The sequence below is a fragment of the Micromonospora sp. bgisy143 genome, from assembly GCF_057708145.1.
The window spans coordinates 461371-544606 of the sequence record NZ_JBYIRN010000003.1 but is presented as its reverse complement, the minus strand read 5'-3'; the positions used below and the strand labels follow the sequence as shown (position 1 = coordinate 544606).

At 72.2% G+C, this 83236-nt stretch carries 79 protein-coding genes (1 of these 79 cut by a window edge); 18 read left to right on the top strand and 61 right to left on the bottom strand.

Annotated elements, in window-relative coordinates; all coding sequences use genetic code 11:
* A partial coding sequence (locus tag AC3EN4_RS07955; RefSeq protein ID WP_435205268.1) for an endo-1,4-beta-xylanase occupies positions 1 to 564 on the bottom strand: 564 nt, incomplete at its 3' end.
* A 594-nt stretch (positions 565 to 1158) separates the two neighbouring features.
* Here AC3EN4_RS07955 and AC3EN4_RS07950 point away from each other — a divergent pair.
* Together AC3EN4_RS07950 and AC3EN4_RS07945 are read left to right on the top strand one after the other, a co-directional pair.
* Positions 1159 to 1962, top strand: a complete 804-nt coding sequence (locus AC3EN4_RS07950) for a hypothetical protein (RefSeq protein WP_435205267.1) — start codon at positions 1159 to 1161, stop codon at positions 1960 to 1962.
* 12 nt (positions 1963 to 1974) lie between these two features.
* A complete protein-coding gene (locus AC3EN4_RS07945; RefSeq protein WP_422735401.1) occupies positions 1975 to 2256 on the top strand; it encodes a hypothetical protein in 282 nt (93 codons plus the stop codon).
* Between the two features lie 94 nt (positions 2257 to 2350).
* Here the strand turns inward: AC3EN4_RS07945 and AC3EN4_RS07940 are convergent, their stop codons facing one another.
* The 15 genes from AC3EN4_RS07940 to AC3EN4_RS07870 form a co-directional block, all read right to left on the bottom strand.
* A complete protein-coding gene (locus AC3EN4_RS07940) occupies positions 2351 to 2737 on the bottom strand; it encodes an AtzH-like domain-containing protein (protein WP_435205266.1) in 387 nt (128 codons plus the stop codon).
* A 38-nt stretch (positions 2738 to 2775) separates the two neighbouring features.
* Complete coding sequence (locus tag AC3EN4_RS07935) at positions 2776 to 4404, bottom strand: regulator (protein WP_435205265.1); 1629 nt, start codon at positions 4402 to 4404, stop codon at positions 2776 to 2778.
* Between the two features lie 12 nt (positions 4405 to 4416).
* A complete protein-coding gene (locus AC3EN4_RS07930) occupies positions 4417 to 5109 on the bottom strand; it encodes a cysteine hydrolase family protein (RefSeq protein ID WP_435205264.1) in 693 nt (230 codons plus the stop codon).
* 8 nt (positions 5110 to 5117) lie between these two features.
* Complete coding sequence (biuH, locus tag AC3EN4_RS07925) at positions 5118 to 5807, bottom strand: biuret amidohydrolase (RefSeq protein ID WP_435205263.1); 690 nt, start codon at positions 5805 to 5807, stop codon at positions 5118 to 5120.
* A gap of 38 nt (positions 5808 to 5845) precedes the next feature.
* Positions 5846 to 7651, bottom strand: a complete 1806-nt coding sequence (gene atzF, locus AC3EN4_RS07920) for an allophanate hydrolase (protein WP_435205262.1) — start codon at positions 7649 to 7651, stop codon at positions 5846 to 5848.
* Between the two features lie 77 nt (positions 7652 to 7728).
* Positions 7729 to 8385, bottom strand: coding sequence for a GntR family transcriptional regulator (locus AC3EN4_RS07915; RefSeq protein ID WP_435205279.1), 657 nt, complete (start codon positions 8383 to 8385; stop codon positions 7729 to 7731).
* A gap of 121 nt (positions 8386 to 8506) precedes the next feature.
* Positions 8507 to 9430 carry a SpoIID/LytB domain-containing protein gene (locus AC3EN4_RS07910; RefSeq protein WP_435205261.1) on the bottom strand — a complete coding sequence of 308 codons (924 nt, stop codon included), beginning with the start codon at positions 9428 to 9430 and terminating at the stop codon, positions 8507 to 8509.
* Positions 9431 to 9436: 6 nt separating this feature from the next.
* Positions 9437 to 10321 (bottom strand): peptidase inhibitor family I36 protein, encoded by an 885-nt coding sequence (locus AC3EN4_RS07905; RefSeq protein WP_435205260.1) that lies wholly within the window; start codon positions 10319 to 10321, stop codon positions 9437 to 9439.
* Between the two features lie 36 nt (positions 10322 to 10357).
* Entirely contained in the window at positions 10358 to 11212 is an 855-nt protein-coding gene (locus AC3EN4_RS07900; protein WP_435205259.1) for a peptidoglycan-binding domain-containing protein, read from the bottom strand.
* Positions 11213 to 11397: 185 nt separating this feature from the next.
* On the bottom strand, positions 11398 to 12360 hold the full coding sequence (locus AC3EN4_RS07895) for an NBR1-Ig-like domain-containing protein (RefSeq protein WP_435205258.1): 963 nt from the start codon (positions 12358 to 12360) through the stop codon (positions 11398 to 11400).
* Positions 12361 to 12405: 45 nt separating this feature from the next.
* Positions 12406 to 13083, bottom strand: a complete 678-nt coding sequence (locus AC3EN4_RS07890; protein WP_435205257.1) for a dihydrofolate reductase family protein — start codon at positions 13081 to 13083, stop codon at positions 12406 to 12408.
* Positions 13080 to 14279: an RNA polymerase sigma factor gene (locus AC3EN4_RS07885; protein ID WP_435205256.1), complete on the bottom strand. Its 1200-nt coding sequence runs from the start codon at positions 14277 to 14279 to the stop codon at positions 13080 to 13082. Before AC3EN4_RS07885 ends, AC3EN4_RS07890 begins: the two co-directional genes overlap by 4 nt.
* A 20-nt stretch (positions 14280 to 14299) precedes the next feature.
* Positions 14300 to 14653 carry a YciI family protein gene (locus AC3EN4_RS07880; protein WP_435205255.1) on the bottom strand — a complete coding sequence of 118 codons (354 nt, stop codon included), beginning with the start codon at positions 14651 to 14653 and terminating at the stop codon, positions 14300 to 14302.
* A gap of 40 nt (positions 14654 to 14693) precedes the next feature.
* Complete coding sequence (locus AC3EN4_RS07875) at positions 14694 to 15107, bottom strand: DUF6069 family protein (protein WP_435205254.1); 414 nt, start codon at positions 15105 to 15107, stop codon at positions 14694 to 14696.
* A 104-nt stretch (positions 15108 to 15211) separates the two neighbouring features.
* Complete coding sequence (locus tag AC3EN4_RS07870) at positions 15212 to 15853, bottom strand: TMEM175 family protein (protein ID WP_435205253.1); 642 nt, start codon at positions 15851 to 15853, stop codon at positions 15212 to 15214.
* Positions 15854 to 16041: 188 nt separating this feature from the next.
* On the opposite strand from AC3EN4_RS07870, the gene AC3EN4_RS07865 reads away from it, so the two are divergent.
* Positions 16042 to 17556, top strand: a complete 1515-nt coding sequence (locus AC3EN4_RS07865; protein WP_435205252.1) for a DUF1996 domain-containing protein — start codon at positions 16042 to 16044, stop codon at positions 17554 to 17556.
* Between the two features lie 160 nt (positions 17557 to 17716).
* Positions 17717 to 18802 (top strand): hypothetical protein, encoded by a 1086-nt coding sequence (locus AC3EN4_RS07860; RefSeq protein ID WP_435205251.1) that lies wholly within the window; start codon positions 17717 to 17719, stop codon positions 18800 to 18802.
* 73 nt (positions 18803 to 18875) lie between these two features.
* On the opposite strand, the gene AC3EN4_RS07855 is transcribed toward AC3EN4_RS07860, so the two are convergent.
* Positions 18876 to 20471: a hypothetical protein gene (locus AC3EN4_RS07855; protein WP_435205250.1), complete on the bottom strand. Its 1596-nt coding sequence runs from the start codon at positions 20469 to 20471 to the stop codon at positions 18876 to 18878.
* Positions 20472 to 20649: 178 nt separating this feature from the next.
* The gene (locus tag AC3EN4_RS07850) at positions 20650 to 21060 is read right to left on the bottom strand and encodes a glutaredoxin domain-containing protein (RefSeq protein WP_435205249.1); all 411 of its coding nucleotides are present in this window, start codon (positions 21058 to 21060) and stop codon (positions 20650 to 20652) included.
* 244 nt (positions 21061 to 21304) lie between these two features.
* Between AC3EN4_RS07850 and AC3EN4_RS07845 the strand changes: the two genes are divergently transcribed.
* From AC3EN4_RS07845 to AC3EN4_RS07835, 3 genes are all read left to right on the top strand, one after another.
* On the top strand, positions 21305 to 22450 hold the full coding sequence (locus AC3EN4_RS07845; RefSeq protein ID WP_435205248.1) for a hypothetical protein: 1146 nt from the start codon (positions 21305 to 21307) through the stop codon (positions 22448 to 22450).
* Positions 22451 to 22624: 174 nt separating this feature from the next.
* Positions 22625 to 23254, top strand: a complete 630-nt coding sequence (locus tag AC3EN4_RS07840; RefSeq protein WP_435205247.1) for a response regulator transcription factor — start codon at positions 22625 to 22627, stop codon at positions 23252 to 23254.
* 109 nt (positions 23255 to 23363) lie between these two features.
* Positions 23364 to 23948, top strand: coding sequence for a response regulator transcription factor (locus AC3EN4_RS07835; protein ID WP_435205246.1), 585 nt, complete (start codon positions 23364 to 23366; stop codon positions 23946 to 23948).
* A 10-nt stretch (positions 23949 to 23958) separates the two neighbouring features.
* Here AC3EN4_RS07835 and AC3EN4_RS07830 read toward each other — a convergent pair whose 3' ends face one another.
* From AC3EN4_RS07830 to AC3EN4_RS07805, 6 genes are all read right to left on the bottom strand, one after another.
* Positions 23959 to 25719: an ATP-binding cassette domain-containing protein gene (locus AC3EN4_RS07830; protein ID WP_435205245.1), complete on the bottom strand. Its 1761-nt coding sequence runs from the start codon at positions 25717 to 25719 to the stop codon at positions 23959 to 23961.
* A complete protein-coding gene (locus tag AC3EN4_RS07825; protein WP_435205244.1) occupies positions 25716 to 27443 on the bottom strand; it encodes an ATP-binding cassette domain-containing protein in 1728 nt (575 codons plus the stop codon). The genes AC3EN4_RS07830 and AC3EN4_RS07825 overlap by 4 nt, the downstream gene beginning before the upstream one ends.
* A 76-nt stretch (positions 27444 to 27519) precedes the next feature.
* Complete coding sequence (locus AC3EN4_RS07820; RefSeq protein WP_013734295.1) at positions 27520 to 27639, bottom strand: SapB/AmfS family lanthipeptide; 120 nt, start codon at positions 27637 to 27639, stop codon at positions 27520 to 27522.
* Positions 27640 to 27644: 5 nt separating this feature from the next.
* Positions 27645 to 30281, bottom strand: a complete 2637-nt coding sequence (gene lanKC / locus AC3EN4_RS07815; RefSeq protein ID WP_435205243.1) for a class III lanthionine synthetase LanKC — start codon at positions 30279 to 30281, stop codon at positions 27645 to 27647.
* 155 nt (positions 30282 to 30436) lie between these two features.
* Entirely contained in the window at positions 30437 to 31891 is a 1455-nt protein-coding gene (locus AC3EN4_RS07810; RefSeq protein ID WP_435205242.1) for an alkaline phosphatase PhoX, read from the bottom strand.
* A 113-nt stretch (positions 31892 to 32004) separates the two neighbouring features.
* Positions 32005 to 32721, bottom strand: a complete 717-nt coding sequence (locus AC3EN4_RS07805; protein WP_435205241.1) for a TetR/AcrR family transcriptional regulator — start codon at positions 32719 to 32721, stop codon at positions 32005 to 32007.
* A 102-nt stretch (positions 32722 to 32823) separates the two neighbouring features.
* Here AC3EN4_RS07805 and AC3EN4_RS07800 point away from each other — a divergent pair, with 102 nt between their 5' ends.
* On the top strand, positions 32824 to 33807 hold the full coding sequence (locus AC3EN4_RS07800) for an NAD(P)-dependent alcohol dehydrogenase (RefSeq protein WP_435205240.1): 984 nt from the start codon (positions 32824 to 32826) through the stop codon (positions 33805 to 33807).
* 19 nt (positions 33808 to 33826) lie between these two features.
* Here the strand turns inward: AC3EN4_RS07800 and AC3EN4_RS07795 are convergent, their stop codons facing one another.
* The 3 genes from AC3EN4_RS07795 to AC3EN4_RS07785 form a co-directional block, all read right to left on the bottom strand.
* Positions 33827 to 34930 (bottom strand): Gfo/Idh/MocA family protein, encoded by a 1104-nt coding sequence (locus AC3EN4_RS07795; protein WP_435205239.1) that lies wholly within the window; start codon positions 34928 to 34930, stop codon positions 33827 to 33829.
* Positions 34900 to 35610: a ThuA domain-containing protein gene (locus tag AC3EN4_RS07790; RefSeq protein ID WP_435205238.1), complete on the bottom strand. Its 711-nt coding sequence runs from the start codon at positions 35608 to 35610 to the stop codon at positions 34900 to 34902. Before AC3EN4_RS07790 ends, AC3EN4_RS07795 begins: the two co-directional genes overlap by 31 nt.
* A 287-nt stretch (positions 35611 to 35897) precedes the next feature.
* Complete coding sequence (locus tag AC3EN4_RS07785) at positions 35898 to 36083, bottom strand: DUF1737 domain-containing protein (RefSeq protein WP_435205237.1); 186 nt, start codon at positions 36081 to 36083, stop codon at positions 35898 to 35900.
* A gap of 97 nt (positions 36084 to 36180) precedes the next feature.
* Here AC3EN4_RS07785 and AC3EN4_RS07780 point away from each other — a divergent pair, with 97 nt between their 5' ends.
* The gene (locus AC3EN4_RS07780) at positions 36181 to 36801 is read left to right on the top strand and encodes a TetR/AcrR family transcriptional regulator (protein WP_422735442.1); all 621 of its coding nucleotides are present in this window, start codon (positions 36181 to 36183) and stop codon (positions 36799 to 36801) included.
* 122 nt (positions 36802 to 36923) lie between these two features.
* Positions 36924 to 38423 carry an FAD-dependent monooxygenase gene (locus AC3EN4_RS07775; RefSeq protein ID WP_435205236.1) on the top strand — a complete coding sequence of 500 codons (1500 nt, stop codon included), beginning with the start codon at positions 36924 to 36926 and terminating at the stop codon, positions 38421 to 38423.
* A 57-nt stretch (positions 38424 to 38480) separates the two neighbouring features.
* Here the strand turns inward: AC3EN4_RS07775 and AC3EN4_RS07770 are convergent, their stop codons facing one another.
* The 5 genes from AC3EN4_RS07770 to AC3EN4_RS07750 all read right to left on the bottom strand — a co-directional run bounded on the left by AC3EN4_RS07770 (position 38481) and on the right by AC3EN4_RS07750 (position 41776).
* Positions 38481 to 38627 carry a hypothetical protein gene (locus tag AC3EN4_RS07770; RefSeq protein WP_422735444.1) on the bottom strand — a complete coding sequence of 49 codons (147 nt, stop codon included), beginning with the start codon at positions 38625 to 38627 and terminating at the stop codon, positions 38481 to 38483.
* Between the two features lie 42 nt (positions 38628 to 38669).
* Complete coding sequence (locus AC3EN4_RS07765; protein ID WP_422735446.1) at positions 38670 to 39053, bottom strand: hypothetical protein; 384 nt, start codon at positions 39051 to 39053, stop codon at positions 38670 to 38672.
* Positions 39054 to 39168: 115 nt separating this feature from the next.
* The gene (locus tag AC3EN4_RS07760; protein ID WP_435205235.1) at positions 39169 to 39738 is read right to left on the bottom strand and encodes a GerMN domain-containing protein; all 570 of its coding nucleotides are present in this window, start codon (positions 39736 to 39738) and stop codon (positions 39169 to 39171) included.
* On the bottom strand, positions 39735 to 41090 hold the full coding sequence (locus AC3EN4_RS07755; protein ID WP_435205234.1) for a sensor histidine kinase: 1356 nt from the start codon (positions 41088 to 41090) through the stop codon (positions 39735 to 39737). The genes AC3EN4_RS07760 and AC3EN4_RS07755 overlap by 4 nt, the downstream gene beginning before the upstream one ends.
* Entirely contained in the window at positions 41087 to 41776 is a 690-nt protein-coding gene (locus AC3EN4_RS07750; RefSeq protein ID WP_435205233.1) for a response regulator transcription factor, read from the bottom strand. The genes AC3EN4_RS07755 and AC3EN4_RS07750 overlap by 4 nt, the downstream gene beginning before the upstream one ends.
* A 150-nt stretch (positions 41777 to 41926) precedes the next feature.
* On the opposite strand from AC3EN4_RS07750, the gene AC3EN4_RS07745 reads away from it, so the two are divergent.
* Positions 41927 to 42337, top strand: a complete 411-nt coding sequence (locus tag AC3EN4_RS07745; protein ID WP_435205232.1) for an STAS domain-containing protein — start codon at positions 41927 to 41929, stop codon at positions 42335 to 42337.
* 52 nt (positions 42338 to 42389) lie between these two features.
* Positions 42390 to 42995, top strand: coding sequence for an STAS domain-containing protein (locus AC3EN4_RS07740; protein ID WP_435205231.1), 606 nt, complete (start codon positions 42390 to 42392; stop codon positions 42993 to 42995).
* Positions 42996 to 43075: 80 nt separating this feature from the next.
* Here AC3EN4_RS07740 and AC3EN4_RS07735 read toward each other — a convergent pair whose 3' ends face one another.
* The 9 genes from AC3EN4_RS07735 to AC3EN4_RS07695 all read right to left on the bottom strand — a co-directional run bounded on the left by AC3EN4_RS07735 (position 43076) and on the right by AC3EN4_RS07695 (position 52936).
* Positions 43076 to 43336, bottom strand: a complete 261-nt coding sequence (locus AC3EN4_RS07735; RefSeq protein WP_421472023.1) for a superoxide dismutase — start codon at positions 43334 to 43336, stop codon at positions 43076 to 43078.
* Between the two features lie 7 nt (positions 43337 to 43343).
* Positions 43344 to 43958, bottom strand: coding sequence for a superoxide dismutase (locus AC3EN4_RS07730; RefSeq protein ID WP_435205230.1), 615 nt, complete (start codon positions 43956 to 43958; stop codon positions 43344 to 43346).
* Between the two features lie 104 nt (positions 43959 to 44062).
* Complete coding sequence (locus tag AC3EN4_RS07725) at positions 44063 to 45058, bottom strand: phosphatidylglycerol lysyltransferase domain-containing protein (RefSeq protein WP_435205229.1); 996 nt, start codon at positions 45056 to 45058, stop codon at positions 44063 to 44065.
* 18 nt (positions 45059 to 45076) lie between these two features.
* Positions 45077 to 47971 carry an FAD-dependent oxidoreductase gene (locus tag AC3EN4_RS07720; protein ID WP_435205228.1) on the bottom strand — a complete coding sequence of 965 codons (2895 nt, stop codon included), beginning with the start codon at positions 47969 to 47971 and terminating at the stop codon, positions 45077 to 45079.
* On the bottom strand, positions 47971 to 48486 hold the full coding sequence (locus AC3EN4_RS07715; RefSeq protein WP_435205227.1) for a hypothetical protein: 516 nt from the start codon (positions 48484 to 48486) through the stop codon (positions 47971 to 47973). The genes AC3EN4_RS07720 and AC3EN4_RS07715 overlap by 1 nt, the downstream gene beginning before the upstream one ends.
* A gap of 2 nt (positions 48487 to 48488) precedes the next feature.
* A complete protein-coding gene (locus AC3EN4_RS07710; RefSeq protein ID WP_422735455.1) occupies positions 48489 to 48977 on the bottom strand; it encodes an SRPBCC family protein in 489 nt (162 codons plus the stop codon).
* A 1-nt stretch (position 48978) separates the two neighbouring features.
* Positions 48979 to 50262 carry an aspartate aminotransferase family protein gene (locus AC3EN4_RS07705; protein ID WP_435205226.1) on the bottom strand — a complete coding sequence of 428 codons (1284 nt, stop codon included), beginning with the start codon at positions 50260 to 50262 and terminating at the stop codon, positions 48979 to 48981.
* Positions 50263 to 50270: 8 nt separating this feature from the next.
* Positions 50271 to 51401 (bottom strand): acyl-CoA dehydrogenase family protein, encoded by a 1131-nt coding sequence (locus AC3EN4_RS07700; protein ID WP_435205224.1) that lies wholly within the window; start codon positions 51399 to 51401, stop codon positions 50271 to 50273.
* Complete coding sequence (locus AC3EN4_RS07695; RefSeq protein ID WP_435205223.1) at positions 51398 to 52936, bottom strand: aldehyde dehydrogenase family protein; 1539 nt, start codon at positions 52934 to 52936, stop codon at positions 51398 to 51400. Before AC3EN4_RS07695 ends, AC3EN4_RS07700 begins: the two co-directional genes overlap by 4 nt.
* A 258-nt stretch (positions 52937 to 53194) precedes the next feature.
* Between AC3EN4_RS07695 and AC3EN4_RS07690 the strand changes: the two genes are divergently transcribed.
* Complete coding sequence (locus AC3EN4_RS07690; RefSeq protein WP_435205222.1) at positions 53195 to 53620, top strand: hypothetical protein; 426 nt, start codon at positions 53195 to 53197, stop codon at positions 53618 to 53620.
* 299 nt (positions 53621 to 53919) lie between these two features.
* On the opposite strand, the gene AC3EN4_RS07685 is transcribed toward AC3EN4_RS07690, so the two are convergent.
* From AC3EN4_RS07685 to larE, 5 genes are all read right to left on the bottom strand, one after another.
* A complete protein-coding gene (locus tag AC3EN4_RS07685) occupies positions 53920 to 54846 on the bottom strand; it encodes a lysophospholipid acyltransferase family protein (protein WP_435205221.1) in 927 nt (308 codons plus the stop codon).
* A gap of 13 nt (positions 54847 to 54859) precedes the next feature.
* Positions 54860 to 56437, bottom strand: coding sequence for an NPN-dependent hydroxyacid isomerase, LarAH14/15/16 family (gene larAH / locus AC3EN4_RS07680; protein WP_435205220.1), 1578 nt, complete (start codon positions 56435 to 56437; stop codon positions 54860 to 54862).
* A gap of 49 nt (positions 56438 to 56486) precedes the next feature.
* A complete protein-coding gene (locus tag AC3EN4_RS07675) occupies positions 56487 to 57740 on the bottom strand; it encodes a zinc-dependent alcohol dehydrogenase (protein WP_435205219.1) in 1254 nt (417 codons plus the stop codon).
* Positions 57737 to 60061, bottom strand: a complete 2325-nt coding sequence (locus AC3EN4_RS07670; protein ID WP_422735469.1) for an HAD-IB family hydrolase — start codon at positions 60059 to 60061, stop codon at positions 57737 to 57739. Before AC3EN4_RS07670 ends, AC3EN4_RS07675 begins: the two co-directional genes overlap by 4 nt.
* Positions 60062 to 60129: 68 nt before the next feature.
* Positions 60130 to 61023 (bottom strand): ATP-dependent sacrificial sulfur transferase LarE, encoded by an 894-nt coding sequence (larE, locus tag AC3EN4_RS07665; protein ID WP_435205218.1) that lies wholly within the window; start codon positions 61021 to 61023, stop codon positions 60130 to 60132.
* On the opposite strand from larE, the gene larB reads away from it, so the two are divergent.
* The 3 genes from larB to AC3EN4_RS07650 are packed head-to-tail and all read left to right on the top strand — an operon-like array spanning position 61004 to position 64279.
* The gene (larB, locus tag AC3EN4_RS07660) at positions 61004 to 61699 is read left to right on the top strand and encodes a nickel pincer cofactor biosynthesis protein LarB (protein WP_435205217.1); all 696 of its coding nucleotides are present in this window, start codon (positions 61004 to 61006) and stop codon (positions 61697 to 61699) included. The two genes, larE and larB, sit on opposite strands and share 20 nt — an antisense overlap.
* Entirely contained in the window at positions 61692 to 62984 is a 1293-nt protein-coding gene (gene larC / locus AC3EN4_RS07655) for a nickel pincer cofactor biosynthesis protein LarC (protein ID WP_435205216.1), read from the top strand. Before larB ends, larC begins: the two co-directional genes overlap by 8 nt.
* Before the next feature lie 8 nt (positions 62985 to 62992).
* Positions 62993 to 64279 carry a glycosyltransferase gene (locus tag AC3EN4_RS07650; RefSeq protein ID WP_435205215.1) on the top strand — a complete coding sequence of 429 codons (1287 nt, stop codon included), beginning with the start codon at positions 62993 to 62995 and terminating at the stop codon, positions 64277 to 64279.
* A gap of 21 nt (positions 64280 to 64300) precedes the next feature.
* On the opposite strand, the gene AC3EN4_RS07645 is transcribed toward AC3EN4_RS07650, so the two are convergent.
* The 7 genes from AC3EN4_RS07645 to AC3EN4_RS07615 form a co-directional block, all read right to left on the bottom strand.
* A complete protein-coding gene (locus AC3EN4_RS07645; RefSeq protein WP_435205214.1) occupies positions 64301 to 65653 on the bottom strand; it encodes a cation:proton antiporter in 1353 nt (450 codons plus the stop codon).
* Positions 65650 to 66972 (bottom strand): aminotransferase-like domain-containing protein, encoded by a 1323-nt coding sequence (locus AC3EN4_RS07640; RefSeq protein WP_435205212.1) that lies wholly within the window; start codon positions 66970 to 66972, stop codon positions 65650 to 65652. Before AC3EN4_RS07640 ends, AC3EN4_RS07645 begins: the two co-directional genes overlap by 4 nt.
* Positions 66969 to 68132 (bottom strand): alpha-hydroxy acid oxidase, encoded by a 1164-nt coding sequence (locus AC3EN4_RS07635; RefSeq protein ID WP_435205278.1) that lies wholly within the window; start codon positions 68130 to 68132, stop codon positions 66969 to 66971. Before AC3EN4_RS07635 ends, AC3EN4_RS07640 begins: the two co-directional genes overlap by 4 nt.
* Before the next feature lie 5 nt (positions 68133 to 68137).
* Positions 68138 to 69223 carry a 4-hydroxyphenylpyruvate dioxygenase gene (hppD, locus tag AC3EN4_RS07630; RefSeq protein ID WP_435205211.1) on the bottom strand — a complete coding sequence of 362 codons (1086 nt, stop codon included), beginning with the start codon at positions 69221 to 69223 and terminating at the stop codon, positions 68138 to 68140.
* Between the two features lie 39 nt (positions 69224 to 69262).
* Positions 69263 to 70618 carry an NAD(P)/FAD-dependent oxidoreductase gene (locus AC3EN4_RS07625; RefSeq protein ID WP_422735481.1) on the bottom strand — a complete coding sequence of 452 codons (1356 nt, stop codon included), beginning with the start codon at positions 70616 to 70618 and terminating at the stop codon, positions 69263 to 69265.
* A 21-nt stretch (positions 70619 to 70639) separates the two neighbouring features.
* Complete coding sequence (locus AC3EN4_RS07620) at positions 70640 to 70918, bottom strand: phosphopantetheine-binding protein (protein ID WP_355047938.1); 279 nt, start codon at positions 70916 to 70918, stop codon at positions 70640 to 70642.
* 207 nt (positions 70919 to 71125) lie between these two features.
* Positions 71126 to 71680 carry a TetR/AcrR family transcriptional regulator gene (locus AC3EN4_RS07615; RefSeq protein ID WP_422735482.1) on the bottom strand — a complete coding sequence of 185 codons (555 nt, stop codon included), beginning with the start codon at positions 71678 to 71680 and terminating at the stop codon, positions 71126 to 71128.
* A 233-nt stretch (positions 71681 to 71913) separates the two neighbouring features.
* Between AC3EN4_RS07615 and AC3EN4_RS07610 the strand changes: the two genes are divergently transcribed.
* Positions 71914 to 72432, top strand: coding sequence for a methyltransferase family protein (locus AC3EN4_RS07610; RefSeq protein WP_435205209.1), 519 nt, complete (start codon positions 71914 to 71916; stop codon positions 72430 to 72432).
* Between the two features lie 124 nt (positions 72433 to 72556).
* Here the strand turns inward: AC3EN4_RS07610 and AC3EN4_RS07605 are convergent, their stop codons facing one another.
* The 5 genes from AC3EN4_RS07605 to AC3EN4_RS07585 all read right to left on the bottom strand — a co-directional run bounded on the left by AC3EN4_RS07605 (position 72557) and on the right by AC3EN4_RS07585 (position 78200).
* Positions 72557 to 72970 (bottom strand): hypothetical protein, encoded by a 414-nt coding sequence (locus tag AC3EN4_RS07605; protein ID WP_422735484.1) that lies wholly within the window; start codon positions 72968 to 72970, stop codon positions 72557 to 72559.
* A gap of 514 nt (positions 72971 to 73484) precedes the next feature.
* Positions 73485 to 74918, bottom strand: coding sequence for a DHA2 family efflux MFS transporter permease subunit (locus AC3EN4_RS07600; protein WP_435205208.1), 1434 nt, complete (start codon positions 74916 to 74918; stop codon positions 73485 to 73487).
* A 9-nt stretch (positions 74919 to 74927) separates the two neighbouring features.
* Entirely contained in the window at positions 74928 to 75473 is a 546-nt protein-coding gene (locus AC3EN4_RS07595; protein ID WP_422735486.1) for a flavin reductase family protein, read from the bottom strand.
* A gap of 5 nt (positions 75474 to 75478) precedes the next feature.
* The gene (locus AC3EN4_RS07590) at positions 75479 to 77053 is read right to left on the bottom strand and encodes an amino acid adenylation domain-containing protein (RefSeq protein WP_435205207.1); all 1575 of its coding nucleotides are present in this window, start codon (positions 77051 to 77053) and stop codon (positions 75479 to 75481) included.
* 10 nt (positions 77054 to 77063) lie between these two features.
* Positions 77064 to 78200, bottom strand: a complete 1137-nt coding sequence (locus AC3EN4_RS07585) for an acyl-CoA dehydrogenase family protein (RefSeq protein WP_435205206.1) — start codon at positions 78198 to 78200, stop codon at positions 77064 to 77066.
* 151 nt (positions 78201 to 78351) lie between these two features.
* Here AC3EN4_RS07585 and AC3EN4_RS07580 point away from each other — a divergent pair, with 151 nt between their 5' ends.
* Positions 78352 to 78942, top strand: a complete 591-nt coding sequence (locus AC3EN4_RS07580) for a TetR/AcrR family transcriptional regulator (protein ID WP_422735489.1) — start codon at positions 78352 to 78354, stop codon at positions 78940 to 78942.
* On the opposite strand, the gene AC3EN4_RS07575 is transcribed toward AC3EN4_RS07580, so the two are convergent.
* The 3 genes in view from AC3EN4_RS07575 to AC3EN4_RS07565 are tightly spaced (at most 22 nt apart) and all read right to left on the bottom strand, a layout consistent with a single transcriptional unit that may run on beyond the window.
* Positions 78920 to 80662 carry an NAD(P)/FAD-dependent oxidoreductase gene (locus AC3EN4_RS07575; protein ID WP_435205205.1) on the bottom strand — a complete coding sequence of 581 codons (1743 nt, stop codon included), beginning with the start codon at positions 80660 to 80662 and terminating at the stop codon, positions 78920 to 78922. The two genes, AC3EN4_RS07580 and AC3EN4_RS07575, sit on opposite strands and share 23 nt — an antisense overlap.
* 8 nt (positions 80663 to 80670) lie before the next feature.
* Positions 80671 to 82338, bottom strand: a complete 1668-nt coding sequence (locus tag AC3EN4_RS07570) for an NAD(P)/FAD-dependent oxidoreductase (RefSeq protein ID WP_435205204.1) — start codon at positions 82336 to 82338, stop codon at positions 80671 to 80673.
* A 22-nt stretch (positions 82339 to 82360) separates the two neighbouring features.
* A protein-coding gene (locus AC3EN4_RS07565) for an NAD(P)/FAD-dependent oxidoreductase (protein WP_435205203.1) crosses the window boundary here: on the bottom strand, positions 82361 to 83236 show its final stretch. 885 nt of this gene lie beyond the right edge of the window; only the last 876 of its 1761 coding nucleotides appear in the window; the start codon falls outside the window, past its right edge — the gene reads right to left on this strand; it ends in the stop codon at positions 82361 to 82363.

Here is an 83236-nt window from a genome sequence, read left to right as displayed (position 1 = left end):
CGCGGCGCGGAACGCCGCTTCGATCCAGTCGTTGCCGGTGCGCTGCAGGTTCGAGTCGCGTCGGCCGCCGCTGCCGCCGTCGGCGAACGCCTCGTTCACCACGTCCCAGGCGTAGATCTTGCCGCGGAAGTGGGTGGCGACCTGGGTGACGTGGTTGATGGCGGCGTTGCGCAGCGCGGTGCCGGACATGCCCTGCGCCCAGCTCGGCTGCTGGGCGTGCCACAGCAGCGCGTGCCCGCGCACGCTCATGCCGTTGGCCTGCGCGTGACTGACGAGACGGTCACCACCCGTGTAGCTGAACCGACCCTGCTGGGGCTCGGTGGCGTCCCACTTCATCTCGTTCTCGGGGGTGACGCTGTTGAACTCGCCGTTCAGGATGCTGACGTACTGGCTGTCGGAGAGCTTGCCCGTCGCGACGGCGGCGCCGAAGTAACGGCCCTTCTCGGCGGCCGACGCCTTCAACGTCGTTCCGGCGCTGGCCGTGGGAGCCAGCGCGACCGTCATACCCGCGGTCAGCGCGACCGCGAGGGTCGCCGTCGCCAGCAGAGTTCTTCTTGGTCTCATGTCGATCCTTCTGGAGTGGGTGCATCGGCGGTGGTGATGTGCCACTTCGCTCAGGACGACCTGTTCCCGGCGGCGCGCGCCGACTGGGCCGAGGAATCCGGGACGGTCATCCTGGGCGCCGGCGCACGCGGGATCGGCCGGCGTTCGCCGGGAACCACACGAGTCCTGAGACGGCGTCCGTTGCCCGGAGGGACGCCGTACGGCGAGGCGCGACCACGGGGACCCGCCCGGTGAGTCACCGACGCCGCCGACCTCTGCATCGAGGGTGAGCGATAACATGCTGTTCGTCAAGACGTAACGAGCCGGACAAACGGCCCTCGCTCGGCATCGACCCGAGCCGATACCGCTGCGGGGTCAGCGCGGCCGGATCGTGCGGTGGTATCGAGGGGCGCGATCCTTGTTATCGCTCACAGAGTCGGCCTTCCCGGTCCCCGCTACCGCGAGGTACGTCGATCGCCCGCGACAGGTGTAGCCCGAGTTCTCAAGGGGCAACAGTCCGCGCATGGGTGGTACGCGGCGGGTCGACGAGCGACTGCTCGGCCAGGGACGTCGACGTGCCGATGCCGCTTTGACGCGACGCTCGGCGGCACCCGCGTGACGCCGCCGAGACACTGCCCGCCACCGGTGGCGCTCGGCGCGGTCGCACTCGGCGCCGCCGCGCTCGCGGCGGCCCTGGGCGCCGAGCCCGCCTCCGCCGAGACGACGCGAGTCCCGACGCCGGCGACCACCGGGCCGGCGGAGACCGCCACCGCTGGGGGAGTCGTCGGCTCGTCGGCGCGGGGCCTGCTCGACACTCCCCTGCGGATCGACCTGCCGCTGCCGACGGCACTGCCCCTGCCCCTGCCGAGCGCTGTCCCGCTGCCGACGGCAGTCCCTCTGCCGACCGCCGCCCCCCTGCCCCTGCCGAAGGTCACCGGGTCACGGGCGTCGACGGACGAACCCGCGACTCCCCCGCCCACCCGAACATCCGGGCCCCGACGCTCGTCCCCGCCACCCGACGCGCGGACGCCGGTCACCTCCACAACCGCGCGCCGTACCCCACCGTCGTCGCCACCGGTGACGGTGCGAGCATCCCGCGCCGACCCCGCCGACCGCCGCGTGCGGGCACGCAGGCCGGCGGAGATGACGGCCGAGAAGTCACCGACGCCGGTCCCCGCGCCTCCTCCCCTACCGGTGCCACCCGCGCTGGTACCCGCATTCGTGTCCGCGCCCACCAACACCGGCGCCGGGGGCCCCGACCTGACCGCGTCGGCGACCGACACGCCGCCGACCATCGGGCCGCTGCGTCGAGGGCGTGCCCTCGGCCCCCTGGACAGCCGGGCCACCGGTCGACCCGTACCGCGGGGTCCCCCGCCACCCCGGCAGCTCCTGATCACCCAGCCACGTCCACGACGTTGATCAGGAGAGATCATGGAGCTAGCGATCATCTGGGTACCGGCCGACATCGAGCCGTCGGAACAGGCCATCGCGACGTGCCTGCACCACCTGCGCCGACATGACTACCGACTGAACGGGATCATCCGCGCACCGTGGGAGGCCGTCGAGCAGAAGATGGTCGACGGCGAGGTGGACGTGGTCGTCATCGCCGACCCCGCCCATCTGCCGCCGGACCGGTCGCCCCGGATCGAGGTGGCCACGCCGCCGTCGCGTGCCGACGAGGACCGTCCGACGCCCGGCACGCCGTTCGGCTGACACCACGAAGCGCCCCGTCCACACCGGACGGGGCGCTTCGTCGTGTCAGTCGAGCGTTGGGTCGGGCTGGGCGGGTGCCGGCTCGGCGGCGGGGTCAGCCGAGGTCCGGCGCGGGCTCGGAGACGTGGGCGGTGACGATCCGCCAGCCGACGGGCAGCCGTACCCAGGTCTGGGTCTGTCGCCCGGTGGCGGCGCGGTCGGCGTACCCGAATCGGGTCGTCACGACCGCGAGGTCCGGGCCGAACGCGCTGATCCTCGTCTCGACCAGCCGGCGGCCGGCCGGCAGCGGTGGCTGCGCGGCCCGCCACTTGCGCTGTTCGTCCAGTCCGTACTGGTGGTCGGCGAGGCCGAACCGCACCGTCCGGTCGGAGTCCCAGAAGTACCCACAGATCGCCTCGGCGTCACCGTCGGTGAGCGCCCGCTCGTAGCCGGCGAAGGCCGCCGCCACCTCGGCGACCACGTCCGCGCGATCGATCTCCATCCGGTACGTCCTCTCCCTCTCCTCGGGCGGGTCGATGCTCAGCCACGTACCGCCGCGGCCTGCGGCGTCGCGGCCTCCTGACCGGCGTCGGGCGCGGCCACGGCGGGCGACTCGTCCAGGTCGGCCTCCCCCGGTTCGGGCTCGCGCGGCGTGGGCCGACCGAGCGCGAAGACCCCGCAGAGCACCGCGACGAAGAGGTAGCCGAGCGCCACCTGGCCGTTGGCGTTCCACTCGATCCGCTCGCCGTGGATCAGCCCGACGAACGAGAGCACCGCGCCGGAGCCGGCGAAGATCGCGGCGCGGACGAACCGCTTGTCGATGACGAAGACCACCACCGCGCCGAGCACCAGGCCGGCGAGGATGGCGCCCTGGCCCAGCACCAGCAGCCCGTCGTACACGACGCCGGCGCCGTTGAGCGCGCCGTCGCCGACCGCGGCGGCGCTGGTGCCGGCCGCCGCGAGGGCGTTGTCGATCTGCCCGGTCGCCCACGCCGCGATGTTCGGCACCAGCGCGGCGACCACGGCCGCGGCGTGTGCCCGCGGGGTCGCCTGGAACGCCTGCGCCCCGATCAGCAGGCCGATGTAGAGCAGGATCGGCACGATGGCCGCGGTCGGGAAGATCGCCGCGAGCAGTCCGAACATGCCGAGGAAGCAGAGCACGGCGATCACCACGCCGGTCGCCATCGAGTAGCCGCTGCGTCCACCGGCGGCCTTCCAGCCCGGATGACCGACGTAGACGGCGGGCGGGAACGGCGAGCCGAGCGCCGCGCCGATCACCGCGCCCGCGCCGTCGGCCAGCAGCACGCTGCGCAGGTTGTAGTTGTCGCCGGCCGTCGCCGCGCTCTCCACGTTCGTCATGCCCTCGGTGAAGTTGTAGACGCCGAGCGGGATGGCCGTCGCCAGCAACGGCGCCATGTCGGACAGCCCGGTGAACAGCAGGTCGAGCTTGAACGAGGGTACGGCGACCGCGATGTCCCGGGCGGCGGCCGTCACGTCCGGCACCGACATCGCCCCGCCGGCCCAGCCGATCGCGGTGCCCACCAGCAGGGCGGCCAGCCCGATCGGGAAGTTGAACGGCAACTTCACGTCGGTGAGCAGGCCGATCAGCAGCAACGCGAAGACCGGCAGGGCGATCCAGGCCATCCGCCACATCTGCCCGGCCGGGTTCATCGAGATGAAGGTGATCGAGATGCCCGCGAGCGTGCCGAGCAGCGCCGCCCGGGGCGCGTACCGGCGGATGTAGGGCCCGACGAACGCGCCGATCAGCACGATCACACCGATGATGAAGGCCCAGGCCAGCCCGGCCTCCCAGGCGCGTACCGGGTCCTGGGTGCGCAGGTAGATCGGGAGCATGATGACGAAGATGACGATGAACATGTGCGGCACGCTCGGTCCGTACGGCAGGGCCGTCACGTCGGCGCGGTTCTCGCGGCGGGCCAGGCGGCGGGCCAGGTAGGTGTAGTAGATGTTGCCGGCGACCAGGGCGATGCCGAGCGCCGGCAGGATGGTGCCGAACACCTCCCCCTCGGGCAGCTTCACCACCCCGATGCAGAGCCCGGTCAGGGTGAGCACGTTGACCAGGACGTTGACGCCGAAACCGAAGAACGCGTTGGTGTCGCCGCGCACCCAGAACGGGAGCGGGACGACGGTGGGCTTCGCGGAGACCATGGCTGCTCCCGGTCAGGAGGAGGGTTGCAACGCGGACGTGGTGGGCAGCACGGCGCGGACCTGCGTCGAGTCGGCGACCCACCCGAAGATGCCGCCCTGGGCGGCGATCATGTCGAGCCCGACCCGGTGGAACTCGGGGAAATAGGACCCGACGCAGTCGGCGAGTACGAGGCACTCGTACCCCCGGTCGTTGGCCTCGCGGACGGTGGTGTGCACGCACACCTCGGTGGTGACCCCGGCGACCAGGAGGCTGCGGATGCCCCGCTCGGCGAGCAGGACGTCCAGGTGCGTGGCGTGGAACGCGCCCTTGCCGGGCTTGTCGACGACCGGTTCGCCCGGCAGCGGCGCGAGTTCGTCGATGATGTCGTGGCCGTACTCGCCCCGGACCAGGATCCGGCCGGTGGGTCCGGGATCCCCGATCCGCTTGCTCGGCGCGCCCCGGTTGAGCTTGGCGGGTGGGCAGTCGGACAGGTCCGGCAGGTGCCCCTCGCGGGTGTGCACGACGGCCAGGCCGACGGCGCGGGCGTCGGCGAGCAGGGCGGCGAGCGGCGCGATCGTACGGCGGAGCTGGCTCACGTCGTTGCCGAGGCTCTCCCCGAACCCGCCCGGCTCCAGGAAGTCCCGCTGCATGTCGATGACGAGCAGCGCGGTGGTCGAGATGTCGAAGGAGTACGGGCCGGGTCGCGCGGCGGCGATGGTCGGCATGGCTCACCTCACTTCGCCGTGGCGGCGATGACGTCGTCGGATGTGGCGACGCAGCCGAAGACGCCGCCCTGCATGGTGACCATGTGCAGGGCGGCCTCGTGGTTGGCCTTGTCGGTGGCGCCGGTGCAGTCGGCCAGGATCAGGCACTCGTACCCCCGGTCGTTCGCCTCGCGCATCGTGGTGTGCACGCAGACGTCGGTGGTGATGCCGGTGAGGATCAGGTGGGTGATGCCCCGGGTCCGGAGCACGAGGTCCAGGTTGGTGGCGTAGAAGGCGCCCTTGCCGGGCTTGTCGATGATCACTTCGCCGGGCAGCGCGGCGACCTCGGGCACGATCTCCCACCCCGGCTCGCCGCGCACCAGGATCCGGCCGGCCGGGCCGGCCCCGCCGATCTCCGCGCCGATGCGGGCCGAGCGCCAGCGCTTGTTCGCCGGCAGGTCGGACAGCTCGGGATCGTGCCCCTCCCGGGTGTGCACGACCAGCATCCCGAGCGACCGGGCGTGCTCCAGCAGCCGGGCGGTGGCCGGCAGGCCGGCCCGGGTGAGGCCGATGTCGTAGCCCATCGCGTCGACGTAGCCGCCCGGACCGCAGAAGTCGGTCTGCCAGTCGATGCAGAGCAGCGCGGTGCGCGCGGTGTCGGCGACACCGTCGTACGGCCACGGGTAGGGGTTGGCCGGTACCGGCCCGATGCTTCCCATCCTCTCGCCTCCTGTCGTGATCGCTGATGCGGCCCGGTTCACCGCCGGGCGGCGGCGGAACGGCGGTAGGCCCGCCACCCACCGCTGGCGCTGATGTCCTCGGCCGGCGGGCCGGCGGCGTACGCCTCGCAGAGGAAGCCGAGCACGTCCCGTCCGTCGTGCAGCCGGACCCAGCCGAGCGAGAGGGGTGCCGGCACGCCGGCCAGCAGCCCACCGAGCGCGGCGCTGGGCAGCCGCCACAACTCGACCTCGATCGGGTGACCCGCCGAGGTGTCCGGGGCGACCCGGACCAACCCCGGCAGCCCTTCGCCGTCGGCCGTGTCCATCCGGTAGAGCCGGTAGAGCGGCGCGGTACGGGCGGCGCCCGCGAAAGTCGCGCCGTACGCGAGCAGTTCGCCGTTGCGGGACTCGCCGCTCAGGTGCCGGCCGACCACGGCGAGCAGCACCTCCGCCGAGGGTGCGGCGGGCGGCGCACCGACCGGTGGGCCGGGCACGGCGTCGCCGCCCGTGGTGAGGGCGGCGGCGAGCCGGGCCAGGGTGGTGTCGCTGAATGCCGGGCCGAGCAGGGTCAGGCTCGCCGGCCGGCCGGTGGCGGTGAAGCCGTTGGGGACCGTCACCGCGGCCAGGTCGAGCAGGTTGGCGAACTGGGTGTAGCGGCCCAGCACGGCGTTGCGCCCGATCGGATCCTCGGCGATCTCGTCGAGGGTGAACGTGGTGCCGACGGTGGGCACGACCAGCACGTCGACGTCCTGCCAGAGCCGGTCGACCTGGGCGCGCAGCTCCCGCAGACGATGCTTCCCCCGGAAGGCGTCGACCGCGTCGTAGCGCCGGCCGGTCTCCAGCACCGCCCGGGTGACCGCCAACACCGACTCGGGGCGCGACCGCAGGAAGTCACCCAGGCCGACGAGCCGTTCGGCCACCCAGGGCCCCTGGTAGAGCAGGTCACCCGCCGCGAAGAAGGCGTCGAGCGGCACCGACCGCAGGGATCCGACGAGGGTACGCAGCAGTTGCACGCCGGCGGCGAAGCGGGCTTCCTGCCCGGTGTCGCCGAAGAACTCGAGGTCTTCTGCCCAGGGCACCCCGAGGCGTAGCGTGCCCGGCATGCGGGCGACCACCCGCTCCGCCGGTAACGGGCGACTCCACGGGTCGGCCGGGGTGACGCCACGGGCGGCGTGCAGCACGTCCACCGCGTCCGGCACGTCGGCGGCGAAGACCGACACGCAGTCGAGCGAGCGGCAGGCGGGCACCACGCCGGCCGTGCTGAGCAGACCGCGGGTGGGTTTGAGGCCGACGATCCCGTTGAGCGCCGCCGGCACCCGGCCGGAGCCGGCGGTGTCCGTACCCAGGGCGAAGCTGACCTGGCCGGCGGCCACCGCGACGGCCGATCCGGAGCTGGAGCCGCCGGAGATGAGGCCGCCGCCGAAGACGCTCTCGCCACTGCCGTACGGCGAGCGGGCGCCGGTCAGGCCGGTGGCGAACTGGTCCAGATTGGTCTTGCCGACGAGCAGCGCGCCCGCGTCGAGCAGTCGGCGCACGACGGGTGCGTCCGTCGCGGCCAGGTACCCGAAGTCGGGGCAGCCGGCCGTGGTGACCATCCCGGCGACGTCGATGTTGTCCTTGACCGCGAACGGGACGCCGTACAGCGGGGACGCGGGATCACCGTGGCGGGTCAGCGTCTCGGCACGGGCCCGCAGGTCGTCGGCCGGCACGGTGCTGATCCAGACCGGCCCGCCGCCGCTGGACGCGAGCCCGTCGAGTACGCGTTCGGCCTGGTCCGCCGGGGTGAGGCGGCCCTCGCGGTACGCCGTCCGCAGCTCCGAGATGGATCCGACTGGCTCTGGCATACAGTCGATTGTCGACCGTTCTGTTACAGCGGACGGCGCGTTCTGTAACGGGGACATGACGGCCGGTCGGCCGCCGATCAGTCCAGGTAGGAGCGGGCGCCGTGCCCGGACAGCACGGCGAGAACCTCCTCCGGGTCGCCCCCGGCGACCGCCTCGAACAACCGCTCGTGCCGGTGGACCCCGTCCAACGGCTGCGCCACCTCCGCCTCACGCCGCAGATTGATCGCCATGTAGAGCTGCAACTTCACCAGGATCGAGCCGTACACGGCGGACAGTTGGCGGTTGCCGGCGAGCGCGACGAGCGCGACGTGGAACGCCCGGTGCGACTCGGCGACCCGCATCCGGTCGCCGACCCGGGTCGCCTCCCGCATCGCGTCCAGCGTCGCCCGCAACCCGGCCAGCTCGCTCTCCCGGGCGACCGGGATCCCCGCCCGCACCGCGAACCGTTCGAGGACGTCCCGCAGCTCGTACAGCTCCCGCACGTCCCGGTCGGAGAGGGTGGCCACCCGGACACCGCGCCGCGGCACATGTTCGACAAGCCCCTGCTGGGCCAGCAGCCGCAGCGCCTCCCGCAACGGCGCGCGGCTGATCCCGAGCCGACGGGTGAGCTGCTCCTCGACGAGGCGTTCCCCCGGATCGCTCTTGCCGCTGAGGATCTCCCGGGTCAACCGGGAGACGGCGAGGTCCACCAGACTGACGCTCTCCAGCTCACCGTCCATCGTCGGTGCGACCATGTCGTTCACTCCGCCGAGTCTGCCACCTGTCGCCGTACCGGCGGCGCGGGCGCGGCGGGCCGCCCACGAGCGTGCCGCCCGCCGCGGATGCGCGGCGGGCGGCACGGGTCGACGCGTGACGTCAGGAGATGACCACGTCGCGGTAGTAGTGGCGCAGGATCGCCTGGTAGCTGCTGCCCGCGTTGGCGAGATCACGCGAGCCGTACTGCGACATCCAGTCACCGTCCACCCAGCCACCGCACGCGGTGGTGGTCGCGCAGTAGTGCGCCCGCAGGATGTTGCCGCTCCGGGTCATCCGGGTCGACCAGGTCCGGTCCACCGCCGCCGACGTCGAACTCTGCGCCGACGACGGCCGGTAGACCTGGTCGCCCGTGTCGTCCCGGACGTCGTAGCACTGGCCGCCGGAGGTCTTCCGGGTCGAGTGCAGCGCCCAGTACCAGGCGTAGCTCTTCACGGCCATCGCACCGGCATCCAGTGAGGCAGCCGGCCAGCTCGTGATCCACTCGTTCGGGAGGACGTTCTTGACGTACGTCTTGAAGTCGACCCGGTCGACCCGGCCGAGACTCACCCGGTAGACGAGGATGGTGCTCGGCAGCTTGCTGTTGGTGCCGTCGGTGCTACAGCCCGTCGCCCCGCTCAGCAGTTCGTGCGAGGCGTTGTTGTTCTTCAACGTGGCGTTGAGGTTGCCAGTCGCGCCGGCCGCGAAGTCCTGGTAAGCGCCGGCGAAGTTGCTGTTGAAGTAGACCCGCACGGTCTTGCCGGTCCGGTTGCGCACCGACGCCGCGTTGTTCTTCACGCACAGGCCCTTGCCGGCGCCCGCACCCTTGAAGTCGTAGCAGGTCGGTTGGGTCGTGCCGTAGTCGTCGAGCGAGTCGGTGAAGTCGGAGACCGAGCCGGCCTGGTTGCTGTTGTAGTAGTAGCAGAACTCGCCGCTGTCGCAGGTCCCGTCCCGCTCTGCCGCAGCCGCCGGCGAGCCGACGCTCAGGATGGAGGTGGACATGGCGAGGACGGCGCCGATGACGGCGAGGCCCTTGCGGAGATTCACGGCGTCCTACCTCTCGTTGTAGCCCTGGGAGTTCCAGAACGCGGTCGGGTCGGCGTTGTCCAGGACGGGGTCGTTGACGCTGACGGACGCGTGGGTCTGCCGACCGGACCGGACCTCGACGTGCGTGTGCGCGCCCGAGCTGGAGGACACCCCGTGCCACGACTCGTCGGCGATGATCTCGCCCTTGCTGATGGCGTCGCCCACGCTCACCCCGGACCTGGGCGCGGTGTGCAGGTAGATCACCGTCTTGTTGAGCGAGGAGTTGTAGACCGAGATCGTGGACAGGCCGCCGCTGCCGGTCGCGCCCCGCGCCACGTAGGTGACCGTTCCGGAGACCAGGGCGTGCACGTCCGAGCCGACGCTACGGGCGATGTCGATGCCCTCGTGCCGGCCGGGCGTGGTGGTGTAACCGTCGAAGCCACACGTGACCGCGCCGCCGCTGGCCTGGTACAGGGCGTACGACAGGTTCGTGCGCGACGACGGCGAGAACTGGTGCGAGGCGTTGTTGTTCTTCAGCGTGGCGTTCAGGTTGCCCTTCGCACCGGCCGCGAAGTCCTGGTACGAACCGGCGTAGCCGCTGTTGTAGTAGACGCGTACCGTCTTGGTGCTGCGGTTCCAGACCGAGGCGGCCTCGTTCTTGATGCACAGGCCCTTGCCGGCGCCGGCGCCCTTGAAGTCGTAGCACGAGGGCTGCTCGGTGCCGTAGTCGTCGAGCGAACCGGTGAAGTCCGAGATGGACCCCGCGTTGTCGCTGTTGTAGTAGTAGCAGAACTCGCCGCTGTCGCAGACCCCGTCGCGGGCCGCCGCCGAGGCGGGCGACGCGACGCTGAGGATCGAGGTGGCCGCGGCCAACGCGACGCCGCAGGCGGCCAGGCTCTTCCGGATGTTCATGGTGTCCTTTCAGAAACGGTGGAAGGGTGCGGGTCGCTACCCGCGCTGGTACTGCTCCCAGGTCTGGATCGGGATCTGGGGGCCGTCGTCCGGGCCACGGTTGGCCAGGCCGTTCAAGCCGAGGTGGTAGTCGCCGGTCTGGTGCTGCGCCTGACTGGACAGGTCCGTGTCGCTGATCGCCGCGGCGTGGATGTGCCACGGCCAGTCGCCCTGACTCGGGTCACGGACCCAGGCGGCGAAGCCGACCCGCCGCAGCGCCCGGACGATGGCCGTGCGCCGGGTCGCGGTCATGCCGGTGACCGCGATGTCCACCACACCCCCGCCGTCGTGCGTACCGGCCGAGGTCGGGTCGCCCCCGGGGTTGTACGAGCCCTGCTCGAGCACCAGGGTCTGGCCCAGCAGACGCTGCGCCTCGGCCAGCATCGCCTGGGTCCGGGCGTTGACGACGTACCCGTCGCGCGCGACCTTCGCGCCCGGTCCGATCGGTTTGGTGACCGTGTAGCGGTTCTGCCCGAGCTTGGTCAGCGATGTCACCCCGGGCAGGCCGTTCGCGGCGAGCCCGGTGTAGCCGAGCGAGCGCTGGTAGGCGGCGTACGCGGAGACGGTCACGGTGCCGAAGTAGCCGTCGACCCACTGCGCGTTCAGCAGGCCCTGCGCCTGCAACGCCTGCTCGACGGCGAGCACGGAGCTCTTCGCGCCGGGCGTCAGGGTGTTGTCGGGGCGGCGGGGATCGATCTGCGCGGCCAGGACGGTGGCCTCCATGTCCACGACCGGCAGCGCGGCCGTGGTGGCGGTCCGCTGCGCTGCGGCGCCGGATGCCCCCGCGTGGGCCGGAACGCCGACGGCCACGCAGAGCGCGACGAGTCCGGCGGTTAACCAGGGACGGCGCACAATGGTCCTCCTCGCAAGTGGTGAGTCGTTCTCGGTTCGACATCACCCTGCGAGAAGTGCCCTGGTGTTCGGTACCCCCGGTGTCCTGTCAGATCCGTCAGGCCGTCACCGACCTCGATGAATGCGGTGTTGTCAGGTTGATTCGAATTGATTCGAGGCCCGCACCTGACAACCGCGACCTGACCTCAGGCGGTCACGGTGACCATGAAGTACACCGGCCGTCGGGTCGGGAAGTACTCCCGCCCGGCCTCGTCGACCATCTTCCAACTGACCCAGCACCTGCCGGGCCGGCTCGGCGCGGTGACCCGAACGCGGATCATCACCTGCTCGCCGGGGGGCGTGTCACCGATCGGCACCCGATCCGGTGTCCGGCAGCCGGCGCCGTCGGCGGCGGTGTCCATCCGCGCCAGGTACCGGTGGTGCCAGTCGACCTTTCCCACGTTCGCGAGCGCCCACACCTTGTCGAACTGGGTGTTCACCTTCACCTGGGTGCCGTCGGGGATGGTGACGTCGGCGACGAACTTGCTCGAGTCCCCGGGGATCAGCGAGTCCGAGAACGCCGAAGTGGACGGTGAAACGGTCGGTGACGGCCTCGCTGTGCCGGAGCCGTCCGAGCCGGACCGGCCACGGATGCTCACGCCCAGGGCGGCGGCCACCGCCACCACCAGCACCACCGCTGCGGCGTTCAGCCACGGCAGACGCGACCGCCGCGTACCCACCACGCGCTCCTCGGCCCGCGGATCCGCGTCGAGCTGTAGCACGCCCTGCTCCGTCGGCGCGGACGCGGCGATCGCCGGAGTCGATGCGGCGATCGCCGGAGTCGATGCGGCGTTCGTCGGCGCGAGGTCAGCGTCTCCGCCGGGTCGGGCTGCCGCCGGCGGGCGCTGCGCCTCCTCCCAGCGGCGCCGCCACAGGGTTTCGTCCGCCTCGCAGGCTCGGACGAACTCCCGCGTGGTCTCCCAGGAGGGGAACCGGGTCCCGGCGGCGGCCTCGTGCAGGGTCGTGTGCGAGATCCGTCCTGATCGCCCCGCCATCTTCCGGAACGAGGGGTCGCCCGCGGCGCTGCGCAGTGCCCGCAACTGCTCGGCGAACCTCTCGGCGGGCCGTCCGTCCTGACCCGACTCCGCGGCGACACGCTGGTCCTTCATCAGTCCCCCAGGTCAGACGACTTTGTCAGACGTTGTCAGAGCGTGTCAGAGGCTACCGAACGGGCCACGGCGAGTATCAATGTGGTGCATCGACGAGACGGGGTGTCGACGGCCCCGGCCACGCCGAGGCGAACCCGGCGGATTCAGTTGTGCGGGGTGGGTCGGTAGACGAGTTCCTGGGTCCGGCCGTCGAGGCGTACGGGTCTCGACCAGCTCCAGGTCGAAGTCGGCCGCTCCGTGGAAGATCGGCTCGGTTCCGGTCTGACCGGTGACCACCGGGAACAGCGTCACCTGTACGAGGTCGACCAGGCCGGCGGCCATCAGCGTCCGGTTCATCGACAGGCTGCCGTGCGAGCGCAGGGGCACCTCGGACTCCTCCTTGAGCCGGGCGACCACGTCGACCGCGTCGCCGCGTACGAGGGTGGCGTCCGGCCAGTCGAGCGGGCCCGGAAGAGTGTTCGACACCACCGTCGCCGGCAGGCTCCTCATCCGGGTGACCCAGGCGTCGCGGATGCCGGACTCCTCGGTGCTGTCGGCCAGCAGCTGTCGGAACAGCTCGAACGTGCGGGCACCGAAGACCATGCGGTGCTCATCGTCGTACAGGGCGAGGCGACGCTCCAGCAGCTCCGGGCCCTGCTTGCCCCAGTAGCCGCCCCAGTTGCCGGTGGTGCTGCCGAAGCCGTCGAGGCTGCTGAAGACGTCGAAGGTGTAGGTGGCGGTCACGCTGGTCTCCTGCCGTGGGTGAGTTCGCTGCGACGCGCCTCGAGAAAGGCGCGTTCGGTCTCGTTGCTGGTCAGTGCGATGGCCTCGGCGTAGGCCGCGCGGGCCTGCGCGTCGCGCCCGAGCCGGGCCAGCAGCTCGGCCCGGGTGGCGGGCAGCCGGTGATAGCCGGGCAGCTCGACCGTCTCCAGCGCGGCGAGGGCCGCCTCGGGACCGTGCGCCTCGGCCACCGCCACCGCCCGGTTGAGCGCCACCACGGGGTTCGGCGTGAGCGCGAGGAGCTGGTCGTACAGCGCCAGGACCTGTCGCCAGTCGGTGGCCGCGCCGTCGGTGTGCACCGCGTTGATCGCGGCCTGGATCTGGTACGGGCCGGGCTGGTTGCGCCGCAGACAGCGGCGGACCAGGTCGTGCCCCTCGGCGATGAGGGTGGTGTTCCACAGTGACCGGTCCTGGTCGGCCAGGAGCACCAGCTCGCCGGTCGGGCCGAGCCGGGCCGGGCGACGCGCCTCGATCAGCAGGAGCAGGGCGAGCAGACCCAGCACCTCGGGCTCGTCCGGCATCAACGCGGCCAGCTCGCGGGCCAGCCGGATCGCCTCGGCGCAGAGGTCCGTCCTGATCAGCGGCCCGGCGGTGGAGGCGTAGCCCTCGTTGAACATCAGGTAGAGCACGGTGAGCACGGGCGGCAGCCGGTCCGGCAGCTCGTGCTCGGCGGGCACCCGGTAGGGGATGGCCGCGTCCCGGATCTTCTTCTTCGCGCGCACGATCCGCTGCGCGACGGTCGTCTCGCGGACCAGGTAGGCCCGGGCGATCTCCGGTACCTCGAGGCCACCGAGCAGGCGCAGGGTGAGGGCCGTCCGCGCCTCCGGGGCGAGCGCCGGGTGGCAGCAGGTGAAGATGAGTCGTAACTGGTCGTCCTTCACGGGTCCCACCTCCTGGGGTGCGTCCGGTTGGTGGAGCAGAAGGGCCTGGGCGTGCCGGGCCTGGCGGGTGGACTCTCGGCGGAGCCGGTCGACGGCCCGGTTGCGGGCGGTGGTCACGATCCAGGCGCCCGGGTTGGGCGGCAACGTGTCCCACTTCTGCACGGCCGTGGTGAAGGCGTCCTGGACCGCCTCCTCGGCCAGGTTGATGTCGCCGAGGAGGCGTGTCAGGGTGGCGACGCAACGGCCGTACTCCGCGCGGTAGACGCTCGCCAGGTCCATGTCGGTCGACCGGCTCCGGGTCAGGCCTGGGAGAGGTCGTCGAAGGGGCGTACCTCGATCGGACCGCAGGCCGCCGCGCACTTCTCCGCCCAGGCGAGCGCCTGGTCCAGATCCGGGCACTTGATGATCCAGAATCCGGCGAGGTGCTCCTTCGTCTCGGCGAACGGCCCGTCGCTCATGGTGGTGGCGCCGTTGTCGATCCGGACGACGGTGGCGCTGTCGGGCGACACGAGGCCGCCGCCGAAGACCCAGACGCCGGCGGCCTGCATCTCGTCGTTGATCCGGCCGGTCTCGGCGAACATGACCTCCACCTCCTCGTCGGACATGGCGGGCGCGCCCTCGACGAAGTGCACGGACAACAGGTACTGCTTCATGTCGATCCTCCTGTGGTGTGACGGTTCCGATGGTGGCAGTTCAGGCGGCCAGGCGGCGCGCGACGGCGGGGATCACGATCGCGGCGGCGACCAGGTGGGTGAGCATCAGCAGCGCCTTGGTGGCCGTGTCGGCGTCGGCGATGACGTCCGGCACCAGGGACAGGACCGTCAGCGCCACCGTCGTACGGATGAAGGTCCGCCGCGGTCGCCGCGCGAACCGCGACAGCAGCACTGCGAGGACGACACCGACCAGCGAGAAAACGGTGGTCAGCACACCGAATCCGGACACCGGTATCGGAGCGCCGCTCACGTCGAGGCTGACGCCCGCAGCCTGGCCGGCGCCGGCGACGATCATGGTGGCGGCGGCTGCGGCGACCGTGGCGATCAGGCCGGTCCGGACCAGCGCGCCGACGGTCGAACCGGTGGCGCGGGTGGTGTGCGCGGTCGTGGTCATCGTGCCCTCCAGCGGGTGGGTGGCCCGGCTCGATGCCGGGCTCTCACCAGGGCTACGAACGGACCCGGCCCCGATCGACAGCCACGTCCAAGTTTTTCGTCGAGTCAGCCGGGACGGTCGGTGGACTCGCCGTCCTCACCGCGGATGGGCAGGTAGTAGGCGGGCAGGAAGGCCGCGATGATGACCACGCCCGCGATGGGCAGGAACGCGCCGACGAGGGTGCCCGAGCCGATCCAGGCCAGGGCGAGCGCGAACCGGCGGCCGATGGCCCGGACACCGCGCGGGCCGAGGTCGGGGTCCAGGAGGTGGGCCCGACGAAGGTGGGCCCAGACGACGTTGAACAGGGCCGCCGCCACCCACAGTGTGGTGCCGTAGACGACCACCGCTGTCCGCAGCCCCTGCTCCGCGCGGAGCGCCTCGGCGAGCAGCGACGTCGAGAACGGCAGGAACGCGATGACCATCAGGAGCAACGTGTTGAGGAACAGGACCTGACGGTCGACGTGCCGGACACGGTCGAACATGACGTGGTGGTTGACCCACACCTGACCCACCAGCAGGAAGCTCAGCGCGTAGGCCAGGTACGACGGCCACAACGCGCCGAGGCCCCGCAGGAGGTGTCCGAAGTCCTTCGGCGGTTGGATCTCCAGCACGAGGAGCGTGACGGCGATGGCGAAGACGGCGTCGCTGAAGGCGACCAGCCGCCCCGGCTGACGCGTGAGGCGCGGGACGCCAGTCCTGGCAGGCATGCCATCAGTATTAATAAAAACTTAAGGATGCGAGGGCAAAAAATTGTTATCCGGAGCCGACTCGGCGGCCACCAGGACGCTTGCCAAGGACTTCCCTTAATTCTTTTTCCGCAGATTGCCGCAAGCCTCCGACGTGCACATACTTCATCCGACAGAGCGCCATCGTCGACTCGAAGGAATCACTGGTAATGCGCAATCCTCCCCCCGCGCACGTCGCACCGCCGGACCGGGCGCGCAAGCGCCGCCGCATTGCTCGCATCACGCTCGCCTCGGGGGTCGCCGCCGCCCTGGTCGGCAGCGGCATCTACATCGCCGGCGCCCAGGCCGAAGAGGTCGCCGTGCCGGGCCGGATCCAGGCAGAGGCCTTCGCGGCCCAGTCCGGCGCGCAGACCGAGAGCACCGGCGACGCCGACGGCGGCCGGAACGTCGGCTGGCTCGGCAATGGAGACTGGCTGCGGTACGACGGCGTCTCGATCACCGGCGCCGACCTGAAGGCCCGGGTCGCCGCGAACAACACCGACGGCGGCGCCGTCGAGCTGCGCCTCGGTACGCAGACCGGCGCCCTGCTGGCCAGCTTCCCGATCGCCCACACCGGCGGCTGGCAGAAGTGGACGACGGTGACCGCCACGGCGGCCAGCGTGCCGGCCGGCCCGCAGACCGTCTTCGCCGTCATGAAGAGCGCTTCCCGGTCGGACTTCGTGAACCTGAACTGGTTCACGTTCGGCTCCGCGACCGGCAGCACGCCGAGCACGTCACCCACCCCGGCTTCTCCCCCGGCGACGCCGACGGCCCCGGGCACCACCCCCACCACCCCGGGCACGACACCCACCACGCCGGGCACCGCGCCCGCGGCGGGTTGGGTGCCGGTCGACCAGGCCCGGTGGGACAAGGAGCTGGCGGCCTTCGACAAGCTCACGCCGAAGCCCGTGACGCCGGGAACCACCCGGGTCCCCGAGTTCCACACCGACTGCGAACTCGCCAACTCCGCTCCGGACGACCCGATCGTCGTCCCCGGCCTGCCGGGCGCGTCGCACATGCACACCTTCTTCGGCCCGAAGATCGACGCCTTCACCACCACCGACAAGCTGCTCAACTCGACGACGACCTGCAACGCCCCCGGTGACCTGAGCGCGTACTGGACGCCGGAGCTGCGCAAGGACGGCAAGCCGGTACCGATGAAGAGCTTCCGGGTCTACTACGGCTCCCGGGTGAAGGACCCGTCCACCGTCAAGCCCTTCCCGCCGGGCCTGCGGATGGTCGAGGGCGACGCCAAGAAGCAGGTGGACACTCCGAAGAACGCCGGCAGCAACCAGTTCTGGTGTGCCGGCAGTGCCGAGACCGGCCGCAGCTCCGACGGCAACTGGCCGGTCTGCGCCTCCGGCGGCAACCTCATCTTCCAGCTCGTCTTCAAGGACTGCTGGGACGGCAAGAACATCGACTCCCCCGACCACAAGTCGCACATGGGCGACCCGGTCAACGGCGTCTGCACCGGCAAGTACCCGGTGGCGGTGCCGAACCTCTCCTTCATGGTCAACTACCAGTCGCTGGGCGGGAACGGTCTCAGCCTCTCCTCCGGCAAACCGTCCTCCATGCACGGTGACTTCATGAACGCCTGGGACCCGACCCACCTCGGCCCCCTGGTGAAGTCCTGCCTCAACCAGAAGGCCAAGTGCGGCACCGAGGTGACCTTCGCCGGCGGCTGATCCGCACGCATCGCATCCGCTCGGGCGGCCCCACGCGCAGGCGTGGGGCCGCCGTTCGGTAGCGGACACCCGACACCGGAGCGCGCAGTAGCCGACTGTCAGCGCATCGTCACGGAAAGCACACTCCTCCCCGACACGTCCCTGTCACATGGAGGAACACATGCGTCTCCGCTCGTTCGTCACCGCCGCGCTGGCCGCCGTCCTGGCCGCCGGCGCGCTCGCCCCACCGACGCCGGCCGCCGCGGCCACCGCCGACCGCTGGGGATTCGCGTTCGTCAAGGACCCCACCGTGCCGGTGTGGACCGTGCTGGACACCAGCCGGCAGTGGGGTAGCTGGAAGACGGCGTTCCCCGCCGCCTGGGCCGACGGCGTCAAGCTCGCGCCCGGCCGGTTCCAGGTCCGCTTCCCCCAGGTGGGCGCCAGCTCGCGGGGCGTGCCGCACGTGACCCCGGTGAACCGGACCGGGCACTACTGCGAGGTGGTCCGCTGGTTCCAGTCCGGCGCGGACGAGATCGTCGACGTGCAGTGCCACCGGCCCGGCGGCACCCGCGAGGACACCCCGTTCACCGTCCTCTGGACGACCAGTTCCGGCGTCCTGCCGGCCGGCACCTCCCACGCGTACGTGCAGTGGACCAGCGGAGTGACGGTGCAGTCGTACAACTCGACCGGCGCGGTGAACGCCGTCGGGCCGGTGGGCGTCGGGCAGTACCTGGTACGACTCCCCGGCGTCGGACTGGCCGGCGTGCTCGCCGGCGACGTGCAGGTCACCGCCGTCCAGCCGAACGCCGGACCCCGCCGGTGCAAGGTCAACTCCTGGGGCGCGCTCGGCACCGAGGTGCAGGTGTACGTCTTCTGCTACGACCAGGCCGGGGCCGCCGTCAACACCGACTTCGTTCTCTCGTACCACCGTCGCCGGCCGGTGATCGGCTCCCTCGGCCCGCCGTCGTACTTCGGCTACCTGGGTACCGCCGTCGGCGGACCCACCAACGACAACTCGGTGCTCGGCGTCGGCGCGAACACCGTGGCGGCCATCGCGCCCGCCGGCCGTTACCTGGCGACCTTCCCGCAGATCGGTCTCAAGGAGACGCACGCCCAGGTGGTGGCGCAGGGCGCCGGCAGCAACTACTGCCACCTGACCCAGCCGTGGACGTACACCACCGACGCCGACGTCGACGTGATCTGCTTCGACAACGCCGGCACGGTCACCCCGCACCGCTTCCTGGCCACCTTCACCTCCCGCCTCTGACCGCACGCGTCCGGTCCCGCCCGGACCCGATCTGGTGATCAGGTCCGGGCGGGACCGGAGACCCGCGCCTCGGTCAGCCGAAGCAGTTGGGTACGGGCGGTGCGCTGGGCGTGCAGTTGGTGGGCCGGTTGCCGGTGATGGCCGACTTGTCGTCCACCGTGACCTGACCACCGTCGTTGAAGACGCCACCCGGCGCCACGACGGAGACGTTCTCCGTGACCTTCGATTCGTTGAGGGTGAGCCTGGCGTTGTTGTAGATTCCGCCGCCGCGCGAGTTCGTGCCGAACGCCTTGTTGCGGGCTACGACGGTGTGCCGCAGGACGACCTCCCCGCTGCCGTTGTAGACGCCGCCGCCGTTCTCGATGGTGCTTCTCGTACTGGCGGCGTTCTCACTGATCTGGCTGTCCTCGGCCACGAACTGGCCGATCTGGTTGAAGACACCGCCGCCGCGTTGGCCGGCGTCGTTCCGAACGATCCTGCCGTGCTGGAGCTGGAAGGTGCCGTCGGTGAAGATGCCGCCGCCCTCGCTGCCGGTCGTGTTCTCGGTGACCTCGATGTTCCGGGCCGTGGTGGTGGCGTTGATCCCGTTGCGGATGCCGCCGCCCCGGAAGCCGGAGCTGTTGTGGTGCACCCGGACGTTGTCGAGCACGGCGACGCTGGAGTTCGACAGGCCGCCGCCCGTGCCGCCGATCGGCACGATGGTGAAGGTCCCGATCGAGTTGTTGTCGCTGATCCTGGTGTTCTTCACCGTGAGGTTGCCGTTGTTGTGGACACCGCCGCCGTCGTACAACGCGCCGTTGTCGCTGATCCGGCTCTCGTCGTCGCCGTACCGCTCCCGGTCCTTGCCGTCCTTGTCCTTGCCGTGCTTGTCCTTGCCGCCCTGCTCGCTGCGGCCGAGGATCCTGGTGTCGCCGAAGTTGGCGATCCCTCCGCCGGAGCCGTTGGAGTGGTTGAAGACGACGTCGATGTTCTCCAGCGTGGCCCGACCGCCGACGTCGACGCGGATGCCGCCACCGCCGCCGCCGAGCCCACTCGTGTCGTCGCCGCCCTTGACGGTGGCGTCCCGGAGCTTCAGGTCACCGCCGGCCCCCACCTCGAGGATCCGGAACGGCGTCGCGCTGGCGGCGCGGACGATGGTGGAACCGTTGCCGTCGATCGTGATCGGCTGGGTGACGATCGGCAGGCCGACGGGGCCGTGGGGCACGGGTGGCTGGGGCGCGGACGCGGTGAGGGTGTAGGTGCACCCCTTGGCGAGCCGGAGCTTCGCCCCGTGACCGGCGTTCGCGCGGACGATCGCCGCGATCAGCTCGTTGGCGCCGCACGGCACGTCCCAGGCGTCCCGACCGCCACCGCTCCAGTCGTCGTCCCCGTGCTCCTTGTCGCCCCCGTGTCCCTTGTCGCCCCCGTGCTCCTTGTCGCGACCGCCCGGGTCGTGCTTTCCGCTGTCGTCGTCCGCCCGGCTGCTGCCGGCGAGGACCTGTTTCCCGAGCAGTCCGCCGCCCGCTCCGAGGGCTCCGGTCAGCCCTGCGGGCGCGCTGACGGCCGCCAGACCGGCGACCCCGGTCAGTCCGGCCACCCCGGCGACGAGCCAACGGGCCCGGCGCTTCCTCGGCGGACGGGGCTGGTCTGCCGCCGCAGCGCTGACGTTCGGGTGTCGATGGTTGGACATATCTGGCCCTTCTCCGTACACCGTGTCTCTGACGCCTCAGTCGGCGCAGACAGCGACAAATCGGTTGTCGCTCCCAGGGGGAAACGTAGTAGAGCCGAACTCACATCAACCGGACTTATGCGAAGAAGTCCTACGTTCGGCGCAGGACGTGCGCGGTCCTCGACCTGCGGAGGGAGGGTCAGAGCCGGCGAAGCCGCTCGCGGAGCCAGCCGCGGTCGGGGTTCACCACGGCCTCGGCGTCGAACACGACCGTGGGCACCGTCTCGTTGCCGCCGGTGATCGCCCGAACGGCCGCGGCACCCTCCGGGTCGTGCCAGATGTCGACCCAGTGTGCCTGCCGAGCGAGCCGGCCGAGCGAGAGGCGGAGCTGGAGGCAGTAGCGACAGCCGGGGCGCCAGTACACGATCGGAAGCCCGTCCGCCGCGCTGGCCCGCTGCGCTTCGGCGGCCCCCGTCGAACGGGGGAAAGCCCGCGGCGACACCGCGAACGCCACCGCCAGAAAGATCAGAAACTCGACACCGCCGACCACTGGCAACCCGGCGGCCAGTTGAGACGCCAGGACCACCACGCCCAGGGTCGCCGTCAACACCGTCAGAGCCCACCGCCGCACCACGCTGCGGACACTACCGTCGACGGGCGGCTGCCTCCGCGCTGCCCCGGTGGAGACCGACCCCGCGCCCAGCGTCCGTCGCACGCGCCCGGGAGCGCGTCCGACCATTGCCGGCGTTCATCAGCGGATGCGCATACGTGATGGCATCGCTACGATGGGTCAGCAATCCAGTGGGGAAGGGGGTCGTGCCCGCGTGCGAAGTCCCGTCAACGGAACCGCGCCGATGTCCGCGCCGGGTCGACCCGGGCCGGTCGTGGCCGACCGACTGCGCCGGCTCGCCCGGCGGCTGGCGTTGGTCGCGGTCGCGATCGGGGGCGGCTTCCTCCTGGCCCTGATGTTCCAGGGGCCGGCCAGCGCCGACGGCACGGGCGGCAGTTCCGGTGACGAGCTTCATCGGCAGCTCGGCGCTCTGGTGGAGCCGGTCCGACGGGTCACCGTCACCGCGCACGTCGACCACGATCGCCGGCCCGACGTACGCGCCGACGACCGTCGCCCGGACGGGCACCGCGCCCCGCTGACCGGCGCGATCGCCGGTGTCGTCGGTGCCCGTGACGTACCGTCGCCGGCCGTGTCCCGCCGGCCGACGGACACCGCGCGGGTGTCCGTGCCGCCGTCCCGGCCGGGCACATCCGTCCGGTCCGACGCCGCCCGGCACGAACGGTTGCGCTCCTCGACCGCGACCCGCGCGACGCATCGTCCCGCCCAGCGCGCCCGCCCACCCCGAGCGGCGGCGGACCCCGCGCGACAGTCGACCGACGCCGGGCCCGACCACCGAGAGCTGCCTGGACCGCTCGCCGTGCCGGCCGCGGCGGACCTGCTCACCCCGGTCCTGCGGCCCGTCGTCGGCGTCGTGTGCGCACTGCCGATCGAGCCCGTCGTCACGGCGCTCCGGCACGTCGTCGACGCCGTCCTGCCACCCGTCCTCGGCGCGGTGGTCGTACCCGCGCCGCGTACACCGGGCGCTCCCCCGGCGACCGAGCCGACCGCCGCGCCGCCGTCGCGCGCGGCACCCGCGCCGGGCCCACCGACGCCGCCGCCGGCTCCGGCGTCGCCGCCGGTACCCGCTGCGGCGACGCCGCCTCCGACCGCGCCACCGCCGACAGCCGTGGCCGCGTACCGACCTCCCCCGGCCCCACCGGGCCACCACGCCGCCCGCCCGGCGCCGCCGGGCGCGGCGGCCTCTCCTCCAGGTCAGCCCGTCACCCCGGTCGACCAGGACGCCGCCGGCACCGACGGGGGCTCGACGCCCACGCCGGGTCTGGTCCGGCCCGCTCACCGGCAGTCACACCCCGGCATCGCCGCGCCCTGTCACCTCGTGCCGCTCTTCGTCGAGAGCCGAACTCCGTCTGCGATCGCCCGCCCGGGCTGAGGCCGGCCGCCGACCCCCGGGCTGCCCGCCCGCGTGGTCGGTCCCTCCCCGCTGGCCTGGCCAACGGTTCCCGCGCCCGCCCGAACGGCGTCGTGGGCCCGTGGCCGCCCGACTTTCCGCGCACGACGATCGTGGCCGACCCGTGGACACACCGGGTTCGGTGACCGTCGTGACGTGCACCTGAGATCGGAGAACACGGTGATCCACGTTGTTGTCGCCGAGGACATGGGTTTGCTGCGCGGAGCGCTCTGCGCCGCGCTCTCCCGTGAGGAGGACATGGAGGTGGTCGCCGACGTCGAGGGCGTCGGCAACCTGTTGAAGGCGGTCCGCCGGTGCCGGCCCCAGGTGGTGGTGCTGGCGCTGACACCGGAGCTGCCCGATCCGGTGGAGGTGGTCGCCCGGATCAGCGCCGAGGCGCCGCACGCCGCCGTGCTGGCGATGAGCCCTCGGTGGAGCCCGGCGCTGGTGGAGGCGGCGTTGGCGGCCGGCGCACGCGGCCTGCTGGGTAAGGACAGCCCGTTGGTGGAGTTGGTGCGCGCGATCCGCGCGCTCGCCGCCGGGGAGCGGGCGATCGACCCGGCCGCCGCGGTGGCGGTGCTCAGTCCCCCGGAGATGCCGTTGACGCCCCGGGAGTTGGACGTGCTGCGGATGGCTGCCGAGGGACTGCCACTCAAGGAGATCGCCGGTCGCCTCTTCCTGGCCCACGGGACGGTGCGTAACCACCTGTCGGCGATCCTGCGCAAGATCGGGGCCCGCAACCGGTTGGAGGCGGTGTGGCACGCCCGGCGCAACGGCTGGCTGTAGGCATCGGGGCGGGTCCCGGCGGACCCGCCCCGTCGCCGTGCGGCCCGGACGGAAGCGTGTTTGAATATTGACGTTGAGTGATCACTATGCAAGCGCGGGAAGGTTCGTCGTGATCCGTACCCTGCTCGCTCTGGACGGTGCCCTGGTGCTGGGCGCGCTGTCGTTCGTCCTCGCCGCCGAGGAGGACATCCACGTCGTGGCGGAACTGGATCGCGGCGACGCGGTCCCCGCCGCCGTCCGTACCCAGCGCCCGGACGTGGTGGTGGCCGACCTCGACCTCGTCGAGGAGGAGGTGCCCGGCCGCCTGGGCCTGTGCCCCGTCCTGATGCTGGTCCACCCGCAGCGGGCCCGCCGACTGCGGGGCATGCTCAGCCCGTCGCGGACGATGGGCATCCTGCGCAACGACGCCGCTCCCCAGCGGGTGGTCGACGGGATCCGCCGGCTCGCCCGCCGGGAGCCCGTCCTCGACGCGGACCTCGTCGTCGCGGCCCTGCGCTCGGACAACCCGCTCTCCGACCGCGAGCGGCAGGTGTTGACGTTGACGGCGGCGGGCGCGCCGGTCGCCGAGGTGGCGGCGACGCTCGGGCTCACCCGCGGCACGGTCCGCAACCACCTCGGCCGGATCGCCCGCAAGGTGGGTGCGCGCACCCGGGTGGAGGCGGTGCGGTTGGCGGGCGAGGCGGGCTGGATCTGACCGGCCGGTCTCAGCCCTGCCGCTCCGCCACCCGCAAGGGCGTCCTCGGCTCGTCCCAGCAGCCGACGAGCGCCCGGTAGGTGGCCGAGCGGGTCAGCAGCTGCTCGTGCGTGCCCACGGTGGGCGCGTTCCCGTCGAGGACCAGCACCCGCTCGGCCCGCAGGGCCGAACTGATCCGGTGGGCGACCACGACGAGGCTGCCGGGTCGCCGGGCGAAGGCGGCCTCGACGGTCGCCTCCAGCGCCGGGTCGAGGTGGCAGGTCGCCTCGTCCAGGACCGCCAGCGGGGCGGGCGCGAGCCAGGCCCGCGCCGCCGCCACGAGCTGCCGCTCGCCGGCGGAGAGCAGGGCCGGTACGACCGGCGCGGCCAGGCCGCCCAGACGGGTCGCCAGGGGGCGCGCGCCGAGCGCGTCGAGGGCCGCCTCCAGGGTGTCGTCGTCGGCGTCGGGCCGCAGGTAGCGCAGGTTGTCGGCGAGCGTGCCGGTGAAGACGTACGCCTCCTGGGGCAGCAGCACCCGCAGCCGGGCCAGCGCGGCCGGTGCGGTGTCGGCGACCGGCACGCCGGCCAGGTGGACCGTGCCCTCCTGCGGTGGCACGAGACCGGCCAGCAGGGCGGCCAGGGTGGACTTGCCCGTGCCGCTGGGTCCCACCACGGCCAGGTGATCACCGTCGGCCAGCGTCAGGGAGAAGTTCCGCAGCACCGGCGCGGCGCTCGGGCCGTACCGGAAGGTCAGTCCCCGGACCTCGGCGGCCGGTGCGCCGCCGACCGGCCCGGTGGGCGGGCGTGGGCCGGGCGTCGCCTCCCCGCGAGCCGGCGGGTCGGGATGGACGCGCAGGATGTTCTCCAGGGTGACCGCGTAGCGCAGCCCGCCGCCGCCGAGGCCCTGCACGAGGGTGTGCAGGGCCGGTTGCAGCCCGGTGGACACGTAGATCAGCGCCCCGAGGATCGCGCCCGCCGTCATCCCACGGTCGACCAGCCACGGGGCGGCGACCAGCAGCACCGCCAACGGCGACCAGCCGCCGATACCGAGGCTGAGGCTGCGGACCACCGCCATCCGGGCGAGGGTGCGCTCGGCGGCGGCCTGCGCCGACACCCGGCGTTCCACGTCGGACGTCACGCGCGCCTGGGCGCCACAGGCCAGCACGTCCCGGTGACCGGCCAGTGCCGTCGCCGCCGACCGGCCCAGCAGCTCACCGGCACGCACATATGCCCGCTGGTGCGCGACCATGGCCGGCAGCGCGGCGAGGAACACGACCAGGCCGACGACCAGCGGCGCGGCGGCCAGCGCCGCCGCCACCGGCGCGAGGGCGAGGAGGCCGAGCAGGGCCGCGCCGGCGGAGAAGAGGAAACCACGCGTCACCATCAGCAGCCCGGCGAAGGTGTCCCGGACGATCTCCATCTGGTGGGTCAGCCGGGTCATCGCCGCGCTGTCCGGACGACCACCGGCCCGGGTGGCGTCGCGCAGCGCGCCCCGCACCACCTGGGCGGCCACCTCGTCCCGGAACGGCTCGACCAGCGCGCCGAGGCTCCGGTACGTCCGGCCGGTCGCCACCGCGCCGACCAGCACGGCCACCGCGAGGACCGCCAGCCAGGCCAGGCCGTCGACCAGGCGTCCGGCCAGGAAGCCGTGGTCGACGGCACGGGCGACGAGCAGGCCGGCGAGCAGCGCGGGCAGCGCCTCGACGAGCGACCACCCGCAGAGCCGGGCGAGGTCGCCCCGGCGGGCCCGCAGCGCCCGCCAGGTGACCTGGCGTACGGTCGGCGGGGTCACGACCCACCGCCGGCCGGCCCGAACACGGCCCGGTAGTCCGGGTCGGCCCAGAGTCGCCGGTGCGGCGCCAGCCCGCGCAGCCGACCGCCGTCCAGCCAGGCCACGAGGTCGGCGCCGGCCGCCGCCGCCGTCCGGTGGGTGATGACCAGTCGGGTCCGCTCGCCGGCGCGCCCGACGACCGCCTCGGTGATCCGGTGTTCGGTCGCGGTGTCCAGGCTGGACGTGGCGTCGTCCAGGATGAGCAGCCGTTCGGCGGCGAACGCCCGGGCCAGGCCGAGGCGTTGGGTCTCCCCACCGGACAGTGGCGTGTCCACCAGCGGGGTGCGGTACCCCTGGGGCAGCCGGTCGATCACGTCGGCGACCGCCGCCAGCCGGGCCGCCCGCAGGACCGCGGGCGTGGCCGGCCGCCCGTCGGCCGGGGGTGCCGCGGCGGCGTCCGGCAACGCCAGACCGATCGCGTCGTGGACGGTCGCCCCGATCAGCACCGGCTGGTCGAAGGCGTAGCCGACGGCTCGGCGCAGCACCGAGGCGTCGAGGTCGCGCAGCGGTACGCCGTCGAGGCGCACCTCGCCGTGGTCCGGGTCGTGCAGCCGTCCCGCCACCGCCGCGAGGGTCGACTTGCCGGCGCCGGACGCGCCGACGACGGCCACGGTCGCGCCGGCCGGTACGTCCAGGTCGATGCCGTCCAGGACGGGCCGGCCGTCGTCGCCGTACACCCGTACGTCGCGCAGTCGCAGCGCGCCGCCGCCGGGCGGGAGGGGCCGGTCGCCGCCGGGCGCGGCGGACTGTCGCAGCGGCTCGGCGACCCGGTGCGCCCCGGCACGGCTGCGCACCAGGTGGTTGAGGGTGGCGAGGACCGCACCGAGCCCGGCGCCCATGGCCGCGTACCGGACGGCGGCGACCAGCTCACCGGGCGTGAGCCAGCCGGCCGTGAGGGCGTACCCGCCGACCGCGACGACGCTCAGGTGCAGCAGCGGCGCCACGGCGGAGGTACGCGCGCTGGCCCGGGCGAGCAGGTCCCAGGTCCGACGGCCGTGCCGGCCCAACTCGGGCAGGGCCGCCAGCACCCGGGCCTCCTCACGGTGGATCGTGGCCGCGGCGGCGATGGTCCGGGCCCCGGTCAGCGACTCCAGCAGACGGCCGGCGATGACGCCGAGCACCCGTTGGTAGCCGGCGGTCGCGGTGGAGGCGTCGGCCACGAAGGCGCGCATGAGGACGGCGAGCAGGCCGAGGCCGGCGAGCAGGGTGATCCCGAGGACGGGCTCCAGCATGGTGAGCGCGACGACGCTGCCGAGGGGCGGCAGCACCGCCACGGCGGTCAGGACCACGGCGTTGCCGGCCTGTCCCGCGTCGGCGGCCTGGCCGACCAATCGACCGACGAGGTCCCCCACCGGGTACCGGCGGGTGGCCCGCACGTCCAACGCGAACAGGTGGCGCAGCAGGTGACGGCGTAACCCGGCGGTGGCGCGCGCCGCGCCGAATCCGCTGGCCAGGTCCGTCAGGGCGTCGACGCAGACGAGCGCGACCACCAGGGCGCAGGCGGCCACCGCCCACCAGATCGAGCCACCGGTGAGGGCGGCGTCGACGGCGCGACCCAGGGCCGCGGGAAGCAACAGTTCGGCGGCCGCGCCCACAAGCGCGACCACCGCGAGGCCGGCCGTCCAGCCGCCGCCGGCCAGGACCGTCCGCCGCAGCAGCCGGTCCCCCGCGTCGAACGTCGACATCGGACCTCCCGGTGCTACGCGGTCGCCCTGGGTGGGCACGTCTGCCCACCCAGGGCGATCACGTTGTTGCGACGGATCAGTTGCAGGTCGTGACGGAGAGCGAGCTGTCGCCGCAGAGCAGCAGGCTCGCCCGGCTACCGCCACCCGTGCGGTCGGCCGGAGCCATCTCCAGGCCCTGGAGGTCCAGAAGCGCCATGTCGTTCACCTCCCTTCCTTCCGATCGTCGATCCTGTCGCCCCCGCTGTGACGGGGGAGTCTCTGCGCGCCCGGCAGGGGCGCGAGGAAGGGCAGCGTCGGCGGGTCGTCGTGCCGCGCGCAGGTCAGCGCGTAGAGCACGCCGGCGGTGCCGGTGCCGAGGTCCATGGAGAGCCGGAGCAACTGCTCACCGGGGAACGCGGTCCCCTCCTGGTACGGCAGCGCGTGCCAGGCCAGCCGGTCCACCTGCGCGTCCAGTTCCCGGCGGTCGCCGTCCCGAACGGACGCGGCGAGGTAGGCGATGATGCCGGCCCGCCCGGCGAAGAGCCCGGTCTGCGCGTAGAACGGTGACCGCGCCGCGCGGCGGATCCCCGCGCTGGCCTCGGCGAACCCGTCGTCGTCGCGGTGGCGCAGGTACGCGTCGAGGACCAGTCCGATGCCGACGCTGCCGTGTGCCAGGTACGGCATGGTCCGCCAGCCCTCGTTGACCTCCAGGGCGCCGTCCGGGCGCAGCACGCACCGGCGCAGGTCCTGACGCAGCGCCGTGGCGGCGTGCGCCAACAGGTCCTCGTCGCCGCTGAGCTCGTAGAGCCGCACCAGCATCAGCGCCGGTCCGGTCCGGCCGCGCAGCAGCCCGGCGTACGGGTGCCGACCGCCGCTGATGTCCGGGCCGGGGTCGTCGGCCAGTTGCCCGATCACCCGCTCGGCGGCCCGCCACGCGGCGTCGCGCAACGACACCTCCCCGGTGCGGGCGGCCAGGTCGGCCAGGTTGAGCGCGATCCCGGACAGCCCGCTCGCCAGGCTGTGGTCGAGCCCGTCCAGCGGTTCGCGCAGGCAGATGTCGAGCACGTCCAGCGCGTCCTGGCGTCGGCCGAGGCGTTCCAGGGCGTGGGCGACACCGTGCAGGCCGTCGTAGAAGCCGCAGCGGGTGCCGGACGGGGGCGCGGTCGCCCGCCGTACCAGCCAGTCCTCGTGCTCGGGCCATCGTCCGACGCCGCTGGTGTGCAGCGCGTACAGCACTCCCGCCGCCCCGTGGGCGAGGTTGAGGCCGCCGCTGCGGAACTGCTCGATGTCGCCGGGGAAGAGCCGGTCGTCGCGCATCGGGGTGGCGCTGGCCAGGATCGCCGTCGCCAGCCGGTCGGGCGTGACGGGCGCGTCGTGCGCTCCCGTCACCTGCGGGCCGCCGGTGATCTCCTCGACCGCCGGGTCGAGGAAGGACCTCGGCACCGGAAAGTTCGCGGCGATGACGTCGGCCAGGTGCGCCGCCTTCGCCGGGGCGAGCCGCACCAGCTGGGTCAGTGGCAGGAACAACGCCAACCGCAGGCAGGCCAGGGCGTACGTGTCTACCCCCGGCCCGGTCCGGTCCCGGGGAGCCGCGAAGCCCTGGTTGCGCAGCCCGGGTCGGCGGTGCCCGTCGATCGGGGCGGCCACCTCGAAGTCGACAAGCGCGACCCGGTCGTCCGGACGGATCATGATGTTGAACAGGTGCAGGTCGCCGTAGACCAGGCCGCGTTCGTGGATCGCCGCGACGAGGGTCTCGACCTGCTCGTGGACGTGCCGGGCCCAGCGGGCGTACGCCGCCCGGTCCTCGTCGGTCGCGTCGGCGTCGATCAGCGGGTACCTGTCGACGAGCACCTTGTTCAACGGCCGGCCCTCGATGAACTCCAGCGCGAGGAACCGGTGCTCGCCCAGGTCGAACTCGTCGTGCACCCGCGGCACCTGCGGCAGGTCGGCGAGCTGCCGCAGGGCGTCGGCCTCCCGTGCCAGCCGGGCGACCGCGTCGACGCCGTCGGCGTCCAGGCCGGCGTGCGGCCGGGCCTCCTTCAACACCACCTGGGTGTCGGTACGCAGATCCCGGCCCACGTACAGGCCACCACCGTTGGAGAAGTGGATGACCCGTTCGATCCGGTACGGCACCTGGTCGGTGCTGGTTCCGCTGCGGGCCGCCAGGTGCGGGCCGAGAAAGTCGGGCAGGGTCACCCAGTCCGGTACGTGGAAGACGGGGTCGCGGCGGTCCGGCACCAGCGTGCCCGAGTCGTCCTCGATCGCCGGCACCACCTGACCGTCCGGCGAGTGGCAGTAGCGGGCGGCGAATCCGCCGTAACGCACGTGGACCGGGCCGGCGCCGTACCGCAGGTCGCTGAGGATGTACGGCCCGGTCTCGCCGGTCAGGAGCTCGTCGAGCTCCTTGCAGACCAGCTCCAGCTCCGCCTCGTCACGCGGGTAGACGGTGACGAACTTGCCGCTGGCGGCGCGGGAGGCGTACTTGGAGTTGCGCAGCAGCAGCGTGCGGGGTCCACGGAGGAACTTGAAGGACAGGCCCCGGGGTACGCAGTAGTCCCAGACGGCGTCCAGCACCCGCTCGGCGTTCACCAGACCCGCCGACACGTGGATCTTCCAGCCCTGCTGCGGCAGCGAGCCGCCGTCGGGGGCGTAGATCAGCCAGTCGTCGAGCGGCTCGCGGCGCCAGCCGGTCGGGATCTCCCGCTCGGCGGCCGGAAAGACGGGCTGCGCGACCGCGCTGCCCAGCGAGTCGTAGAACAGGCGATCGGCGGCGCAGTAGCTGTCGTAGCGTTCGTCCACCGTCCCGCCGCCTCTCGATTCCGGCCGGCTGTTGTCGTCCGGCGTTGCATCGAGTCTCATCGACGGGCCCCGGTGGCCTCCAGTGCGCTTAGTCACCGACCGTGATGCGAGGTGCACCCGAACTGGTGACAATAGTCAGGCACTGTGGAGGTTTGAAAAGACGGCAGGTGGGCACCAGGCGTCGCCCGATACCCACCTGCCGGTCCGGCCGGTCGTCAGCCCAGGTACTTCTCCCACGGGCCGGTGATGGCCAGGGTCAGGCCCGGGTCCTGCATGTTGACGAACAGCACCCTGCCGTCGGCGCTGAAGGTCGGCCCGCAGAACTCCGAGTCGTTGAGCTGGTTGCGGGCGATCGCGTACGTCGGGCCGCCCGGGATGGTGCTGAGCACGTGCGAGGCGCCCTTGCCGTCCTCGGCGAGCACGAGGCTGCCCCACGGGGTGACCGTCACGTTGTCCGGCCCGTCGAAGGTGAGGTCGGTGTACCTGACCGGCGTCCCCTCCTCGGAGGCGGTCTGGTGCGGGAAGTACGTCACGAGCTGGATGGTCTGGTTCTTGAAGTGGTAGAACCAGACCATGCCGTCGTGCGGCGCCGCGTCGGCCGGCAGGTCACCCTCGTCCCAGGCGTAGGAGTTGACGACGTACACGCCCTCGTCGGTGCTCCACACGCCCTCGAACTTGCGACCCCGGGTGACCTGGCCGTCGGCGAACTGCTCGCGGACGGAGGTGTGCCGCGCGTCGCGGTCCGGCACCTCGATCCACCGCACCGGGAACGGACGGCCGAGCTGGGCGGAGGTCAGGTAGGCGACGTCCGGCAACACGGAGCCGTCGTCCATGATGATCTGCATCGCGGCGAGGACACCGGCGTCGGGCGCGAGGCGGGTCAGCACGCCGGGGCCCAGCTTCACGCCGCGCGGAGCGGACCAGCGGTAGAAGAGTCCGTTGGGCTCGTCGGCGTCCTCGGAGAGGTAGACGTGGGTGCGGTCCTTGTCGATCGCCAGGGCCTCGTGGGAGTAGCGACCCAGGCACTTGATCGGCCGCGGGTCCGCGCTGCCGTCGGCCCAGACCTCGAAGACGTACCCGTGGTCCTTGGCGTAGACGCCGGAGCGGTCGCCCTCGGTCCACCTGTCGCCGGCCCGGTCCTCGGTCTCCTCGCAGGTCAGCCAGGTGCCCCACGGGGTCGGGCCACCCGCGCAGTTGGAGATGGTGCCGGAGAGGGCGACGAACTCGCCCAGGTTGCGGCCCGCGACGTCGGTCGTGATCACCGTGCAGCCACCGGCGTCGACGGCGCCCGGGTCGTAGACGGTGCCCTTGACGTGCGGTACGCCGAACTCGGCGCCCGGGTCGATCTCGTGGTTCTGGATCAGGGTGTAGCGACCACGTCCGGCGTCGTAGACGGCCATGCCGTCGTGGTCCGCCGGGGTCACGCCCTGACCACGGTCGAGGCGGGTGACGCCGGTGCGGGTGACGATCGTGTAGCGGAAGCCCTCGGGCAGGGCCAGGATCCCCTTGGGGTCGTCCACCAGCGGCGGGAAGGGGACGCGACCGCCCGAGCCCGGCGAGTGCGGTCGGGCCGGGCTGGCCTGCGCCAGGGACGGCAGGCCGCCGGCGACGGCGAGGCCCACACCGGCGGCGGCGCCGCCGGCGAGGAAGGTACGACGGGAGGAAGGCACGCGGATCAGCTCCTGATCAAGACAAGTGCGACGGCCGACAGCCAACCCCCACCGACGGACGGCGACGCGTCACCTGTGGGGTCCACCGGTGACATCGGGGTGAAGATTCGGCGTCACCGGGGTCGTCGCGGTGCCGTCCAGCCCTGCTCGTGCAGCCGTTCGATGCCGTCCAGCAGCAGGTCGAGCGCGAACTCGAACTCGAACTGGTCGTCGCAGCCCTGCCCCACGACCGTCTCGTCGTCGTGGGACGCCGCGGTGGCGATCTCCGCCAGGTGCGGGAACCGGGCGGCGAACTCGGGCGGCAGCGCCGCGACCGGCTCGGGGCTGGTCGGTCCGGACCGGCCGGCGCGGCGGGAGTCGTCGAACAGTTCCTGGCTGAAGCCCAGCACCCGGCTGCCCATCGTGTGCATGACGTGGTGCGCGAGGTTCGCGGAGAACCCGCCGGCCTTGAGGGTGCCGACCACCGAGTCGAGGTAGGCCAGGACGGCCGGCGTCGCCATGGTCCGCGACTCGATGGCCAGCGGCGCCCAGGGGTGCCGGCGCAGCACCTCCCGCGCCGAGAGGATGCGCCGACGGATGGCGTCCTTCCAGGTGGTGTCGCGCTCGGGCGGGTCGATCTGGCCGACGATCACGTCGATCATGCCGTCGAGCAGTTCGTCCTTGTTGGCCACGTGCTTGTAGAGAGCCATCGGCACGACGCCCAGGTCCTGGGCGAGGTTGCGCATGCTGAGCGATTCGATGCCGGTCTCGTCGGCGAGCGCGACGGCCGCCCGCAGGATGCGCTCCCTGCTCAGCGGCGTGCGGCGCAGTGTCTCAGCCTGCTCGACCATCTCGTCCTCGTCCTGTCCGGCGGTTGATGAACGATAACCACCTTGACAGGTGTACGGCGTACACCTACCGTCGGTGTACACCGTACACCTCAGGGAGGCGTGATGAAGGCGATCGTGCAGAACCGCTACGGCGGCCCGGAAACCCTCGTGCTCACCGACGTCGCCACCCCGGCGCCCGGCCCGGACGACGTGCTCGTCCGGGTGGTGGCCGCCTCGCTGAACGCGTACGACTGGCACGCCATGCGCGGCGATCCCCGGATGGCGCGGTTGACGATGGGCCTGTCGCGGCCTCGCGCCCACATTCGCGGCCGGGACATCGCCGGCCGCGTCGAGGCGGTCGGGGCCGAGGTGCGCGACATCCGACCCGGCGACGCCGTCTTCGGCGACCTCGGCGACGCGAACGGCGCGTTCGCCGAGTACGCGTGCGTGCCCCGGATGCAGGTCGCGCACCTGCCGGCCAACCTGACGCCCGAGCAGGCGGCGGCCCTGCCGCTGGCCGGCAGCACCGCGCTGATGGGACTGTGCGACGTCGGGCGGGTCGAGCCCGGCCAACGCCTGCTCGTCAACGGTGCCTCGGGCGGCGTCGGCACCCTCGCGGTGCAACTGGGCAAGGCACTCGGCGCGACCGTGACCGGGGTGTGCAGCACCCGCAACGTCGACCTGGTCCGCTCCCTCGGCGCCGACGACGTCGTGGACTACCGCCGGGACGACTTCGCCGACGGTCGCCACCGCCACGACGTCGTGCTCGACCTGGTCGGCAACCGCTCCCTCACCGAGCTGCGGCGGGCGCTGACCCCGACCGGGACGCTTGTGCTCTCCGGCGGCGGCGTGTACGGCGGCGGCAGCCTCGTCGGGCCGGTGTGGCTGATCGCGCGCGGACGACTACTCGCGCCGCTGGTCCGGCAGCGCATCGTCACGCTCGCCACCACGCCGAGCCGACGCCACCTCGACACGCTCCGCGCCCACGTCGAGGCCGGTCGCCTCACCCCGGTCGTCGACCGGACGTACCCGCTGCACGAGGTGCCCGACGCCATCCGGTACGTCGAGGGCGAGCACGCCCGGGCCAAGGTCGTCATCACCGTCTGACGTCCGCCGGCCGACCCGGTCAGCCCCTCTTCCACTCCGTAGCCGGGGTGAGCGGCACGGGGACCGGCCGCTCCGCCGCCGTCGTCAGCTCGATCCGCCGGCCCTGCGCCGCCGACTCCAGCAGCGCGGTCATCGTCTCGAGGATGTGCAGCGCGACGTCGCCGCCGGCGCGCGGCGCCCGCTGACCGTCCGCCAGCACCAGGTCGAGCAGGCCGATGCCTCGGCCGCTCTCGGCGTACCCGGCGCGCGCCGGGAGAGCACGCCACTCGGTGCCGCCCAGCGCGAAGTGGCGAACCTCGCCGTCGAAGTAGTTCGGATCGGGTACGGCGAGGCTGCCGGTCTCCCCGTGGACCTCGATGGGCGCGGCCGTCGTCGCGGTGCCGTCGAAGCTGGTGGTGATGGTGGACAGTGCGCCGTCGACGTGTTCGAGGACGCCGGTGACGTGGGTGTCCACCCCCACCGCGATGCGCTCGCCGGCGCGTGGACCCGAGCCGATGACCCGCTCGGAGCGCAGCCGGCTGGCGGCACCGACCACCGCACGGACCGGGCCGAGCAGGTGCACGAGCGCGGAGAGGTAGTACGGCCCCATGTCGAACAGGGGGCCGCCGCCCGGGGCGTAGTAGAAGTCCGGGTGCGGGTGCCAGCGCTCGTGGCCGGCCGTGACCATGACCGCCGTCGCGGACATCGGGCGGCCGATCAGGCCGTCGTCGATCGCCGCACGCGCCGTCTGCGTACCCGTGCCCAGGACGGTGTCCGGCGCGCAGCCCACGTGGACGCCCGCCGAGGCGGCCCGGTCGATGATCGAACGGCCGTCCGGGAACGTCACGGCGAGCGGCTTCTCGACGTACACGTTCTTGCCGGCGTCGATCGTGGCGCGCGAGATGTCGGCGTGCGCCGCGGGGATCGTCAGGTTGAGCACCGTGTCCACGTCCGGGTGGGCGAGCAGGCGGTCGACGCTCATCGCCTCGCTGCCGGGGACGGTGGCCGCCGCCGCGGCCGACCGGGACGCGTCGAGGTCGGCCAGCGCGACGATGCGTACCGCGGGGTGGTGCGCGAGGGTTTCCAGGTAGGCGCGGGAGATGACCCCGAGACCTACGATGCCGACGCCGTGCGGGTCGCCCACACCATCCCCCTCTCGATGACGGTACGCACGGCCGGGTGCTCCAGCACGTCGAGGCTGTGGCCCGGGGTGGTCACGACGACGCGGCCGGCGCCCCAGCGTCGGGTCCAGACCGCCGGCGAGGTGACCGGCCGGTGCCACGGATGCCACTCCCGCGTCGGGTGGGTGGTGACGGCCAGGACGTCGACGAGGTCGTCGTGCAGCACCCAGTACTGCTCGGTGACCAGGTCGAAGTCCTCGATGCCGGCGGTGATCGGGTGCTCCCGGCCGAGGTCGGTGACGCGCACGGTGTGCGGCAGGAAATTGTCCTCCTCCCCACCGTGGCGCTCGCACGGCTCCTTGCCCGGGTGGGTGGCGAACTGGCCGCCCACCAGGTGCAGGTACTCCGCCGACGCGCGGAACGCGTCCACGATGCCGCCGTGCCAGCCGGTGAAGCCCGTGCCGGCGACGACCGCCGCGCCGAGCCCGGCCACCTGGGACGGGGTGATCTCCGACATCGTCATGCACTGCACGATCAGGTCGGTGCCGGCCAACTCGTCGGCATCGGCGTAGATCTCCGTGGACTCCTCGACCCGTACGGCGTAGCCGTTCCGTTCGAGGAAGGGGATGAACAACTCGGTCGCCTTGACCGGCTGGTGCCCCTCCCATCCGCCTCGGACCACAAGTGCTCTCGGCTGCGCCACCGTCGCTCCTCCCACCGTCCGTCGCCACCGGGCCGGCCGCTGCCGCCCCGACATGCGTCGGGTCTGCGACCAGCCGCAGTGATCACCACCATTCTGTCCAAGATCGCGTGAGGTGACAACGCGGGACCGGCGAGGGCTCGGCACGACGACAGCCCGGAGTCGAACGTGGGAAGGCCGATTGCCCACGCGTCACCGGTCAGACGTCCACGCCACGTCCGGTCGGAAGGTGGCGATCGGGTTGACCGGGCTGCCAAACATGCCGGCTCCGAGCGCCCGCCGGATGGTGCTCAGCCGTGCGGGTCGGCCAGCACCAACGCCTGTGCGGCGATGACGCGCTCGCCGTCGAAGGCGAGCGCGGGAGACCCGTACAGCCGGTAGCCCTCGGTCAGCAGGGCACTGACCCGGGCGCAGAACGCGGCGTCGTCGGGTCCGGTGATGAGCCGATAGCCGAGCGGCGGGGTGAGTTCTTCCACCGCCACATCATCTGCCCCCGGACGCGCCAACCCAAGAGCCATTTAGTTGCGTGCCACGCATCTTTGCGTGGCACGCAACTAGTGTTAGTGTGGTGGCATGACGGGGCTACGGGAGCGCAAGAAGGCCGAGACGAGGGCGGCGCTCGGCTGGGCCGCGATCCACCTCACCGCCGAGCGCGGCTACGACAACGTCCGCGTCGAGGACATCGCCGAGGCGGCCGGCGTCTCCCCGCGTACCTTCAACAACTACTTCTCCAGCAAGGCCGAGGCCATCGCCTCCCGGCACCTCGACCGCAGCCTGCGCACCGCCGCCGCGCTGCGGGAACGGCCCGCCGACGAGCCACTGTGGGAGGCGCTCACCCAGGCCGCGCTGGCGCAGTTCACGCGCGGCCCCGAGGTGGAGGCGATGCCCTCCCCCGCACACGCCCAGTGGGTGGCCGGCGTGCGCACCATGCTCGCCGAGCCCGCCCTGCAGGGCGAACGGTTGCGCGCCGTCGCGACCGCCGAGGCCGAGTTGGCCGCCGCGGTCGCCGAGCGCACCGGGACCGACCTCGCCACCGACATGTACCCGAGGCTCGTCGCGGCCGCCGCCAGCGCGGCCGTCGCCGTAGCGATGCAGCACTACCTCGACAGCGCCGACCCGCCCACCCCGATCGAACACCTCGTCGCCGACGCCTTCGCCCAGGTCGCCGCCGGCCTCCCCGCACCGCCGCGCTGACGCCCCGGCCCTGACCGGGGCATCCCCGCACAGTCCTGTTCAGCCGCGTCACACCCTGCGGCGGTCCGGCCGTCCGCCGCGCCCGCCGTGGCGATGACGCACGCCCCGAAGGGATCACGACCGTGATCGACGTCCTCATCGTCGGCGCCGGCCCGAACGGCCTCATGCTCGCCTGCGAGCTGGCCCTCGCCGGCGTCCACCCCGTCGTCCTCGAACGCCGTCCGACGCCCGGCGGCGAACCGCGCGCCAACGGCCTCGTCGGCCAGGTCGTCCGCCTCCTGGACCGGCGCGGCCTCTACGCGCGCCTCAGCGGCGACGAGGGTCCCCCGTCCCCGCAACCCGCCTTCGTCTTCGGCGCGTTCCCGCTGGACCTCACGGTGCTCGCGGACAACCCGCACTACGTGCTCGGCGTGCCACAGGCCCAGCTCGAAGCCGCCCTCGCCGCCCGCGCCGCCGAACTCGGCGTCGACCTGCGCCGCGGCCACGACGTGGTCGACCTCCGCCAGCGGTCCGACGCGGTCGAGGTCGACCTCGCCGACGGTACGCGGCTCACCGCCCGCTTCCTCGTCGGCGCGGACGGCGGCCGGAGCCTGGTACGCCGTACCGCCGGCATCGAGTTCCCCGGCGTCACCAACGACCGGTCGGTGTCCCGGACCGCGACGGTGACCGTCCCCGCGTCGTCCCTCGACCCCGGGACGGGCGGCCTGCTCGCCCCCGGCTACGGGATCGTGCCGCCGTTCCAGCACACCCGCACCCCGCGCGGCCTGATCGCGTGGGCCCCGTTCCCCGGCCGCCCGGCGCTGCTCAGCACCACGGAGTGGCCCGACGCGCCGACCAGCGACGAGACCCCGATGACCCTGGCCGAGCTGCGCGCCAGCGTCAGCCGGGTGCTCGGCGTCGACGTCCCCTTCGATCCAGCCGACGGCCCCGGCCTGCTCCGCCGACTGACCGGTGGCAACACCAGGATCGCCGCCCGCTACCGCGCCGGGCGGGTGCTGCTGGTCGGCGACGCCGCGCACGTGCACCCCGCGATGGGTGGTCCCGGCCTCAACCTGGGCCTCCAGGACGCCGTGAACCTGGGGTGGAAGCTCGCCGCCACCGTACGCGGCTGGGCGCCGGAGGGTCTGCTCGACACGTACGGGACCGAGCGTCGTCCGGTCGCCGAACGGGTCGTCATGTCCACCCAGGCGCAGTCGGCGCTGATCGGTCCCGGTGAGGAGATCACGGGACTGCGGGAACTCTTCGCCGAACTGCTCCGGATCCCGGAGGTGACCGGGCACATCGCGGCGCTGATGTCCGGCGCGGACGTCCGCTACCCCGCCGACCCCGCCGACCCGATGGCCGGCCGGTCCGCCCCCGAGGTGGTCGTCCACGGCGACCGGGGCCCCGTACGCCTCGCCGAGCTGACCCGCACCGCCCGGCCCCTGCTCCTGGACGCGACGGGCGGCTGGGCGGAGGTCGCGGCGCCCTGGCGGGACCGGGTGGACGTGGTCACCGGCCGGCTGGCGGGCACCACCGCGACCGGGCTGCTCGTCCGTCCCGACTGCTTCGTGGCCTGGTCGGCCGGGAACGCCGACACACTGCGCGCCGCGCTCACCCGCCACTTCGGTCCGCCGCGCTGAGAGCCGGTGGCCGGCAGCGCACACGCGCTCCCGGCCACCGGCTGTCGACGGCGCTGGTCAGTCGGTGATCACCGGCCAGGCGTAGGCGAGCAACGCGCAGGCGGCGCCGAGCAGCGCGAACGAGATACCCCGGGTGGGCAGGGGCAGGGCAGCGAGCACGATCAGGATGACGGCGATGACGTAGAGAAGGGCCTGAACCGACATGGGTGGTCTCCTTGTTCGAGGGGGGAGGTGCGGGGGTGGCGATCAGCCGTCCGGGGTGAAGAGCCCCTGGATGCCGACGACGATCGCGATCAAACCGAAGATCGCGAGCAGTAGGCGGACTCCGGTCGCGGCGTCCGACCGCTCGGCCCGGGGCGCGGGACGACCGGTCAGGCGGTCCCACAACAGGGCCAGGCCGACGCCGATCCCGACGACCTCGAAGTGGAACACCCGAGGGCCGGACACCAGGTGGACGATCAGGTAGTAGCCACCGGTCACGAGCGCCACCAGCCCGACCACCCAGGCGATCGGCGCCGCCCGGCCGGCGAGCCGGCCCAGGTCGTCACCGACGCGCGGCAGCAGCCGCAGCACGGCCACGGCGAGCAGGAAGCCGCCGACGATGTTGGCAAGGTCGAGCAGCAAAGCCATGATCACGAGGGTCTCCGTCGATCGGACGATCAGCCGGCGGGCAGATACCCACGCACCCGTGCGGTTGAAACGACATCGGACGATCCACGTCGGACGTACCGCGCGGCGGACGGGATCACTGCGGGGTGATCAGGGGCGCGTAGTCGGTACGGCTGAGCGGCTGCTCGGACAGCAGCCCGTCGGCGCGGGGCACGCCCAGCGGCCGTCCGTCGCGCAGGAACGTCACGGTGCTGATGTCGTGTCGACTGGTGAGGGTGCAGACGATCTGCCCGAAGGCGAGCACCTCGTCGCTGCGGCCGGTGTCCTCGGCGGGTTCGTCGACCACCACCCGGGCCTGGGCGTCGACCACCGTCGCGCCGGCGGCGTTGACCGCTCCCGGCAGGGCGCTGGTGAGGTCGGTGTCGCGTTCGGCCGTGGTGGGGCCGGCGAACAGGTGCCGAAGGTGCTCCTCGATGGTGGGTGGACGATCGACGCTGCGCGGCACCGGGACGATCCGGTTGTCGCGGACGAGGCAGAGGGTCTCAGTGGCCGGACCGGCCGGCGCGGAGTCGGCGGGGGCGGTGTCGGCGGTGGTCGGGAACGGCCCGCGCGGCGGCGGCACCGGGCGGGGCGCGTCGTCGACGGGAATGCCGCAACCGGCCAGCAGCGCGACGAGTCCCAGCCCGAGAAGACGACGCCGGCTCATGCCACGCTCTGCGGCAGGGTGACGCGGAACCGAGCACCGCCGCCGGGGTGGTCGGTGACGGTGACGGTCCCGCCGTGCGCGGCGGCGTGCTGGGCGACCAGGGCCAGGCCGAGGCCGGTGCCGTCGCCCGCGCCGCGGGTGTGGGCGGCACGTCCCCGGACGAACCGGTCGAAGATCGCCTCCCGGTCCTCGACGGGTACGCCCGGGCCGTCGTCCTCGACCTCGATCACGGCGGCGCTGCCGTCCCGGTCGAGCAGGACGGACGTCGGGCCGCCCCCGTACGTCACCGCGTTGTCCAGCAGGTTCGCCAGGATCTGCGCGACGCGCCGCCGTTCGACCCGCCACGGCACGGGCACCCCGGGCGCCAGCCGCACGATCGACGCCGGCAGGTCGAGCGCGGCACAGGCGGCATGGGCCAGCGGCACCGGGTCCACCGGCGCGCGGTGCGCGGGCTGGTCGCTGCGGGCCAGGTCGATCAGGTCGTTGACGAGTCGCTGGAAGCGGTCGATCTCGTCGGCGACCAACCCCGCCGCGATCGCCGTCCGCTCGTCCTGGTGTTCCCGACGGCGGGCCAGCACGCTCGCCGCGGCGGCGAGGGTCTGCAACGGTGAGCGCAGTTCGTGGCTGACGTCGGCGGCGAAACGCCGGTCACGCTCGATGCGGTGGGCGAGCCGGTCGACCATCTGGTTGAACGAGGAGGACAACCGGGTCAGGTCGGGGTCGGTGGCGGGGTCCAGGCGGGCCGTGAAGTCGCCGGCCGCGATCTTCTCCGCGGCGTCGGCGACCGCCGTCAACGGGCGCAGCCCGTGCCGGGTGGCGTGCCACCCCAGCGCGGCGCCGGACCCGGCGATCATGATGGCCACGGTGGTCAGCGCGAGCGCCAGCACCTGGAACGTCTGCTCCAACTCGCGCAGGGAGTTGACCTCGAAGTACGTCGCCGTCGCGGACAGCGGCACGCCGACCACCAGGACGGACTGGCCGTCCACCCGTACCCGCTGCACCGCCGGCTGCCCGGCCGCCACGACGCGCCGCAGGTCGTGGGGAATGGCGGCGGTGGGTCCGGGGTCGGCGGTGCGGGCGTACCACTCGCCGTTCAGGTGCAGCACCGGGCGACGCCCGCCGCCGGTGTCCAGCGACCGCAGCACCTCCACCACGTCCGGGGTGTCCGTGTCGATCCCGGCGCGGACGACCGTCGCGTCGAAGTACGCGGCGCGCAGGGCGGTGCGTTCCCGCTCCCCGATCAGGGATCGGCGGGTCAGTTCGTAGGAGACCAGGGCCATCGAGGCGGCCAGCAGGAGCGCGCCGACGGCGAACGCGGCGGTGACCCGGGTACGGAGTCCGAGGCGTCTCATCGCTGCAACTTGTAACCCATACCCCGCAGGGTGACGAGGTGCCGGGGGGTCGCCGGATCGGGCTCGATCTTCTGTCGCAACCGACCGACGTGCACGTCCACCAGCCGCTCGTCGCCGATGTCGTAGCCCCAGACCCGTTGCAGCAACTGCTGGCGCGACAGCACCCGACCGGCGTGCTCGGCCAACTCGCACAGCAGCCGGAACTCGGTGCGGGTCACCGCGACCGGCCGGCCGGCGCGACGGACCTCGCCCGCGTCGGGGCTGATCTCCAACTCGCCGAACGCGAGCACCGGCACCGGCTCCGCCGCCGGTCCCCCGACGACGGCACGGGCGCGGCGGCGCAGCGCCCGCAGCCGCGCGGTCAGTTCCTTGATCGCCACCGGTTTGACCAGGTAGTCGTCGGCACCGGCCTCCAGGGCGGCGACGATGTCGTGGGTGTCGTCCCGGGCGCTGACCACCACGATCGGCACGTCGTCGCTACGGCGGAGCTGCCGGATGCACTCGAAGCCGTCGAGGCCGGGCAGCATGAGGTCGACCAGCACGTAGTCCGCCGGGTCCCGGCGCTGCGCCCGCAGGCCCTCCTCGGCGGTGGCCGCGCCCACCGCGTCGTACCCCTCGTCCTGCAGGGCGAGCAGCAGCGCCAGGCGGATCCGGTCGTCGTCCTCGATCACCAGTACGGCCGTCATAACCGCATCATCCCCAGGCCACGACGGCACGGCCAATCGCGTCCGCCGGCCTGGGGATTTGTCACGCAACTGTCATAGATCCGCGCGGCGCCCGCCACGCCGGACGGGCACGGTGGCAGACGACCAGAGCCGCCAGAAAGGGGTACGACAGTGACGGGACCACTCAAACCTCCGTCGTACGCGCTGCCGTTGGTGGAGGTCAGCATCACCCAACTGGACCTGGGCTGCCTGGCCGAGAGTGGCGCCGTGTTCGACCGGCTGTTGGCGCTGCGACCTGGGCAGGTCGTCGTCGACCTGTCGGAGTGCCGGTACATCGACGCCGCCGCCATCGGCCTGCTGCTGGACGTGCACCGACGGCTGGCCCACGCGGACGGGGTGCTGGTCGTGCGGAACCCCAACCCGCGGATCCACCGCATCCTGCAGCACGCCCGGCTGGACCAGGTCCTGCCGATCGTCACCGGGCCGGGGTCGCCCGGCGGTCCGGAGACCCCCGACGAGCCCCGCCCGGCCGAGCCGGCGCTGGTCGCCCTCGGTCGGGCGCGCGTCGCGCCCCGCCCCTGAGCGTCGCCGCACACCGCCGGCCGGACACTCCCGGACAGGAAGGATCAGCAGCATGACCGTCGTCCCGGACGACAACCTGATGACACTCATCTGTGACGTCTGCGGCGACAGCCTCACCGCCACCGCCTGCGTGCTCCCGGACGCCGAGGTCGTCTGGACGCTCGTGGCGGAACACGGTTGGAGCGGCTCCCCGTTCGCCACCGGCCCACACCGCTGCCCGCACTGCAGCCTGCTCCCACCCACGCGACCCGGCCAGTCCAGCGCCGACGTGCACGGCCCCGGTGGTGTCCTCGGCATCGACCACCTGGACGATGCCACCGTCGTCACCGTCACCGGCGACATCGACCTCGCCACGGGTGACGCGCTGCGCGCCGCGCTGCGCGAGGCGGCCGACGCGGACGCGACCGTGCTTGTCGACCTGAGTCGCGTACCCACCATCGACTCCACCGGCCTCGGCCTGCTGGTGCGGGCCCACCTCGACGCCCGCGAGCGGGGTCTGACGCTCGGCCTCGCCGCGCCGTCCCGGTTCATCCGGACCGTCCTGCACACGATGCGGCTGGACGGCGTCTTCCCGATCTTCGACAGTCGGGAGGACGCCCTTGCTGGAATGGTCGGACGGACGCTGTCCGCGGTACGGGTCAGCAGCGGCCAGAGCTGAGACGGGCGCCCCGGTGGGAGGTCCCCGGTCGCGGCGAGCGTCCGCCGGGTCCCGCCGCTCGGCGGGAACCCGGCGGATGGTCAGGCCGGTGGGGACTGCGCGGTGTCGGCCAGGAGCAGCGACAGTTCCCGGACCAGGTCGTCCATCGACTGGCCGCTCTGCGCCCTGACCAGGCCCAGAGCGAGGTCGGCCAGCAGGTAGAAGCCGAGGGTACGAGCCTGCTCGGAGCCGAACGCGGACATCAACGCCTCGGCGCCGGCGAGGTCACCGCGATGCTTCGCGGCGATGACCCCGGCGGCGCGCTGGACGATCTCGGCCGCCTCGGGGGTGTACCCACTCACGCCGACGTCAGATCTTCGGCGCAGCGGCGCGGGCGGCGTCGAAACGCGAGGTCACGTCGGTCCAGTTGACCAGGTTCCACAGACGATCGACGTAGTCCGGGCGCACGTTGCGGTACTGCAGGTAGTAGGCGTGCTCCCAGGCGTCGAACACCAGGATCGGAGTGGAACCCTGCCCGACGTTGCCGTGGTGGTCGTAGACCTGCTCCACGATCAACCGCTGGCTCAGCGGCTCCCACGCCAGGACACCCCAGCCGGAGCCCTGCACGCCCTTGGTCGCCGCCGACAGCTGACCGGCGAAGCCGTCGAAGGAGCCGAAGTGCTCGTCGATCGCCGCCGCCAGCTCGCCGTCGGGGCGGTCGCCGCCGTCCGGGGACAGGTTGTTCCAGAAGATCGAGTGCAACACGTGCCCGGACAGGTTGAACGCGAACGTCTTCTCCAACCCGACCAGAGTCGCGTAGTCACCCTTGTCGCGGGCCTCGGCGAGCCGGTCCAGCCCGTCGTTGGCGCCCTTGACGTACGCGGCGTGGTGCTTGTCGTGATGCAGTTCCAGGATCTCGCCGGACATCGCGGGTTCGAGCGCACCGTAGTCGTAGGGCAGGTCGGGCAGGTTGTACACGGCCATGGGGAAGATCCCTTCGCTGCTGCCTAGGAATGGCTATTGCCACTATCTTGCAACAACGATGATGATGACGCACGGGCCTCGCCCCGCAAGCACGCCCCGAACCGTCACACCGCCCGGGTCAGTCGCAGCAACCGCCACACGGTCCGCAGTGACACGCTCGGATAGAAGCCGACGTACTCGGGTGTCACCCTCGGCTGCCATTTCTCCTTGAACTCGGCCTGGCTGCGGGCCGGGTAGATCCAGTCGCCGTGCTCGGCGATGAACCCGATCAGCCGGTTCGTGCCCCGGTGGCCGCCGCCGGCCGGCTCGTGCCGGGCCGACAGTTCCCGGAACGGCGTGAGGCCCAGGTGCAGCCACCGCACACCCTCGGCCTGGAAGCGCTGCAACGCGACCACGAACGCCAGGTCGACCGCGCCGGGCGGCGCGTCGGGCTCGCGGCGGGTGATGTCGTACAGCCAGCCGCCCTCCTGGCCGAACGCCGGGGAGTACGACACGTACGCCACCGGCTCACCGTCGTACATCGCGAGGAACAACCGGCGCACCCGGTCCTCGTGGCCGGCACGTTCACCGACCAGGAACTCGATCTGCTTGACGTGCCGGCCCTTGTCCGCGAGCCACCGGGCGTCCAGGGCGTCCAGCCGCGCGGCGAGCGCCGCGTCGTACGGCACGTCCCGGCCGGCCTCCACCACGGTGACCCCGGCCCGCCGGGACCGGGCCAGCTTGTTGCGGACCTTCTCGAACCTGCGGCCGCGCAGCGTGAAGGCCTCCAGGTCGATCGAGTACGCGGCGCCGAGCTGACTGAGCTGGTAGCCGAACTCGGTGTACAGGTCGAGGTCGTCCGGGGTGAGCTGGACCGCGCACAGCCGCCGGCCCTCCTGCTGGGCCCACCCGTGGAACGCGCCGAGCAGCCGCTTACGGTCCTCCGGGTCGGCGTAGACGCTGCCCAGTTGCACGGCGTGCCGCCGCCCGGCCGGCCGGTACGCGATGAACCCGTCGAGACCGGACACCGTGAAGTGCCGGGTGTCCCGGTTCAGCGCGAGCGCGGCACTGGAGTGCTGCGCGTGCCGGCGCAGGACGGCCAGGGCGGTCATCGTTTCCATGGCGGCGGCCTCCACCTGTCAGGGAGCGGACGGGTCGTGGCGGGCCGCCGCGCGTCGGCGCGCCCACGCGAGCTGGACAAGGTCGACGGCCTCGCGGCCGACGGCCGAGGCGGATTCACCGCCGGTGACGCGACGGGTGACGGCCCCGGCCAGCCGGGGCAGGGTGAGCAGCCGGTCGGCGTCGAGCCGGTCGCCCATCACGTCGTCGAGCCGGCTGACCGCCCGGGAGTCGCGCTGGAGGCGGGCGAGGAAGGCGTGCTCCATCGTGGTGACCGGTCCGCCCCGACCGATGTCCTGGCCGTACCAGTAGTTCGGCAGCTCGGCCCGGTCCCGGTCGCGGGCCCACCGGGCCAGCCCCGCCGTCAGCGCCGCCGGCTGCTCCCAGTGCGCGGTGAGCACCGCCGCGAGTCCGCGGGCGTTGCGCAGCGCGTCGTTGATCCCGTGGCCCAGGGTGGCGTCCTTGGCGTGCCCGGCGTCGCCCACCAGGGCCCAACCCGGCCCGAACGGCTGCCGGAAGAAGCACGGGTACCGCACCACCCGGTTCAGCTCCCCCACGGCGTCGCCGGACGCGGCGAGGTGGGCCACCTCCGGACTGACCGACTCGACGTGCCGCAGGAACCCGGCCACGTCGCGCCCGGCCAGCTCGCCCTGCAGGCGCTCCGGAGGCTGCGCGATGACCACGAAATCCTCCGGGCCGGTCGGCAGGATCGAGACGATGTGCACCCCGATGCGGTGCCAGAGCAGTGCCGGCGGGATCCGGACGCCGGTGAAGTACCGCCACAGCAGCGCCCGTTCGCTGCGCGCCGTCAGGTACTGCCGGGCCCCGACCCATCGGGCCACCGACGAGTTGCGGCCGTCCGCGCCCACCACCAGCCGCGCCGACACGTCCCGGACCGACCCGTCGGCACGCTGCACGGTCACGCCGTGCACCGTGCCGTCGACGCCGCGCCGCAGGCCGACCACGGCGGTGCCGGTGGAGGTCTTGGCGCCGGCGGCGACCGCCCGGTCCAGCAGGACCTGGTCGAGGACGTCCCGGGGCGGACACAGCCCGGGATCGTCCGGATGACGGAAGTGCAGCTTCACGTCGTCCAGCCGGACCCACACGTCGTGCAGCGGCGGCACGCCGTGCGCCACGACGGTGTCGTACACGCCCTCGATCCGTAGGTCCTCGGTGCCGTGCAGGATGTGCGTGGACAGGGTCGGCGCGGGCAGGTCGCCACGGTCGAACACCGCCACCGACAGCCCGGCGGCGGCGAGCCGGGCCGCCAGCGCCGAGCCGGCCACCCGCGCCCCGACGATCACGACGTCGACCTGCTGCTCCACCGCGCGGTTCCCGGCGACCGCCGCGCCGACCGCAGGCTCCTCGGCCGGGCCCGACCGCTGCGTGCTCCCAGAGATCAGTACCTCTCCCGCCGAAGTGGGCGGCGGCTCCGACGCCGTGGCGACGCCGGACCCGGTCGCCGTGGCCGGCAGCTCCGTCGCCGTTGCGACCGGCGGTCGGGGCCGCAACGCGGACGCCGCCGGTTCGGCCGGCACGGCGGACGCCGTGCGGGCCGGCGGGGTCGACCTCGGCCCTGGGCGGACGGCGGCGATCCGGTCGGCCGCGTCCAGGCCGCGCAGGTAGCCGGCCAGCAGCAGGTTGCCGACCCGGCCGGTCGGCATCAGACCCGCGGTGCTGCGCAACCAGGGTAGGTCCGGTGCGGAAGCCGCCTGGTCGGGACCGCCGGCGAGATCGGCCAGCCGGGGGGCGAGCAATTCGGCCGTCAGCGCGGAGAGGGCCAGGCCGTGCCCACACCACGCGCCGGCGAACCACACGCCCGGCCGGCCCGGCACCGGACCGACGATCGGCAGCCGGTCGAACGTGGACGCCGTGACGCCGGACCAGAAGTCGGTCACCGGCACGTCCGCCAGCGCCGGGAAGGTCGCGGCGAGTTCGCGTACCAGCCGGTCCCGCACGGCGGCGACGCCACGCTCGTCGACGCGCGGCTCCAGCAGGGCGGGACCACCGCCGAACAGCAGCCGGCCGCGGGCGGTCATCCGTAGGTAGTTGAAGAACGAGCGGCTGTCGACGGCCGCGCCGCGCCCGTCCCAGCCGGTCCGCGCCAGCAGGTCGGCGGGTACGGGTCCGGTGCGCAGGACATGGGTACGGATCACCGCGACGTTCCGGGTGAACAGCCCCAGCCCGGTGGTGAAGCCGTCCGTGGTCAGGGCCACCCGGCTGGCGCGTACCCGATGACCGCCGGCTGTCACGGTGACCGGGTCGCCGCCGGTGATCGCGGTGACCGGCGTGTCCTCGGCGATGCGCACCCCGGCCGCGAGCAGCGCCGCCCGGAGTGACTGGACCAGCAGCCACGGGTTGACCAGCGCCACGTCGGGATAACACAGCGCGCCGTGGTAGCGGGCGCTGCCGATGCGTTCGGCGGTGCCGTCGCGGTCCAGGTAGGAGGCGTCGAAGCCGAGGTCACGCAGGGTCTGCGCCTGGCGTCGGAGCGATCCGGCGTGCGCGGGCGCCGACGCGGCCACGAGTTGGAAGCCCTCGGTCAGCTCGGAGCCGTCGGGCAGGGCCCGGGCCATCCGCCGCAGCGCGGCGATCCCGTCGAGCGTGGCGGCGAACATGGTCCGCGCCCGGTCCCGCCCGTGCCGGTTGACGAGCGTGGTGATCGGGCCGCCGACCCCGGGACCGACGATGCCGGTGCTGTGCCCGCTGGCCCCCGCGCCGACCTCGGTGGCCTCCAGGACCAGGATGTCGCGCGCGGGCAGGTGGTTCGTCAGCTGGTACGCCAGCGCCAGGCCGGCCAGCCCACCGCCGACGATGACGACGGACGCCTCCGCGTCGGCGGCGAGGGCGGGCTGTCGCGCGGACTGCGGGTCGTCGCGCTGCCAACCGCTCGCCGCGGAGCCCGGCCCGCTCATCAGGCCACCGAGGTGGGTCTCGACGTGGCCGCCGCGACCGGTGCGTCCGACCGTCCGGCCGGGGTCGGCGACGGGCGGCCGGTCACCTCGTGCAGCAGCGCGTCGAAGGCGGGCAGGCGCTTCGGCTCGAACGGCACACCGAAGGGCTTGAGCTGGTTGCCGAAGAGCGAACGGTCACCGAAGAGGTGGATCGGCACGGCCAGCAGCGCCCACTCCGGACCGATCAGCCAGGCCCAGAGCGCCACCACCAGTCCGCCGCTGAGCAGGCTGTGCATGCTGTTGTAGAGGACGTAGTACGCCTTCGGAATCCGCCCGTCGGGGCTGCGGTGGTAGGCGATCGCCCCGGGGAGGTAGCCGATCAGGTCGATGTAGAGGAACAGCCCGATCGCCGGCAGCCAGCGGATCTCGTCCCAGTGCGCGATGAACAGGCCGCTCGCCAGTGCGAGCCCGGCGAACCACTCCGCGCGGTGCAGCCGGGCGGTGGTCGGCGTGTCGAAGGTGTTGAGCTGGTCCATCGTCAGTCCTTCCCGCTGACGCCGGCCGACGCGGTCGCCAGTGCGCCGTCCGGGATGGTCACCGCCGGGAACAGTCCGCGCAGGACGTGGTGGATCGTCTCGGTGAGCACCCGCTCGGCGACCGGGTCGATGATGCTGGCGAGGCTGGGCACGCCGAAGTCGAAGCTCGCCACGAACGTCATCGCCACCCCGTCCGGTTCCTGGCGCAGCGTCCAGGCGCCGGAGAACTCGTCGAAGTCGCCGTCAATCTGGTCGAATGCGATCGTCAGGCGATCGCGGTCCAGGTCGTCGGCCTCGGTCCAGGCGAGGATCCCGTTGCGGAACAGGACCTCCCACGAGCTGACGACCCGTCGCGCGCCGGCCGGCGACTGCACCGTCACCGTCTGGACCACGTCGACCAGTTGCGGATAGCGCTCGAAGTCGACCAGTTGGTCGAACACCGCGCCGCCGTCCCCATCGGGTAGGAACGCCTGAATCTCGACCCGTCGCATGTCAGTGGACCCCCAGCCGGTCTGCTGTCGGATAGCGGTGGTCGAGCGTGCGCAGCGCGCCGTCGAACGCGTCGACCAGGAGGGCGACCTCGTCGCCGGAGAGCACCGCGGGCGGCGTGAGGCGCAGCACCGCGCTGGCGATCAACGAGTGGTTCACGATCACCCGAGCGTTGAGCAGTTCGAGGATGGCCTCGCCGGCCAGCCCCGGGCCGGTGAACTCCACCCCGATCAGCAGCCCGACGCCGCGTACCTCCCGCACCAGGTGCGGGTACCCGCCGGCCACCGCCCGCAGCCGGGCCAGCAGCTCGTCGCCGAGCGTCGCCGCGCGCTCGACCAGCCGTTCCTCGATGACGGCGGTGATCGCCGCGCGGGTGGCGGCCATCGCGATCGGGGCGCCGGAGAACGTCGAGGTGTGCAGGAACGGGTCCTTGTCGAAGGCCTGGAACGCCTCGGCGGTGGCGACCACGGCGGAGACCGGCACGATGCCGCCGGACAGGCTCTTGCCGGCCAGCAGCACGTCCGGGGTCACGTCCTCGCGGAGGGCGCCCCACCAGTGACCGAGGCGGCCGACGCCGGTGAGGATCTCGTCGAGCACCAGGAACGCGCCGTGCTCCCGGCACAACCGGGACACCTCGCGCAGGTATCCGGGCGGTGGCACGACCACCCCGCCCTCGCCCTGCACCGGCTCCATGATCACGCAGGCCGGCGGCCCGGCGGCCAGCGCGACGCCGAGCGCCTCGGCGTCGCCGTACGGAACGTGCGTGGCGTCCGGCAACAGCGGGCGGAAGGGTCGCTGGTAGAGGTCCTGTCCGGTGACGGAGAGCGCGCCCATGGTCTTGCCGTGGTAGCCACCGACGGTCGAGATGAGCCGGCGCCGACCCTGGACCCGCGCCATCTTGATGGCCGCCTCCACGGCTTCCGCGCCGGAGCCGGCGAAGTGCACCCGGGTGAGGCCGGGCGGCGCCACCGCGACGAGCGCCGCCGCGGCCTCGGCCACCGACGGCTCCAACATCAGTCGGGTCGCGATCGGATGGCTCTGGATCTGCGCGACGACCGCGGCGACCACGGCCGGGTGCCGGGCCCCGTGCAGGAACACGCCGTAGCCGCCGACGTTGAGGAAACGGTCGCCGTCCGACGTGTACACCCACGCGCCCTCGGAACCGACCTCGACGTGTCCACCGAACATGTCGCCGAGCTTCGCGCGGCCCCGGGACAGGAACCGGCGGTAGTTGTTCCGGACCTGCTCCCGTACCTGGTGATCGATCTCCACGCTGCTGGTGGTCACCACTCCCCCTAACTCACCACGAGCGGCTGGCCGCCGAACCAGGCCGTCAGTTCCGCGGCGCTGCTCACCCGCGACGGTGGGTGGAAGGCGACCGCGTGCGACGCGGCCGCGAGATACGCCACCTCGGGCGAGGAGATGAACGCCATCCCACCGAGCAGATCCACCGCGCCGCGCACCGCCGTGGCGATCGCGGTGGTGGCGGCGAACCGCACCACGAGCGCCCGGCCGAGGGCGTCGTTGCCGCCGTCGCCGTCGTCGAGGCTCCGTGCCGCGCCGTCCAACATGATCGCCGCGCCCTGAACCGCGGTCGCCACCTCGGCCCGCTCGGTGACCGGTCCCCGGCCGCTGGTGAGCGCGCGCTCCACCAGCGCCGACGCCACCCCCAGGTAACACGCGGTCACCAGGAGCTGGAACCAGACGAACCCGATGGTCTGCAGGTCGTCGAGCTGGCCGTCGAGCGCGACCTCCGGATAGACGAACAGGTCCGGGTGCACCTCGACGTCGTTGAGCAGCACCGCGTCGGACTCGGCGCCGGTGAGCACCGACGACGCCCAGAACGGCTCGATCGTGATGCCCGGCGACTCCGCCGGGATGAGCGCCACGCCCAGCCGGGTGCCGCCGTCCTCGGTGGGCACGGCGACGCTCGCGGTCAGCAGGTCCATCGAGGCGGAGAGGCTGCACGGCCGCTTCGCCCCGGTGACCCGCCAGTTGTTGCCGTCCCGCCGGGCCGTCATGGTCGGCGTCAGGATGCCGCGCCCGGCGTGCCCCTCGGCGAAGCCGGAGGCGACCAGCCGACGGTCGGTGGCCACCGCCTCCAGCAGCATCCACTCGAAGCCGACGTTCGCCCGGGCCAGGGCCACCAGGCCGGCGACCGAGAACTGGTGCATCGTGGTGGCGACCGCCAGCGAGGGCGCCTGCGCGGCCAGGGCGCGGGTCACCCGTACGGCCTGGAGCGCGGATGCGCCGAGCCCGTGGTACGTCTTGGGCACCACCAGACCCGCGCCACCGGCCTCCCGGAAGAGGGCGACGCCGGGGCCGCCCTTGCGCTCCAGCTCCATCAGCGGAACCTCGCCGAGCCTCTTGAGCAGGCCCGGAAGCAGCATCTCGCAGGTGTCCCGTTCGGTGTCGAGAAAACTCATGCGGCCAGACCCTCCCGCTCGGCACGCAGCGGGGAGGCGAGTGCCGCCCGCCGGGGTTGGACGTCGCGGCCGATGCTGATGCCCTGCAGGTGCGACGTCCGCAGCATTGGATAGTTGCTCTCGCCCAGCGGGCCACCGGTCAGGCCGGCGCCCCCGTGGGTGGACAGGTACGGGACGAAACCGATGTGCGAATCGTTGATCTTGAGCAGGCCGCCGTTGTGCACCCGGGCCACGAACTGCTCGACGGTGGACTCGTCGCCGGTCCAGACCGAGTTACGCAGCGCGTACTCGTTGGCGTTGAGAAAGTCGATGACGTCGTCGAGCAGGCCGTCACCGTGGTCCGGGTCGGGCACCACCACCGGCAGCAGCGGGAAGAAGGTCTCCCGGGCCACCGCCCACACCGCCCGTGCGTCGGCCAGGCCGTTGACCCGCAGGACCGTCGGCTCGACGAACACCCCCGTGGACGAGACCGAGCCGTCCAGCTCCATCCGGTTGCCGCCGGCGAGCACCTCGCCGCCACACTCGACGGCCTGCTCGACGTACCGGCCGAACTGGTCGCTCTTGAGCACCGGCGACAACAGCACGTCCGGGTCCTCGGGATAGCCGGGCCGGATCTTGCGGGCGTGGCTGATCAGGCGGGCCAGCAGGCGGTCCGCGATGGCCGGGTGGGCCACCACGTAGTTGGGGACCATGCAGATCTGCCCGGACCCGAAGAAGCTCTCGGTGAGCGCCTCGGCGGCCCGGTCGAGATCGGCGTCGTGCCACACCACACAACCGTCGTTGCCGGCCAACTCCAGGATCGGCTTCTTGCCCCGGCGTACCGCCTCCTCGCCGAGCGGGATGCCGAGTTCGCTGCTGCCGAAGTAGAAGATGTCGTCGACGAGCGGGCTGGCCAGGAACTGGTCGAGGATCCGCTTGGGCGGCCCGCAGACCACGTTCAGCGTGCCGGGCGGCGCGCCGACCTCGTCGAGGATCGGCGCCACGATCTCACGCAGCACGAACATCACGCCGTAGGGGCTCCCGCGCGGCGCCTTCACGACGAGGGCGTTGCCGGCGGCGAGCGCGGGCACGCCGAGCAGTGAGTTGACCGCCGCCGCGTTCTGCGGTGGGCTCAGTGCGACCACGCCGTCGGGCTTGCGCACCACCAGCAGACGCCGGTTCGCGTCGTCGTACTCGCGGTGCATCTGCTCCGCGCACAACCCGATCGTCTCGGGGCTGGTGCCGTGCAGGCAGCCGGCCAGCTCCCACTCGGCGAGCGCGCGCGGGTGGCCCTCGTGGACGAGGACCTCCACCACCTCGTCGTGCCGCCGGCGCAGCTCCTCGTGGAGTCGGTGCACCACCTGGAGCCGTACCTGAAGCGGCATCGCGCCCCAGACGGGCGCCGCCGCCGCGGCGGCCTGGATGGCCTGCTCGACCACGGCGTCGTCGGCCACCGCACAGCGGGCCAGAACGCTCGCGTGCTCGTCGCCGTCGTGGCGACGGCCGCGGTCCAGGTCACGCTTGAGAGAAAGCTGGGGCAGCATGTCGTCGAGCACCGCCGAGGCGCGCAGGCAATGTACCCACTTGTCCGCTGGAACGTCCTGACCTGCGATGTAGGACCCGTACGATCGCAACGTCGCAGCCCCCTCCCGTGAGCGAGTCTGTGCTACTAATTCATTGGCCGAGGAACGGTCGAACCATAGATGCCCGCGTTGAAGGGTGTCAACGAACCTTTGAGCAGAGGCAAGATGCCGACACACGAAGCGGAAGCGACGCGTAAACACCCCACTCGGTGGATTCGGATCGGAGCGGGGGTGCTGGCCGCGCAGCTGCTCGCCCTCGGCGGCCCGGCGTCCGTGGCACCACGCTGGTTCTTCGACTGGTTCCCGTTCGGCGCGGGCTGGGTGGCCGCCGGTGGCCCGTACAACCAGCACCTGCTGTCCGATCTGGGCTACGCCTACCTGGCGCTGGCGGTCGTTCTCGGGTGGGCGGCCGCACGGCCGGTGCGGGAGTTGTTGCTCGCCGCGGCGGCCGCGTCGGTCGTCGCGAACACGCCACACCTGCTGTTCCACCTGGCCCACGCGCAGGCGCTGCCGGTCGTCGACAGCGTCGCGGAGAACGCCCTGCTGGCGCTCACCGTCGTGGTGGGGCTCGCGGTCTTCTTCGCCGCCTACCGTCTCCCGGCCGGCAACGCCGCCGCCGGGCAGGCACCCACCGATCTCCCGGGCGAACGACCGTAGCCCGGCACGACCGGAGGTCCGCGCGAGCGGACCTGGACGAGTAGTTCCTCACCCACGACAGGGATGGGTCTGCGGGGAACGGCGCTGGTCATCCGCTGTGGCTACCGGTCGGGTCGATGTGCTGTTGAGCGGCACACCTCAGAGGCATGAATATGACTCTGAGGTATGCCGCTGACGACCGTATCCGCCGCCAGGGAGCTGACCGAGGGTCACCGCCGGCCGCCCAATGGGTTCGAATTCGTCCAGGGCGCGGTCGCGTTGTACTGGTCAACCCGGCCCGAGCGGGCGTCGCCCGACGGTCAGGATCGGCTGGTCGGCCAGATGCGGCGGGCCGGACGGCCGTCGGCCGCGGGCAGCGGGCGCGTCGACTCCCACATCCGCCGCCACTCGGCGGCCTGCGGACCGGCGGTGGCCGCGACCGCGGCGGCCGGCGCGGTCCGCAGCGAGCGGTACCAGCCGACCTCCTCCTCCACCCACAACCGGCCGATCGCGGCGGTCATCCGCTCGTGGAACGCCCGCGCGCCCTCGCCCTCACGCGGCCACAGCGGCCGGCCGTAGCGCACCACGACGGTGCGGCGGCCGGGCATCGGCCAGTTCCGTCCACGCGGCATGGCACCGAACGTGCCGCGCAGCGCGACCGGGACCGCGGGCACGCCGTGGGTGCAGCACAGGTGCGCCGCGCCGAGGCGCATCCCGCTCATCCAGCCGTCGGTGGACCTGCTGCTCTCCGGAAAGAGCAGCAGGCTCCAGCCGTCGCCGAGCAGTCTGGTGGCGAGGCTGCGCAGCCGCCGGTCACCCTGCCGCTCGATCGGGAAGGCGTTGAACACCAGCGACGTCACGACCGCACGCCAGCGCGCGTCGAAGAAGTAGTCGGCGGCGGCACCGACCGCCAGCCGTCGCGCGAACCGGCGGGGCACCGAGCCCAGGATCAGCGGCGTGTCCAGATGACTCGCGTGGTTGGAGACGAAGACGGCGGGCCCCTGCAACCCGTCCAGGTATTCCGTGCCGCGGACAACCGGGTGCGTCTGGGTCCAGGCCACCGACTTGAGCACACCCCGCTGCAGGCCGAAGCGGACCGCCCCCGCCGCCCGGGTACGCGCCCAGGCGGTGGGGAACTCCGAGCGCTCGCGGCGGATCTCGTACGGCTCGGCGGAGCGAGGGGTCGTCGCCCGGCCACGCCAGTCGCGGCGGCCGCGCAGCAGCCTCACCTCGTCGATCAGGCGCACATCGCCTCCCGGGTCATCGGACGTCCGCCAGGGTCACCGGCGGGGCGTGCAGGTAGGTGATGCTCGGGCTCGACCCGACGGTGTCGCGCGCCATCTCCAGCGCGTCGGCGAGCGAGGACGCCGCCCGGAAGCCCATCACCGCCGCCGTCTTCCGGTCGGCGCCGACGAAGATCACGTCGCCGAGGTGCTCCATCGCGTGCGCCCCCCAGTACCACATGTAGAACGGGTGCACGCCGTGGTAGGCGTAGCTGGTCCGGTACAGGTGCCGGTACCAGGGGTCCTGCGCGTACTGCTGCTCGTACTTCGCCTCGATCGCCGCCGGGTCGGTGGTCTGCGGCAGGACCTCCTCGAAGAAGTCGATGTAGCTGGGGTGGTGCACCGGGTGGAACTCCTTGGGCATCGGGTGGTAGAAGATGCCGACTCCACCGCGCCGCACGATGGGCTGGTTGCGGTAGAGGTTGAAGAAGTAGCCCAGGCCCAGCGACATCACCAGGATCGGGTTCATGATCGAGTTGACGTTGTACGGGCAGATGAAGGGCAGGCCCCAGACGCCGATGTCGCTCTGACCCTGCACCTCGGTGAGCTGCTGACGGTGCACGTTGGCGAGGGTGAGCGGGTGGACCGAGTCCGGCCGGCCCGCGTTGACCCCGGTCACCCCGTACGGCGCGTCGTTGTTCTGCCAGACGCGCCGGCGCAGCTTGGGCGGCGTCAGGTCGTTGGCCCGCTTGGCGGCCAGGTAGGAGAGCTGGTCGCCGATCCCCCACTCCCACTCGCGCTTGTTGAGGAAGCCGACCTGGTTGGGGAACGAGTCGAGGTTGAGCGTGGTCTCGACCGTGAAGACCTTGACCGCCTGGCCCAGCACCTCGGCCATCCGGTCGTACGAGTGGTGCATGGCCGAGTTCGGCGGGTCGTTGAAGGAGCGTGAGTGCCGCAGCGTGTGGACGTTGTGGTGGTGCCGCAGACTCTTGTAGGAGCCGAGCCCCACGGTGACCGACTTGCTGCCGCCGCTCATCGCGGTGAGGTTGATGTTGGCGTACACGATGAGATCGCTCTCGGCGGCCCGCCGGTTGATCTCCACGTCCTCGCCGTGCGGCGTGGTGCCGAGGTGGACCAGACCGTCCGGGTCCTCGGCGTCGTGATTCTTCAGGTGCTTGGGGAAGAACGCCCGGAAGACCCGCTCGCCGACGATCCGCTTCAGCTCGGCCGGCGTCATCCGCCGGTGCAGCGAGTTCGCCGCGATCAGCTCGACGTCGTCCACACCGGCCTCGGCGGCGAGCTCCAGCACGTTCTCGATGACCCGCTGCCGGATGTCCGGTGGGCGCATCTGCGGCAGCGGGAGCGACAGGTCGTCGAAGACGATCGTCAGTCGCATCCCGGGTCGCAGCAGGTCGGGCAGCGGCGGGGAATCCACCGGGTGCAGCAGCGCGCGCTGAATGGCGGCGTCGACGTTGGCGATGGGCGGAAGCGAGTCCGGCGGGTACACCACCCGCGTGCCGAGCGGGAACCGCTCGAGGAGGAATCCCTCCCCCTGATGGACGAGCAGCGGCGGCGTACGCTCGTCGACCTCGAGCACGAAGCCAGGTCTGCTCATGGATTGTCCTTTCGTCGTTCCGGCTCGTGCGGTGCGTCGGGCTGCTGGATCAGTTGCGGCTGGGATCGAAGGCGACCTTGACGGCACCCAGCTGCCCGGCCTTGGCGGCATGACCGAGCGCCTCCCGCCAGCGCGACAGCGGGTAGACCGCGTCGACGTAGCCGTCCAGGGGCGCTTCGGCGGCCAGTGCCATCGCCTCGGCGAACGTGCCGCCGGTGGATTCGTCGGCCGTCTGCGGGTCGGCCTCGGCGGTCGGGCTCGCCGCCGCGCTGCCGCTGGAGGCGTACGACCCGACGAGGTTCAACTCCCGGAACCAGACCGGGGTCAGGTCGACGCCACCGGAGGGCATCCCGGAGAGCAGCACCGTGCCACCGGCCCGGACCAGCCGCAGCGCCATGTCCAGGCCCGCCCCGGCACCGGTGCACTCGAAGGCCACATCCGCCCCGCCGAGGAGGAAGTCGCCGCCGATCATGGGTTGCTCCAGCGTGCCGCCGCAGGCACGCCGGACCGCCCGAGCCGCGCGGGACGGCTGGAACACCTCGGTGGCCCCGAGCTCCCGGGCCCGGGCGTGCTGGTGCGCATGCTTGGCGACCACGTAGATCGGGCCGGCCTTGGTCAGGGCCCGCAACGCCAGCAGGGTCAACAGGCCGACCGTACCGGCGCCGACGATCAGCACGGCCGCGCCCGCCGGCACCTGCGCCCGGTGGACCGAGTGGACCGCGCAGGCCAGCGGCTCGACGAGCACCGCCCGGCGGTCGTCCATCGTGTCCGGCACGGGGTGCAACTGGGCCGCGTGCGCGACCATCTGCCGACCCCAGCCGCCGCCGGTGTCGGTGCAGTATCCGGTCTGCAGGCCGGCGGAGACCCGACCGGCGGTGACCCGGTCGCACCGGCTGTGCTGCCCCGCGACGCACCAGCGGCAGGGCTCGCCGCCACGGACGGCGCAGGACAGCACCGGGTCGACCACCACCCGGCTGCCCTTGGGCAGGTGGGGTAGGTCGTCCAGGGTCTCCGCGACCACCTCGTGGCCCGGCACGAACGGCATCGAGACGACCGCGCCGAAGTACGGCGACGAGCGACCCGTCAGCAGGCTGACGTCGGAACCGCAGATGCCGGAGAGCAGCGGTCGCAGCCGGACCCAGTCGCCCGACGGCAGGCTGGGCTCGGCCCGGTGCACCAGGCGCAGCGGCGCGACGTTGCTGGCGAGCACCCCGGACATGCGGCCGCCGAGCTTGGTGGAGCTGGCGCCACGGGCGGCGAGGAAGCGGGGAGTCGACTGGCGGTACTCCAGGGCCGGCATCATCGGGCCGCTCCCCGCGCGCCGGGGCCGGCGGCCGAGGTGGTCAGCTCGACCATGGTCTCGACCGCGCCGACCGTGTGCCCACCCCACTCCTCGATGCGCCAGTTCTGGCGCTTCGCGTGGCGGTACAGCTTGGGATCGGGGTTGACGGCCACCGGATTGCCCACCCCCTCGAGAAGTGATCGGTCGGAGAAACTGTCGCCGTACGCGTACGAGCTGCGCAGGTCCGCGCCGATGTCGTCGGCGTGGTGGCGGAGCCAGGCCAGGCGGGCCTCACCCACCAGCGGCGGTGAGGCCAGGAAGCCGGTCAGGACGCCGTCGCGCACGTGCAACCGGCTCGCGACCACGTCGTCGAAGAGCGGTCGCAGTGACTCGATGAGGATGTCGGCGGTACCGGTGATCAGGATGGTGCGGTGCCCGGCCGCGCGGTGGGCGCGGATCTGCCGGATCGCCTCCGGCAGCGCCCGCCGCAGCAGCGCGTCACCCATCCGCTCCCGGATCAGATCGCGCAGCGCCTCCTCGGAGGCGCCGGCGTACCGCCGCATGAAGGTCCGGATGAACTCGCCCCGGCTGCGCTGCTCGGCCCGCAGGTAACGCGGCGCGGCGCCGGCGAGCGCGGCGAGTTCCTTGGCCCAGCCGCCCTTCGGCCGGTCGGACAGGCGGGCCCAGAGGAAGGTCTCGATGAGGTTCGACGCCACCACCGTGCCCTCCAAGTCGAAGACCGCCACCGTGTCGCGGCCCTCGGGCAACGGTCCGCGCCCGCCGGAGCGGGGACGGCGGGTCACCGACTGCCGCAGCAGCGCGGTGATGGCCGGGCAGTGCACCTCCTGGAGGTAGTGCGGCCAGTCGACCTCGGCGACGTCGAAGCTGCCCCGACTGACCATCTCCTCGGGCAACTGGCGGTGCAGCGCCAGCACGTTGCCGTCGGTGTAGATGGCCTCGACCTCGGTGTAGACGCCGTAGAGGTCGGACAGTCGACGCAGCGACTCGATCCGCTTGGTCTCCTTGTGCACCTTCGTCATCCAGTCACGGGTGCGCGGCGAGGCCGGCAGCCGCAGCAACGCACGTTCGGCGAAGGAGACGGCCCGCTCACCGGTACGCAACCGGCGCTCGATCTGGCTCGCCCCCGGGAAGCGCCAGGTCGGCACCGCGATGTGACCCCGACCCGCCTCGGGCAGCGGATGACGACGGAAGTAGTTGCGGATGTTCTCGTCGAGCTGGCGCTGGGTGAGTGGATTCCGCGCGCCGGTGCCGACGTGGTAGTAGACCGGCGCGGCGGGCTCCGGCTCGACGGCCGCGACCGCCAGCAGGGCGTTGGTGACCAAGTCGATGGGGACGATGTCCACCACCGCGTCGGGCAGGCCCGGGAAGTCCGGAAGCGTGCCGCGCCCGTACGACAGGATGATCGGGTCGACCATCTTGAAGGAGTCGAACCAGCCCGGGAACGGGTGGCGCAACGCGCTCTGCACGATCGCCGGGCGCACCACGGAGAGGCGCAGCCCTTCGTCGCGGGCGTACTGCTCGGCGACCCGCTCCCCCAGCGCCTTGGTGAACGTGTAGACGTCCGGCCAGCCGACGCTGTGCGCGCGCAGCCGGCCGTAGTCGACCAGCCGCTCGGTCACCTTGCGGCGCCGCGCCTCCTCGGCGGCCCGGGCGGTCGCCTGCGGGCCGGCCTTGCCGTGCTCGGCACGGGCCTCGGCCAGCAGCGCGCGCAGCGCCTCCGGACGGCGGGACGCGCGCTCCACCTCGGCGCGGGCGGCCAGCGCGGCGGTCAGCTCGGCCTGCCAGTCGACGTCGTGGTCCAGTGGCGCCTCCGGGACCACACCCTTGCGCGCCCCGGCCACGTACGCCGTGGAGACGTGGACCACGTGCGGACGCCGCGGCAGCGCGACGACCGCGTCGTAGAGGTTGACCAGACCGCCGACGTTGACCTGGAACGCCTCGTCGATCGGCGGGTCGAAGGACACCGTGGACGCGCAGTGCAGGACGGCGGTCAGGTCGTCCGGCAGCGCCGGGACCGACTCGGTCAGGTCGCCCTCGAGCACGCTGACCCGCTCGGCCAGCAGTTTCGTGAGCGCCGGCCCGCCGATCCGACGACGCAGCGTGCGGAACACCGGCTTGCGCCCCAGCCCGGCGACGCGGTCGGCGCCCGACGTCGCGCCGCGCCCCCGCACCAGCACCGTCACCCGGGTGTTGGGGTGGTCGGCCAGGAGCCGCTCCAGAGCTGCCTGCCCGAGGAACCCGGTCACCCCGGTGAGCAGGACGTGGGCACCATCGAGAGACCAGTTCGGCAGGGCGGGTCGGTCACCCGGGTTGTAATTCACCAGCTGAGGATAGCGTCAAACGGGCCCCGCGTCAGCCCACCGATTCGCGGAAAAAACGGCGCTCCCGGTCAGCGCCAACGGTCCGGATCGTCGAGCAGCTCGTTCATCGATCCGGACCGGAACGCCTCCACGGTGAGCGGCACGTCGGGGAACCCGGCCGCGCGGATGGCCGCCGCGAGCCCCTTGTCGGCACGGGCCCGCTCCACGACGGGCGCGTCGACCTCGAGGCGTACGCCGTCGCCCAGGTCACGGACCCGCAGGTCGACCACCCCGTGCGGGTCCAGCAGGCGACGGGCGGCCAGCTCGGCCAGCTCCACCCGGGCCAGTCGGGCCGGGGAGATGGGCACGCCGTACGCGATCCGGCTGGCCAGACAGGCGGCGGCCGGCTTGGCGGCCGTGTCGAGACCCCAGAGCCCCGCGATGGCGCGTACCGCCGGCTTGTCCAACCCCAGGTCCGCGAGCGGCGTGCGGGCCGCGCGCTCGGCGGCGGCAGCGATCCCCGGCCGGAAGCCGGCGGCCAGGTCCGAGGCGTTGGTGCCGGTCACCACGGCGTCGAAGCCGAGCCGGTCGGCCAGCTCGCGGACGGTGTCGATGAGCGTGCTCTTGCAGAAGTAGCACCGCCGCGGGCCATTCTCGCGGTAGCCCTCGACGTCCATCTCGCGGGTGCCGAGCACGTGGTGCGCCACGCCGAGCCCGGCGCAGAAGTCGCGGGCCGCGGCCACCTCCGCGGCGGGAACCGCGGCCGAAACCGCTGTCACCGCAGCGACATCGGCCGGTTCCAGTGCCCGCACCGCCGCCGCGAGAGCGACGCTGGAGTCCACGCCACCGGAGAATGCGACGAGTGTTTTGCCGTATCGTGTGAATTCCGCGACGAGCTGATCCGCGGCCCCCCAGGCCCATTCATCAGGTCTCACAGCTCGACAGTACTGGAAGGAGCGTGAGGTGTCCGCACCGGAATTCATCGACCTAGGATTCGCACGGATGGACGTGGACCGTCTGTCGCGCACCGGCGACCCCGAGGTGGTGTACGGCGCGGGCAAAACTCCTGAACAGGTGACCGGAGCGATGCACGCGTTGCGCGCCGCCCACCCGGACACGCCGATCCTCGCCACCCGGCTCAGCGACGCCGCCATGGCCCGGTGCACCGACGAGTTCGGCGTCGACGTGGTGGACCCGGTCTCCCGGACCGCGGTGGTGGGCCCCGAGCGCACGCCCGTGGGCACGGTCGCCATCGCCTGCGGCGGCACCAGTGATCTGCCGGTCGCCCGGGAGTGCGCGGCCACCGTGGCCGTCTTCGGCGCGCGGGCGGACCTGGTGGTGGACGTCGGGGTGGCCGGCCTGCACCGGTTGCTGGCCGAACGGGACCGCATCGCCCGCGCCGACGTGGTGGTGGCCATCGCCGGGATGGAGGCCGCGCTGCCGTCGGTCCTCGGTGGACTGGTCGGCAGCCCGCTGATCGCGGTGCCGACCAGCGTCGGGTACGGCTGGCACCTGGACGGCCTGACGGCATGGCTCGGCATGCTGAACTCGTGCGCCCCGGGCGTGTTGACGGTCAACGTGGACAACGGCTTCGGCGCGGGCGTCGCCGCCGCCAGGATCGCCCGCCGCACGCCGAGCTGCGCAGACGCGAATGGCTGAGCCGCGGGCGACGGCCGACGGGACCAGCCCTTCGGCGTCGACCACCGCCCTGTGGGTCGACCCCAGCAACGGCGCCGCCGGCGACATGCTGCTGGCGGCGCTGCTCGACGCGGGCGCGAGCCTGTCGGTCGTCGAGCAGGGCGTGGCGCGACTCGCGGTCGAGCCGGTGACACTGAAGCTGGAGAGCGTACGCCGGCACGGCCTGCGCGCCGCCCATCTGGTCGTCACGGCGCCCGACAGCGGCACCCACCGCGACCTGGCCGCGGTGACCGCGATCATCGGTCGGGCCGCGCTCGCGCCGGCGGTGCACGAGTTCGCGGTCGCCGCCTTCACCACCCTCGCGCACGCCGAGGCGCGGGTGCACGGCGTACCCCTGGCCGACATCCACTTCCACGAGGTCGGCGCCCTCGACGCGGTGGTCGACCTGGTCGGTTGCGCCCTCGCGCTGGCCGACCTGGGGCTGCTGGACGCTCCGGTCCGGGTGGTCGGCCCGGTCGCGGTGGGCTCCGGCACGGTCCGCACCGAGCACGGTCCGATGCCGGTACCCGTGCCCGCCGTCCTGGAGATCCTCTCCCGCGCCGGGGCCCCGATCGCCGCCCATCCGGCCGCCATGGAGCTGTGCACGCCGTCGGGCGCCGCCCTGCTCGCCACGCTCGCCACCGGCTGGGGGCCGCCACCGGCGTTGGTGCCGCACGCCGTCGGGGTCGGCGCCGGCACCAGGGACCCGGCCGGCCACCCGAACATCCTGCGGGTGCTGGTGGGCGCCTCGGCGGCGCCGGACGCCGACGCCACGCCCTGGCAGGGCGAGCCGCTGCACCGGGTCGACACCACCATCGACGACGTGGACCCCCGGGTCTGGCCGGACCTGCTGGAGCAGTTGCGGGCCGTGGGCGCGGCGGACGCCTGGTGCACTCCGGTCCTGATGCGCAAGGGGCGACCGGGGCAACTGCTCAGCGTGCTGGCCGCACCGGCGCAGCTCGACCTGGTCTGCCGGCTGGTGTTCACCTACACCGGCACGCTCGGCGTGCGGGTGTCCAGCGTGCAGCGGCGCCGGCTGCGCCGCGACCAGATCGCCCTGCCGTACGGCGACACGGCCGTCCGGGTCAAACGCGGCTACCTGGGTGACCGCCTGGTCAGCGTGCAGCCGGAGTACGACGACGCCCTGGCGGTCGCCCAGCGGGCCGAGGTACCGGTCGCCCGGGTGCTCGACGAGGTCCGCGCGGTGGCCCGCGGCGTCGAACCGGCGTCGCAGGCCGGTCCACTCCCGGAGGCGACCACGCCATGATCTGTCTCATGCCGCACTGCGGTTTCCTGTCCGCCACCTCGCGCATGTTGGAGATCTACCGCGCGCTGCGCCAGCGCGGGGTGACCGCCCGCATCGCCACCCACGGCGGCACCTACGAGCACGTGCTCCGGGACGTCGGCGTCCCGTACGACATCGTCGGTGAGCGGATGACGCCGCAACGCTGCGAACGGTTCATCCGCGACGAGATCGGCATGGGGTACGTCGGTCAGAGCATGTACACCGACCGGGAGATGCGCGACTACGTCACCGCCGAGACCGAGTACTTCCGCAGACACGACATCCGCACGGTGGTCACCGGCTTCACCCTGACCACCCTGCTGTCGACCCGGCTGGCCGGCGCCCGACTGGTCACCGAGCACGCCGGCAGTTGGGTACCGCCGCTGTTCGAGCGCGGGATGCTGCCGGCACCGAGCCAGGCGCACTTCGGCCTGCTGCCGTCGCCGCTGCTGCGCTGGTTGTCGAACGCCCTGCCGCCCCGGGTCGGCTTCTACTGCGGCGGGTTCAACCGGCTCGCCGCAGACCTGGGCATACCGCGCGTGCCCAGCCTCGCCGCGCTCGTCCTCGGCGACCTGGCGCTCATCCCGGAGGTGCCGGAGGTGCTGGGCGTGTCCGCCACCGAGGTGGCCGACTGGCGGCCGGACGGCCGGTCCGGCTACCGGGCGAGCACCCGGCTGCGCTGCGTCGGGCCGCTCTACGCCCGGCTGGACCTGCCGCTTCCCGAGCGGGTAGCCCGTTTCCTCGCCGAGCCGGGGCCGGTCGTCTACGTGGCGGTCAACTCGGCCGAGGTCGGTTTCGTACGGCGGGTGGTGACGACCATCGCCGCCCTGCCGCTACGCGTGCTGGTCGCCGGCACCCACCACGACCTGCACGACATGGCCGGCGACCGGGTCATGGTGGGCGGGGTGCTGCCCAGCCACCTGATCATGCCGAAGGTGGACCTGGCGATCACCGCCGGCGGGCAGGGCAGCGTGCAGACCGCGATGGCCGGCGGCGCCCCGGTGCTCGGGTTTCCGCTCCAACCGGAGCAGGACCTCAACCTCGCGCTGCTGGAACGGATCGGCGCGGCACGCCTGCTGGCACCGAGGCACGTGCCGACGCGGCTGGCCGCGCTCGCCGCCGAGATGCTGGCCGACCGGTCCTACCGGGCGGCGGCCCAGCAGGTCCAACGCTGGTACGCGGCCACCGACGGGCCCGCGAACGCGGCCGAGGCGATCCTGGCGCTGCACGATGCCGGTGAGGCCGACCCCATCGGCCCCGCCGGCGTGCTCGGTTGACGCGGCCGGCGGACTGATCCGCTACGCGGCCGGCGGGGCGCCCGTTCCCGCCGGCCGGACGACCGGTCCGGTCGACCACTGCTCCTCGTGGTCGGCCTTGCGCAGGAGTTCGTCGGCGCTGTGCGCGACCCGGGACATCGCCAGGCGCAACAGCGGGGGCGCCATCATCGACGTGACGATCGCGACGAGGGCGATGATGGTGAAGGTGGCGATGTCCAGGACGCCGAGCCGCAACCCCACCATGGCGACGACGATCTCGACCACGCCCCGCGCGTTCATGCCCGCGCCGACGGCCAGGGACTCCCAGTGGCCGAGCCGACTGGATCGGGCACCCAGGTAGGCGCCGGTGAACTTGCCCAGGATCGCCGCCGCGAGCACCACGACGGCGGCGATGGCCACGTCGCGGTCGAGCAGCACGCCGAGGTCCATCCGCAGGCCGGCGGAGGCCAGGAAGATCGGCGCCAGCACGGTGAGCACGATGGTCCGCAGCGGGGCCAGCACCGCCCGCCGCTCCCGGATCGCCTGTCCGACGAGGATCCCGGCGACGAACGCGCCGAACACCGCCTCCATGTGCAGCGACTGGGTGATCGCCGCCCCGGCGAGGACGATCACCACGGCCGCGACGATGGTCGGCCCGCTCTCGGCGGATCGGCCGGCGAGCCGCAACGCGCCGCGCACCAGCGGCCGACCCACGAGGATCGCGGCGGTCACGAACGCCACCAGCAGCAACAGCGACAGCGCGACCTGACCGGCGCGTACGCCGACGGTCGCCATGGCCGACACGACCGACAGCAGGAACCAGCCCACCGCGTCGTCCACCATGCCGGACGTCATGATCAGCTGCCCGACGTCACGGTGGATGAGCTTCATGTCGGCCAGGGTCTTGGCGATCACGGGGATCGCCGTCACGCACATGGCGACGGCGAGGAACAGCGCGAACACCGGGCGTTCGGTGGTGTCCGGTACCAGGACGGCCGGGGCCAGGTAACCGATCAGGATGCCGAAGCAGATCGGGATGAGCAGGCCGCCGAGACTGATCCGGAGAGCCGAGGTGCCGCGGCGGCGGACGATCCGGGTGTCCAACTCGATGCCGGCCACCCCGACCAGCAGCAGGACGCCGATCTGGGCGACGGCGTCCAGCAGGTGCATCTGCGCCGGGTCGGCGGGGAACAGCCAGTCGTGCACCGCCGGCACCGCGTGGCCGAGCAGCGACGGCCCGAGCACCACGCCGGCCATCAGCTCGCCCACGATGGGCGGCAGCCCGAAGCGCGCCACCAACCGACCGAGGGCCAGACCGAGCAGGAGCAGGGACGCGATCTGGACGAGCAGGATCACGACCTGCCCGCCGGCCAACGGCATGACGGGTGCGTTCATACCGGTCTCATCTCCGTGATCAGGGCCGCCAGCCGATCGAGCCCCTGCTCGATCTGCGGCGGCTGCAGCAGGCTGACCGACAGGCGCAGTTGGTGCCGTCCACCGCCGTCGGCGTAGAAGTGGTGCATCGGCGTCCACAACACACCGAAGTCGCGGGCGGAGCGCTCCAGCAGCGCGTCGTCCACCACGAACGGCACCGTCACCACGAGGAAGAAACCGCCGCCCGGGGTGTTCCAGGAGACGCCGGTACCCGGTCCGAACCGCGCCGTCAGGCCGTCGAGCACGTGCCGCAGATTGCGCCGGTACGCGCCGGCCTCCCGCTCGTTGGCGCGTACCAGGCTGCCGTCGTGCTCCAGCAGCTTGCCGGCGATGACCGCCTGCGCCAGCGGGGAGGTGTTGACGGTCACCATGCTCTTGATCTTGGATAGCTCGTCGGCCAGCAGGCCCGTTCCCCCGGGACCGGCCACCGGCTGGTCGGCGACCACGTAGCCCACCCGGGCACCGGGCATCCCGGTCTTGGCGAACGAGCCCAGATAGACGACCCGCCGCTCGTCGTCCATGGCCTTCAGGGTGGCCGGGCGCTCGCCGCCCGCGTGGAACAACCCGTACGGGTTGTCCTCCAGGATCAGCAGGTCGTGTTCGGCGGCGGCGCGCAGCACCGCCACCCGGGTGTCGGTGTCCAGGCTCGCCCCGGCCGGATTGGCGAAGTCGGGCACGAGGTACAGCGCGCGGGGGCGTTGCCCCGCCGCCCGGGCGGTGCGCACCACCCGGGCGAGGTCGGCCAGATCGATCCCCCGCGCGCCGTCCCGCACCGGCAGCGTGGTCATGTCGACGAGCGACGCGGCCCCGCGGATTCCCACGTAATTGGGCGAGACCGCCAGCAGCACGTCGCGGGGATCGGTCCGCAACGCCCGCAGCACCAGGAACATCGCCTCCTGCGCGCCCACCGTGACCACGACGGCCTCCGGGTCGACGTCGATCCCCTCGTCGACCGACAGGTTGGTGGCCACCAGGTCGTGGACGATGCCCTTGGTCCGCCCGTACTGCAACAGGGTGCGGTTGACCTGACGCTCACTCAACCCGTGCTGGTCACGCAGGTGGTCGCAGTAGCGGCGCAGATAGCGGTGCACCGCCTCCACCTCGAAGAACTCCTCGTAGGGCCGGCCGGCCGCGAACGACACCGCGTCCGGGAAACGACCGGCGATCTCGTTGAGGAAGGTCATCGAGTCGAGCACCGGGTCGGCCAGCGAGCCGTGCAGGTCGGCCAGCGCGATCGGCGTGCGGACACCCACCGTGGTCGTACCCGACCCGCCGGTCATCGCGACCGTCCGGCGGGGACGTCACCGGACGCCCGGCCCCGCGCCGCCGACCTCGGCCCACTGCCGGCCACCGTGGTGCCGTGCCGCAGCGCCCGCAGGTCGGCGCAGCCCATCATCGCCATCGCATCCTCCAACTCGGTCCGCAGCAACGAGAGCACCCGCCGGGCGCCGGCCCGGCCACCCACCGCCAGCCCCCAGAGCGCGGGCCGGCCCACCAGCACCGCGGAGGCGCCGAGGGCCAGCGCCCGTGCCACGTCCACGCCGCTGCGGACGCCGCTGTCCAGGAGCACCGCGCACCGGTCGGCCACGGCCGCCACCACCGGTTCCAGCGCGGCGATGCTGGGCACCGCGCCGTCGAGCTGGCGCCCGCCGTGGTTGGACACCACCACCGCGTCCACTCCCAGGTCGGCCGCGCGTACCGCGTCGTCCGGGTGCAGCACACCCTTGACGACGATCGGCAGACGCGTCCGTCGCCGCAGCCAGTCCAGGTCCCGCCAGGACAGCTTCGGGTCGAACGCGAGGCCGGTGTGCACCATCAGCGCCGAGCTGTGCAGCCCGCCGGAGTGCGCCGGCGCGCCGACCTCCGGCGGCAGGTTGGCGGCCACCACGTCGTCCGGCAGCGTGAACCCGGACCGCATGTCCCGCAGGCGACGCCCCATCCGGGGCACGTCGACCGTCAACATGAGGGCCCGACAACCGGCGTTCTCGGCCCGGGTCACCAGGTCGGCGACCACCGCGCGGTCGCGCAGCCAGTAGAGCTGCATCCAGACCGCCGCCCGGGTGGCGGCGATCCGCTCGATCGGCTCGCTGCTGAGCATGCTGGCGACGAAGACCGCGCCCTCGTCCCGGGCCGCCTCGGCGAGCGCCACCTCGCCGTCCGGGTGCAGGAGCCGCTGGTAGGCCATCGGCGCCACCCCGACGGGCAGGCCCATCGGCGTGCCCAGCAGCTCCCCGCCGAGGTCGCCGGGCTCGGCACCCACCAGCACGCGTGGGACCAGGTGCACCCGGTCGAACGCGTCCCGATTGTCCCGCAGCGTCGACTCGGTGCCGCTGCCCCCGGCTACGTAGTCCCAGACGGGCTCCGCCAGCACCCGCCGCGCCGCCGACGCCACGTCGTCGAGGCAGAGCAGGGCGGCGAGGTCGGTTCCCCGGTCCGCGATGGTGGTCACAGGACGTCGTGGGTCTTGGTCCGCTCCGCCTCGACCGCCTCGTAGAGCGCCCGGATGTTCCCGCTGCCGAAGGTGCGCGCACCCAGCCGCTCGATGACCTCGAAGAAGAACGTGCGGCGCGGATGGGTGGACCGGGCGAAGATCTGGAACAGCTGGCCGTCGTGGTCCTCGTCGACGAGGATGTTGCGGGACCGGAGCTGGTCCACGTCGTACCGGGCGAGGTCGAGGCGCTGGCCGAGCAGGTCGTAGTAGGTCTCCGGCGTGCGCAGGAACTCCACGCCGCGATCGGTCAACGCCGAGATCGCCGACACGATGTCCGGCGAGCAGAGCGCCACATGCTGCACCCCGGGGCCACCGTGCCCCTTGAGGAAGTCGTCGATCTGCCCGGCGGCGGCCGAGGCGTCCGGCTCGATGAGCGTGAGCGTGACCAACCGGGACGGGCTCTGCACCACCTTGGAGAACATCGCCTGGTTGCCGACCAGGATGTGCTCCTCGAAGGTCATGTCGAAGTCCAACACCGTGCGGTAGAACTCCACGGTCTCCTCGAGCGTGCCCGCCTCGAGACAGACGGCGAGGTGGTCGACCACGCCCAACTCCGGCCCCGGACCCGCCGGGAGCAGGTGCCCGTCCGGTAGACCGGGCGTCAGGCCGGGCAGCACCGGACCGGCCGCACCCTCGGGCGGCTGGACGAACGTGTGCGTCACGTCGCCGAAGCCGCCGACCGTGGCCGTGACGAACCCGTCGCGGGCGGCAGGCTCGGCCACCGCCCGCGCGCCGCGGGACACCGCGACCTCGAACGCCGCTGTCGCGTCCGGGGTACGCATCGCCAGGTCGGCGACCCCGTCGCCGTGCTGCTGCACGTACAGGCTGGCCGGGTGTGCGTCGACGAGCCCCTCGGTGACCACGAGAACCGTCGAACCCTGCCGCAGCGCCACCGACACGTGGTCCTCGGTGCGGCGTGAGCCGGCGACGGCGAAGCCGTACTGTGCGGCGAGTTCGCGTGCCGCCCAGACCGCGTCGGTCACATGGAATTCGACGTGGTGCACAGCCAGGTCGCTGAACACACTGCTGCCCACGCTCACTGATGTCCCCCCTACCGGGGCCGAGCGGCCCCCTTGTGGTCAGAAGATGGGAGCCGCCGTCGGAGCCGACAGCTCACCGAGATACGGATGCCAGAGGTGTTCGGGGTCCTGCTCAACGGCCCGGATGACGTTCCGCATCTCGACGAGCGCCTTGGGCTCGGCCTCGTCGTACATGTTGCCCTGCAACATCTTCAGCACGTCGAGGCGATACCGCGGGTCCTGGACGAACGCGGTGAACAAGATGTTGAGCCGGTAGTAGACCGAGATGAACTCGTACCAGTTCCGCACGCCGCGTCGCAGCAACATCTCGTACGTGGTGAACCGCTCGCGCTTGAAGTCACCCGCCTCGGCGGCGGCGATGATGTCGTTGCAGGCCAGCCGGGCGCTGTTGAGGGCGATGCTGACGCCGGTGGAGAAGATGGGATCGACGAAGCGGGCGGCGTCGCCGATCATGACGAAGTTGTCGCCGCAGATCTGCTTCATCGCGTAGCTGTAGTCGCCCTCGGCCTTGAACGGCCGTACCTGCTCGGAACTGCGCAGGGCCGCCTCCAGCTCGGGCCGACTGCCCACGCACTCCCAGAAGAATGCTTCCAGGTCTTCCTTGGCGGCCTCGGCGAACCGGGCCTTCTGGGTGACGACGCCGATCGAGGTGACCGTCTCGGTGATGGGGATCTGCCACACCCAGGTGTCGGTCAGCGGCAGGAAGTGGATGAAGATGAAGTCGGACTTCGACTGCTCCGCCGAGAGCGCCTGCCGGTCGAAGCCGTCGAACCAGGTGTGGATCGCGTACTGGTTGAAGACCGGGTCGGCGACCTTCACCTTGAGCTGACTGCCCAACGTGGTGTTCCGGCCGCTGGCGTCGACCACCAGCCGCACCGGCACCTCGCGCTGCCCGTCGGCGGAGCGGGTGTGCATGACGGGGTGCTCGCCGTCGAAGTCGACCCGGTTGACCCGTACGCCGTGGTGGACCTCGGCACCGAGGCTCGCCGCGTTCTCCAGCAGGATCTGGTCGAACTTGCCCCGGTCGACGTGGAAGGTGTAATCCCGGTCGACGCCGGCCTGGTCCCGCTCGTTGAACATGACCTCCGCGAGCCGGAAGTCGTGGGTGAGGTTGGAGAAGCCCATGTGGCTCACCGGCCGCGACTCGGCCGACGTCCACGCCGCGCCGAACTTACGCGGGAAGCCGGCGGCCTCGACGGCGGCCATCGCCCCGGTCTCCAACAGCACCGGTGTGGTGGCCGGGACCAACGACTCGCCCACGTGCTCGCGCGGGAAGTGCGCGCTCTCGAAGACCACGACGGACAGTCCCGCCTTGGCCAGGTACGCGGCGGCCGTGGACCCGGCGGGCCCGCCTCCGATGATGCCGACGTCCCACTCTGCTGGCTTGGTGTTCATGGCGCCTCCTCGGCGGGCCTGTCAGGCGCGGGGCAACGACAGGATCAGGTCGGTGATGGTGTCGAGACTGCGGAAGTGCCGTCCCGTGATGTGCGAGGGCGGCACGTCGACGTCGAGCTCCGCCCGGACGAACGCGATGAGCCGAGCCGTGTTCAGCGAGTTCAGGACGCCCCACTCCAGCAGTGGCGAGTCGGGGCGCAGGTCGACTCCGGTGACCGCCTCGTCCTGGTCGCCGATCAGTTCGTGGCGCACGTACACCATCAGTTGGCCGAGTATCTCGTCGCGTTGGTCTGTCGGCACAAACCCCTCCCAGGTCGCCGGACGTGGTCTCCCCCGTGGGGCGTCATCCGGGAAGCCGGGAAACCCGCCGGCCTTTCCCCCTCTGATGACATCCCTGCTCGATGAATTCTAGAAGCCCACACGGGTTCGTCAAGGGGATGCCGCACAAGGATCGACGTCGGCCACTGGCCCGACGACGGTGACGTCCGCCCACCGAGGGCGGGCGGATCAGGCCAGGACGCCCGTGAGGTAGGTCTGGATGGCCTTGCCCGTGCCCGCGGCCAGAGCGGCGGCGGTGAGCTCGGCGATCGCCGGTACGCGGAAGACGTACCGGGTGGTGGCGAGACCGATCAGGTGCGAGCCGACCATGGCGGCGCGCAGCTCCGGCTGGGAATGACCCAACGCCCGGGTCAACGGGAGGATCACCTGGTCGCCGAGGAAGTTACGGACGGCGTCCGCCGCCATGTCGTTGGCCGTCATCGACCGCAGGATGCCGCCGAGCCGCGCCGCCGTGTCGGGCTCGTCCCAGTGGCTGAAGAACAGCTCGACGGCGCGCCGGCCGACCTGGCCACGCGGGCCCTTCATCGCCCGCTCCACCAGGTCGGGCGGCTGCAGGGCACCCCGCACCGCCGCCTCGAACAGGCCCTCCTTGGTGAGGAAGAAGTGGTGCACCAACGCGCTGTCGACACCCGCCTCCTGGGCGATGGTGCGCACCGTGGTGCCCTCGTAGCCCCGCTCCGCGAACTGTCCACGAGCGATCTCGAGGATGAGCTGATGGCTCACCGTCGGCCCGACACGTCGCCCCGTCCGTCGTCGTGGAGCACCGTTCGGGGACACCTCCGCGCCCACAAGTTCACCTTTCCCAGTTCATCGCATGCCCTATTCATCGTATGGGGGCAAACGCCATAGTATCGCCTTCCTACGTGCGGAAATACGGAGGTTCTGTGGCGAGGCAACGACAACACTACGTAACGATGCCTTGACATGGTGCCCCGCACGCGCCGTAGCATGGCGCAGTGCTACGAACACGGGCCGTCGTCGGAAGTCTCGTCTTCTTTTGCGCCGCGCCGGGCGTGGTCGCCGGTCTCGTGCCGTGGTGGATATCCGATTGGGAGGTCGAAACGCCGTTCGCCTTCTACCAGCCGGTGCGAGTCGTCGGCGCGCTGATGCTGGTTGCCGCGGTGGCGTTCCTCCTGCAGTCGTTCGTGCGGTTCGTGGTGGAGGGCCTGGGCACTCCGGCCCCGGTGGCGCCGACCGAACACCTGGTGATCGGCGGGCCCTACCGGTACGTCCGCAATCCCATGTACGTGGCGGTGGTGACGGCCATCCTCGGCCAGGCACTGATCTTCGGCCAGGCCGCGCTCCTGTGGTACGGGTTGGCCATCGCCCTCATCCAGGCCGCGTTCGTACGGTTCTACGAGGAACCCGGCCTGCGCCGACGGTACGGCGACGCGTACGACACCTACCGCGCCGCGGTGCCGGCGTGGATCCCCCGCCTGCGCCCGTGGCAGGGCGCCAGCTCACCGCAAGCGTGATCCGACAACCCGCAGCACCCGGCGTCCGGCCGGTCTGTCGAGCCGCTGACCGCGAAGGGACTGCCATGTCACCTCTCCCGGGGGCTGACCGCCCTCCGCGCCACGACGGAGGGCAGCCAGCCGACTAGGCGACGCGCTCGTGGGTGGGCAGTTCCGCCTGCGTCACCGAGGCCTGGCACCTGGCCGTCAACACCGGCAGCCGCCCGGACACCTCGGCGATCAACTCCCCCCGCAGCAGGTCGTCGCCGGCGGGTTCCCCCCAGATGATGAGCCGGCAGTTCACCTGCTCGGCTCGCACCGATGCCGAAGCCGTCCAAATAATGGGCATGCGGTGTCGTGTCGCTCCCAGCAATTCCACCGTGACAAACTCGGGTGCCGTCTTGTCGGTGCCGTCGCACTGCTGGAAGCCCACGTGCGCGGTAATCTCACCACTGCCCAGGTAACTTAATTGAAACATTACGCGGTACTCGCGCCCGCCTGCGTCAGCCGGCAATAGTCCCGCTGTCAATAACAGCCCTTCCGGCTCGTAGAAGAGCACCTGGACATCCGTAACTGCTAGCGCTGATGACTTCATATCCCTGGTGGCCCCATCCCCCATTAGCGTACCGCCAGTTCATCGATGGATGTTATCCTGCCAAGGGCCGCGCTGTCCCCCCCTAAATGGGTGGGCCATCGCGCGGCACCGGTCGGGTTGTGGACCGTTCCGGCTTGAATAGGTCTCATCGGGCACGGCGTCCCGGGCCGAGATGACGCACACGAATGCGAGCACGGCAATCAGCCGCCTCCGGCCAACCCGTTTGACGTGGGCCAACGCCGATGTCGTTCTCGAACGACCCCGCGTTCCGCGCCGTGACGTCCCGGTCCGGGCACGTCGAGCCGGTACCCGACGCCCCTGCGGGCGCAACCAGCTCCCACCGTCGCGCCTGCCGCCATTGCGACACCGGCTACCGGTGGTCCACCACCTCACCATCGACCGTTCCGATCGCGCCAAGCCCCCCTGGCGCGATCGAGGCCCCGACCGCACGGTCGGGGCCTCGATTCCCGTGGACCGCTCAGGTCGGAGCGCCCGCCGCCAGGACCTCCTCCTCTTCCTCCACCGCGTGGCCGTGACCCTGGGTGCGCAGGTGCGGGATGAACAGCGCGATGACCGCGCCCGCGGCGAGCGCGCAGGCGGCCACCAGGTGGGCCTCCTCCAGGCCGTTGACGAACGTCGCCACCGACTCGTAGCCGCCGTTCGCGCCGAGGATCGCGCCGCCCACCGACACACCCATCACGGTGCCGGTCTGCCGGATCGCGTTGGACACGCCGGAAGCCACCCCCTCCAGCTCGGCGGGCGCGAACCCGAAGGCCAGCCGGCCGATCGGCGCGAGGAAGATGCCCAGACCGAGGCCGGTGATCACGAACGGCACCACCAGCTTCGAGTACGTCAGGTCGCCGACGACCGAGCCGATCCAGCCGACGCCGATGGCCTGCATCGTCAGGCCCAGGATCACCAGCGGCTTACCGCCGATCTTGTCGGTCAGGATGCCGGAGATCGGTGCCGCGATCATCGGCATGGCCGTCCACGGCAGGGTACGGACGCCGGCTTCCAGCGGTGAGTAGCCGAGGATGCTCTGCAGGTACTGGGTGCCGAGGAAGACGGCGCCGAAGACGCCGAACGGCATGATGATCGTCGCCACCATGGTGAGGCTGAAGCCTCGGCTGCGGAACAACGACAGCGGCACCATCGGCGTACGGGCCCGCGACTGCCAGAAGATGAACACGAGCACGAGAAGTCCGCCGATGATGAACCCGGCCAGGATGGAGGGGCTGTCCCAGCCGGCGCTGTTGCCCCGCACGAGGCTGGACACGATGCCGAGCATGCCGGCGGTGACCAGGACGACGCCCACCGGGTCCAGGCGGCCGTAGCCGCCGCGGCTCTCCCGGACGCGCGTCATCACCGGCAGCAGCAGCAGACCGATGGGCACGTTGACCCAGAAGATCCACTGCCAGGACCAGGCTTCGGTCACCGCGCCGCCGATCACCGGCCCGAGGGCGATACCGAGACCCACCATCGCGCCCCACAGCCCGAACGCGTGACCGCGCTGGCGCGCCGGCACGACGCTGGCCAACAGCGTGAGGGTCAGCGGGAGGACGACCGCGGCACCGAGGCCCTGCACCGCGCGGGCGGCGATCAGGAACTCGATGTTGTCGGCGAGGCCCGCCAGCGCCGACGCGATGGTGAAGACCAGCAGCGCGATGGTGAAGACCTTCCGCCGGCCGAAGCGGTCACCGAGGGCAGCGCCGGTCAGCAGAAAGACGGCGAAGGTGAGCGTATAGGCGTTGACGATCCATTCGAGATCTTCAAGGCTCGCGCTGAGTTCGGTCCGGATGACCGGTAGCGTCGTCGTGACGACGAGGGTGTCGATCGCGACCATGAACACGGCGACGAGCGCCGCGATCCACGTCCATGCGGCGCTGTGGGTCGCTGGTTGGTTCTTGTCCACTCTGTTTCCCTACTCGAGATGGATTGACTGGGAAGGATCGCTGGGTCGCTGCCCGTTGCGCTCCTCTCGTCGGTAATGGGGGTGGGAGACCCGGACATACGTCCCGCGCCAATAGCCCAGCGGGAACCGGTCCGGCGCCGTCGCGCCGCCGACGAGGCGGCCGAGCACGATGACGTGATCACCAGCGGTGATCACGTCGTGGAGCGCGCACTCGGTGAAGGCGACGGTGGGTTCCAGCCGCGGCATACCGGCCACGTCGCCGGGACGCCACGCCACGTTCGCGAACTTGTCGCTGTTGTAGCTGGCGAACAGATCGGAGATCTCGTGGCCGTCGGCATCGAGGAAGTTGACGGCGAATCCGCCGGTCTCCCGGATGGCGTCCAGGGTGGAACTCACCTGCCGCACGCAGAACAGCAGCAGCGGTGGGTCCTTCGAGACGCTGCACACCGACGACGAGGTCAGGCCGTGCGGCCGCCCGGACGCGTCGAGTGCGGTCACCACGCTGACGCCGCTGGCCAGCGAGCCCATGATCGCCAGGAACGCACTCGGCGCCACGTTGACTAGTTCGGTGCCAGTAATGGTCCACCTCCTTCGATCGCCGCCAACAGCGCGGCTCGATCGGTCTTTCCGTTCGGGGTGAGCGGGAGGCTCGTGGCCGCCTGGACCGAGTCGACGATCATGTAGGTCGGCAGCTGTCCGGCGCACCAACGCTTGATCTCCAGCAGGCCGGGTCGGCGGTCACCCGCCGGCACCACGACCGCGTGCAGCCGCGCGGCGAGCCCGACGCCGGCGACGACCACCGCGGCCGCGGCAACGTCCGGATGCGCGGCGAGGACGGCCTCGATCTCGCCCGGTTCGACCCGGTTGCCGCGCACCTTCGCCATGTCGTCGCGGCGGCCCAGGTACTCCAGGGTGCCGTCGGACGCCAACCGCCCCAGATCACCCGTCCGGTACGGTCCGCGCTGCGGCTCGCGCCCCCAGTAGCCGAGCATCACCGTCGGCCCGTCGGCCACGATCTCGCCCTCCGGGCACTCACCGGCACCAGCGGCGCCGTCGGGGTCCGGCGGGACCAGGGTCAGCACCGCGCCGCTGGCCGGACGGCCGATCGGCAGCGGGCGGTCGCGCCCCTCGTCGACGTCGGTGACCTCGTACGACGCGCACACGTTGGTCTCGGTGGGTCCGTACCAGTTGAGCAGCCGTACGCCCGGCCAGGCGGCCCGGAGTTCGTGCACGTACCGGATCGGCATCACCTCACCGGCGAAGACGCAGGCCCGCAGGGCCGGCGGTGGCGGGCCGTCGAGCAGCCCGCCGTCCCGGATCATCAGGGTCAGCGCGGACGGCACGGAGTACCAGATGGTGATGCCCTCGTCGCGGACGAACCGCGCCAACTGCACCGGCGCGTACGCCAGCTCGGCCGGGACCAGGTGCACCGACGCGCCCGCGCGGAACGCCGCGTAGAGGTCGAAGACCGACAGGTCGAAGTTGAACGGAGCGTGGTTGGCCAGCCGGTCCCGTGGCGACACGGCGAGCAGGTCGCCGGCCCACTCGACGAACGCGGCGGCGTTGCGGTGGCTCAGACAGACGCCCTTCGGAGCCCCCGTCGACCCGGAGGTGTAGAGGATGTACGCCGGGTCGTCCGGCCCGGGTCGGTGCACCGGCGGCACGTCCGCCTCGGCCCCCCACCGCGCCAGTTCGTCCAACGACACCATCGGCGGCCCGTCCGGGGCGCCGCCGTCGCGGGCGACCCGATCCGCCGCCGGGCCGTCCGCGACGACGACGGTCGCCGCGCAGTCGGCCGCGATGCGCCACACCCGGGCGGGCGGGTTCGCCGCCGACACCGGCACGTACGGCGCGCCCAGCGACAACGCCGCCTGCATGAGGGCCACCGCGCCGGCCCGCTTGTCGGACCAGAGCACCACCCGGTCACCCGGGGACACCCCGGCGCGCGCCAGCCCCGCCGCCAGGCGCCGCGCGGCCGTCGCCAGCTCCGCGTAGGTGAGCTGCTCGTCGTCCGCGACCACCGCCGGCGCGTCCGGGGTACGTCGGGCCCACTCGGCCAGGTAGCCGTGGATCCCCACGCCACCCGTCGGATCGGACTGGTCCACGTCCCGCACGCTGGACACCTCCCTGGTCACGCCGCCGCCCTCACAAGCCCAGTTCGCGGGCGATGAGCAGCCGCTGGACGTCCGACGTGCCGGAGAAGATCGTGCTGGGGACGGCGTCGCGCAGCATCGTCTCGATCCCGGTGTCGCGCAGGTAGCCGAGCCCGCCGAACAGGCGCACCGCGTCCAGCGCCCCGGCGACGGCCGCCTCGGAGACGGCCAGCTTCGACAACGCCACGTTGAGCTCCGAGCCGCCGCCGTTGTCCATCTCCCAGCAGCAGCGGTAGAGCAGCAGCCGCGCCGACTCCGTCCGCAGCTTCATCTCCACGATCCGGTTCGCCACCGCCTGGAAGTCGCCGATCCGCCGGCCGAACTGACGGCGCGATCGCACGTGCTCGACACAGCGCTCCACCAGGCGGTCCAGCAGGCCGACATATCCGGCGAACAGACAGGCGCGTTCCCAGCGCATCGAGTGCTGGAAGATCGCCGCGCCCTGGCCCGGCTCGCCGAGCACCCGGCTGGCCGGCACCAGGCAGTCCTGAAAGGACACCCGTCCGGCGGGCGCCGACACGAGGCCCATCTTGTCGAACGGCTCGCTGACCGTCAGGCCGGGAGTGTCCCGGTCCAGCACGAACGCGGTGACACCGAGGTGGGCGGCCGCCGGATCGGTGGTCGCGTAGGTCACCAGCACGTCGGCCACCGGCCCGTTGGTCACGAACGTCTTCTCACCGTTGAGCAGGTAGCCGTCCGCCGTCTCCGTCGCGGTCACGGCGAGCCGCGACACGTCGGAGCCCGCGCCCGCCTCGGTCATCGCGTTGCCGGCCACCACCTCGCCCGAGCAGATCCTCGGGAGCAGGCCCTTCTTCACCTCGGGCGCGCCGAACCCGGCGATCGGCACCGCGCAGGCGAACTGGTGCGCGCTGGCCGCGAACACCAGACCGGTGTCCGCGCAGCCCCGACCGAACGCCTCGACCCGCAGCGCGGTGTCCAGCGCGCCCTGACCGCCGCCGCCGTACTCTGCGGGAATGCAGAGGCCGAGCAGCCCCAGTCGACCGAGCCGCCGCCAGGCCTCCCGGTCGTGCAGCCGGCTGGCGTCGGCGGTGGGCGGGAAGGCCCGCTCGGCGCTCGCGCGCACCTCGTCGTACGCGTCCCGCTGTTCAGGCGTCCAGGCGAAGTCCACGGTGCCCCCTCGACCGCGTGGTGAACCGGCGCGGCGGAATGACCGGCTTGCAGGAGCAACCCGGACCGGACTGACATATCCTCAAAGGTCTAGACTTAGGCTTTTCATCGGGCCGTGCGCTCGGGCGTACGGGAACTCGTAAGAGGTTGCCTTGACGACGCAGCAGGGATTCGACGGTGGCAGCGGCATCCGGCAGGCGATCCTCGACGTCACCCGGCGGGAAATCTCCGAGTGCGGCCTGACCGGGGTGAGCATCCGCAGCGTCGCCCGGCGCGTGGGTGTCGACCCGCGGCTCGTGCGGCACTACTACGGCTCCAAGGAGCAACTCCTGCGCCACGCGGTGCAGGTCGAGGGCAACCCCGTCGAGCTCGCCGAACAGCTGCTGGCCGGCAGCCGGCGTCGGTTGGGCCGGGCCACCGCGACCGCCCTGCTCGCCCACTGGGACAGCCCGCGTACGACGATCTCCTACCGGGCCCGGCTGTCCGCCTCGCTGACCAGTGACGAGATCGCCGAGCTGATGCGCGACGAGTTCGTCCGGGCGTTCTTCGGCACGTTGGCCGAGGGGGTCAGCCCCGACCGGCACGAACTGCGGGCGGCGCTCGCCGCGTCCCAGGTGATCGGCCTGGCCCTGTGCCGCTACCTGATCGACGGCACCGAGCTGTCCCGGCACGACCGCGACGATCTGGCCCGGATGATGGGTCGCACGATCCAGCACTACCTCACCGCCGACCTGGCTGAGTGACGCCGGGCGCGCCGGCGGCCGGGCCGTCCGCGCGTCCGACGTCGTGGGCCCGCCCGTCGTCGACCGACGTCCGCCCCCGGGTCGGCGACGGAGCGTCGTCCCGCCGGCCGGTCACGTTGTCCTTGGTCAGCAGCCGCTTGAAGTCCGCGGGCGCCACCGTCATGACCCAGGCCACCATGAGGAGGCGACGGGGCATCGTGAAGTGGTAGTACCGCGCGCCCGGGTCGCCGAACCGGTAGAGCGGCGGCACGAACCGCGCCCGGCGCAGCTCCCGGAAGATCATGTCAGCCGCCTCGGCCTGTCGCAGTCCACCGGCCCGGACCCGGGCGAAGACCTCGAAGAACCAGTCCAACAGCTGGCGCAGACCGTCCGGGGTGCGGAACCACAGTCCGCCGTCGGCGAACCGCTCGACCGGATCCCAGGTCCCGGCGGCCAGGGCGTCGTTCGTGGCCCGCTTCAGCGACAGGTGGGCCAGGATCTGCCAGAGCAGCCAGACCCGGCTGTACGCGTTCCACAACGGGAAGCTGCCGGCGGCCGTACGGGCCGCGGCCAGGATCTGATCGTTGAACTCGATCAGGGCGTCCTGGAAGGCGGCCACCTCGGCCAGCACCGCGCCCGTCGCCGGCTCGTCGCGCAGCGCTCGCGGCAGCGCGGCCCCGAGCGCGTGGACCATCTCCGCCGTCATCGTCACGTCCCGGGACAGGAACTCGTCGGTACGGCAGGCCGACCGTTCCATGGCGAACCACCGCGGTCCGTGGGTCACCGCCGCCCGGTGCTGCCAGTTCGGGGAGGTGGTCCAGCCCTCCTTCGCCGTGGCGGAGGCGAACTGCTCCGCCAGGCTCGGGAAGGGCGCGACCAGCGCCTGGAACGCGGCGTCCGGGTCCGCCGGCAGGTCGTCGAACCGGTCGTGGTCCAGTCCCACCGTCACGCTGCACAGGTCGTTGGCCGCGTCGTGGTGGTTGCGGAAGTCCACCACCTGGATCCAGCCGCCGTCGAAGAGGTGGTGCACGGTCCCCCGCGACCAGGTCGTCGCCCGGTGGTAGTCGGCGAGCCGACTGCACTCCTCGAACTTGCGGACGCCGCGCAGGTGGGCGTGCATCATCTTCGACCGCAACAGCAGCGGGCGCGGATCGCCGTCGGCGGTCGCCGCCCGCAGCGGTGACTCCTGGCCGCACGCGTCCACCACGAACCGGGCGGTCGCCGTCCGCCCGGAGCCGAAGGTCAGGTGTGCGGCCTCGGGGGCCAGCCGGACCTCGGTGCGGGACGCCCGTTCCGGCAGCACCGACGCGCCGTACCGCACGGCCAACTCCCGGGCGTACTCGTCGACGTCCGGCCGGTAGAGGTGCCACTCGCTGTGCTCGCCCGGCACGTGGAACTGCACGGCGTGCGCCGGGTCGTGCCGGCGGCCCGCCGTGTGGTGCAGGAACGCCAGGCTCTTCTTGATCCCGCTGGTCCGGCGCACCGCGTCCGGCAGGTCCTCGAAGTGGGCGAAGGAGGCGATCTCCGGCACGTCGAACCGCTCGGCCAGCAGGTGCAGCACAGCGGTCGTGTACGGCACGGTGCTGTCGCCGGAGGGCAGCACCGGGTCGTCGGGCGAGCCGACGATCAGGACCCGCAGGTCCTGCTTGGCCAGGACCGTGGCGAGCAGGCCGGTCGCCAGGTGGCTGCCCAGGATCACGACGTCGTACGACACCGCGGCGTCGGGTTCGGTGGTGGTCATCCGGCCTCCTAGAAGATCTTCCGGCCCATGAGCTGCTCCTTGCCGGCCTCGCGCAGGAAGCCGAGCATCAGCCGCCGCACGTCCGGCGGCGCCTTGGTCGCGGCCCAGAGCATCGTCCGGCCGATCTTGAGCGGGGTCGGGTTGATGAACCGCAGGTGGCGGTCCTTCCAGCCCCAGTGGTCCGGTACGAAGGGCGCCCGGTTGAGGTGGTCGTAGAGCGCGTCGGCCGCCTCGTCGCCGGTGATCTTGCCGGCCTCGAAGTCGCCGCACTGCTTGACCATGTCCTCGAACAGCTCGCCGTAGCCCTCGTGGTCGGACCAGTGCAGGCCCGGGTTCTTCACCTCTTCGAGCTCGTTCAGATGCCGCTCGTCCCCGGTGGAGCGCCACCGGCGGTACGCCTCGTGGGCCCGGAACGTGCCGGCGTTCGAACCCCACGCCCAGATCCGGAAGACCGCCGTCCAGAGCGAGTAGTGCTCGAACGAGACGTACGCGGCGTTGACCAACTTGTCGTTGCCGTCGAACAGCGCCTGCTGGCGGGTGTTCACCCCCTCGAACCGGTCGGCCGAGAAGTCGTCGTCGCCGACCGCCCGCAGGATCCGCCAGGCCAGCACGTTGACCGCTTCGCAGGTGTTCGACAGACCCCGGGAGAAGAGCGGATCGATGAACGCCGCGGCGTGGGCCAGCAGCACCCAGCGGTCACCGACGGTGGTCTTGGACGAGTACTGGACCCGGTCGGTGCCCACCCACTCCCGCATCGGCCGGGCGCCCTCGAACTGGGCGGCCATGCCCGGGAACTTCTGCATGTGCTTCCAGAAGTCCTCCTCCGGCGACATGCCGGGCGTCTTCGGGTACATCCGCGGGTCCATCGTGAGGCCCACGCTGCACAGCGGGTTCTTCGAGTCCTTGTGGTTGTTGAACGCGATCACCCACGACCAGCCGCGCGGGAACAGGTGGTGGACGGTGCCCTCGTAGAACGGCACCGGCGGCTTGTCCGCTCCGGTGCGGTTGAACACCTCGTCGGTGGTCTTGAGGTCGATCATGTGGTTCCAGACGGCCCGCGAGTGGTGCTTGTACCGGCAGGGGTCCTCGCGCAGCCCGAACTTCTCGGCCAGCGGCGAGCGGTAGCCGCTGGCGTCCACCACGTACCGGCTGCGGAACTGCTCACCCCGGGTCGAGCTGACGGTCACCCCGGAATCGTCGAAGTCGACGTCGGCGATGGTGAAGTTCACCCGGGCCGTGCAGCCGTACTTGATCGCCGCGTGGAACAGGTACGCGTCGGTGTCCTGCCGGTACATGTGCGGCGTCTCGTGCAGCAGGCTCGGGAAGTTGAACATCGTGACCTGCTTCGGGTCCTGCGGCTTGCCCTCCTGGTGGTTGAGGAAGGCGAAGTGGTCCTTCTTGCCGTGCCAGGGCGAGATGATCTTCTGGCACGCGGTGAGCGTCGCCAGGGTCATCAACTCCGGCACCTTGTACCGCTCGGACATGGTGCGCAGCGACACCAGCATGTTGGGGATGGTGGACTCGCCGATGGCGAACTTCGGGTGCGCCTTGGCGTCGACCAGCAGCACCTTCGCCCCGTTGCGGGCCAGGATCGCGCCGAGCATCGAGCCGGCGAAACCCGCGCCGAGGATGGCGACGTCATAGGTGGCCTTCTCGGCCTCGATCAATTCACTCACCGTGCACTCCAATTTCCTCGGGTTACTTCGGCTCGGGAACGCGCAGCCGGGAGCCGACCACCGGCCAGCCGGCGAGTTTCTGCTTGATCTCCTCGACCGGTTCGAACTCGCCCCGGGCGAAGCGCTTGCGCATGAAGAGGGTCAGGCCGTCGTAGGTCAGCTCACCGATCGCCGGCGGGGCGTCCCGCTTCGCCCAGCGCAGGGTGCCGAGCACCTTGGCGGCGGAGGCGCCGGTGATCCGGATCGCCGGGTCGGCCAGGCCGAACGCCGGCGGCACGAACCGGGCGCGGGCGAGCTGGTCGCGGATCTGGTTGGCGACGTCCTTGGGCTTAGCCTCGCCCGCGTCGACGGCCCGCATCATCCGGCTGACGCCGGCCAGGAACTCGAGCACCTCGGCGTGGTCGGGGTCGTCGACCTTGGACCGGTCGAACTCGCGCAGCTCGACCCGCCACCACGGCCGTTCCATCCGCCGCAGCACGGCGGGGTCACGGGTCTTGGAGTAGAGCGCGTAGCCCCGGTTGATCTCGAAGGTGGAGAGGATCTGGGTCAACGCCCACACCCGGAACCAGGCGTCCCACAGGTCCCAGTCCCGGAACGCGATGTACGCGTTGTTGACCAGGTCGTCGTTGAAGTCGAGCTGGCCCTGTTCGAGCTCCTGCACGTACTCGAACCGCTCGACGGCGAAGTCGTCGTCCTTGAGCGCGTCGAGCAGCCGCTGGGTCAGCGCGTTGATGATCTCCATGGTGTTCGACAGGCCGCGCGAGAACAGCGCGTCGACGAAGCCCGCCGCGTGCGACATGAGGCACCAGCGGTAGCCGACCGTCTTCTTCGGCGAGTACTGCAACCGGCCGGTGCGTACCCACTCGCGCACCGGGGTGGCGTTGGTGAACTGCTGCGC

Excerpts from the sequence above, each read along its gene's own strand:
- AC3EN4_RS07945 (WP_422735401.1), top strand. The coding sequence starts at position 1,975 with ATGGAGCTAGCGATCATCTGGGTACCGGCCGACATCGAGCCGTCGGAA.
- AC3EN4_RS07940 (WP_435205266.1), bottom strand. The coding sequence starts at position 2,737 with ATGGAGATCGATCGCGCGGACGTGGTCGCCGAGGTGGCGGCGGCCTTC.
- AC3EN4_RS07935 (WP_435205265.1), bottom strand. The coding sequence starts at position 4,404 with ATGGTCTCCGCGAAGCCCACCGTCGTCCCGCTCCCGTTCTGGGTGCGC.
- AC3EN4_RS07930 (WP_435205264.1), bottom strand. The coding sequence starts at position 5,109 with ATGCCGACCATCGCCGCCGCGCGACCCGGCCCGTACTCCTTCGACATC.
- biuH (WP_435205263.1), bottom strand. The coding sequence starts at position 5,807 with ATGGGAAGCATCGGGCCGGTACCGGCCAACCCCTACCCGTGGCCGTAC.
- atzF (WP_435205262.1), bottom strand. The coding sequence starts at position 7,651 with ATGCCAGAGCCAGTCGGATCCATCTCGGAGCTGCGGACGGCGTACCGC.
- AC3EN4_RS07915 (WP_435205279.1), bottom strand. The coding sequence starts at position 8,385 with ATGGTCGCACCGACGATGGACGGTGAGCTGGAGAGCGTCAGTCTGGTG.
- AC3EN4_RS07905 (WP_435205260.1), bottom strand. The coding sequence starts at position 10,321 with ATGAACATCCGGAAGAGCCTGGCCGCCTGCGGCGTCGCGTTGGCCGCG.
- AC3EN4_RS07895 (WP_435205258.1), bottom strand. The coding sequence starts at position 12,360 with ATGAAGGACCAGCGTGTCGCCGCGGAGTCGGGTCAGGACGGACGGCCC.
- AC3EN4_RS07885 (WP_435205256.1), bottom strand. The coding sequence starts at position 14,279 with ATGGACCTGGCGAGCGTCTACCGCGCGGAGTACGGCCGTTGCGTCGCC.
- AC3EN4_RS07880 (WP_435205255.1), bottom strand. The coding sequence starts at position 14,653 with ATGAAGCAGTACCTGTTGTCCGTGCACTTCGTCGAGGGCGCGCCCGCC.
- AC3EN4_RS07875 (WP_435205254.1), bottom strand. The coding sequence starts at position 15,107 with ATGACCACGACCGCGCACACCACCCGCGCCACCGGTTCGACCGTCGGC.
- AC3EN4_RS07870 (WP_435205253.1), bottom strand. The coding sequence starts at position 15,853 with ATGCCTGCCAGGACTGGCGTCCCGCGCCTCACGCGTCAGCCGGGGCGG.
- AC3EN4_RS07865 (WP_435205252.1), top strand. The coding sequence starts at position 16,042 with ATGCGCAATCCTCCCCCCGCGCACGTCGCACCGCCGGACCGGGCGCGC.
- AC3EN4_RS07860 (WP_435205251.1), top strand. The coding sequence starts at position 17,717 with ATGCGTCTCCGCTCGTTCGTCACCGCCGCGCTGGCCGCCGTCCTGGCC.
- AC3EN4_RS07855 (WP_435205250.1), bottom strand. The coding sequence starts at position 20,471 with ATGTCCAACCATCGACACCCGAACGTCAGCGCTGCGGCGGCAGACCAG.
- AC3EN4_RS07845 (WP_435205248.1), top strand. The coding sequence starts at position 21,305 with ATGTCCGCGCCGGGTCGACCCGGGCCGGTCGTGGCCGACCGACTGCGC.
- AC3EN4_RS07825 (WP_435205244.1), bottom strand. The coding sequence starts at position 27,443 with ATGTCGACGTTCGACGCGGGGGACCGGCTGCTGCGGCGGACGGTCCTG.
- AC3EN4_RS07820 (WP_013734295.1), bottom strand. The coding sequence starts at position 27,639 with ATGGCGCTTCTGGACCTCCAGGGCCTGGAGATGGCTCCGGCCGACCGC.
- lanKC (WP_435205243.1), bottom strand. The coding sequence starts at position 30,281 with ATGAGACTCGATGCAACGCCGGACGACAACAGCCGGCCGGAATCGAGA.
- AC3EN4_RS07805 (WP_435205241.1), bottom strand. The coding sequence starts at position 32,721 with ATGGTCGAGCAGGCTGAGACACTGCGCCGCACGCCGCTGAGCAGGGAG.
- AC3EN4_RS07800 (WP_435205240.1), top strand. The coding sequence starts at position 32,824 with ATGAAGGCGATCGTGCAGAACCGCTACGGCGGCCCGGAAACCCTCGTG.
- AC3EN4_RS07780 (WP_422735442.1), top strand. The coding sequence starts at position 36,181 with ATGACGGGGCTACGGGAGCGCAAGAAGGCCGAGACGAGGGCGGCGCTC.
- AC3EN4_RS07770 (WP_422735444.1), bottom strand. The coding sequence starts at position 38,627 with ATGTCGGTTCAGGCCCTTCTCTACGTCATCGCCGTCATCCTGATCGTG.
- AC3EN4_RS07765 (WP_422735446.1), bottom strand. The coding sequence starts at position 39,053 with ATGGCTTTGCTGCTCGACCTTGCCAACATCGTCGGCGGCTTCCTGCTC.
- AC3EN4_RS07760 (WP_435205235.1), bottom strand. The coding sequence starts at position 39,738 with ATGAGCCGGCGTCGTCTTCTCGGGCTGGGACTCGTCGCGCTGCTGGCC.
- AC3EN4_RS07755 (WP_435205234.1), bottom strand. The coding sequence starts at position 41,090 with ATGAGACGCCTCGGACTCCGTACCCGGGTCACCGCCGCGTTCGCCGTC.
- AC3EN4_RS07750 (WP_435205233.1), bottom strand. The coding sequence starts at position 41,776 with ATGACGGCCGTACTGGTGATCGAGGACGACGACCGGATCCGCCTGGCG.
- AC3EN4_RS07740 (WP_435205231.1), top strand. The coding sequence starts at position 42,390 with ATGACCGTCGTCCCGGACGACAACCTGATGACACTCATCTGTGACGTC.
- AC3EN4_RS07730 (WP_435205230.1), bottom strand. The coding sequence starts at position 43,958 with ATGGCCGTGTACAACCTGCCCGACCTGCCCTACGACTACGGTGCGCTC.
- AC3EN4_RS07725 (WP_435205229.1), bottom strand. The coding sequence starts at position 45,058 with ATGGAAACGATGACCGCCCTGGCCGTCCTGCGCCGGCACGCGCAGCAC.
- AC3EN4_RS07720 (WP_435205228.1), bottom strand. The coding sequence starts at position 47,971 with ATGAGCGGGCCGGGCTCCGCGGCGAGCGGTTGGCAGCGCGACGACCCG.
- AC3EN4_RS07715 (WP_435205227.1), bottom strand. The coding sequence starts at position 48,486 with ATGGACCAGCTCAACACCTTCGACACGCCGACCACCGCCCGGCTGCAC.
- AC3EN4_RS07710 (WP_422735455.1), bottom strand. The coding sequence starts at position 48,977 with ATGCGACGGGTCGAGATTCAGGCGTTCCTACCCGATGGGGACGGCGGC.
- AC3EN4_RS07700 (WP_435205224.1), bottom strand. The coding sequence starts at position 51,401 with ATGAGTTTTCTCGACACCGAACGGGACACCTGCGAGATGCTGCTTCCG.
- larAH (WP_435205220.1), bottom strand. The coding sequence starts at position 56,437 with ATGAGCAGACCTGGCTTCGTGCTCGAGGTCGACGAGCGTACGCCGCCG.
- AC3EN4_RS07675 (WP_435205219.1), bottom strand. The coding sequence starts at position 57,740 with ATGATGCCGGCCCTGGAGTACCGCCAGTCGACTCCCCGCTTCCTCGCC.
- larE (WP_435205218.1), bottom strand. The coding sequence starts at position 61,023 with ATGAATTCCGGTGCGGACACCTCACGCTCCTTCCAGTACTGTCGAGCT.
- larC (WP_435205216.1), top strand. The coding sequence starts at position 61,692 with ATGGCTGAGCCGCGGGCGACGGCCGACGGGACCAGCCCTTCGGCGTCG.
- AC3EN4_RS07650 (WP_435205215.1), top strand. The coding sequence starts at position 62,993 with ATGCCGCACTGCGGTTTCCTGTCCGCCACCTCGCGCATGTTGGAGATC.
- AC3EN4_RS07645 (WP_435205214.1), bottom strand. The coding sequence starts at position 65,653 with ATGAACGCACCCGTCATGCCGTTGGCCGGCGGGCAGGTCGTGATCCTG.
- AC3EN4_RS07640 (WP_435205212.1), bottom strand. The coding sequence starts at position 66,972 with ATGACCGGCGGGTCGGGTACGACCACGGTGGGTGTCCGCACGCCGATC.
- AC3EN4_RS07625 (WP_422735481.1), bottom strand. The coding sequence starts at position 70,618 with ATGAACACCAAGCCAGCAGAGTGGGACGTCGGCATCATCGGAGGCGGG.
- AC3EN4_RS07575 (WP_435205205.1), bottom strand. The coding sequence starts at position 80,662 with ATGACCACCACCGAACCCGACGCCGCGGTGTCGTACGACGTCGTGATC.